The sequence below is a fragment of the Streptomyces sp. NPDC002676 genome (assembly GCF_053592455.1).
On record NZ_JBSFVT010000022.1, the window covers coordinates 1 to 102947 of the forward strand.

88 protein-coding genes, 7 pseudogenes and 2 riboswitches are annotated in these 102947 nt (G+C 70.6%); of the genes and pseudogenes, 32 read left to right on the forward strand and 63 right to left on the reverse strand.

The genetic code is table 11. The features are described from left to right. The 3 genes and pseudogenes from ACWD3E_RS36275 to ACWD3E_RS36285 form a co-directional block, all read right to left on the reverse strand. Positions 1-192 (reverse strand): annotated as a pseudogene (locus ACWD3E_RS36275) (methylmalonyl-CoA carboxyltransferase); the annotation flags it as partial. 381 nt (positions 193-573) lie between these two features. Continuing rightward, positions 574-959, reverse strand: a pseudogene (locus tag ACWD3E_RS36280) (lyase); the annotation flags it as partial. 46 nt (positions 960-1005) lie between these two features. Then, positions 1006-1512 carry a hypothetical protein gene (locus ACWD3E_RS36285; protein ID WP_451391768.1) on the reverse strand — a complete coding sequence of 169 codons (507 nt, stop codon included), beginning with the start codon at positions 1510-1512 and terminating at the stop codon, positions 1006-1008. Between the two features lie 234 nt (positions 1513-1746). Here ACWD3E_RS36285 and ACWD3E_RS36290 point away from each other — a divergent pair, with 234 nt between their 5' ends. Both ACWD3E_RS36290 and ACWD3E_RS36295 read left to right on the forward strand, forming a co-directional pair. Continuing rightward, on the forward strand, positions 1747-2361 hold the full coding sequence (locus ACWD3E_RS36290) for a YceI family protein (RefSeq protein ID WP_451391769.1): 615 nt from the start codon (positions 1747-1749) through the stop codon (positions 2359-2361). A 786-nt stretch (positions 2362-3147) separates the two neighbouring features. Then, a pseudogene (locus tag ACWD3E_RS36295) lies at positions 3148-3225 on the forward strand (winged helix-turn-helix transcriptional regulator); the annotation flags it as partial. On the opposite strand, the gene ACWD3E_RS36300 reads toward ACWD3E_RS36295, so the two are convergent. Then, complete coding sequence (locus ACWD3E_RS36300; RefSeq protein ID WP_451391770.1) at positions 3204-3656, reverse strand: ATP-binding protein; 453 nt, start codon at positions 3654-3656, stop codon at positions 3204-3206. The pseudogene ACWD3E_RS36295 and the gene ACWD3E_RS36300 sit on opposite strands and share 22 nt — an antisense overlap. Before the next feature lie 112 nt (positions 3657-3768). Here ACWD3E_RS36300 and ACWD3E_RS36305 point away from each other — a divergent pair, with 112 nt between their 5' ends. Both ACWD3E_RS36305 and ACWD3E_RS36310 read left to right on the forward strand, forming a co-directional pair. Beyond that, entirely contained in the window at positions 3769-4590 is an 822-nt protein-coding gene (locus ACWD3E_RS36305) for a helix-turn-helix domain-containing protein (RefSeq protein WP_451391771.1), read from the forward strand. Continuing rightward, complete coding sequence (locus tag ACWD3E_RS36310) at positions 4587-4772, forward strand: DUF397 domain-containing protein (protein WP_451391772.1); 186 nt, start codon at positions 4587-4589, stop codon at positions 4770-4772. Before ACWD3E_RS36305 ends, ACWD3E_RS36310 begins: the two co-directional genes overlap by 4 nt. Before the next feature lie 255 nt (positions 4773-5027). On the opposite strand, the gene ACWD3E_RS36315 is transcribed toward ACWD3E_RS36310, so the two are convergent. Next, positions 5028-6065 carry an FUSC family protein gene (locus ACWD3E_RS36315; protein WP_451391773.1) on the reverse strand — a complete coding sequence of 346 codons (1038 nt, stop codon included), beginning with the start codon at positions 6063-6065 and terminating at the stop codon, positions 5028-5030. Positions 6066-6127: 62 nt separating this feature from the next. On the opposite strand from ACWD3E_RS36315, the gene ACWD3E_RS36320 reads away from it, so the two are divergent. Continuing rightward, the gene (locus ACWD3E_RS36320) at positions 6128-6562 is read left to right on the forward strand and encodes a MarR family winged helix-turn-helix transcriptional regulator (protein ID WP_451391774.1); all 435 of its coding nucleotides are present in this window, start codon (positions 6128-6130) and stop codon (positions 6560-6562) included. Between the two features lie 3 nt (positions 6563-6565). Here the strand turns inward: ACWD3E_RS36320 and ACWD3E_RS36325 are convergent, their stop codons facing one another. After that, positions 6566-7942: a hypothetical protein gene (locus ACWD3E_RS36325; protein ID WP_451391775.1), complete on the reverse strand. Its 1377-nt coding sequence runs from the start codon at positions 7940-7942 to the stop codon at positions 6566-6568. 190 nt (positions 7943-8132) lie between these two features. Here ACWD3E_RS36325 and ACWD3E_RS36330 point away from each other — a divergent pair, with 190 nt between their 5' ends. Together ACWD3E_RS36330 and ACWD3E_RS36335 are read left to right on the forward strand one after the other, a co-directional pair. After that, the gene (locus tag ACWD3E_RS36330) at positions 8133-10007 is read left to right on the forward strand and encodes a ricin-type beta-trefoil lectin domain protein (RefSeq protein WP_451391776.1); all 1875 of its coding nucleotides are present in this window, start codon (positions 8133-8135) and stop codon (positions 10005-10007) included. A 45-nt stretch (positions 10008-10052) separates the two neighbouring features. Further along, entirely contained in the window at positions 10053-10655 is a 603-nt protein-coding gene (locus tag ACWD3E_RS36335) for a GPP34 family phosphoprotein (RefSeq protein ID WP_451391777.1), read from the forward strand. Between the two features lie 28 nt (positions 10656-10683). Here ACWD3E_RS36335 and ACWD3E_RS36340 read toward each other — a convergent pair whose 3' ends face one another. The 6 genes from ACWD3E_RS36340 to ureA all read right to left on the reverse strand — a co-directional run bounded on the left by ACWD3E_RS36340 (position 10684) and on the right by ureA (position 17219). Next, a complete protein-coding gene (locus ACWD3E_RS36340) occupies positions 10684-11109 on the reverse strand; it encodes a VOC family protein (RefSeq protein WP_451391778.1) in 426 nt (141 codons plus the stop codon). A 42-nt stretch (positions 11110-11151) separates the two neighbouring features. Next, a complete protein-coding gene (gene cimA / locus ACWD3E_RS36345; RefSeq protein WP_451391779.1) occupies positions 11152-12765 on the reverse strand; it encodes a citramalate synthase in 1614 nt (537 codons plus the stop codon). 300 nt (positions 12766-13065) lie between these two features. After that, the gene (locus tag ACWD3E_RS36350; RefSeq protein ID WP_451391780.1) at positions 13066-13677 is read right to left on the reverse strand and encodes a TetR/AcrR family transcriptional regulator; all 612 of its coding nucleotides are present in this window, start codon (positions 13675-13677) and stop codon (positions 13066-13068) included. 43 nt (positions 13678-13720) lie between these two features. Next, the gene (locus ACWD3E_RS36355; RefSeq protein WP_451391781.1) at positions 13721-14761 is read right to left on the reverse strand and encodes an agmatine deiminase family protein; all 1041 of its coding nucleotides are present in this window, start codon (positions 14759-14761) and stop codon (positions 13721-13723) included. Positions 14762-14772: 11 nt separating this feature from the next. Further along, positions 14773-16515: an urease subunit alpha gene (locus ACWD3E_RS36360; protein ID WP_451391782.1), complete on the reverse strand. Its 1743-nt coding sequence runs from the start codon at positions 16513-16515 to the stop codon at positions 14773-14775. Continuing rightward, a complete protein-coding gene (ureA, locus tag ACWD3E_RS36365; RefSeq protein ID WP_451391783.1) occupies positions 16512-17219 on the reverse strand; it encodes an urease subunit gamma in 708 nt (235 codons plus the stop codon). Before ureA ends, ACWD3E_RS36360 begins: the two co-directional genes overlap by 4 nt. A gap of 144 nt (positions 17220-17363) precedes the next feature. Between ureA and ACWD3E_RS36370 the strand changes: the two genes are divergently transcribed. After that, entirely contained in the window at positions 17364-18809 is a 1446-nt protein-coding gene (locus ACWD3E_RS36370; RefSeq protein ID WP_451391784.1) for a cytosine permease, read from the forward strand. A 123-nt stretch (positions 18810-18932) separates the two neighbouring features. Here ACWD3E_RS36370 and ACWD3E_RS36375 read toward each other — a convergent pair whose 3' ends face one another. From ACWD3E_RS36375 to ACWD3E_RS36390, 4 genes are all read right to left on the reverse strand, one after another. After that, entirely contained in the window at positions 18933-20021 is a 1089-nt protein-coding gene (locus ACWD3E_RS36375; RefSeq protein WP_451391785.1) for a branched-chain amino acid aminotransferase, read from the reverse strand. Between the two features lie 247 nt (positions 20022-20268). Then, entirely contained in the window at positions 20269-21312 is a 1044-nt protein-coding gene (locus tag ACWD3E_RS36380; protein WP_451391786.1) for a 3-isopropylmalate dehydrogenase, read from the reverse strand. Positions 21313-21426: 114 nt separating this feature from the next. Further along, the gene (locus ACWD3E_RS36385) at positions 21427-21558 is read right to left on the reverse strand and encodes a hypothetical protein (protein ID WP_451391787.1); all 132 of its coding nucleotides are present in this window, start codon (positions 21556-21558) and stop codon (positions 21427-21429) included. A 231-nt stretch (positions 21559-21789) separates the two neighbouring features. Continuing rightward, positions 21790-22719 (reverse strand): LysR family transcriptional regulator, encoded by a 930-nt coding sequence (locus ACWD3E_RS36390; protein WP_451391788.1) that lies wholly within the window; start codon positions 22717-22719, stop codon positions 21790-21792. A 104-nt stretch (positions 22720-22823) separates the two neighbouring features. On the opposite strand from ACWD3E_RS36390, the gene ACWD3E_RS36395 reads away from it, so the two are divergent. Together ACWD3E_RS36395 and ACWD3E_RS36400 are read left to right on the forward strand one after the other, a co-directional pair. Then, positions 22824-23819, forward strand: a complete 996-nt coding sequence (locus tag ACWD3E_RS36395) for an NADP-dependent oxidoreductase (RefSeq protein WP_451391789.1) — start codon at positions 22824-22826, stop codon at positions 23817-23819. A gap of 232 nt (positions 23820-24051) precedes the next feature. Next, positions 24052-24474 (forward strand): hypothetical protein, encoded by a 423-nt coding sequence (locus ACWD3E_RS36400; RefSeq protein WP_451391790.1) that lies wholly within the window; start codon positions 24052-24054, stop codon positions 24472-24474. A gap of 68 nt (positions 24475-24542) precedes the next feature. Here ACWD3E_RS36400 and pruA read toward each other — a convergent pair whose 3' ends face one another. Both pruA and ACWD3E_RS36410 read right to left on the reverse strand, forming a co-directional pair. After that, positions 24543-26174 (reverse strand): L-glutamate gamma-semialdehyde dehydrogenase, encoded by a 1632-nt coding sequence (gene pruA / locus ACWD3E_RS36405; protein WP_451391791.1) that lies wholly within the window; start codon positions 26172-26174, stop codon positions 24543-24545. Positions 26175-26212: 38 nt separating this feature from the next. Beyond that, the gene (locus ACWD3E_RS36410; RefSeq protein ID WP_451391792.1) at positions 26213-27139 is read right to left on the reverse strand and encodes a proline dehydrogenase family protein; all 927 of its coding nucleotides are present in this window, start codon (positions 27137-27139) and stop codon (positions 26213-26215) included. Between the two features lie 182 nt (positions 27140-27321). Here ACWD3E_RS36410 and ACWD3E_RS36415 point away from each other — a divergent pair, with 182 nt between their 5' ends. Next, positions 27322-28584 (forward strand): PucR family transcriptional regulator, encoded by a 1263-nt coding sequence (locus tag ACWD3E_RS36415; protein WP_451391793.1) that lies wholly within the window; start codon positions 27322-27324, stop codon positions 28582-28584. 13 nt (positions 28585-28597) lie between these two features. Here the strand turns inward: ACWD3E_RS36415 and ACWD3E_RS36420 are convergent, their stop codons facing one another. Then, positions 28598-30145: an FAD-dependent monooxygenase gene (locus ACWD3E_RS36420; RefSeq protein WP_451391794.1), complete on the reverse strand. Its 1548-nt coding sequence runs from the start codon at positions 30143-30145 to the stop codon at positions 28598-28600. Between the two features lie 73 nt (positions 30146-30218). Next, entirely contained in the window at positions 30219-30797 is a 579-nt protein-coding gene (locus ACWD3E_RS36425) for a TetR/AcrR family transcriptional regulator (protein ID WP_451391795.1), read from the reverse strand. Positions 30798-30920: 123 nt separating this feature from the next. On the opposite strand from ACWD3E_RS36425, the gene ACWD3E_RS36430 reads away from it, so the two are divergent. Then, a complete protein-coding gene (locus ACWD3E_RS36430) occupies positions 30921-32465 on the forward strand; it encodes an MFS transporter (protein WP_451391796.1) in 1545 nt (514 codons plus the stop codon). A gap of 65 nt (positions 32466-32530) precedes the next feature. On the opposite strand, the gene serA is transcribed toward ACWD3E_RS36430, so the two are convergent. From serA to ACWD3E_RS36460, 6 genes are all read right to left on the reverse strand, one after another. Continuing rightward, complete coding sequence (serA, locus tag ACWD3E_RS36435) at positions 32531-34120, reverse strand: phosphoglycerate dehydrogenase (protein WP_451391797.1); 1590 nt, start codon at positions 34118-34120, stop codon at positions 32531-32533. 227 nt (positions 34121-34347) lie between these two features. Further along, a complete protein-coding gene (gene ilvC / locus ACWD3E_RS36440; protein ID WP_451391798.1) occupies positions 34348-35346 on the reverse strand; it encodes a ketol-acid reductoisomerase in 999 nt (332 codons plus the stop codon). 111 nt (positions 35347-35457) lie between these two features. Then, positions 35458-35982 (reverse strand): acetolactate synthase small subunit, encoded by a 525-nt coding sequence (gene ilvN, locus ACWD3E_RS36445; RefSeq protein WP_451354723.1) that lies wholly within the window; start codon positions 35980-35982, stop codon positions 35458-35460. A 26-nt stretch (positions 35983-36008) separates the two neighbouring features. Next, the gene (locus ACWD3E_RS36450; protein WP_451391799.1) at positions 36009-37859 is read right to left on the reverse strand and encodes an acetolactate synthase large subunit; all 1851 of its coding nucleotides are present in this window, start codon (positions 37857-37859) and stop codon (positions 36009-36011) included. A gap of 243 nt (positions 37860-38102) precedes the next feature. Further along, complete coding sequence (locus tag ACWD3E_RS36455) at positions 38103-41111, reverse strand: putative bifunctional diguanylate cyclase/phosphodiesterase (RefSeq protein WP_451391800.1); 3009 nt, start codon at positions 41109-41111, stop codon at positions 38103-38105. 382 nt (positions 41112-41493) lie between these two features. Next, positions 41494-42435, reverse strand: a complete 942-nt coding sequence (locus tag ACWD3E_RS36460; protein ID WP_451391801.1) for a 2-hydroxyacid dehydrogenase — start codon at positions 42433-42435, stop codon at positions 41494-41496. 199 nt (positions 42436-42634) lie between these two features. Between ACWD3E_RS36460 and ACWD3E_RS36465 the strand changes: the two genes are divergently transcribed. Together ACWD3E_RS36465 and ACWD3E_RS36470 are read left to right on the forward strand one after the other, a co-directional pair. Further along, positions 42635-43627: an aldo/keto reductase gene (locus ACWD3E_RS36465; protein ID WP_451391802.1), complete on the forward strand. Its 993-nt coding sequence runs from the start codon at positions 42635-42637 to the stop codon at positions 43625-43627. Between the two features lie 141 nt (positions 43628-43768). Further along, the gene (locus ACWD3E_RS36470; protein WP_451391803.1) at positions 43769-44923 is read left to right on the forward strand and encodes a PQQ-dependent sugar dehydrogenase; all 1155 of its coding nucleotides are present in this window, start codon (positions 43769-43771) and stop codon (positions 44921-44923) included. Between the two features lie 69 nt (positions 44924-44992). Here the strand turns inward: ACWD3E_RS36470 and ACWD3E_RS36475 are convergent, their stop codons facing one another. The 10 genes and pseudogenes from ACWD3E_RS36475 to ACWD3E_RS36520 all read right to left on the reverse strand — a co-directional run. Then, complete coding sequence (locus tag ACWD3E_RS36475; protein WP_451391804.1) at positions 44993-48067, reverse strand: helix-turn-helix transcriptional regulator; 3075 nt, start codon at positions 48065-48067, stop codon at positions 44993-44995. An 89-nt stretch (positions 48068-48156) separates the two neighbouring features. Next, on the reverse strand, positions 48157-48345 hold the full coding sequence (locus tag ACWD3E_RS36480; protein WP_451391805.1) for a hypothetical protein: 189 nt from the start codon (positions 48343-48345) through the stop codon (positions 48157-48159). A 200-nt stretch (positions 48346-48545) separates the two neighbouring features. Then, a complete protein-coding gene (locus tag ACWD3E_RS36485) occupies positions 48546-49100 on the reverse strand; it encodes a GNAT family N-acetyltransferase (protein ID WP_451391806.1) in 555 nt (184 codons plus the stop codon). Beyond that, positions 49078-51309: an MMPL family transporter gene (locus ACWD3E_RS36490; protein WP_451391807.1), complete on the reverse strand. Its 2232-nt coding sequence runs from the start codon at positions 51307-51309 to the stop codon at positions 49078-49080. The genes ACWD3E_RS36485 and ACWD3E_RS36490 overlap by 23 nt, the downstream gene beginning before the upstream one ends. 238 nt (positions 51310-51547) lie before the next feature. Further along, positions 51548-53062, reverse strand: a complete 1515-nt coding sequence (gene gatB / locus ACWD3E_RS36495; RefSeq protein ID WP_451391808.1) for an Asp-tRNA(Asn)/Glu-tRNA(Gln) amidotransferase subunit GatB — start codon at positions 53060-53062, stop codon at positions 51548-51550. A 15-nt stretch (positions 53063-53077) separates the two neighbouring features. Continuing rightward, positions 53078-53320 carry a hypothetical protein gene (locus ACWD3E_RS36500; protein ID WP_451391809.1) on the reverse strand — a complete coding sequence of 81 codons (243 nt, stop codon included), beginning with the start codon at positions 53318-53320 and terminating at the stop codon, positions 53078-53080. Beyond that, entirely contained in the window at positions 53317-54816 is a 1500-nt protein-coding gene (gene gatA, locus ACWD3E_RS36505; RefSeq protein ID WP_451391810.1) for an Asp-tRNA(Asn)/Glu-tRNA(Gln) amidotransferase subunit GatA, read from the reverse strand. The genes ACWD3E_RS36500 and gatA overlap by 4 nt, the downstream gene beginning before the upstream one ends. A 5-nt stretch (positions 54817-54821) precedes the next feature. Further along, complete coding sequence (gene gatC / locus ACWD3E_RS36510; protein ID WP_006130840.1) at positions 54822-55118, reverse strand: Asp-tRNA(Asn)/Glu-tRNA(Gln) amidotransferase subunit GatC; 297 nt, start codon at positions 55116-55118, stop codon at positions 54822-54824. A 95-nt stretch (positions 55119-55213) separates the two neighbouring features. Further along, positions 55214-55708, reverse strand: a complete 495-nt coding sequence (locus tag ACWD3E_RS36515) for a cupin domain-containing protein (RefSeq protein WP_361235241.1) — start codon at positions 55706-55708, stop codon at positions 55214-55216. Positions 55709-55733: 25 nt separating this feature from the next. After that, positions 55734-55895 (reverse strand): annotated as a pseudogene (locus ACWD3E_RS36520) (DUF4267 domain-containing protein); the annotation flags it as partial. 2 nt (positions 55896-55897) lie between these two features. On the opposite strand from ACWD3E_RS36520, the pseudogene ACWD3E_RS36525 reads away from it, so the two are divergent. Next, positions 55898-56002 (forward strand): annotated as a pseudogene (locus tag ACWD3E_RS36525) (TetR family transcriptional regulator); the annotation flags it as partial. A 34-nt stretch (positions 56003-56036) separates the two neighbouring features. Here the strand turns inward: ACWD3E_RS36525 and ACWD3E_RS36530 are convergent. From ACWD3E_RS36530 to ACWD3E_RS36550, 5 genes are all read right to left on the reverse strand, one after another. After that, on the reverse strand, positions 56037-58313 hold the full coding sequence (locus ACWD3E_RS36530; RefSeq protein ID WP_451391811.1) for a putative bifunctional diguanylate cyclase/phosphodiesterase: 2277 nt from the start codon (positions 58311-58313) through the stop codon (positions 56037-56039). A gap of 258 nt (positions 58314-58571) precedes the next feature. After that, positions 58572-60770 carry an NAD-dependent DNA ligase LigA gene (ligA, locus tag ACWD3E_RS36535; protein WP_451391812.1) on the reverse strand — a complete coding sequence of 733 codons (2199 nt, stop codon included), beginning with the start codon at positions 60768-60770 and terminating at the stop codon, positions 58572-58574. A gap of 15 nt (positions 60771-60785) precedes the next feature. Beyond that, entirely contained in the window at positions 60786-61793 is a 1008-nt protein-coding gene (locus ACWD3E_RS36540; protein WP_451391813.1) for a methionine synthase, read from the reverse strand. A gap of 43 nt (positions 61794-61836) precedes the next feature. Further along, a complete protein-coding gene (locus ACWD3E_RS36545) occupies positions 61837-62535 on the reverse strand; it encodes an SDR family oxidoreductase (RefSeq protein WP_451391814.1) in 699 nt (232 codons plus the stop codon). Between the two features lie 7 nt (positions 62536-62542). Further along, the gene (locus ACWD3E_RS36550) at positions 62543-63082 is read right to left on the reverse strand and encodes an LOG family protein (RefSeq protein ID WP_451391815.1); all 540 of its coding nucleotides are present in this window, start codon (positions 63080-63082) and stop codon (positions 62543-62545) included. Positions 63083-63132: 50 nt separating this feature from the next. Between ACWD3E_RS36550 and ACWD3E_RS36555 the strand changes: the two genes are divergently transcribed. Next, positions 63133-63456, forward strand: a complete 324-nt coding sequence (locus tag ACWD3E_RS36555) for a DUF427 domain-containing protein (protein ID WP_451391816.1) — start codon at positions 63133-63135, stop codon at positions 63454-63456. A 63-nt stretch (positions 63457-63519) separates the two neighbouring features. Beyond that, positions 63520-64302, forward strand: coding sequence for an alpha/beta fold hydrolase (locus tag ACWD3E_RS36560; protein ID WP_451391817.1), 783 nt, complete (start codon positions 63520-63522; stop codon positions 64300-64302). A 34-nt stretch (positions 64303-64336) separates the two neighbouring features. Here ACWD3E_RS36560 and mnmA read toward each other — a convergent pair whose 3' ends face one another. From mnmA to ACWD3E_RS36580, 4 genes are all read right to left on the reverse strand, one after another. After that, on the reverse strand, positions 64337-65467 hold the full coding sequence (gene mnmA, locus ACWD3E_RS36565) for a tRNA 2-thiouridine(34) synthase MnmA (RefSeq protein ID WP_451391818.1): 1131 nt from the start codon (positions 65465-65467) through the stop codon (positions 64337-64339). Positions 65468-65812: 345 nt separating this feature from the next. Further along, positions 65813-66982, reverse strand: a complete 1170-nt coding sequence (locus ACWD3E_RS36570; RefSeq protein WP_451391819.1) for a cysteine desulfurase family protein — start codon at positions 66980-66982, stop codon at positions 65813-65815. 67 nt (positions 66983-67049) lie between these two features. Further along, complete coding sequence (locus tag ACWD3E_RS36575) at positions 67050-67328, reverse strand: DUF4190 domain-containing protein (RefSeq protein ID WP_451391820.1); 279 nt, start codon at positions 67326-67328, stop codon at positions 67050-67052. A 32-nt stretch (positions 67329-67360) separates the two neighbouring features. Continuing rightward, entirely contained in the window at positions 67361-67528 is a 168-nt protein-coding gene (locus ACWD3E_RS36580) for a hypothetical protein (protein WP_451391821.1), read from the reverse strand. Positions 67529-67649: 121 nt separating this feature from the next. Between ACWD3E_RS36580 and ACWD3E_RS36585 the strand changes: the two genes are divergently transcribed. Next, on the forward strand, positions 67650-68276 hold the full coding sequence (locus ACWD3E_RS36585; RefSeq protein WP_451391822.1) for a TetR family transcriptional regulator: 627 nt from the start codon (positions 67650-67652) through the stop codon (positions 68274-68276). 11 nt (positions 68277-68287) lie between these two features. Here ACWD3E_RS36585 and ACWD3E_RS36590 read toward each other — a convergent pair. Together ACWD3E_RS36590 and ACWD3E_RS36595 are read right to left on the reverse strand one after the other, a co-directional pair. Then, a pseudogene (locus ACWD3E_RS36590) lies at positions 68288-68737 on the reverse strand (WYL domain-containing transcriptional regulator); the annotation flags it as partial. A 24-nt stretch (positions 68738-68761) separates the two neighbouring features. Further along, positions 68762-69625 carry a thioesterase family protein gene (locus ACWD3E_RS36595; protein WP_451391823.1) on the reverse strand — a complete coding sequence of 288 codons (864 nt, stop codon included), beginning with the start codon at positions 69623-69625 and terminating at the stop codon, positions 68762-68764. Positions 69626-69800: 175 nt separating this feature from the next. On the opposite strand from ACWD3E_RS36595, the gene ACWD3E_RS36600 reads away from it, so the two are divergent. Next, entirely contained in the window at positions 69801-71063 is a 1263-nt protein-coding gene (locus ACWD3E_RS36600) for an alpha/beta hydrolase (RefSeq protein WP_451391824.1), read from the forward strand. Here the strand turns inward: ACWD3E_RS36600 and ACWD3E_RS36605 are convergent. The 9 genes from ACWD3E_RS36605 to ACWD3E_RS36645 form a co-directional block, all read right to left on the reverse strand. Then, the gene (locus ACWD3E_RS36605) at positions 70972-71631 is read right to left on the reverse strand and encodes a trimeric intracellular cation channel family protein (protein ID WP_451391825.1); all 660 of its coding nucleotides are present in this window, start codon (positions 71629-71631) and stop codon (positions 70972-70974) included. The genes ACWD3E_RS36600 and ACWD3E_RS36605 overlap by 92 nt on opposite strands. Before the next feature lie 73 nt (positions 71632-71704). Next, positions 71705-73111: an ABC transporter ATP-binding protein gene (locus ACWD3E_RS36610; RefSeq protein WP_451391826.1), complete on the reverse strand. Its 1407-nt coding sequence runs from the start codon at positions 73109-73111 to the stop codon at positions 71705-71707. After that, positions 73108-74199 (reverse strand): ABC transporter ATP-binding protein, encoded by a 1092-nt coding sequence (locus ACWD3E_RS36615; RefSeq protein ID WP_451391827.1) that lies wholly within the window; start codon positions 74197-74199, stop codon positions 73108-73110. Before ACWD3E_RS36615 ends, ACWD3E_RS36610 begins: the two co-directional genes overlap by 4 nt. Next, positions 74196-75203 carry an ABC transporter permease gene (locus ACWD3E_RS36620; RefSeq protein ID WP_451354755.1) on the reverse strand — a complete coding sequence of 336 codons (1008 nt, stop codon included), beginning with the start codon at positions 75201-75203 and terminating at the stop codon, positions 74196-74198. The genes ACWD3E_RS36615 and ACWD3E_RS36620 overlap by 4 nt, the downstream gene beginning before the upstream one ends. Before the next feature lie 72 nt (positions 75204-75275). After that, positions 75276-77033 carry an ABC transporter substrate-binding protein gene (locus tag ACWD3E_RS36625; protein ID WP_451391851.1) on the reverse strand — a complete coding sequence of 586 codons (1758 nt, stop codon included), beginning with the start codon at positions 77031-77033 and terminating at the stop codon, positions 75276-75278. Between the two features lie 53 nt (positions 77034-77086). Then, positions 77087-78085 carry an ABC transporter permease gene (locus ACWD3E_RS36630; protein WP_451391828.1) on the reverse strand — a complete coding sequence of 333 codons (999 nt, stop codon included), beginning with the start codon at positions 78083-78085 and terminating at the stop codon, positions 77087-77089. A 321-nt stretch (positions 78086-78406) separates the two neighbouring features. After that, the gene (locus tag ACWD3E_RS36635; protein ID WP_451391829.1) at positions 78407-79198 is read right to left on the reverse strand and encodes an enhanced serine sensitivity protein SseB C-terminal domain-containing protein; all 792 of its coding nucleotides are present in this window, start codon (positions 79196-79198) and stop codon (positions 78407-78409) included. 98 nt (positions 79199-79296) lie between these two features. Then, positions 79297-80094, reverse strand: coding sequence for an enhanced serine sensitivity protein SseB (locus ACWD3E_RS36640; protein WP_451391830.1), 798 nt, complete (start codon positions 80092-80094; stop codon positions 79297-79299). Positions 80095-80159: 65 nt separating this feature from the next. After that, positions 80160-80852 carry an AAA family ATPase gene (locus ACWD3E_RS36645; RefSeq protein ID WP_451391831.1) on the reverse strand — a complete coding sequence of 231 codons (693 nt, stop codon included), beginning with the start codon at positions 80850-80852 and terminating at the stop codon, positions 80160-80162. Between the two features lie 190 nt (positions 80853-81042). Further along, positions 81043-81142: riboswitch (glycine riboswitch) on the forward strand. Further along, a riboswitch (glycine riboswitch) is annotated at positions 81143-81255 on the forward strand. It abuts the riboswitch before it with no gap. Positions 81256-81293: 38 nt separating this feature from the next. Between ACWD3E_RS36645 and gcvT the strand changes: the two genes are divergently transcribed. From gcvT to ACWD3E_RS36675, 6 genes are all read left to right on the forward strand, one after another. Then, entirely contained in the window at positions 81294-82412 is a 1119-nt protein-coding gene (gene gcvT / locus ACWD3E_RS36650) for a glycine cleavage system aminomethyltransferase GcvT (protein ID WP_451391832.1), read from the forward strand. Between the two features lie 151 nt (positions 82413-82563). Beyond that, positions 82564-82941, forward strand: coding sequence for a glycine cleavage system protein GcvH (gcvH, locus tag ACWD3E_RS36655; RefSeq protein ID WP_451391833.1), 378 nt, complete (start codon positions 82564-82566; stop codon positions 82939-82941). A gap of 14 nt (positions 82942-82955) precedes the next feature. Further along, positions 82956-84221 (forward strand): serine hydroxymethyltransferase, encoded by a 1266-nt coding sequence (gene glyA, locus ACWD3E_RS36660; protein WP_451391834.1) that lies wholly within the window; start codon positions 82956-82958, stop codon positions 84219-84221. 120 nt (positions 84222-84341) lie between these two features. After that, positions 84342-85709, forward strand: coding sequence for an L-serine ammonia-lyase (locus tag ACWD3E_RS36665; RefSeq protein ID WP_451391835.1), 1368 nt, complete (start codon positions 84342-84344; stop codon positions 85707-85709). A 189-nt stretch (positions 85710-85898) separates the two neighbouring features. Further along, on the forward strand, positions 85899-86177 hold the full coding sequence (locus tag ACWD3E_RS36670; protein ID WP_451391836.1) for a hypothetical protein: 279 nt from the start codon (positions 85899-85901) through the stop codon (positions 86175-86177). Next, positions 86174-86566, forward strand: coding sequence for a type II toxin-antitoxin system VapC family toxin (locus tag ACWD3E_RS36675; protein WP_451391837.1), 393 nt, complete (start codon positions 86174-86176; stop codon positions 86564-86566). Before ACWD3E_RS36670 ends, ACWD3E_RS36675 begins: the two co-directional genes overlap by 4 nt. Before the next feature lie 18 nt (positions 86567-86584). Here the strand turns inward: ACWD3E_RS36675 and ACWD3E_RS36680 are convergent, their stop codons facing one another. The 3 genes and pseudogenes from ACWD3E_RS36680 to ACWD3E_RS36690 all read right to left on the reverse strand — a co-directional run bounded on the left by ACWD3E_RS36680 (position 86585) and on the right by ACWD3E_RS36690 (position 88648). Beyond that, positions 86585-87136: an effector-associated domain 2-containing protein gene (locus tag ACWD3E_RS36680; RefSeq protein ID WP_451391838.1), complete on the reverse strand. Its 552-nt coding sequence runs from the start codon at positions 87134-87136 to the stop codon at positions 86585-86587. A 43-nt stretch (positions 87137-87179) separates the two neighbouring features. Beyond that, positions 87180-87317 (reverse strand): annotated as a pseudogene (locus ACWD3E_RS36685) (isocitrate lyase/phosphoenolpyruvate mutase family protein); the annotation flags it as partial. Then, positions 87314-88648 carry a hypothetical protein gene (locus tag ACWD3E_RS36690; protein WP_451391839.1) on the reverse strand — a complete coding sequence of 445 codons (1335 nt, stop codon included), beginning with the start codon at positions 88646-88648 and terminating at the stop codon, positions 87314-87316. The pseudogene ACWD3E_RS36685 and the gene ACWD3E_RS36690, both read right to left, overlap by 4 nt. A gap of 65 nt (positions 88649-88713) precedes the next feature. Here ACWD3E_RS36690 and ACWD3E_RS36695 point away from each other — a divergent pair, with 65 nt between their 5' ends. The 5 genes from ACWD3E_RS36695 (at position 88714) to ACWD3E_RS36715 (ending at position 95665) form a co-directional block, all read left to right on the forward strand. Further along, positions 88714-89415, forward strand: coding sequence for an ArsR/SmtB family transcription factor (locus ACWD3E_RS36695; protein ID WP_451391840.1), 702 nt, complete (start codon positions 88714-88716; stop codon positions 89413-89415). Positions 89416-89625: 210 nt separating this feature from the next. Continuing rightward, a complete protein-coding gene (locus ACWD3E_RS36700) occupies positions 89626-91497 on the forward strand; it encodes a DUF4012 domain-containing protein (protein WP_451391841.1) in 1872 nt (623 codons plus the stop codon). Between the two features lie 118 nt (positions 91498-91615). Then, a complete protein-coding gene (gene asnB, locus ACWD3E_RS36705) occupies positions 91616-93535 on the forward strand; it encodes an asparagine synthase (glutamine-hydrolyzing) (protein WP_451391842.1) in 1920 nt (639 codons plus the stop codon). A 35-nt stretch (positions 93536-93570) separates the two neighbouring features. After that, positions 93571-94809 carry an O-antigen ligase family protein gene (locus ACWD3E_RS36710; protein WP_451391843.1) on the forward strand — a complete coding sequence of 413 codons (1239 nt, stop codon included), beginning with the start codon at positions 93571-93573 and terminating at the stop codon, positions 94807-94809. A 10-nt stretch (positions 94810-94819) separates the two neighbouring features. After that, positions 94820-95665: a class I SAM-dependent methyltransferase gene (locus ACWD3E_RS36715; RefSeq protein ID WP_451391844.1), complete on the forward strand. Its 846-nt coding sequence runs from the start codon at positions 94820-94822 to the stop codon at positions 95663-95665. Between the two features lie 98 nt (positions 95666-95763). Here the strand turns inward: ACWD3E_RS36715 and ACWD3E_RS36720 are convergent, their stop codons facing one another. Together ACWD3E_RS36720 and ACWD3E_RS36725 are read right to left on the reverse strand one after the other, a co-directional pair. Then, complete coding sequence (locus ACWD3E_RS36720; protein ID WP_451391845.1) at positions 95764-97068, reverse strand: lipopolysaccharide biosynthesis protein; 1305 nt, start codon at positions 97066-97068, stop codon at positions 95764-95766. 111 nt (positions 97069-97179) lie between these two features. Then, the gene (locus ACWD3E_RS36725; protein ID WP_451391846.1) at positions 97180-98409 is read right to left on the reverse strand and encodes a glycosyltransferase; all 1230 of its coding nucleotides are present in this window, start codon (positions 98407-98409) and stop codon (positions 97180-97182) included. Positions 98410-98492: 83 nt separating this feature from the next. Here ACWD3E_RS36725 and ACWD3E_RS36730 point away from each other — a divergent pair, with 83 nt between their 5' ends. Beyond that, a complete protein-coding gene (locus ACWD3E_RS36730; RefSeq protein WP_451391847.1) occupies positions 98493-99011 on the forward strand; it encodes an acyltransferase in 519 nt (172 codons plus the stop codon). Between the two features lie 67 nt (positions 99012-99078). Here the strand turns inward: ACWD3E_RS36730 and ACWD3E_RS36735 are convergent, their stop codons facing one another. Further along, the gene (locus ACWD3E_RS36735) at positions 99079-100242 is read right to left on the reverse strand and encodes an undecaprenyl/decaprenyl-phosphate alpha-N-acetylglucosaminyl 1-phosphate transferase (protein WP_451391848.1); all 1164 of its coding nucleotides are present in this window, start codon (positions 100240-100242) and stop codon (positions 99079-99081) included. A 5-nt stretch (positions 100243-100247) separates the two neighbouring features. Beyond that, positions 100248-101318 (reverse strand): NAD-dependent epimerase/dehydratase family protein, encoded by a 1071-nt coding sequence (locus tag ACWD3E_RS36740; protein WP_451391849.1) that lies wholly within the window; start codon positions 101316-101318, stop codon positions 100248-100250. Between the two features lie 246 nt (positions 101319-101564). Here ACWD3E_RS36740 and ACWD3E_RS36745 point away from each other — a divergent pair, with 246 nt between their 5' ends. Then, on the forward strand, positions 101565-102851 hold the full coding sequence (locus ACWD3E_RS36745; RefSeq protein WP_451391850.1) for a nucleotide sugar dehydrogenase: 1287 nt from the start codon (positions 101565-101567) through the stop codon (positions 102849-102851). The last annotated feature ends 96 nt before the right edge of the window (positions 102852-102947 follow it).

The following is a 102947-nucleotide window of genomic DNA, read 5'->3' on the forward strand; positions in this document are numbered from 1 at the left end:
AGACCCCGGGTCCAGGAGCAGCTCGATACGCTCCCGCGCCGTCAGCTTGCCCTTGGCGTGCTGCGCCTCGGTCGCCCTCTCGCTGGGGCCCGCCACGGCCTGCGCACGAATGTTGTGCAGCTCGGCGACCCGCCCGCGCGCGTCCGTCGGCTCGCCGGTCGGCTCACCCGTCGTCTCTTCCAAAACGGTCATGTAGCGACCTTACGAAGGACACCAAGGAAAGCGAGCCGTCGACTCCGTACAGTCTCCGGCCCGTTTTCCTGGTGCCAGTGAACAGAACCACGACGGCTTGCAGCCGTTCCGACTGCTCAGAGGCCGCTGGCGTTGTGGGAAGGGCACAAAGGTTGGCACCTGAGAGCCGCCTCACATTCGTGGGTCCCACATGCCATCCCTGGAGTGACACGGAGCCTCGGACGGCGGCCTGTCGACAGTACCTCCACCGTACCGGCCCGCCAGAAATTGGCAGCGGTCAGACCGAGGCCGAGTACGGGCCACTGGTGGTCGGCGGCGCGGGCGGCGGTCTCGCCGCGGGAGGCGCCGGGCAGCAGTGCGTAGGCGTAGCCGGCGTCGGCCGGGGCTGCCGATCCGCCACTCCCACCAGTTGCCGTACGGGGTGGTGGCGGGGTGGTCGAGGCCGCGGACGATGTCGGCGAGGAGGCCGGGGTCGCCGGTGCTGCCGGTGCTGCCGGTGCCGTCCTGCGCGTACGCCTGGGTCATGGTCTACAGGCGGCCGTAGCTGTAGGTGATGCCGCGGGCAGGTCGAGGAGGTGGCCGGGCCGGAGGGAGGCGGAGGCGAGGACCATGGTGGCGCGGAAGTCCCGGGCCCGTGCACCGAGTTGGGCGAGGCGGGCGGCGTACGACTCGGCCGCGGGGTCGTACCCACGGTCGGCGTCCGTCCGGGCGCCGGACGCCAGGGCGGGGACGAGGGCGGCGGCCGGCAGCAGCGCGCGCCGGGTCATGCGCACCGGACCGGCCACCGCCCCTCCCCTTTCAGGTCTTTCCGGTTCAGCAGCCGCCGCAGTTGAAGTACGTGACGTCCCAGTGGCTGCCCTCGTCGGCGTAGATGTTGCCGGAGGCGGACTTCCACTGCGGGGCGCCGTCGCCGCGCAGGCCGATGTAGCTGAAGTAGGTCTTGATGTAGTTCCCGATGCACGTGTACTTGCTGTAGTCGAGCTTGTAGCCGTTCCAGTGGGAGTACGTGCCGCTCGCGTGGCCGGTCTCGGTGCCGCCCGTGATGTTGAGCGCGCAGCCGCTGGCCCGCTTGAGCGTCTGGGCCCCCTGTGCGGTGGCCAGGTTGAGCTGGTCGAACGACGTACAGGTGGGGTTGTTGCGGTCGGAGCAGTTGCCCGAGGACGACCAGGTGATGCCGACCGAGCTGAACATCGACTCGGCGGTGGCCTGGCTGATCTTGGTGACGGCGAAGGCGTCGGTGGCGGTGCCGACGACGGCGACGCCGGGGGCGACGACGAGGGTGAGGGCGGTCAGGACGGAGCGGGCCTTCAGAGGCTGCATGACCTTCATTGGGAACCTTCCTGCGATGGGCCGGACTTCCTACGGGGCGGCTGTGCAGGGTGGTGCAGAGAGATGGTGCCCGAGTTCTACGCGCGTTCGCCAGAGGGCATGACACGTAACTCTGCGCGACGATGAAAACACGCTCCGGATGATGTTGAAAACTGAACGGAATAGGTCTACCGTCGAAGTCGTTAGGTTCGTTGAATCTTAAACGAGAACGGAATGGAGCCTGCAATGGGTATCTTCAGCCGCAAGGACAAGGACACCGCCCCCACGACCGCCGCGGCGCCCGCCGCCGTCAGCCCCGGCCTGGCCGCGCTGACCGGGGATTACACCATCGACCCGGCGCACACCTCGATCGGTTTCGTGGCCCGCCACGCGATGGTCACCAACGTCAAGGGCAGCTTCACCGACTTCAACGGCGCCCTCCACCTGGACGGCTCGAACCCCGGCAAGTCGACCGCCAGCATCGACGTCAAGATGGAGAGCGTCGAGACCGGCAACGCCGACCGCGACGGCCACCTCAAGGGGTCCGACTTCTTCAACACCGACGAGTTCCCGACGATGACCTTCCGCTCCACCAAGGCGGAGGCCCTGGGCGGCGACGACTACCGGATCACCGGTGACCTCTCCATCCTCGGCACCACCAAGCCGATCTCCATCGACCTGGAGTTCAACGGCACGGCGAAGGACCCGTTCGGCAACGACCGCGTCGGCTTCGAGGGCAAGGCCGAGATCCTGCGCTCCGAGTGGGGCCTGACCTGGAACGCGGCCCTGGAGACAGGCGGCTTCCTCGTCTCCGACAAGATCAAGCTGGTCTTCGACATCTCGGCGATCAAGAACGCGTAAGCCTGCGGCGGCACAGCCGCCGACTTGTGCCGGGCCCAGGGCCCACCTGAGCGCGCCCGCCCCCCACCCCTCCGTAAACAGGTGGGCGGGCGCTCCGGCATGCCGTCGGGCACCGGGTTCTCACGGCCAGCAGGCCAACCTCAAGGTGACGAACGGCAAGGGCCTGGTGGGACATAGACAATTGGGGGATTTGTTCCGCCAGGAACCCGCCCCACCTGCATGCTTCCGCCCGCCCCCTGGCACAAATCCACCAATCACTGCCCCGGGAGCCATCCCAGGCCAGGACCAGCCCCAAGGCGACAAGCCACTCGCCGAGCGCCGAGCGCCCACAGGGCCAGGCCCTTCCACCCCGGCCCCTCGACCCCGGCGCCGCCACCCCGGCCGCCAGTCCGGTGTGCACCGAGGAACCGACCGCGCCCCCCCGCCAAGCCCACCCGACGCGCCCCCGACCGGCCTCGCGCCCCCTCCGCCAACGGCGCCTGAGCAACTGCCTGAGGGGCCCAACCCCGACAGGCCCCCCGCTGCTCCCCCGGCCGCCCGCTCGCTTCTCACCCGTGCTGGAGCGAGGCGAGTCAAGGGTGGCCCGAAGGGCCATCGCCGAAGGCGACGCGGGAGTGGAGCGCAGCGGAACGGGAGCGCCCTTTACTCGCCTCGCGGAAGCACGACACTGGCCAAGAAGCGGGCGGCCCCAACGATGACTTGAAACCACCGGCTGTGGTGACCCTCGTGACCGAGCGCCCGCTCTCCGTACGGGGTGGAACGGGTCCCGGAACGGGTCAGGCGGCGAAAGTGCTCACCCAGCGCCTGCGCCAGCTGGAACGGGACGGCCTGATCACTCGCACCTACCATGCCGAGATTCCGCCGGAAGAGGCCTGGGCGGAGGGCTGAGGAGGAGCCATCGCGAACTCACACCACACAAACTTGCCAGGATCCCGGTGCCCCACACCCCACTTGTCCGCAAGCGCCGCGACGAGCATCAAGCCCCGGCCGTGTTCCGACTCCGGGGCGGCATCCGGGATGCCTACCTCGCCAGGCCCGCTGTCATGTACCTCCACGCGGAGGGCGCCGTCGGTGTGCAAGGTCAGGCGGAGCAGGAAGCCCCGGCCCACGGGGACGCCGTGGAGGACGGCGTTGGTCGCCAACTCGCTTACGCAGAGCAGTACGTCGTCGCTGCGCTCGGCCATGGCCCAGTCCGTCAGCGCTTCGCAGGCGAACTCCCGTGCGAGCCGTACCGACCTGCGGTCCCGGCGGTAGAACGCCTGGCGGGTGTGGGGAGGTTGAGGTTCCTCTTTCATGAGGCCAGCGTCACCGTGCGTCACTAGAGTGGGTCAGTGAGTGAAGTCGTAGTTCTGATTACTACGACTCCACTACGAGCGGTTTCGGTGCGCGCGGGGGAAAGGAACACGCATGCACGTGGCGATGAAGCCCAAGAAGGTCGGTTCGTGGCACGCGGTCGGTGCGCTTGTGGCGCACTTCAGGAAGAAGGCCCGTCTCACGCAGGAAAAGTTCGCGGAGATGGCGAACCTCTCCGTTGACACGGTGGCGTCGATCGAGCAGGGGAGGCTGGCTCTTCAGCCCGATCGGGCCGAGCACTTTGACGAACTGCTCGACACCGGCGGGGCGTTAGCGGTGGTGGTGGCCAAGTTGCCGGTACGGGAACGGATCGTTCAGTTCGCGCAGGGGCTGGTCGATCACGAGCAAGAGGCAGTGAGCATCCTCGCCTACGAGACCCAGATGGTGCCGGGATTGCTTCAGACCCGGGAGTACTGCCTGGCCGCTTTCGACTCTCGCTACCCCGCACTGGGCAGCGAGACGGCCGAGCAGTGGGTGAACGCCCGCATGGAACGGCAGTTGATCTGGCAGCGGGACCGGCCGCCCGTAGGCCACTTCGTGTTGGAGGAGAGCATCCTGCGGCGGGAGGTCGGCGGACCGGAGGTCATGCGGGAGCAGGTCCGTCGGATCCTGGAGTACACCGCACCGATTCACATGAGCGTGCAGATCATGCCCATGGATCGCATGCCGCACGCCGGGCTCGCGGGCCCCATGACTCTGCTGGAAACTCCCGAGCACGAGCGTCTGGCTTACCTGGAGGTGCAGCGTGCCAGCTTCCTCGTCGACGACCCCGACGAGGTCAGCGATTATCACCTGAAGTATGGAATGCTGCGGTCACAGGCCCTCTCAACCGCTGAGAGCGTGCGCCTGTTGAACGGACTGCTAGGAGAGTCATGAACACCGCAGCGACACTGGCATGGTTCAAGTCCAGCTACAGCAGCAACGAAGGCGGCAACTGCCTCGAAGTCGCCACTCAACCCTCCGCCGTCCACATCCGCGACTCCAAGACCCCCGAAGGCCCCATCCTCACCGTCTCCCCCACCACCTGGAGTGAGTTCCTTGACGGCATCGCCCGCTGAAGTCGAATGGTTCCGCTTCACCTCGTACGAGAACGTGCCCGGCTGCCCCAAACCCGGCCGCATTCTTGCCGATTGACTGCATGAGCGCGGTGTCGACTACTGGCCGTTCGAAGACCAGGAGATACGGGTCGACCTCATGTGCGGGCCGCGGGACGACGGGCGCTGGCACGGGACCATCATCCTGAACATCGACGCTCGTGCACTCCGCCGGCTCGGCCTGCACCCCGACCAGCCGACCTCGGTCGACTTCAAGCCCTACCGGCGGCGCCGCCGTTGAACCGGCAGTAGCCACCACGCCGCCGCCACGGACAGCACCGCGCCGAGCGCTATCGCGGCCAGGCGTGTCGGCAGCAGGCTTGCCGCGTCCTGGCCGAAGTAGCCGAGGAGCAGGGACAGGGCGGTGGTCATACCCGCCGCCCAGTAGGCGTAGTTGAGCGGGCGGAGCCATAGCGCGACCGTCAGCACGGTCATCAGCAACGCCACCGCCGCGTGCCCGGTGATCCCGGCCTTCACCACGCCCGTGGCCAGCAGCGTGCCCGCGCACGCGCCGATGAGGCGCTCAACCCCCTTGCGCAACACGTCGGTTCGGCCACGGTTGCCGCTCGCCACGACGTACGCCGTGAGGACCAGCCAGGGCCAGTGGTCGTCGTAGAGCAGCCGGCCGAGGGCAAACGCGGCGGCCACCGCTGCCGCCATCTGGACGGCCATGCGGGTGCTCGGGCGGGGGCGGAGGCGGAGACGGGAAGTGCGGCGAGGAGGGTCCGGAGCGCGCTCCGCCGGCCAGGGGCCGTACCGGTCGGCAACCGCCTGCACCAGCCACACGCACGCGCACGCCAGCACCCCGATCAACGCCGACCAGGCCCAATTCACCAACGCGTCCTGAGCGCTGGCGGGCAGCGCCGGGCCCGGGACCACCAGCAGCGCGATCAGCGGGAGCGTCATCAGCGTGCCCGCCTTCGTCGCGGCGGGGCCGTAGCGGCGGATCCAGATGGCCGACGAGAGACCGGCCGTGAAAACGGCGGCGCCCAGCGCGTAGTGCGTGGCGATCAGGCGGCCGACAAGGGCGCACACCGCCGCCACCGTCGGCAGCAGCGCCAGCGCGGTGAGGCGTTCGCGCCGGTCCGCGTTCCGCTGGGTCCTGGCCAGGGTGACCGTGAGGACCACCGCGAGCACCACCGAGTCCGTGTGCAGCCCGGCCGCTCGCTCCAGCCACAGGGCGACCGCCCAGGCGAGCAGGACGGCAGCCATCGTCAGCCCTGCTTCGTACGCGTTGCGTATCAGTTTTTCGGGCATGCGGCCGACAGTACAAGGGATGTCGGCGCTCTAGTAGTACGTTGGCGCGTATCATCGCTGCCATGGAACACCTCACCGAAGCCGCCCGCCTCCGTCGCTCCGTCGTCCGGCTGAACCGGCGGCTGCGGCAGGAACGCGGGGACGGGAGTCTCAGTCCCAATCAGCTCGCCGTGCTCGGCCATCTGCACCGGAACGGGCCCGCGACCCCCGGCGAGATCGCCGCCGAGGAGCGGCAGAGGCCCCAGTCGCTCACGCGGGTCTTCTCGGAGCTGGAGGCGGAGGGACTGATCGTGCGGGAGCCAGGCACGGCCGACCGGCGGCAGTCCGTGCTGACACTTACCGAAGCGGGTCGTACGGCCCTGGAGCAGGACATGGCCGAGCGTGACGCCTGGCTGGCCGGAGCGCTCGCGTCCCTGGGCGTCACGGAGCGCGGGGTGCTGGAGCTGGCGGCGGGACTGCTGGATCAGCTGTCCGAGTTGCCCTCCCGGGCGGAGTGACGGTCAGAAGCCCCCGCCGAAGTCCCCGCCTCCGTCCCCTCCCCCGCCGCCGAAGTCGCCGCCGTCGCCGAAGCCGCCTCCGAAGTCCCCGGCGTCGAAGTCCGCGCCGGACATGTCGCCGCCTTCGTAGCCCCCGGCGCCGAAGTCGCCGCCGCTGAAGTCGCCGTATCCGGTGCCGTAGTCGGCCGCGTAGGACGGGGTGGCCATCATGCTGCCGAGCAGGGTGCCGACGAGCAGGCCGGGCAGTATGCCGCCGCCGAAGTAGCCGCCTGCCCAGGGGCCGTAGGCCGGGCCCGCGTCCCAGTAGGGGCGGCGGCCGTACGCGGTGTCGACCTCGCGGATGACCGGGTCGCGGCCGTCGGCCAGGCGGGTGGCGTCCGCCGCGCAGACCGGGACCTCGCGCGGGGAGCCGCCGGGCGGGATCCAGGTGGCGTCGGCGACGGAGGGGCCGTGGCGGGGGTCGAAGAAGCAGGGCGGCCGGCGGTCCGGAAGGGGGCGGCCTTCGCGGCGGGCGGCCAGCTGGGCGAGGGAGAAGCGACCGTCCTCCAGGGCCTCGGTGACCGTGCGGACGTCCTCGGGCTTTGTCGCCCCGACCATGCGCTGCTTGGCGGTCTCGTAGGCGTCCAGCGCGCGCTCGTAGTCCGCGCGCATGGCGTCGTCCGCGCCGGGCTCCGCCGGGTGGAAGTCCAGGCGGTCCAGTTCCTCGCCGAAGGCGGTGATGTCCTCGTCCACGACCACCCGCAGTCGCTCCAGCGCGGCCTGTTGTTCCTCCGCGTGGCGTCGGCGGTTGCGGCGCACCAGCGCGTAGGCGCCCGCGCTGCCGGCCACCACGACCGCGCCCAGGACGATGAGGGCCGAGCTGGGGATTCCGCCGCCGGAACCGGGGGAGCCCCAGGTCGAGGGGGCGTGGCCGCCCATGTTGACCAGGGCGCTGTTGGTGAAGTCGGTGAGCTGGGCCTTGGCGCTCTCGCCCTGGACGCTGGTGACCAGGTTCCGCACGCCCGCGTGGGAGAGCACCGAGGAGTCGGCGCGGGCGTCGAAGCGGTCGCCGAGGCGGATGCCGTACAGGCCGGTGATGCCGGTGGCCGTGCGCAGGTCGGCGAACAGGTTACGGGTCGGGTAGCCGGCGGGGAGGACGGCGATGAACAGGGGTCTGTCCGCGTCCTTGATCCGCTTCGCGAGCGCGTCGGCGTCCGCCTTCGGCAGCTGGGCGGAGGCCGCCGGGTCGACGTAGACGGGGCTCTTGCGGAGGGCCTGGGCGATCGTGGAGATGCTGGTCGCCGCGCCGGCTCGAGGCGCCGCGAACGTCGTCGCTACGACCAGCGCCAGCGCGGCCAGCAGCAGAGCGGGGAGGCTGAGGATCCGCGGAACGGCCTTCATGGTTCGAAGCTACCCGAAGCCTCCTAAATTGGGCATTCACCCTGAGGTGGTCCGATGTGGCCACCCGGGAGCCGCGGTTCTTGGCATGGACCTTCCGCGCGCTCCCCTCCCTCTGGTTCACTCATGGCTTAGCTCATGCCTTGAGTTAACCCCGTCAGCCTTGTCGACCCAAGAGGAAGGGCGACGCACCATGACGAGAACCCCCCGCACCCCCCGCAGCGTCCGGCTGTTCCTGGCCGGACTGCTCTCCGTCGCCGGCTTCACCGCCGCCGTACCCCCCGCGCACGCGGCCGGTGAGCAGGTCACGGCCTGGCTCACCACCACCGACGACTCCGCCGGCCGCCATGTCGTCCGCGGGCTGCAGGCGCAGGCGCCGTTCGCCTTCCAGTCCGGGACCGGCGGCAGCGGCGAGAACATCACCGTGGACGAGAACACCCGCTACCAGACGTTCACCGGCGGCGGCGCGTCCTTCACGGACACCGCGGCCTGGCTGATGAACAGCAGCGGAGCGCTGTCGCAGACGACCAGGGACGCGACCATGCGCAAGCTGTTCTCGCCGACGGACGGCATCGGACTGTCGTTCCTGCGCAACCCGATGGGCGCCTCGGACCTGGCCCGGTACGGGTACACGTACGACGACGTGCCCGCCGGGCAGACGGACCCGAATCTCGCGAATTTCTCCATCGCGCACGATCTCGCGGACGTCGTCCCGCTGACGAAGCAGGCGCTCCAGCTGAATCCGTCCCTGACCGTGATGGCCTCGCCGTGGACCGCTCCGGCCTGGATGAAGGACAGCGGCTCGCTCAACGGCGGCTGGCTGAAGGCAGAGGACTACGGGGCGTACGCCTCCTACTTCGTCAAGTACCTCCAGGCGTACCAGAGTCAGGGCGTCGACGTCTCCTACGTCACCCCGCAGAACGAGCCCACCTGCTGTTCCGGCTACCCCTCGATGAGCTGGAACGCGAGCGGACTGGCGTACTTCCTGAAGAACGAGCTGCTGCCCAGGCTCCAGTCGGCGGGCCTGAAGACCAAGGTCCTCGCCCACGACTGGAACTGGGACACCTACGACTCGTACGCGGCCCAGTCCGTGGACGACGCGGCGATCCGCACCCACCCCAACTTCGGCGGCATCGCCTGGCACGGCTACGGCGGTGACATCGCCGAGCAGACCACCGTGCACAACCAGTACCCCACGCTGGACGCCTTCGGCACCGAGCACTCCGGCGGCACCTGGATCGCCGACCAGCAGCGCGAGGACATGTCCAACATCATCGACTACACGCGCAACTGGGCGAAGTCGGTGACCAAGTGGTCGCTGGCCGTGGACCAGAACATGGGCCCGCACAACGGCGGCTGCGGCACCTGCACCGGGCTGGTCACCGTGCACAACGGGGACGGGGCGAGCGGGACCGTGGACTACACGGTCGAGTACTACGACATGGGCCAGCTGACCAAGTTCGTCCGCCCCGGAGCCCAGCGCATCGCGTCGACGGCCTCCACCGCCGTGCCGAACGTGGCCTGGCGCAACCCGGACGGCAGCAAGGCGCTGATCGCGTACAACGACTCCACGGCTGCCAAGACGGTCACCGTCAACTGGGGCTCACAGCACGCCACTTACTTGCTGCCCGGCAAGACCTCGGCCACCTTCACCTGGTCCGGCACCCAGTCCGGCGGCAGCGGACAGACCGGGTCCTTCGTGGGGCTCGCGGGAAAGTGCCTCGATGTGGCGGGCGCTTCGAGTGCCAACGGCACGGCCGTGCAGCTCTACGACTGCAACGGCACCGCCGCCCAGAAGTGGACGGTGCAGCCGGACGGTTCGATCCAGGCGCTGGGCAAGTGCCTGGATGTCACGTCTGGTTCGACAACCGACGGGGCGAAGGTGCAGCTCTACGACTGCAACGGGACCGGCGCCCAGCGGTGGTCCTACAACGCGGCCACCGGGGACGTCGTGAACACGGCCGCGGACAAGTGCCTGGACGTGACGGACAACTCCTCGGCGAATGGTGCGCGGGCCCAGATCTGGTCGTGTACGGGGGCGGCCAACCAGAAGTGGCACCTTCAGTAGCCGTACCAGGAGCGAAAACGGCGAGTCCGGACCATGCTGGTGGGTGTGACCACCGCAGAGGACCTCTTCATCGTCAGCAAGGACGTGCCCGGCGAGCGTCCCGTCGAGCAGGGCGACCTGTCGCTCGCGCTCGCCGGGGCCGAGCTGATCGATCTCCTGGGGGCGCGGGCCCTCAGCCTGGACGGCGAGCGCATCGTTCCCGGGCCGCCGCTCACCCTGGGTGACCGGCTTCTGGACGAGGCGGAGGCGGCGCTCGCCCGGCAGGAGCCGTACGAGACCGTCGAGGACTGGCTCTGGCGCCGGGGCCTGCGGCTGGCCTCGGCCTACGGCGACACCCTGACGGACGAGGGGCGGCCGGCCGGCTGGCCGCTCCGCCGGGCCGCCCGCCGGAACCAGGCCGACGCCGACCTGGAGGCCCGGGCCCGGCGGCACGCCGCCGACCGCTGGGACTCCCACGAGCCCGTCCTCGGGGCCCTCGCCGCCGCCGTGGGCATCCCGGAGCAGCAGCCCGACGACGAGGACCTCACCGACGACGCGACCGTCACCGTGCTCGCCGCCGTCAACAACGCCGTGACCGAACTGGAGGCCGTACGGCAGCGGCGGCGCATCGAGAACGCGGCCTTCGACAACATCTGGCGTGCGCCCTGACCAGCGGAGTTCGGGGTGATCGGCCGGTCTAGTGGATCAGCTGGCCGATCCCCAGCAGGTTCCCCTCGCTGTCCTTGAACCAGGCGCCGCGCTCGCCCCGGGCCAGCTTGCTCGGGTAGTTCCCCTCGATCTCGGCGATGCCGTCTTTCGTGCGCAAGCCGGGCGTGTCGACGTCCTGGAAGACGACGCCGCGCCGGCGGAGTTCCGCCACGACCGCCTCGATGTCGTCGACCTCCCACGCCATCTGCGTGAAGGTGCCGGGCGAGGACCCCGCCGAGAGGAACACGACGAAGTCCATGCCCCCGCACCGGTAGAGCAGCCCGCCGGGCCGCTCGTCCACCGGCTCCAGGCCGAGCTGCTCGGCGTAGAACCGGCGCGCCCGCTCCAGGTCCTGGGCGGGCAGCCGGGTCGCCACATGGGCGTGGGCCAGTCCGGCGGCGTCGTCAGCGTCCATGCCTCCACTGTGCCCGGGGCGGGGCCCGGACGGCGGGACGGGTTACTCCGCCGGTGTCACGCCCGCGCGCAGCAGGCCGTAGGTGTACGCGTCCTCCAGGGCCTGCCAGGAAGCGGCGATGACGTTCTCCGCCACGCCCACCGTGGACCACTCCCCCGTACCGTCGGAGGTGGAGATCAGCACCCGGGTCGTGGACTGGGTGCCGTGCTTGCCCTCCAGGATGCGGACCTTGTAGTCGACCAGGTCCAGCTGGGCCAGCTCCGGGTAGATCTTCTCCAGTGCGACGCGCAGGGCGCGGTCGAGGGCGTTGACCGGGCCGTTGCCCTCCGCCGTGGCGACGATCCGCTCACTCTTCGCCCACAGCTTGACCGTGGCCTCGTTGGCGTGGGTGCCATCGGGGCGGTCCTCGACGATGGCGCGCCAGGACTCGACCTCGAAGTACTTCAGCGGCTTGCCCTCGACCTCGGCGCGCAGCAGCAGTTCGAAGCTCGCGTCGGCCGCCTCGTAGGTGTAGCCCTTGAGTTCGCGCTCCTTGACGCGCTCGACCACCCGGCCGACCAGCTCGCGGTCGCCGCCCAGCTCGACGCCGAGCTCCTTGCCCTTCAGCTCGATCGACGCACGGCCCGCCATGTCGGAGACGAGCATGCGCATGGTGTTGCCGACCTGCTCGGGGTCGATGTGCTGGTACAGGTCCGGGTCGACCTTGATCGCGGAGGCGTGCAGGCCCGCCTTGTGCGCGAAGGCGGACACGCCCACGTACGGCTGGTGCGTGGACGGGGTGAGGTTGACGACCTCGGCGATGGCGTGGGAGATCCGGGTCGTCTCGCGCAGCCGGCCCTCGGGCAGCACCTGCTTGCCGTACTTCAGCTCCAGCGCGGCGACCACCGGGAACAGGTTGGCGTTGCCGACGCGTTCGCCGTAGCCGTTGGCGGTGCACTGGACGTGGGTCGCGCCCGCGTCGACGGCGGCCAGCGTGTTCGCGACCGCGCAGCCGGTGTCGTCCTGGGCGTGGATGCCGAGCCGGGCGCCGGTGTCGGCGAGGACGGTGGCGACGACCGCCTGGACCTGGGCGGGGAGCATGCCGCCGTTGGTGTCACAGAGGACGACGACGTCGGCGCCGGCCTCCGAGGCGGTCCGTACGACGGCCTTCGCGTACTCCGGATTGGCGCGGTAGCCGTCGAAGAAGTGCTCGCAGTCGACGAAGACGCGGCGGCCCTGGTCCTTCAGGTACGACACCGTGTCGCGGACCATCTCCAGGTTCTCGTCGAGCGTGGTGCGCAGCGCCAGCTCCACATGCCGGTCGTGCGACTTGGCGACCAGGGTGATCACCGGGGCGCCCGATGCCAGGAGCGCGTTGACCTGCGGGTCGTCGGCTGCCTTCGCACCCGGGCGGCGGGTCGCGCCGAAGGCGACCAGCTGGGCGTGGCGGAAGTCGATCTCCTGCTGGGCGCGGGCGAAGAACTCGGTGTCGCGGGGGTTCGCGCCGGGCCAGCCGCCCTCGATGAAGCCGACGCCGAAGTCGTCCAGGTGCCGTGCGATGGCGAGCTTGTCCGCGACGGTGAGGTTGATGCCCTCGCGCTGCGCGCCGTCGCGCAGGGTGGTGTCGAAGACGTGGAACGAGTCGTCGGGCCGCTCGCTGTGTGCCGTCTCGGTCATGGTCTCAAGGCTCCTGATTGTGGATCTTCGGTCTTACCGGAATGACCGGCTCCACCGTCCCCCCAATGGTCCCGCGCGCACCGCTTCCGGCTGCAGGTGGGCCGGAAAACGAAAAAACCCCTCGCGGGTGCGAGAGGTCTGCGCGCGGGTCGAGGACGACGGTGGCCACCCGCACCTGGTCGTACGAGGTGGTCACTGCGGACCGGCGCGCCTGCTGCCAATAATCATGGCGAACGAGAGCACGGAGGAAGTCTGACACAGCCGTGCCCCCGTCCCGGCGATTGTCTCAGGATGCGGTCGTCAGGTGTCCGGCGTGAGGAGTGCCTGCCCGAGGAATTCCCGGACGTGGGTCATCACTTGCTCCCGGTTCGTGCCGCGCAGGCCGACCGCCACGTGGATGGAGAAGCCGTCGAGGAGGGCGCGCAGCCGGGCCGCGAAGCGGTCCGGGTCGACGGCGCGGAACTCACCGCGCGAGATGCCCTCGGCGAGCAGCGCGACCAGGTCGCGGTGCCAGGCGCCCTCGATGGCGGCTTGCCGCTCGCGGGCGTCGTCGTCGGCGTTCTTCGAGCGGTTCCACACCTCCAGCCACAGGGTCCAGTGCGGGTCCCGGTGGCCGTCGGGGACGTACAGGTCGACGTACGCGTCCAGGCGCTCGCGCGCGCTGCCCGCGCGGGTGAGGAGCCGGCCGCGCTCGGCGCCCAGCCGGCCTTCGCTCCACTCCAGGGTCTGCAGCAGCAGCTCGTCCTTGGAGCGGAAGTAGTACAGCAGATGGCCACTGCTCATCCCGACCTCGCGGCCGAGCCCCGCCATGGTGAGCTTCTCCAGACCGCGCTCGGCGATCATGTCCATGGCGGCAGCGAGGACCTCCTCGCGCGGCGGCGCGTTCCTGCGCGGACGGGCCGCATCGGCCATCTGCTGCTCCCGTGTGTCAGATGCGTCAGATATGTCAGATGTGTCAGACCTTCGGCTGCTGCTGCGTGATGCAGTGGATACCGCCCCCGCCTGCGAAGATCGTACGCGCGTCCACCAGGGTCACGGTCCGCTCCGGGAACAGACGGCGGAAGATCCCGGCGGCGATCTCGTCGCGCGGGTCGTCGAAGCCGCACAGCACGACGCCGCCGTTGCAGATGTAGTGGTTGATGTAGGAGTAGTCGGCCCAGTGGCCGTCGGCCTCCAGGACGGTCGGGGCGGGGACCTCCACGACCTCCAGGGCGCGGCCCCGGGCGTCGGTCGCCGACTTCAGGATGCCGATGACCTCCTTGGTGACCTCGTGGTCGGGGTGGGCCGGGTCCGGCTGCTGGTGGGCGACTACGACGCCGGGGCGGGCGAAGGCGGCGACGATGTCGACGTGGCCGAGGGTGCCGAAGCCGTAGGGAGGGTAGTCGCCGGTCAGGCCGCGCGGCAGCCAGATCGCCTTGCTGGTGCCGAGGTGGGCGTGGATCTCGGCCTCGACCTCCTCCTTCGACCAGTGCGGGTTGCGCTCGGGGCCGAGCTGCACGGTCTCGGTGAGCAGGACGGTGCCCTCGCCGTCGACGTGGATCGCGCCGCCCTCGTTGACCAGCTTCGAGGCGTACGTCTTCGCGCCCGCGAGATCGCAGACGTACGCGGCGATCTTCGAGTCGTGCTCCCAGCGGGCCCAGTCCTGGGCTCCCCAGCCGTTGAACGTCCAGTCCACGGCGGCCAGTTCACCCTGGCCGTTGGTGAGGAAGGTGGGGCCGATGTCCCGCATCCAGGCGTCGTCCAGCTCGCGCTCGACGGTGGTGACGGCGGGGCCGAGGAGGGCCTGCGCCTCGGCCGACCGGCCGGGGCCGCACACCACCGTCACCGGCTCGAAGCGGGTGATCGCACGGGCGACAGAGGCCCAGGCGGCGCGGGAGGCGGCGAGGTCGTCGGGGTCGTCGAAGGTGGGGTTCGGGCTCGGCCACGCCATCCAGGTGCGTTCGTGCGGGGTCCATTCGGCGGGCATGCGGAAGCCGTCGGCGGCGGGGGTGTTCATACGGGGGTCCTTCACAGGAAATAGAGACGGTTGAGGGAGACCGAGTCGGCGGGTTCCGAGCTGAGCGGGTCGCCGTCGAGGGTGACCAGGCCGGTGCGCTGGTCGACGTCGACCTGTCCCGTACGGGAGTTGAGCCGCAGGTCGGCGGGGCCGATGCCCCGGGTGCCGCGCACCGCGACCCTCCGGCGCCGGGTCGGCATCCTGTCGTTGCCCTGGTCGACGGCGGCCCGGGCGACGAACGCGACCGAGATGTCGGCGGCCGTGGCACCGTACGCGCCGAACTGCGGGCCCAGCACGAGGGGTTCGCAGGTGTCGGTGGCCGCGTTGGGGTCGCCGACCACGCCGTACGCCGGGAAGCCGGACTTGAGGACCAGCTGCGGCTTGGCGCCGAAGTACTCGGGGCGCCACAGCACGATGTCGGCGAGCTTGCCGGCCTCGATCGAGCCGACCTCGTGGACAAGACCGTGCGCGATGGCCGGGTTGATGGTCAGCTTGGCCATGTAGCGCAGGACGCGAGCGTTGTCGTCGCCCTCACTGTCGCCGCCCTCCCCGTCATGGGGAAGCAGGGGCCCCAGCTCGGCCTTCATCTTGCCGGCCATGGCGAAGGTACGGCGGACCGTCTCGCCCGCGCGGCCCATGCCCTGGGCATCGGAGGAGGTGATGCCGATCGCGCCCAGGTCGTGCAGCACGTCCTCGGCGCCCATCGTGCCGGCGCGGATGCGGTCGCGGGCCATCGCCGCGTCGCCGGGCAGGTCGGTCTTCAGGTCGTGGACGGAGACGATCATGCCGTAGTGCTCGGCGACCGCGTCCCGGCCGAAGGGCAGGGTGGGGTTGGTGGAGGAGCCGATGACGTTCGGGACGCCCGCCATCTTCAGCACGTTGGGCACGTGACCGCCGCCGCAGCCCTCGATGTGGAAGGCGTGGATGGTGCGGCCTTCGAGCACACGCAGGGTGTCCTCGACCGACAGGCACTCGTTCAGCCCGTCGCTGTGCAGGGCGACCTGGACGTCGTGCTCCTCGGCGACCCGGAGGGCGGTGTCGAGGGCGCGGGTGTGGGCGCCCATGTCCTCGTGCACCTTGAAGCCGCTCGCGCCGCCCTCGGCCAGCGCCTCGACCAGGGGGGCGCTGTGCGAGGACGAACCCCGGCCCAGGAAGCCGATGTTGACCGGCCAGGCGTCGAAGGCGTTGAACGCGTGCCTGAGCGCCCAGGGCGAGTTGACGCCGACGCCCCACACCGGGCCGAACTCCTGCCCGATGACGGTGGTCACGCCGGAGGCGAGGGAGGCCTCCATGATGCGCGGCGACAGCAGGTGCACATGGGTGTCCACGGCACCGGCGGTGGCGATCAGGCCCTCGCCGGACACGATCGACGTACCCGTGCCGACGACGACGTCGACGCCGTCGAGGGTGTCCGGGTTGCCGGCCCGCCCGACGGCGCAGATGCGGCCTTCCCGGATGCCGATGGACACCTTGCGGATGCCCTGCACCGCGTCGATCACCACGACGTTGCTGATCACGACGTCACAGGTCTCGCGGACGGCGGCGGCCTTCAGGTGCAGTCCGTCGCGGGCGGTCTTGCCGAAGCCCGCGAGGAACTCGTCGCCGTAGCGCTGGGAGTCGGACTCGACCCGGATGGTCAGGCCCGAGTCGCCGAGGCGGATGCGGTCACCGGCGCGGGGGCCGTGGGTGGCGGCGTAGGCATGCGGGTCGACGTGGATCGCCCGGCTCACCTCGCGTCCCTTCGAGCGGCTCATCGCTCCCCGCCCCCTTCCGGCGTGGCTCCGGTGACTCCGAGATACCCGCAGGCGGCGGCCCGGTGCAGGGCCTCCTCCTTGGCGCCGGGGGCGTCCAGCGGCCCGTCGACCAGCCCGGCGAAGCCGATCGCGATCCGCTCACCGCCGATCGGCACGAGCCCGACCCTCTCGCTGTCCCCCGGCCCGAAGCGGACCGAGGATCCGGCGGGTACGGCGAGCCGCATGCCGTAGGCCAGCGCGCGGTCGAAGTCGAGGCGCGGGTTGGCCTCGAAGAAGTGGAAGTGGGAGGTGACGGAGACCGGGACGGTCGCGGTGTTGGTGACCGTGACCCGGACGACCGGCTCGGGGTCGGAGTGCTCGGGGCCCGGCAGCAGTGCGCCCGGGGCCCGGTCGCCGAGGCTGTCGCCGATGGGGTCGGAGACCACCGCGAGCCGCGAGCCGTCGTCGAAGACCGCCTCGACCATGACCTCGGTGACGACGTCGGCGACGCCCGGCAGCACGTCCTCGGGGCCCAGCACCGAGCGGGCCGCCTCGATGGCCTCGGCGAGCCGCCTGCCGTCCCGCGCCGCCTCGCAGACGGTGTCGGCGATCAGCGCGGTCGCCTCCGGCACGTTCAGCCTGAGGCCGCGCGCCCGGCGGGCCCGGGCCAGCTCGGCGGCTCCGAAGAGCAGCAGCCGGTCACGTTCCGTGGGGGTCAGTCTCACGACGCGGCACCTCCTTGCCTTCCATAAGTTAGAGCATCACTCTAAACGGGTGCTTGACGGAACGGAAGCATTGACATCCACTATCGGGTCACAGACATTGAACGTCGCTCTAAACCTCTGGCGGCAGTCGAAGGAGACCCAGCCATGCCGATAGAACAGCGCGGAGTCGACACCATCCCGGACGAGGAGCGCACCAGCGGCCCGCGGGACCTGGTGTCGATCCTCCTCGGCTCCAACCTCTGTCTCGGAGTGATCATCTTCGGCTGGCTGCCGGTGTCGTTCGGGCTCGGCTGGTGGGCCTCCGTGAGCGCGATCGTCGCGGGCACGGTGGCCGGCACGCTGTTCACCGCGCCCCTCGCCCTGGTCTCCCTGCGCACCGCGACCAACCTGTCCACCTCCTCCGGCGCCCAGTTCGGGGTGCGGGGCCGGCTGGTCGGCTCGGTCGTCGGCCTGCTCCTCGCCCTCGGCTACACCGCGCTGACCGTGTGGATCGGCGGTGACGTGATGCTGGGCGTGCTCGGCCGGCTGTTCGGGCTGCACGCGGACGGGGTGGCGTACGCCGTGGTCTACGCGCTGCTCGCCGCGGCGACCGTGGCGGGCGCGGTCTACGGCTACCGGGTGCTGCTCGCCATGTCCCGGGTGCTGGCGATCGGCATGACCGCGCTGCTGATCCTCGGGATCTTCGCCTACGCCCCGCACTTCACCACGGCGGCGCTGCCGGACGCGGGCGGTTGTCTGCTGGGCTCCTTCTGGCCGACCTGGTTCCTCGCGGCCGTCGCCGCGGGCCTGTCCGGCCCCATCGCCTTCATCACCCTGCTCGGCGACTACACCCGGTACATCTCGCCCTCGCGCCACTCCAGCCGCACGGTCCTGCGCGCCACCTGGCTGGGCCTGATCCTCGGACTGCTGGTGCCGCAGCTCTTCGGCACGTTCACGGCGTACGCGGCCCGGGCGGCAGGCGACTACGCGGGCCCGCTGGTCTCGGCCTCCCCGGCCTGGTACCTGGTGCCGCTGCTGCTGTCCGCCTCGGCGGGCTCCGTCGGCAACGCGGGTCTGATGCTGTACTCCATGGGCCTCGACCTGGACGCGATCCTGCCGCGCGCCTCCCGCGCCCGCGCCACCTGCACGGTCGCCGTCGTCGCCACGGTCTGCGTCTTCGTCGGCCACTACGCCTGGGACGCGCAGTCCGCGATGACGTCCTTCGTGCTGCTGCTCACCGCCATCGGCACCCCGTGGGCGGTCATCACCCTCATCGGCTTCGCCCGCTGCCGCGGGGTGTACGACGCCGACGCCCTCCAGGTCTTCAACCGCCGTTCGCGGGGCGGGATCTACTGGTACCGGGCGGGCTGGAACGTGCGGGCGACCGTGTCCTGGGCGCTGGGCGCCGGCGTCGGCCTGCTCGCGGTGTCCCTGCCGTCGTACCAGGGCCCGCTGCTGGAGCTGACCGGCGGGGTGGACTGCAGCTTCCTGCTGTCGGGGGCGGTCGGGGGGCTGGTGTACCTGCTGCTGACGTCCCGCCCGGAACACAAGGGGGCCACCGCGGACATCGAAGAGTCCACGGCGGCCCTGAGCACGTCCGCAAAGAGCTGAGCGGTAGCGCCCCAAAGGGGCGCGGGGCTGTGCCTGATATGCGGCTACCGCCGCGTGGGCGCGACCAGCCACGACGACGCGGCAGACGAAAGACGGCCGATCGCAGCAGTTCCCGCCGGGCTATCAGCCGATGCGGTGCATCCAGCCGTGCTTGTCCTCGGCCTTGCCGCGCTGGATGTCGAGGAGGGCCTGGCGGAGGCGGAGAGTCACCTCACCCGGCTCTCCGCCGCTCTGCTTCCACTCGGCAGAGGCACGCTTCACCGTGCCGACCGGGGTGATCACGGCGGCGGTGCCGCAGGCGAAGACCTCGGTGAGGGTGCCGTTCTCGGAGTCGCGCTGCCACTGGTCGATGGAGACGCGGCCCTCCTCGGAGGTGTAGCCGAGGTCGCGGGCGACGGCCAGCAGGGAGTCACGGGTGACGCCCTCCAGGATGGAGCCGGTCAGCGACGGCGTGATGATCTTGTCGCCGTACACGAAGTACAGGTTCATGCCGCCGAGTTCCTCGACCCACTTGTGCTCCACGGCGTCCAGGTAGCAGACCTGGTCGCAGCCCTGGGCGGCGGCCTCGGCCTGGGCGAGCAGGGAGGCCGCGTAGTTGCCGCCCGTCTTCGCGTCGCCCATGCCGCCCGGGACGGCGCGGACGCGGTCCTCGGACGCCCAGATCTTCACCGGCTTCACGCCGCCCGGGAAGTACGCGCCGGCCGGGGAGGCGATCACGATGAAGAGGTACTCGTTGGCGGGCTTGACGCCGAGGCCGACCTCGGTGGCGATCATGAACGGGCGCAGGTAGAGGGACTCCTCGCCGCCGTGCGCGGGCACCCAGTCCCGGTCCTGCTGGATCAGGGCGTCACAGGCCTCGATGAACGTCTCGACGGGCAGCTCCGGCATGGCGAGACGCTTGGCGGAGCGCTGGAAGCGCAGGGCGTTCTGGTCGGGGCGGAAGGTGGCGACCGAGCCGTCGGGCTGGCGGTAGGCCTTCAGGCCCTCGAAGATCTCCTGCGCGTAGTGCAGGACGGTGGTGGCCGGGTCGAGGGGGATCGGCGCGTACGGGACGAGCTGACCGTCGTGCCACCCGCGGCCCTCGGTCCACTTGATCGTCACCATGTGGTCGGTGAAGTGGCGGCCGAAACCGGGGCTGGCCAGGATCGCCTCGCGCTCCGCGGCGGCCAGCGGGTGGGCAGAGGGCTTGAGCTCGATCGTGGGCGTCGTCATGGGTGCTTGTCCTCACCGGTTGTAGTGACGGGCCGCGCAATCGCCCCAACCGGCCATTTTCAGCCAGTGTTAGGACGTCCGAGCTTTCCCTCATGCCGCGGCTCCGCGTCCGATTATCGCGCGGAGGGGGCGGCCGACGGAATCCGGGGGGCGGCCCAGGGATCGATGGTGGCACCCGGCGCAGACATGCGGAAGCCGCCGGGCGCAGTGGTGGCCCGGCGGCTTCGGATGGTGCCGTGCAGCCGGGTCAGCCGGCTACTCGGGCGGCGAGCGCGTCGCCGATCTCGGAGGTGCTGCGCGCCGGCAGGGCGCCGCGCTCGGTGAGATCGGTGGCGACCGCCGCCTCGATGCGGTCCGCCTCGGCGCCGTAACCGAGGTGGCGCAGGAGCAGGGCGACGGACAGGACCGTGGCGGTGGGGTCGGCCTTGCCCTGCCCGGCGATGTCCGGGGCCGAGCCGTGGACCGGCTCGAACATGGACGGGAACGCGCCGCTGGGGTTGATGTTGCCGGACGCGGCGACGCCGATGCCGCCGGAGACGGCCGCGGCGAGGTCGGTGATGATGTCGCCGAAGAGGTTGTCGGTGACGATCACGTCGAACCGCTCGGGCTGGGTCACCAGGTAGATGGTGGCCGCGTCCACGTGCATGTACTCGGTGGTGACCTCGGGGTACTCCGCGGCCACCTTGTTGAAGACGTTCGTCCACAGGTGACCGGCGAAGGTCAGCACGTTGTTCTTGTGGATCAGGGCGAGCTTCTTGCGCGGGCGGGCCTGGGCGCGGGCGAAGGCGTCGCGGACCACGCGCTCGACACCGTAGGCCGTGTTCACGGAGACCTCGGTGGCGACCTCGTGCTCGGTGCCCTTGCGGATGGTGCCGCCGTTGCCGGTGTAGGGGCCCTCGGTGCCCTCGCGGACGACGACGAAGTCGATCTGCGGCTCGCCCGCGAGCGGGGTGGCGACACCCGGGAGCAGCTTCGACGGACGCAGGTTGACGTGGTGGTCGAAGGCGAAGCGGAGCTTGAGCAGGAAGCCGCGCTCCAGGACACCGGACGGCACCGACGGGTCGCCGATCGCGCCGAGCAGGATCGCGTCGTGCTGCTTGAGGTGCTCCAGGTCGGCGTCGGTGAGGGTCTCACCGGTGGCGTGGTAGCGCTTGGCGCCGAAGTCGTACTCCTGGGTCTCCAGCTTCACATCCTGCGGCAGGACGGCGGAGAGGACCTTGAGACCCTCGGCCACGACCTCCTGGCCGATGCCGTCACCGGGGATCACTGCGAGATTGATGCTGCGAGACATGCGGGAACCGTACTCCTCGTCCCATGCCATGACACGGCCTGTCCACGATACGGACACCCCATCGAGGGACGACGTCCCCCTGTCGGGCGCCGTTCACCCGTGCGGCGCGGCGGCTCAGTGGCCGGTCTCACCGCCGTTGTCCCGGCGGTCGAGGGCGCGCTGGAGGGCGGCGGCGGCGTTCTTGCGGTCGGACTCGCTCGTGCGGGACACGTGGCGGACGCGGCGGCGGGCGGTCGTCTCGGGCATGAGGGATCAACTCCTTCGATGGCGCACACAGGAGTGCGGATGAGGGGTTCGCGAGACGCCGGAAGTCGCGGTGGGAGCGGCTGGCCACAGGGGTTACCTGCACAGGGCCCGGCTCACGACCGCCATTCGCTTGATCGAGCGGGACGTTCGGCTTCTCCCAAAGTAAAGGAGCGGCCCGCCGCTGTCTGCACGATTACTCGGACTTCCTACTATCTGAGACAGTGCACTGGCTCACACGGCCCTGAGCTGCGGCTTCGTGCGTATGAGTGAGTCTCGAACGGGTGATTCAGCAACGTGTGCGCGCAGGACGCGGATCAGCGCGCGTACGGCGTCCGTGCCGGCCAGCTCCGGGGTCGTGACGTAGCGGACCGAGCGATACGGCCGGTCGGGGCCCAGATCGGTGATCTCCACCGCGGGCGGGGCCTGGGTGAGGGAGAGCGCGGGCATGATCGCCATGCCGAGCCCGCTGCCCACCATCGACAGCACCGCGCCGTCGTCCTCGGCGGTGACGGTGGCGGCCGGAATCCACTCCTGGGCGGCCCACCACGCGCGCGTGTAGGAGCCGCAGTTCTCCATCCAGTCGACCAGCGGCAGACCGCGCGGGTCGGGATGCCCGGCCGGATGCACCAGGGAGTACGGCTCCTCCAGCAGCGCCCCGCCGACCAGCCCCGGCGGGAGCGCCGCGTCGCCGCCGAAGGTGGCGATCCCGAGGTCGGCCCGCCCCGCCTCGACCTCGCCCGCGGTGCCGGGCCCCAGCTCCCGCACGACGGTGACGGCGACCTCGATGCCGGGGTGCAGCGCGGCCAGCCGCTCCAGGGCCGGCGGCAGCAGGTGCAGGGCGGCGCTGCGGAAGGCGGCGACGCGCAGCGGCCCGGTGAGCTCGCCGGTGCCCGCGCTCCGCGCGTCGGCGGACAGGGCGGTCAGCATGCGCAGCACGCGCCGCGCATGGGCCGCCGCCCGCTCCCCCGCCGGAGTCGGCCGGGCCCCGAACCGCCCGCGCTCGAACAGCACCACCCCCAGCTTGCGTTCGAGGCCGCGCACGGCGTGGGAGACGGCGGACTGGGTGGCGCCCAGCTTCGCGGCGGCGGTGGAGAAGCCGCCCTCGTCGGCCACGGCGACGAGGATCCGCAACTCCTGCGGGGCGAGATCGACTGCTGTCACTGAGGGGCTCCCACCTGCGTCTATGAGGCCGTTTCATGGATCGGCGCGTTCCATGAGCCCAACCCTCTGCTCACCCCCGGCATTCCTGCCTACGGTCCTTTCCCATGACCGAGATCGCACTCACCGTGCAGCAGACCGCCCGCCCCGACGGCTTCCCCACCGCCGCCCACTTCCGCTTCGCCGAGTCCCCGGTCCCCGAACCGGCCCCGGGCACGGCCCTGGTGGAGAACCTCTACTGGTCCGTGGACCCCTACCACCGCGAAATGATGGACGGCGACTTCGAGTTGAATGCCCCGCTGGAGGGCCGCACGCTGGGCCGGGTGATCGCCTCGCGCACCCCTGAGCTGCCCGAGGGCGAGGTCGTCTTCCACCGCCAGGGCTGGCGCACGCACGCGGTGGTCAGCCCCGAGGAGGTCAGACGGCTCCCCCACTACGAGGGTGTCCCGCTGTCGGCGTACCTGAGCGTGCTCGGCGGCACGGGCCTGACGGCCTACGTCGGCCTCACCCGGATCGCCCGACTGCGCGAGGGCGAGGACCTGTTCGTCTCCGGAGCGGCCGGCGGGGTCGGTACGGCGACCGGCCGCTTCGCCCGCCTCCTGGGCGCGGGCCGCCTGATCGGCAGCGCGGGATCGCCGGAGAAGGTGAAGTACCTGACGGAGCAGGTGGGTTACGACACCGCCTTCGACTACCACGCGGCCCCGGCCGCCGACCTCCTCACCGAGGCCGCCCCCACCGGCATCGACGTCTTCGTCGACAACGTCGGCGGCGACCAACTCGGCGCGGCCATCGGCGCGTTGCGCGAGCGTGGCCGGGTGGTGCGGATCGGCACGATCAGCCAGTACAACACCCCGGACGCCCCGCCGGTCGTCTTCAACCACTCAGACGTGGTGGAGAAGAGCCTGCGCATCGAGGGCTTCCTTGTCAGCGACTACCGGGACGCACAGGAGGAGTTGTACGACTTCGCCGTACCGCACCTGCGCAGCGGGGCGCTCGCGCTGGACGAGACCGTGGTGGACGGCTTCGACCGGATCGTGGAGGCGTTCCTGCTGATGCTGCGCGGCGGCAACACGGGCAAGATCCTGGTACGGAAGGCCTCCTGACGACTGCCGGGCCTGCGGTTGCAGGGCGGGGGACGTTGTAGGAGCGTGTTCAGTGGAACGGAAGGGGCTGCCGGTGTTGCCGTGAAAGCAGGGGACGCGAAAGCAGGGGGCGGACACCTGGCCCGTACGGCAGACGCGCCGACCATCCTGCGCCCACCCCGAGCGGCAGCTCGCCTAGCGGCGCCCGCATGCGGCCCCATCGAACACCGCACCTCAGTTTGCAGGTGAAGCCATGCCCATGCACTCAGCGCGCATCTCTCGAAGGTCCCGCACCCTCGCGGCCGTCGCCGTGGCCGCCACCGGAGGCCTGCTGTTCGCCGGCCCACTCCCGTCCGCGCAAGCCGTGGACGTGGGGACGGTGACCTACTCCGGCAACGTAAGCTGCGAAGGGCGGTACCCGGCCCCCAACCTGTCCGTGCCCACCAAGGTGACCCTGAGCGGTGGCCAGGGCAGCATCTCGGACGGCGTGGACAACAACGGTGCGCGCACGGCGCCTTATGGTCCCGTCGACGTCAAGGTGCCACTGGACGCGAACTTCCAGCTCCGCGTCGTCGTGACCTGCAAGGTCCCCGGCCACCAGGTCAACAAGTTCAACAGGTCGATCACGCAGAGCGGCCTGGACGACGAGCAGGAGATCACCCTCAACCTCCAGTGAGTTGGAAACGGGCCGGGAAGCCTGCTCGTGGGTCAGGCTTCCCGGCCCGTCGCTCGGGGTGCTGAGGATCAGCCCATGTGCGGGTACGTGTAGTCGGTCGGCGCGACCAGGGTCTCCTTGATGGCCCGGGTCAGGGTCCAGCGCAGGAGGTTCTGCGGGGCGCCGGCCTTGTCGTTGGTGCCGGAGGCGCGGCCACCGCCGAAGGGCTGCTGGCCGACGACGGCACCGGTCGACTTGTCGTTGATGTAGAAGTTGCCCGCCGCGTAGCGGAGCTTCTCCATCGTGTAGGCAGCCGCCGCACGGTCGTTGGAGATGACGGCGCCGGTCAGGGCGTAGTCGGAGACCGACTCCATCTGCTCCAGCATCTCGTCGTACTTGTCGTCCTCGTAGACGTAGACGCCGAGGACCGGGCCGAAGTACTCGGTGCGGAAGACCTCGTTCTCCGGGTCGGTGGAGACGATGACGGTCGGGCGGACGAAGTAGCCGACCGAGTCGTCGTAGCTGCCGCCCGCGACGATCGTGCAGGTCGGGTCCTCCTTGGCGCGGTCGATCGCGGCCTTGTTCTTGGCGAACGCGCGGTCGTCGATCACGGCGCCGATGAAGTTCGAGAGGTCGGTGACGTCACCCATGGTCAGGTAGTCGACCTCGGCCGCGAACTCCTCCTTGAAGCCCGAGTTCCAGATGGAGGCGGGGATGTAGGCGCGGGAGGTCGCGCTGCACTTCTGGCCCTGGTACTCGAAGGCACCGCGGGTCAGGGCGGTCTTCAGCACCGCGCGGTCGGCGCTCGGGTGCGCGACCAGGAAGTCCTTGCCGCCGGTCTCGCCGACCAGACGCGGGTAGGAGCGGTACTTCTCGATGTTGTTGCCGACCGTCTTCCACAGGTACTGGAAGGTCTTGGTCGAGCCGGTGAAGTGGATGCCCGCCAGGTCGCGGTGCTCGAGAGCGACCTTGGAGACCTCGATGCCGTCACCCGTGACGAGGTTGATGACACCCTTGGGGAGACCGGCCTCCTCCAGGAGCTGCATCAGCAGCACGGCGGCGTGGGTCTGGGTCGGGGACGGCTTCCACACGACCACGTTGCCCATCAGGGCCGGGGCGGTGGGCAGGTTGCCCGCGATGGCCGAGAAGTTGAACGGCGTGATCGCGTAGACGAAGCCCTCCAGCGGGCGGTGGTCCAGACGGTTCCACACGCCCGGCGAGTTCGCCGGGGGCTGCTCGGCCAGGATCTGGCGGGCGTAGTGGACGTTGAACCGCCAGAAGTCGACCAGCTCGCACGGGGTGTCGATCTCGGCCTGCTGGGCGGTCTTGGACTGGCCCAGCATGGTGGAGGCGGCGATGGTCTCGCGCCAGGGGCCGGCCAGCAGCTCGGCGGCGCGCAGGATGATCGCCGCGCGGTCGTCGAAGGACATCGCGCGCCAGGCCGGCGCGGCGGCCAGGGCCGCGTCGATGGCGTCCTGGGCGTCCTGCTGGGTGGCGTTGCGCAGGGTACCGATGACGGCCTTGTGGTTGTGCGGCTGGACCACCTGGATGGTCTCGCCGCCGCCCATCCGCCGCTCCCCGCCGATGGTCATCGGCAGGTCGATCGGGTTCTCGGCCAGCTCCTTCAGCTTGGCCTCCAGCCGGGCGCGCTCGGGCGAGCCGGGGGCGTAGCCGTGCACCGGCTCGTTGACGGGGGTGGGGACCTGGGTCACAGCGTCCATGAGATCCGTACTCCTTGTACTTGAGCGGGTGTTCGGGTTCAGCCCTTGCTGACCATCGAGCGGAGGAAGAAGCGCAGGTTCGCCGGCTTCTCCGCGAGACGGCGCATGAAGTAGCCGTACCAGTCGGTGCCGTACGCGGTATAGACGCGCATGCGGTGGCCCTCGGCGGCCAGGCGCAGGTGCTCGTCGCTGCGGATGCCGTAGAGCATCTGGAACTCGTACTCGTCCAGCTTGCGGCCGGCCTTGTGGGCCAGCTCCTGGGCGATGGCGATCAGGCGCGGGTCGTGGGACCCGATCATCGGGTACCCCTCGCCCTCCATCAGGATCCGCAGGATCCGGACGTACGCCTTGTCGATCTCGTGCTTCTGCTGGTACGCGACCTCGGCGGGCTCCTTGTACGCGCCCTTCACCACGCGGACGCGGCTGCCGCTCTCGGCGAGGCGGCGGGCGTCGGCCTCGGTGCGGAAGAGGTAGGCCTGGATCACGCAGCCGGTCTGCGGGTAGTCCTTCCGCAGCTCCTCGTGGATGGCGAACATCGAGTCGAGGGTGGTGTGGTCCTCGGCGTCCAGCGTCACGGTCGTACCGATGGCGGCGGCGGCCTCGACGACCGGGCGGACGTTCGCGAGGGCCAGCTCGTGGCCGCCCTCCAGGGCCTGTCCGAACATGGAGAGCTTGACGGACATCTCGACCCTCTCGCCCAGCTCAAGCTCCTTGAGGTGGTCGATCAGCGCCAGGTAGGCATCCCGGGCGGCGGTGGCCTGCTCGGGGCGGGTGATGTCCTCGCCGACGACGTCCATCGTCAGCTCCAGGCCCTTGGCCGTCAGCTCCTTGATGATCGGGACGATGTCGGCCACGGTCTCGCCGGGGATGAAGCGGTCGACGACCTGCTTGGTCACCGGGGCCGCCGAGATCAGGCGACGCATCCGGTCGCTGCGCGACGCGGCGAGAATCACGGGACCCAGCACGGGGCACCTCCACAGACAAGCACCGAAACGGCCGTCACCCGACGATTCGGGTACGGCACGGAGAACCACCGTGAAACCTAAGGATCTCTCCGATCGTCGGCCATCGACAGCTGTCACGCATCCGTGCCCTGGATCTCAGACATATGTATGAAGGCGCCGCGGAAGTGCGCAAGAATTGCTGAGTGACGGCCGATTTCAAGGGTGATTACCAAGAGCTGGTCGACGAGATCTCGGAGCTGCTGGGCGTGCCCGCGACCCTGGAGAACCGGGACTTCGAGCTGATCGCCTTCGGTGCGTACGACAGCGAGGGCGAGCTCGATCCCTCGGCGCTGGACCCGGTGCGCACCCGCTCGATCCTGACCCGGCGCTCCACGGCGGCGGTGCGCTCGTGGTTCGAGGGCTTCGGCATCACGCGCGCGACCGGACCGGTACGGATCCCGCCGTCTCCGGACGCGGGCGTGTACCGGGGCCGCATCTGTCTGCCGGTACGCCACCGCGGTGTCGTCCTCGGCTACGTCTGGCTGCTGGACGACGACCCCGGCCTCACGGACGCGCAGCTGGCCGCCGCCATGGAGGTGGCCGCCCGGATCGGCGCGCTGCTCGCCGACGAGGCGCAGGCGGGGGCCGGGCTGAGCCGGGAGCTGCGGGCGGTGCTCACCGCCGAGCGCGGCTGGCAGCAGGACATGGCGCTGGCCGAACTCCGTACGGCCCTGGGCGCCCGCGCGGACGGCCCCCATACGGTGATCTGCGTCGCCCCCTGGTTCTCGGCCGACCCGGACGAGGCCCCCTCCGTCCGGGCCGTCCCGCATGCCGCCGCGCTGTGCACGCTGCCGTGGGGCGTGACCGGGCAGAGCCTCGCGGTGCTGGTCCGGCTGCGCAGCACGGACGTGGCGGTCCCGGCGCTGACGGCTGCCGCCCGGCTGCTGAAGGAGGCGGAAGGGAGCCGTGGCGCGGGGGCGCGCGGCGCCGGGGCGCGTGCCGCCGCCGCTGCGGCCACGGGGTTCGCCGGGGCGGCGCAGGTCGCCGCGGCCACCGGGTTCGCCGCCGGTGTCGGCGAGCCGCGCACCGGTCTCGCCGAGCTGGGCACGGTCTGGCAGGAGGCCTCCGCCGCCGCGCGCGCCGCGCTGGCCGAGCCGCGGTTCGGGCCGGTCGCCGAGTGGTCGCGCATCGGGCCGTACCGGCTGCTGACGGCACTGCCCCCGCAGGCCGCCCACGACCCGGTGGTCGGCCCGCTCCTCTCCCCCGCCCAGCAGGAACTGGCCCGCACCGCCGAGATCTACCTCGACTGCGCGGGCCAGGCGGGCCGGGCGGCAGCCGCGCTGGGCATCCACCGGCAGACGCTGTACTACCGGCTGTCCCGGGTGGAGTCGCTGACCGGCCTCGACCTGGACGACGGCGAGGACCGGCTGCTGCTGCACATGGCGCTGAAGAGGGCGCGGCTGTAGGCACCCCGGCAGGTCACGGGCGCGGGGCGGCCGGGCCGGTGATCGCGGTGAGGGCCTGGCGGAGGGCGGCGTCACCCGGCGGGCGTCCCTGCCGGCGGGCGGCGATATGGCCGTCGGGCCGGACGAGCAGGGCTCCGTGCGGGTCGAGGCCGCAGAGACCGGTGTGCTTCCCCGGCAGGGGCTCGATGCGCAGCGGCCAGGGCGTGGAGGTGTGCCGCGCCCAGGGGGCGGGGTCCGGGGTCAGCAGGGTGAACCATTCGCCGAGGGCGTCGAGCGTGGAGCGGTCCTCGGCGAGCCAGAGGTGGGGCATGCGGTGGCCCGGCTCGGCGGTGGGGACGTAGTCCGTGCCCGACGGCTCAGGTGCGGTGCTGTGGTCCGTGAGGACGGCGGCGGACCGGTAGTTGACACCGAGCACGAGGCCCAGCTGGGCGAAGAACCGGTCCGACCAGGGCAGTTCGATCCGGGCCGACGCCGCTGTCCCGGTCCGCAGCTGCTCGCGGCGCCGGTCCTGCACCTGGAGCATGAGCTGGGTGTTGGCCACCGCCTGGCGGAGGGTCCGTTCCCCGACGGGCCGGCGTTCGGTCTCGTACGTGTCCAACAGGCTTGGCCCGGCCCACCCTTGGACCACACCTGCCGGCTTCCAGCACAGGTTGTGCACATCGGCGAGACCGGCGTTCATGCCCAGGCCGCCGATGATGGGGACCGCGTGCGCGGCATCGCCGGCCAGCAGGACCCGGCCCTGGCAAAAGCGCTCGGCGACGAACGCGTTCATCACCCAGTGCTGGACTCGCCGCACGCCGACGCGTACGCCGGCGCCGGGGCCGAGGGCGCGCGAGACGAGGCCGGGCCAGTCGGGGCGCGCGGCGCCTTCGGGTGTGGCACCGAACCAGGCCCAGCCCCCTTCGGGGTAGAGCGGGGCGAAGGAGCCGTGCGGGGTGAAGTAGACCCCGGCGGGCCGACGGGCGCACCAGCGGTCGAGGTCGGCGTCGAACACGACGGTGGTGAAGTCCCCCAGCGCCCCCGGTCCCGTGGTGCCGATGCCCAGCAGGTTCCGGACGGTGGAGTTCGCGCCGTCGGCGGCGAGTAGGTGACGGGCGCTGACGCAGGTCTCCGTACCGCGTCCGCGATCGACGAGCCGGGCCACGACGCCGTCGGCGTCCTCGGCGAGGCCGGTCAGCTCGACCCCGAGCCGCACGGGCGCGTCCGCCGCGGCGAGCAGGGTGGGTTCCAGCCGGTCCTGCGAGGTGACCACGCCGGTCACGGGGCTCTCGGGGACCGGCGCGTTGATCCCGGCCATCGCCGCCGTGGCGAAGTCGCGGTCGTGCAGGGTGTCGCGGAAGCGGATGCGCCCGTACTCCGGCGCGAACGCCTTGCCGGCCACCTCGGCGGCGAGTCCCAGCTGGCGGAAGATCTCCATCGAGCGCACGTTGACCAGCTGGGACCGCGGAAAGGGCGACAGCTCCCGGTGCTTCTCGACCAGCAGGACGCGTACGCCCCAGCGCTCCAGCAGCGCCCGCGCGGTGAGCCCGACGGGCCCGGCACCGACGATCAGTACGTCCACGGCCCCCATCTCTTCCGCGCGCCGGCCGGCCGCAAACGGGGGTTGATCGTCGACGCGCCGGGCCGGACAGGACCTAGGCGGCGCCCGCCGCCTCGATGATCTGCCGGAGCCCCTCGGTGAGCGCGTCGCCGTCGGGCGCGGTCTTCGGGTCGAAGGTCCACTGCGCGATGAGCCCGGTCATCAGCGTCATGTAGAACCGGCCGAGCGTGTCCGCCACTTGGTCGGAGACCTGGTCCTCCGGCATGCCCTGGATGACGGCCACGAGTCCGCGCCCGCCCTCCCGCTGTGCGCGGGAGAGGTGCTCGCGCACCTCGGGCATGTCGATGGCCATGACCTCCATGCTGAGCCGCCAGATGGAGCCCGGCTCCCGCATGGTGTCGACGATGTTCGACCACACCCACCGGAAGCGTTCCAGCGAACCGGGCGCGCCCATGGCCGCGACGTCGTCGGCCGCGTCGAGGGCGCCGGACGTGTCCTCGACCAGCGCGACGTAGGCCTGCGCCAGCAGCGCGTCCTTCGAGCCGTAGTGGTAGCCGATCGAGGCCAGGTTGGTCCCCGACGCCTTCACGATGTCCCGCGCGGTCGTGCGCGCGAAGCCCTTCTCCAGCAGGCAGCGCTTGGCGCCTTCGAGCAGATCCTCACGGTGTCCCATGCCCGTCACCCTACTCCCGATCCATACATATGTCCCATACGAACGTCCCATACGAGCGTCCTAGACGCGTGACCTATACATGCGTTCTAGACAAGCGTTTAAGACGCGCGTACATTTCTCGGCATGACGAACCCCGCGAGCACCGCCCCGAGCACCACCCCGACAGCTCCCCCGCCCGCCACCACCCGCGCCGGCCGCCGTGAGTGGACCGCACTCGGCGTGCTGATGCTCCCGCTGCTGCTGGTCTCGATGGACGTGTCCGTCCTGTACTTCGCGGCCCCCGCGATCAGCGCCGACCTCCGGCCGAGCGGCACCCAGCAGCTGTGGATCTTCGACGTCTACGGCTTCGTCCTGGCCGGCCTGCTGATGACGATGGGCTCGATCGGCGACCGCATCGGCCGCCGCAAACTCCTGCTGGCGGGCGCCGCCGCCTTCAGCGCCGCGTCGGTCCTCGCGGCCTACGCGAACAGCGCCGAGACCCTGATCGCGGCCCGCGCGATACTCGGCATCGGCGGCGCGACCCTGATGCCGTCGACGATGGCCCTGCTGCGCACGATGTTCACCGACCCCGCTCAGCGGGCGAAGGCGATCGGGCTGTGGTCCGGCGTGATGACCGGCGGTATCGCACTGGGCTCGGTGATGAGCGGCATCCTGGTCGAGCACTTCTGGTGGGGCTCGGTCTTCCTGGTCAACCTGCCCGCGATGGCCCTGCTGCTGATCCTCGGCCCGGTGCTGCTGCCCGAGTCGAAGAACCCGGACCCGGGCCGCTTCGACTGGGTGAGCGTGCCGCTGTCGCTGGCCGCCGTGCTCCCCGTGATCTACGGCCTGAAGGAGATCCCCTCCGAAGGCTGGCACCCGCAGTACGTCGTCTCGGTGGCCGCCGGTCTGCTGTTCGCCGCGCTCTTCGTCCGCCGCCAGCGCACCGCTGAGTCCCCGCTGATCCCGCCGGCCCTGCTGCGGGGCCGCGGCTTCACCCCGGCGCTGGTCCTGACCCTGGTCTCGGCGTTCGGCATGATGGGCTCGGCGATCTTCACCACGCAGTACCTGCAGTCGGTCCTCGGCAAGAGCCCGCTCTCGGCCGCGCTGTGGAGCCTGCTCCCGTCGGTGCTGATCGGCGTCGCGGGTCCGGTCACCGGGGTGCTCGTCGCCCGGGGTGCCAACCGCGGCTATGTCGTCGCCTCCGGCTTCGCGGTCTCGGCGGCCGGCTACGCGCTGCTCGCCTTCACCGGCACCGACTCCCTGTGGCTGTCGCTGACGGCGGCCGGTGTCCTCGCCTCCGGGGTGGTCATGGTGATGTCCCAGCTGACCGACCTGGCCATGAGCACGGCCCCGCTGGAGCGGGCGGGCACGGCGTCCTCGCTGCTGGAGACCGCCACGGAGTTCGGCGGCGCCCTCGGCATGGCGGTCCTCGGCTCCATCGGTACGGCGGTCTACCGCCACGAGATGCCGGCCGCGGCCCCGTCCACGGCCCGCGAGACCCTGGGCGGCGCCCTCGCCACGGCCGCCCGCCTGCCCGGCCGTACCGGCGACTCCCTGCTCGCCACGGCGCGGGAGGCGTTCACCAGCGGGATGCACGGAGCGGCGATCGCCGGGACGGCGGTCCTGGCGGTGGCGGCGGTCGGCGCGGCGGTGACGCTGCGGAGGATCGAGGTCAGGGACGAGAAGTAGGGCAGTACAGAACGACGCCGGGCGGGCTGACTTTCGTCAGCCCGCCCGGCGTTCGTGTGTGTGCGTCAGACGAGGTTCACGGACCGGGCCGACGTGGCCCCGATCTCCGCGGCGACCTCGGCCAGCACGCCGGCGGTCACCGTGTCGTCCACGGTCAGTACCGCGAGCGCCTCGCCGCCGGCCACCGCGCGGGCGACCTGCATACCGGCGATGTTGATGCCCGCCTCGCCGAGGATGCGGCCGACGGTGCCGACGACACCGGGACGGTCCTCGTAGCGCAGGACGACCATGTGCTCGGCGAGCGCCAGGTCGACGTCGTAGTCGCCGACCGCGACGATCTTCTGGACGTTCTTCGGGCCCGCCAGCGTGCCGGAGACCGACACCTCCTCGCCACCCGCGAGCGTGCCGCGCACGGTCACGACGTTGCGGTGGTCGGCCGACTCCGAGCTGGTCGTCAGGCGGACCTCGACGCCCCGCTCCTGCGCGAACAGCGGCGCGTTGACGTACGACACCGTCTCGTCCACGACGTCCTCGAAGACGCCCTTGAGCGCGGACAGCTCCAGCACCTTCACGTCGTACTGGGTGATCTCGCCGTACACCTCGACGTCGAGGCGGACCGCGACCTCACCGGCGAGCGCGGTGAAGATGCGGCCGAGGCGCTCGGCGAGCGGCAGGCCCGGCTTGACGTCCTCGGCGATGACGCCGCCCTGGACGTTCACCGCGTCCGGGACCAGCTCACCGGCGAGCGCGAGGCGCACGGACTTGGCGACCGCGATGCCCGCCTTCTCCTGGGCCTCGTCGGTGGAGGCGCCGAGGTGCGGGGTGCAGACGACCTGGTCCAGCTCGAACAGCGGCGAGTCGGTGCACGGCTCCTTGGCGTACACGTCGAGGCCGGCGCCGGCGACGCGGCCCTCCTTCAGCGCCGCGTACAGCGCCGCCTCGTCCACGATGCCGCCGCGCGCGGCGTTGACGATGCGCACGTTCGGCTTGACCTTGCGCAGCGCCTCGTCGCCGATGAGGCCGAGGGTCTCGGGGGTCTTGGGCAGGTGGACGGTGATGAAGTCGGCGACCTCCAGCAGCTCGTCCAGGGACAGCACCTTGACGCCCATCTGCGCGGCCCGCGCGGGCTGCACGTAGGGGTCGTAGGCGACGACCTTCATGCCGAAGGCGGACATGCGCTGGGCGACCAGGGCGCCGATGCGGCCGAGGCCGACGACGCCGAGGGTCTTCTCGGCCAGCTCGACACCCGTGTACTTGCTGCGCTTCCACTCACCGTTCTTCAGCGCGGCGTTGGCCTGCGGGATGTTGCGGGCGGAGGCGAGGATCAGACCGCAGGCCAGCTCGGCGGCGGTCACGATGTTGGAGGTGGGGGCGTTGACGACCATCACGCCGGCCTTGGTGGCGGCGGAGACGTCGACGTTGTCCAGGCCGACGCCGGCGCGGGCGACGACCTTGAGCTTCTTCGCCGCGGCGATGGCCTCGGCGTCGACCTTGGTGGCGGAGCGGATCAGGATGGCGTCGACATCCGCGATGGCCGGGAGCAGTTCGCCTCGGTCGGCTCCGTTGCAGTGCCGGATCTCGAAGTCCGGCCCCAGTGCGTCGACAGTGGCGGGCGACAGCTCTTCAGCGATGAGTACGACGGGTTTCGAGCTCACGTGAGGTCCTCACAAGTCCAGAGCGCGGACGGCCGTCCCGACGGCCGCAGGCGGAGGAGGGGGGCTAGCCGCGGAAGACGCACGACGCTGTGGGCCTGACGCGTGTTGTTGAGCAGTGTAGTGGCGCTGGGGGCGTCTCATTGCGCCACTGCGGAAGTGTCACCCGTCCGTGGCTGGACGGGGTGGACAACGGGGCCGGGGCAGTCCGCCCCGGCCCCAGGTGAGGCTTACGCCTCCTCGTCGACCCAGCTCATCAGCTTGCGCAGCTGCTTGCCGGTGGTCTCCAGCAGGTGCTCGGAGTCCTGCTTCTTGTACTCGTCGTACTTCTTCAGACCGCCGTGGTACTCGTCCATCCAGTTGCGGGCGAAGGTGCCGTCCTGGATCTCGGTGAGGACCTGCTTCATCTCGGCCTTGGTGGCGTCGGTGATGATGCGCGGGCCGGTGACGTAGTCGCCCCACTCGGCGGTCTCGGAGACGGACCAGCGCATCTTCTCCAGGCCGCCCTCGTACATGAGGTCGACGATCAGCTTCAGCTCGTGCAGGCACTCGAAGTAGGCGATCTCCGGCTGGTAGCCGGCCTCGACCAGGGTCTCGAAGCCCGCCTTCACCAGAGCCGCGGTGCCACCGCACAGGACGGCCTGCTCGCCGAAGAGGTCGGTCTCGGTCTCCTCGGTGAAGGTCGTCTTGATGACGCCGGCGCGGGTGCCGCCGATGGCCTTGGCGTAGGAGAGGGCGAGCGCGAAGGCGTTGCCGGTCGCGTCCTGCTCGACGGCGGCGATCGCCGGAACGCCGCGGCCTTCCTCGTACTGGCGGCGGACCAGGTGGCCCGGGCCCTTCGGGGCGACCAGGGCGACGTCGACGCCGGCCGGGGCCTTGATGAAGCCGAAGCGGACGTTGAAGCCGTGGGCGAAGAACAGCGCGTCGCCGTCCTTCAGGTTCGGGGCGATCGACTCCTCGTAGACCTTGGCCTGGATCGGGTCCGGGATGAGGATCATGATGACGTCGGCCTCGGCGGCGGCCTCGGCCGGGGTCACCACGCGCAGGCCCTGCTCCTCGGCCTTGGCCTTGGACTTGGAGCCCTCGTGCAGACCGACGCGCACGTCGACACCCGAGTCACGGAGCGACAGCGCGTGGGCGTGGCCCTGGCTGCCGTAACCGATGACCGCGACCTTGCGGCCCTGGATGATGGACAGGTCGGCGTCGGCGTCGTAGAACAGCTCGGCCACTTTGGGTTCTCTCCTTGGTGTGCAGATGGTGCGTCCCACCGTATGACGGTGAGCGGGAAGGAAGTTCGGGGGTCTCGGAATACGGGCGGCGCGTGCCGCCCGTTTTCGGCCTTACGCGGAGCGGTCGAGGGCGCGCAGCGAGCGGTCGGTGATCGAACGGGCGCCACGGCCGATCGCGATCGTGCCGGACTGGACCAGCTCCTTGATGCCGTACGGCTCCAGCATCTTGAGCATGGCGGACAGCTTGTCGCTGCTGCCGGTGGCCTCGATCGTCACGGCCTCCGGGGAGACGTCGACGGTCTTGGCGCGGAACAGCTGGACGATCTCGACGATCTGGGAGCGGGTCTCGTTGTCGGCGCGGACCTTCACCAGAACGAGTTCGCGCTGAACGGCCTGACCGGGCTCCAGCTCGACGATCTTCAGCACGTTGACGAGCTTGTTGAGCTGCTTGGTCACCTGCTCCAGCGGCAGGTCCTCGACGCCCACCACGATGGTGATGCGGGAGATCTCGGGGTGCTCGGTGACACCGACCGCGAGCGAGTCGATGTTGAAGCCGCGGCGGGAGAACAGGGCGGCGATGCGGGCGAGGATGCCCGGCGTGTTCTCCACCAGGACGGAGAGCGTGTGCTTGGACATGGGTCTCGTTCCTTTTCCTACGGCTCTCAGTCGTCTTCGTTGTCGCCGAAGTCGGGGCGGACGTCCCGGGCGGCCATGATCTCGTCGTTGGAGGTGCCGGCGGCGACCATCGGCCACACCATCGCGTCCTCGTGGACGATGAAGTCGATGACGACGGGGCGGTCGTTGATGGAGTTCGCCTCTTCGATGACCTTGTCCAGGTCCTCCGGGCGCTCGCAGCGCAGGCCCACGCAGCCCATCGCCTCGGACAGCTTCACGAAGTCCGGCACGCGGGTGCCCCGGGCGTCCGGGTTGATGTCGTCGGGGCCGGAGTGCAGCACGGTGTTGGAGTAGCGCTGGTTGTAGAAGAGGGTCTGCCACTGGCGGACCATCCCGAGGGCGCCGTTGTTGATGATGGCGACCTTGATCGGGATGTTGTTCAGGGCGCAGGTGGTCAGCTCCTGATTGGTCATCTGGAAGCAGCCGTCGCCGTCGATCGCCCAGACCGTCTGCTCCGGCGCGCCGGCCTTGGCGCCCATCGCGGCCGGGACGGCGTAGCCCATCGTTCCGGCGCCGCCGGAGTTCAGCCAGGTGGCGGGCTTGTCGTACTCGATGAAGTGCGCGGCCCACATCTGGTGCTGGCCGACGCCCGCCGCGAAGATCGTGCCCTCGGGGGCGAGCTGTCCGACGCGCTGGATGACCTGCTGCGGGGAGAGCGAGCCGTCGTCGGGCAGGTCGTAGCCGAGCGGGTAGGTCTCGCGCCAGCGGCTGAGGTCGCTCCACCAGGCGGTGTAGTCGCCCTTGTTGCCCTCGCTGTGCTCCTTCTGCACGGCCTGGATCAGGTCGGCGATGACCTCGCGGGCGTCACCGACGATCGGCACGTCCGCCGCGCGGTTCTTGCCGATCTCGGCCGGGTCGATGTCGGCGTGGACGATCTTGGCGTAGGGGGCGAAGCTGTCCAGCTTGCCGGTGACGCGGTCGTCGAAGCGGGCGCCGAGGGCGACGATCAGGTCGGCCTTCTGCAGCGCGGTGACGGCGGTGACCGCACCGTGCATGCCCGGCATTCCCACGTGCAGCGGGTGGCTGTCGGGGAACGCGCCGAGCGCCATCAAGGTGGTGGTGACGGGCGCTCCGGTGAGTTCGGCGAGGACCTTCAGTTCGGCGGTGGCCTGCGCCTTGAGGACGCCGCCGCCGACGTAGAGGACGGGCCGCCTGGCGGAGGTGATCAGCTTGGCGGCCTCGCGGATCTGCTTGGCGTGCGGCTTGGTCACCGGGCGGTAGCCGGGCAGGTCCATGGTGGGCGGCCAGGAGAAGACGGTCTTCGCCTGGAGGGCGTCCTTGGCGATGTCGACCAGGACCGGGCCCGGGCGGCCGGTGGAGGCGATGTGGAACGCCTGCGCGATGATCCGCGGGATGTCCTCGGCCTTGGTGACGAGGAAGTTGTGCTTGGTGATCGGCATGGTGATGCCGACGATGTCCGCCTCCTGGAAGGCGTCCGTGCCGATCGCCTTCGACGCGACCTGGCCGGTGATCGCCACGAGCGGCACCGAGTCCATGTGGGCGTCGGCGATCGGCGTGACCAGGTTCGTCGCCCCCGGGCCGCTCGTCGCCATGCAGACGCCGACCTTGCCGGTGGCCTGCGCGTATCCGGTGGCCGCGTGGCCGGCGCCCTGCTCGTGGCGGACCAGGACGTGCCGGACCCGGGTGGAGTCCATCAGCGGGTCGTACGCCGGGAGGATCGCGCCGCCGGGAATGCCGAACACCGTGTCCGCGCCGACCTCCTCAAGGGAGCGAATGAGGGACTGCGCACCCGTGACGTGCTCGACGGGGGCGGACTGCTGTCCTCCGGAACGGGGCCGCGGCTGCGGATGGTGGGCCCCGGTGGCCTGCTCGGTCATCGGCATTCTCTTCTCGATGCTGAGGTTTTTTGCGAGGTTTGGGCGGAGTTCGAGCGATGCACGAAACGTGCTCGTGCAACAAAAAACCCCTCGTGCCAGGAGGCAAGCGAGGGGAGCGCGCCGGTGAAGGTCGCTGGGGATTCCGGAGTTCCTCCGGTGGGTCCCAGCTCAGCCGACGCGCTTTCCAAGTACGAGAATTCGGGTGCGCATGGAACCGACCCTCCCCCCGGCACGCACCAAGTGTCAAGTAGGCGGGACGGGAGTCTCAGAATGTGAACGAAGGGCACTTCCGCCTCCGAAGACAGCGGGTACACCCCCTGTGTACACCCCTGAGCCCTTCCCGGCGAGTGCCGGTTCGGCGGAGGCGTGCGGCACCGGGTAGTGGCCGGAGGCGAGCGCCCGGCGCAGCCGGTACTCGTCCAGCGCACCCGCGAAGGCCATGCCCTGCCCGTGCGTGCAGCCCAGCGCGCGCAGCGCGACCACCTGCTCGGGCAGGTCCACGCCCTCCGCCACGGACTGCAGGCCCAGATCGCCGGCGATGCGCAGCAGCCCACCGGTGATCTTGTGCAGCCGCGCGGACTCCACCACGCCCTCGACCAGGCTGCTGTCGAGCTTCAGGATGTCCACCGGCAGCCTCCTGAGGGCCGTGATCGTCGCGAAGCCGCTGCCGAAGCCGTCCAGCGCGATCCGCACCCCGAGCCGGCTGAGCACGGTCAGGCGCCGCTCCAGCTCGTCCAGCGAGACCCGGGGGTCGGTGTCGGACAGCTCGAGGACCAGCGCCCCGGGCGGCAGCCCGTGCCGGGTCAGCAGCGCCTCCACGGAGCCGAGCGGATGCGAGCGGTCCAGCAGCCGCCGGGCGCTCATCCGGACGGCCACCGGTACGGCGTTCCCGGTCGCGGCCCGTTCCGCGGCCTGTTCCACCGCCTCCTGGAGGATCCAGCGATCCAGCTCGGCGGTCTTGCCGCCGTCCTCGGTCACCCGCAGGAACTCGGCCGGTGTGAAGAACACCCCCTGGGAGGAGCGCCAGCGCGCCTGCGCGGCGACCGACGAGATCCGGCCGTTCTCCAGACACACCACCGGCTGGTGCAGCAGGGCGAACTCGCCGTCGTGCAGGGCGGCACGCAGGCGCGTGGCCAGTTCCGCCTTGCGTACGACGTCCTGCTGCATCTGCGGCTTGTACAGTTCGACCCGGCCCTTTCCGGCCGATTTCGCGCGGTACATCGCGAGGTCGGCGTTGCGCAGCAACTCGCCCGCGCCGAGGCCTGGTTCGGCGAAGGCGACGCCGATGGAGGCGTTGACCCGGACGTCGTTGCCGTCGATCGGGTAGGGCTGGGAGAGGGTCACTCTGAGGCGGTCGGCAAGCTCCAGAATGTTCCGCTCCCGGGCGGCACGGTCACGGGTGCCGTCCCCGACGATCAGGGCCGCGAACTCGTCGCCGCCCAGCCGGGAGGCGGTGTCCCCGTGCCTGACCGCGTCCTGGAGTCTGCGGCCGGCCTGGACGAGCAGCTCGTCCCCCGCCTGGTGCCCGATGGTGTCGTTGACGGCCTTGAAGCCGTCCAGGTCGATGAAGAGCACGGCCGTGCCCCGCAGGGCGGCGCCCCGGTCGGTGGCCCGGCGGCCGGACAGGGCCTGCTGCACGCGCTGGGTGAACAGCGCGCGGTTGGGCAGGTCGGTGAGCGGGTCGTGCTCGGCGTTGTGCTGCAACTGGGCCTGCAGGCGCACGCGTTCGGTGACGTCCCGGCTGTTGAAGATGAGTCCGCCGTGGTGCCGGTTGACGGTGGACTCGACGTTGAGCCAGCCGCCGTCGCCGGAGCGGAACCGGCACTCGATGCGGGTGGTGGCTTCCTGCAGCGGGCTGGCGGCGAGGAAGCGGCGCACCTCGTGCACCACGCAGCCCAGGTCCTCCGGGTGGATGAGACTGGCGAGCTCGGTTCCCACCAGGTCCTCGGCGGGCCGGCCGTAGACCCCGGCGGCGGCCGGGGAGACGTACCGCAGGACGCCGTTGGGCGCGGCGATCATGATGACGTCGCTGGAGCCCTGCACCAGGGAGCGGAAGTGGTTCTCCTTCTGCGCCAGCTCCTGGGTGAGGGTGATGTTGTCCAGCAGCATGATGCCCTGGCGCATGACGAGGGCGAGTACGACGGCCCCGGCGGTGATCAGCACCACGTGGTCGGGCCTGCGGTCGTTGAGGACGTTGTACAGGATGCCCAGCGTGCAGACGGCGGCGGCCAGGTACGGGGTGAGCGCCGCCAGGGAGCCGGTGATCGGCCGGCCGGCCGGGTACCGGCTGTGGTCACCGCCCGGTGCGGGCACCGGCACGTGCTGGTGGCCGGTGCCACGCTGTCCGGGCACGTGCTCGTGGACGACACGCGTGTGCCCGTCCGGTACGTGCGCCTCCTGCGCGCCCTGCTGCCGGGGCGCGGCCCAGGGGGCGTAGGCGAGCAGCAGCGAACCGGCGAACCAGCCCGCGTCCAGCAGCTGTCCGGAGCGGTAACTGCTGTGCAGCAGCGGCGAGGTGAACAGGGCGTCGCACATCACGGTCAGCGCGAGCGCGCCGATCGCGGTGTTCACCGCCGTGCGGTTGCCCGGGGCGCGGCGGAAGTGCAGCGCGAGCACCATGCTGACGAGCGCGATGTCGAGCAGCGGGTACGCCAGCGACAGCGCGGTGTGCGCGACGCTCGGCCCGTCGAAGCGGGCGGCCTGGGCGAGCGCGAGGCTCCAGGACAGGGTGAGCAGCGAGCCGCCGATCAGCCAGGCGTCCAGCGCCAGACAGATCCAGCCCGCCTTGGTCACCGGCCGTTTGGCGAGGACCAGCAGGCCCACGATGGCGGGCGGCGCGAAGCACAGGAAGAACAGGTCGGCGTAGCTCGGGCTGGGCACGGGGCGGTCCAGGACGACCTCATACCACCCCCATACCGCGTTGCCCAGGGACGCCATGGCCGAGGAGAGGGCGAACAGCAGCCAGGCCGGCCGGAAGCGGACCCGCTGGCTGCGCGCGTAGAGGAAGCACGAGACGGCGGCGGTGCCGGCCGCGGCGCTCAGCCCGAAGTCGCCCATGATCTTGGCGACTTCGCCCGCCCCCCAGTCGAACGCGGCACCGACGGCGTAGGCCGCGCAGACCAGGGCGAGGGAGAGTTGCTGGACCAGGCGCGAATCGCCGCCGGCCGGCGGACGGGGCGGCAGGGGCCCCGGCGGGTGCGATGCCCGCCACCGTCCGTCGAGGGCGGTCGTCAGCGAGGGCGGCGCGCTCACCGGGGCCTCCCGGTCCGCGCTCCCCGGTCCCGCGGGTCCCGGTGCGCTGGGTGTGCCTGCCTCCTGCGTCCGCTGTGTCTGCGCGGGTGGTGGCTGTGATGGCTCGTGTGGTGGCCGCGTCTGCGCGCCGCCGTGCGCCAGGGTCGCCGTCGGCGGCTCCGCCGCGTCGGATCGTTCGTCCATAGGCCGTGCATCGCCCGTCGCCCCCCTCACAAATCTGAAATGTCCATCCCCGGCGCCGAACGGTCCGCGGCGCAGCCCCTGTCGGGACGATACACCAGTATCGTCACTCAGGGACATAGCTTCTCTACGCTCCGTGACGATCAGCGAAGATGCGGCCACACCCCGCATCCGGAGGACTGCGGAGGGTGCCGAAAGACGGTCAGGCCCCCGTTGTGAGGATCACGTTCCGCAGGGGCTCGTGGTTCACGAACCGGGTCAACTGGTCGGTGAGCAGCCGCTTCGCGCGGGGAAGGAAGGCCGAGGTGGGCCCGCCCACATGCGGACTGATGAGCACGCCGGGCGCGTGCCACAAGGGGTGTCCCGGCGGCAGCGGCTCGGGGTCGGTGACGTCGAGGGCCGCGCGGATCCGGCCGCTCTCCAGCTCCGCGAGCAGCGCCTTGGTGTCCACGACCGGGCCGCGGGCGACGTTGACCAGCAGCGCCCCGTCCTTCATCCGCGCCAGGAAACCGGCGTTGACCAGGCCTCGGGTCTGCTCCGTCAAGGGCGTGGAGAGGATCACGACATCGGCGCTCGGCAGCAGAGCGGGCAATTCGGTGAGCGGAAGCACGGGACCGCGCGCTGTGGCACGCCCGGAGCGCGCGACGCGCGCCACCCGCGCAAGCTCGAAGGGCGTGAGCCGGTCCTCGATGGCGGCGCCGATGGAGCCGTAGCCGACGATGAGGACGCTCTTGTCGGCGAGCGCCGGCCGGAACCCGCCGAGCCACTTCCCCCGGTCCTGGGCCCGCACGAAGTCCGGGACGCCACGCAGCGACGCGAGGGTCAGGGTCAGCGCCAGCTCGGCGGTGCTCGCCTCGTGCACCCCGCGCGCGTTGCACAGCCGCACTCCGTCGCGCAGGTACGGCAGTCCGGGCTCCACGTGGTCGATGCCGGCCGTCAGCGTCTGTACGACCTGGACGGACCCCATCCCGGGCAGCGGACGCACGCTGACATCGACCGGCTTCATGTAGGGCACGACGTAGAAGGCGCAGTCGCCCGGGTCGCCGGGGAACTCCTCGCCCCCGTCCCAGAACAGGTAGCGGGGCCCCGCGGGAAGCCCGTCGATCTCCTCGGGCGGAATCGGGAGCCAGACGTCTGCAGTCATGACAGGAGGCTAGGCCCTGCCGTCAAATTCCCGCCTGCCCGGCGGATCAGGTCGCAGGGGGCCGGCGGCGCCTGACAAGCGCAGATGTGCGTGCCGGACCCCGCGTCGGCGACTGGATCCGCCGGACGGGCCCTCGGTCAGGGCCGCGAGCAGGCAGAGGTTAGGTTGGGGGGCCAGGGAGAGGGAGGTTCACGAGCACGTGGAGCGCAGGACGATCGGCGCGGGGGGACTCGCGATGGGGGCCGTCGGACTCGGGTGCATGCCGATGAGCTGGGCGTACAGCGCCTCGCGGCAGCGGGGCGACGCGTCGCTGCGCGCCGTGCACCGGGCGCTGGACCTCGGCTCGGCCCTCCTGGACACGGCCGACATGTACGGACCGTTCACCAATGAGCTGCTGCTGGGGCGGGTGCTCAAGGAGCGGCGCGCGGACGCCTTCGTGTCCACCAAGGTGGGGCTGCTGGTGGGCGAGCAGCACATCGTGGCCAACGGCCGCCCCGGATATGTGCGGCGGGCCTGCGACGCCTCGCTGCGGCGCCTCCAGACGGACGTCATCGACCTCTACCAGCTGCACCGCGCCGACCCCGAGGTGCCGGTCGAGGAGACCTGGGGCGCGATGGCGGACCTGGTGCGAGCCGGGAAGGTCCGGGCGCTCGGCCTGTGCGCGGTGGGCGCGCGCGGCGGGCGCCGCTCACGGCCGTACGACACCACGCTGGGCCAGCTCCAGCGGGTGCAGCAGGTGTTCCCGGTGAGCGCGGTGCAGGCCGAGCTGTCGGTGTGGTCGCCGGAGGCGCTTCAGACGCTGCTGCCGTGGTGTGCGGCGCGGGGCGTGGGCTTCCTCGCGGCGATGCCGCTGGGCAGCGGCTTCCTGACCGGCACGCTCACCCCGGGCGAGGGCTTCGAACCGGACGACGTACGCGCCCGCCACCCGCGCTTCACCGCCGAGATGATGGCCGCCAACCAGCCGATCGTCGCGGGCCTGCGCCGCGTCGCCCGCCGGCACGGCGAGCACGTCACCCCGGCCCAGGTGGCCCTGGCGTGGGTGCTGGCCCAGGGCCCGGGCGTGATCGCGGTGCCCGGCACCAAGCACGAGCGCTGGGCCGAGGAGAACGCGGCGGCGGCCGGGCTGCGGCTGACCCGGGAGGACCTGGCGGAGGTGTCCCGGCTGCCGGAGGCCCAGGGGTCCTGGGACTGACCCGTTCCGGTGGACGGACCGTTCCGGTGGACTGGCGGTTCCGGTCCTCGAGCGGCGCGGAGTATGAGTGACTGGGAACAGCCGCCGGACCTCCCGCCGGAACTGCGCCCCGAAGGGACCCTGATCGTGCAACGTCGAGCTGTGACGGCCGTGTCGGCCGTGGCCGCCCTGCTGCTGGCGGCCGGCTGCTCCGCCGACGGCGGAGGCCCGCCGGGCCTCGGGGGGACGCCCCCGGGCGGTACGGCCGCTACGGCACCGGGCGCCTCCGCCTCCGCGCGGGCGAGCGAACCGGTCCCGCCGGCCAAGGGGTCGGTGAAGGTGCTGCGCACGGTGGCCGAGGGCCTGAAGACCCCGTGGGGGCTGGCCGCGCTGCCGGGCGGCGGGCTGCTGGTCTCCTCCCGGGACGAGGGGACGATCACCCGGATCGACGAGAAGACCGGCCGCACGACGGAGTTGGGCACGGTCTCCGGGGTCTCCCCGGCCGGCGAGGGCGGCCTGCTGGGCATCGCCCTCTCTCCCGGCTACGCCTCGGACCACATGATCTACGCCTACTTCACCTCGGCCTCGGACAACCGCATCGTCCGCATGCTGTACGACGAGCGCAAGCCGGCCGGTGAGCAACTGGGCGCCCCCGACACGGTGCTCAGGGGCATCCCGAAGGGATTCATCCACAACGGCGGCCGGATCGCCTTCGGCCCCGACCGGATGCTCTACGTGGGCACCGGCGAGACCGGCGACAAGGGCCTGGCGCAGGACCGGAAGTCGCTCGGCGGCAAGATCCTGCGACTGACCCCGGACGGCGAACCGGCCCCGGGCAACCCGTTCCCGGGCTCCCCCGTGTACTCCTACGGCCACCGCAACGTCCAGGGCCTGGCCTGGGACGACCGACAGCGGCTGTTCGCCTCGGAGTTCGGCCAGGACACCTGGGACGAGCTGAATGCGATCAAGCCCGGCGGCAACTACGGCTGGCCGGAGGCCGAGGGCAGGTCCTCCGACCCCCGCTTCCAGAACCCGCTCGCCCAGTGGCACACCGACGACGCCTCCCCCAGCGGTATCGCCTACGTCGACGGCGTGATCTGGATGGCGGCTCTCAGGGGCGAACGCCTGTGGCGCATCCCCCTGAAGGAAACCGAGGCAGCCGCCGCCCCGCAGGCCTTCCTCACCGGCGAGTACGGCCGTCTGCGCACGGTGCTCCCCGCCGGCGGCCACAAGGTGTGGCTGCTCACGAGCAACACGGACGGCCGCGGCAGACCGAAGCAGGGCGACGACCGCCTCCTGGAGGCGGAGGTGAGCTGAGCGGCGGGGCCGGGCCGGGCCCGACTGCCGGCACTCGGCTGCCGGCATCCGGCTGCCGGCACCCGGCTGTCAGCCCGCGGCTGCCCGGTCCTCCAGCTCTGCCGGAAACAGCCCCAGCCGGTGGGCCACCGCCGCCGCCTCGCCTCTGCCCGAGACGCCCAGCTTGGCGAGGATGTTGGAGACGTGGACGCTCGCCGTCTTCGGGGAGATGAAGAGCTCCTCGGCTATCTGGCGGTTGGTGCGGCCGGCCGAGACCAGGCGCAGGACGTCCGTCTCGCGGCTGGTCAGGCCGAGCGCCTTCACGGGATCGGCGGGGGCAGGTCCCGTTCGTGGCGCGGGGGCGAGGGTGAGGCGGGCGCGGTGGGCGAGCCGGGTGACCGCGTCGGCGAGCGGGCGGGCGCCGAGGTGGCCGGCGACCGCTCCGGCCAGCCGGAGCAGTTCCACGGCGCGCTCGCGCTCGTCGTCGCCGCCCTGGGCCAGCAGGGTCTGGGCGAGGCGGTGCCGGACGCGGGCGAGGTCGTAGGGGCGGCTCAGACACTCGAAGGCGGTGACCACCGGGGACCAGGTGTCCTCGGTGTCCCGGCCCTCGGCGCGCAGCAGTTCGGCACGGGTCCACTGTTCGTACGCCTGCCACAGGGGCACACCCGTGGTCAGCTTGCGGACGGACTCGAAGAGGCGGTCGAGGAGTTCGGCGCGGCCGGGTTCGGCGGCGGGCAGGGTGCGGGCGTCGGCCTCGGCGGTGGCTGCGGCCAGCAGCAGCGGCCAGGCGTGGCGGTGGGTGCCGGGCGGGAAGCCGGCCTCCAGTGCCTGGAGCAGTTCGGCGCGGGCGTCGAGGATGCGGCCCTCCTGGGCGGCCACGCCGAGGGCGATACGGGCCACGGGCAGCCCTTGCTGGGGCATCGGGTCGTGGCTGCCGTAGAGGGCGCGGGTGGTGGCCAGCCGGCGGGTGGCCTCGGCGAGGTCGCCGCGGGCCAGGGCGAGGTGGGCCAGGCGCAGGGCGCCCAGGCCGCGGGGCTTGGTGCTGTGGCCGAGCCGGGTCGCTTGCGCGGCGGCCTCGGCGGCCTCCTCCCACTGGCCGAGGGAGTAGAGCGCCTCGGAGAGGTTGCCCCACGCCCAGGCCTCGAAGTCCGGCACCCCGTGTCTGCGGCTGAAGGCGATCCCTTCGCGCAGCAGGGGCTCGGCCTCCCCGTGGCGGCCGACGCCCTGCAGCGAGGAGGGCAGGTTCACATAGGCGCGGCTGGCGACATGGGGCACGCCTTCCGCCAGGCAGTGCTCCAGGACCTGCCGCATCTCCGCGAGTCCGGCGTCGGTGTCGCCGGACTCGACCTGGAGGCCGCCCCGGGTGAGGCGCGCGTGCAGTTCGATGTCGCGGGCGCTGACCATCCGGGCGTACTCGACGGCCCGTTCGGCGGCGGCGAAGGCCTCCGGGCCGGGCCGGTGCAGCATGGACCAGTTGGCGACCACCGCCAGCACCTCGGCGTGCACCTCGGACGGCGGCAGGCCGCGCACCAGGTCCTGCGCGGTGGCCAGTTCCTGCCAGCCGTCGCCGCGCGCCTGGGCCTGGACCAGCCGGGAGCGCTGCACCCAGAACCAGGCGGCGCGCAGGGCGTCCGGCTCGTCGTCCAGCAGGCGCAGCGCCCGCTTGGTGATCTTCAGGGCGCGTTCGCGCTCACCGCACAGACGGCCCGCGACGGCCGCCTCGGCCATCAGGTCGAGGTAGGTCAGCGGGGTGGTGGCGGGGTCGCAGCCGCAGGGGGGACAGACCTCGGTGTAACCGAGCATGCGCAGGGCGGCGCGGGTGTCTTCGGGTGCCGCGTCCCACAGCTCCATCGCCCGCTCCAGCAGCCGCAGTTGCTCGGCGTAGGCGTGCCGGCGGCGGGCCACGACGGAGGCGTCCAGGACGGCGGGCAGGGCCTTGGCGGCGTCGTGCGCGTGGTACCAGTACGTGGCCAGGCGCATCACGCGCGCGTCGGCCGGGACGAGCGCCGGGTCGGTCTCCAGGGCCTCGGCATAGCGGCGGTTGAGACGGGAGCGCTCGCCGGGCAGCAGGTCGTCGGCGACGGCCTCACGGACCAGGGAGTGCCGGAAGCGGTAGCCGTCGCCGGCCGGGGTCGCGGTGAGGATGTTGGCGCCCACGGCGGCACGCAGCGCCTCGATGAGGTCGTCCTCGGTGAGCTGGGCGACGGCGGCGATCAGCCGGTACTCCACGGTGGAGCCGCCCTCGGCGACGACCCGGGCGACCCGCTGGGCGCTCTCCGGCAGCGCCTCGACCCGGACCAGGAGCAGATCGCGCAGCGAGTCGGTGAGGCCCGTGCGGCAGCCCTCGCTGGAGGCGACGGCGAGTTCCTCGACGAAGAAGGCGTTGCCGTCGGAGCGTTCGAAGATCTCGTCGACCTGGGCGGGGTCGGGTTCGGTGGCGAGGATGCCGGCGATCTGGCGGCCGACCTCCTCGCGGGTGAAGCGGGCGAGTTCGAGGCGGCGGACGGTGCGCAGCCGGTCGAGTTCGGCGAGCAGGGGGCGCAGCGGGTGGCGGCGGTGGATGTCGTCGGAGCGGTAGGTGGCGAGGACGAGGAGCCGGCCGGTGCGCAGGGTGCGGAAGAGATAGGCGAGGAGGTGGCGGGTGGAGGCGTCGGCCCAGTGCAGGTCCTCCAGGACCAGCACGACCGGGCGGTCGGCGGCGACGCGCTCCAGCAGCCGGGCGGTCAGCTCGAAGAGGCGGGCCATGCCCTGCTCGTCGTGGCGGCTGGAGGTGGCCTCGCCCAGCTCGGGCAGGAGCCGGGCCAGTTCCTCCTCCTGTCCGGTCGCGGCTGCGCCGAACTCCTCGGGCAGGGCGACGCGCAGGGCGCGCAGCGCGGCGGAGAAGGGGGCGAACGGCAGCCCGTCGGCGCCGATCTCCACGCAGCCGCCCACGGCCACGACGGCGTCCCGGCCGGCCGCCGCCGCGGCGAACTCCTCCACGAGGCGGGTCTTGCCCACCCCGGCCTCGCCGCCGAGCAGCAGCGCCTGCGGCTCTCCCCCAGTGCCGAAAGCCTGGGAGGTGTCCCCGGCGGCGGCACGGGCGAGCGCGTCGTTCAAGGTGCCCAACTCGTCGGTGCGGCCGACGAACACGGGACTGACGGACCTGTTCTCCACGGGCCCGAGCATCGCATGAGGTCCCGGCACCGGGGCAGGGGTTTTCCACAGGTCCGGTGCGTTCGTCGTACCGGTGGGCGCAAGGGCCGCCGGCCCGGCGTTCACGCGGTGCGCGCGAACCGGGACCGGCGGGGGCTGCCGATATGCGACTCGGGGGCGAGCGCCCTGCGGGCCGCGTTCCCGTGGCGGCCGTCGCGCCGGGCGCGGACGACCTCGCGGGCCAGGCGCTCCTGCTCGGCCTCGCGGAGCAGCTCGGCGGAACGCATCCGGTGGTACTCGATCTCGATCATGATGTGTCCTTCTGGAGAGGAGAGGGTGGTGCTTCGCTTTCTGCGATGCCTCCACTCTCGTCTCCGAGGGGGGTGCGCCACATCGGGAGAGTTCCGCATCTTCCGCCGGGCCGCGGGCCCTGGGGAACACGTAAGGGGCCTTAGGGCGTCCGTAAGGTGCTCACGGTTCCCTAAGGCCCCCATTGACCTGCGGGTATGCGTCAGGCCGGCCGTGCCGCTCGCCACTCGGGGGCGAGGAGCGACCACACCTCGGTGGTCTGCCGGACGCCCTTGTGCAGGTGGTTCTCGCGGAGTACGCCGTCCCGGCTCATCCCCAGCCGCCGGGCGACGTTGATGCTCGGCGTGTTGCCGGCTGCCGCGTGCCACTCCACCCGGTGGATGCCCCGCTCCTCGATCGCCCAGTCGATGAGCAGCCGCATCGCGCGGGTGATCAGCCCGCGTCCGGTGGCGGCGGGCTCCAGCCAGCAGCCGACCTCGCAGTTGCCCTGCGCGGCGTCGAAGTTCAGTGTGAGCACCCCGCCCACGAGCGTCCCGTCGAGCCAGATGCCGTGGTAGGAGGCGGTGTCGGCGGCGCGCATGTCGGCGTAGCGCTGGAGCGTCTCCCGCGCGGAGGCCACGTCGGTCGCCTGCGAGCCGAACGGGATGAACTGCCCGATGAACTCCCTGCCCCGGTCCAGGTGCGCGAGGAACTCCTCTGCGTGCCAGACCTCCAGGGGTCGCAGTTCGGCACCGTCACCCAGGGATATCGCGTACATCGTGCTGTTCTTCCTTCCGCAGTTCCTCGACCGAGACCCTCTGGAGCCTCTCATGGGCGGCGCGGCACTCGGGCGGCTCGATGCTGATGCGCGGCAGGCGGCGCTCCAGCCAGGCCGGCAGCCACCAGTTGGCGGCGCCCAGCAGATGCATCAGCGCGGGCACGAGCAGGGTGCGCAGCACGAAGGCGTCGAGGGCGACGGCGGAGGCGAGCGCGATGCCGAACATGGCGATCACGCGGTCGCCGCTGAGCACGAAGGCGAGGAAGACCGAGATCATGATGACCGCGGCGGAGTTGATCACGCGGCTGGTCTCGGCGAGGCCGACCCGGACGGCCCGCCGGTTGTCGCCGGTCTCCAGCCACTCCTCGTACATCCGGCTGACCAGGAAGACCTGGTAGTCCATGGAGAGTCCGAAGAGGACGGAGACCATGATCACCGGCAGGAAGGGCTCGATGGGGCCCGCGCGGCCGAGGCCGAGCAGTTCGCTGCCCCAGCCCCACTGGAAGACGGCGACGACGATGCCGAACGCGGCGGCGACGGCGGCGACGTTCATCGCGGCGGCCTTCAGCGGGATGCCGAACGAGCGGAAGGCGGCCAGCAGCAGGAGACAGCCGAGTCCGATGACCACGCCGACGAACAGCGGCAGTTTGCCGACGATCACATCCGCGAAGTCGTCATAGCTCGCCGTCACCCCGCCCACGTGCACGTCGAGGGAGGTGCCCCGCTCCGCGCGGGGCAGCACCTCGGTGCGCAGCCGGTCCACGAGGTCGCTGGTGCGCTGCGACTGCGGCGCGGAGTCGGGTACGACGGTGAGGTAGGCGGTGTCGCCGCCGGTGGCGTAGGTCACCGGGGTGGCGGAGGCGACGCCCTCGGTCGCGCGCAGGGTGTCGTCGAGGTTGTCCAGGGCGAGCTTGTCGTCGGCGCCGTCCACGCGCGTCACCAGTGTCAGCGGGCCGTCGACGCCGGGCCCGAAGCCGTCGGCGAGCAGGTCGTAGGCCTGCCGGGTGGTGGACGAGCGGGGGTCGTTGCCCTGGTCGGAGGTGCCCAGGCGGAGGGAGAACGTGGGCAGGGCGAGCACGGCGATCACGGCGATCGCGAGGACGCCGAGCAGCTTGGGCCGGCGTTCCACGAACGCGGACCAGCGGGCGGCGAGCCCGGTCGGCAGCTCCGGCCGCGGCCCGTGCTCGGCGAGCCGGCGCCGCTCGCGGCGGCTGAGGGCGCGCGGTCCGAGGTACGACAGCAGGGCGGGCAGCAGGGTGACGGAGGCCGCGACGGTCAGCACGACCGTCAACGAGGCGGCCACGGCGACCCCATTGAGGAAGCCCAGGCGCAGGATCAGCATGCCCAGCAGGGCGATGCACACGGTCGCACCCGCGAAGACCACCGCGCGTCCGGTGGTGGCCACGGCGTTCTCGGCGGCCTCGGTGACACCCAGGCCGCGTTTGAGACCGCGCCGGTGTCTGGTCACTATGAACAGCGCGTAGTCGATGCCGACGCCGAGACCGATCAGCATGCCGAGCATGGGCGCGAAGTCCGCGACGGTCATGGCGTGTCCGAGCAGCCCGATCCCGGCGTACGCGGTGCCGACGCCGACCAGGGCGGTGGCGATGGGCAGCAGCGAGGCTGCGAGCGAGCCGAAGGCGAGGAACAGCACGACGGCGGCGACGATGACGCCGACCACCTCGGCCAGATGCCCGCGGGGGGACTCGGTCAGTCCGATGGCGCTGCCGCCCAGCTCCACTTGGAGGCCGTCGGCCTCGGCGGCCTTGGCGGTGCGCACGACGGCCTGCGCCTCGGCCTTGCGGATGTCCTCGGCGGGCTTTTCGAAGGTGACGGTGGCGTAGGCCGTACGGCCGTCGGCGCTGATCCGGTGGGCGCCCTGGCCGCCGTACGGGCCGGACACCGAGGCCACTTCGGGCAGGGCGGCGATCCGGTCCAGGGTGCGGGTCATGGTCTGCTCGACGTCGGCCGCGCGGACGGTGCCGCCCGTGGTGTGCCAGACGACGGTGTCGCTGTCCCCGCCGAGGCCCGGGAAGCCCTCCTGGAGCAGCTGGGCCGCCCGGCCCGACTCGGTGCCGGGGGCCTCGTAGTCGTTCGAGTACGCCGAACCGGCCACGGCGGCGCCCGCGGTGACCCCGCCGAAGGCGAGGAGCCACAGCAGGACTACGGCCAGGCGGTGCCGGACACACCAACGCGCGAGGGCTGCCACGGACGTGCTCCCAGAAGATGATTTGTGGATCTTTGGCCGGGAACCGTCGTCCATGAACTGAACAGCCCGCAAAGAACGTATGAGCAAACGAAGACACTCTTGCAGGCGAAAATGATCGTTTGCCGTCTTCGTGGGCTTATTCACACAAGCTGGAGCGACCTCACAGGAGGGGACACGGGAACGGCCCCGGAGGGAGGTCCCTCCGGGGCCGTACCGAGCGCGGGTAGCGCGCGGGGGCTCAGCCCTCGCTGACGCCCAGCTTCTCCAGGATCAGCTCCTTGACGCGGGCCGCGTCGGCCTGGCCGCGGGTGGCCTTCATGACCGCGCCGACCAGGGCGCCGGCCGCGGCCACCTTGCCGCCGCGGATCTTGTCCGCGACGCCCGGGTTGCCGGCGATGGCCTCCTCGACGGCGGCGGTCAGCGCGCCCTCGTCGGAGACGACCTTCAGGCCGCGCTTCTCGACGACCTCGTCCGGGGTGCCCTCGCCCTTGAGGATCCCGTCGATGACCTGACGGGCCAGCTTGTCGTTGAGCGAGCCCTCGGCGACCAGGGCGGTCACCCGGGCGACCTGCTCGGGCGTGATCGGCAGCAGCTCCAGGGACATGCCCGTCTCGTTGGCCGTACGCGCCAGTTCGCCCATCCACCACTTGCGGGCGGAGACCGCGTCGGCACCGGCGTCGATCGTGGCGACGATCGCGTCCAGCGCGCCGGCGTTGAGGATCGCCTGCATGTCGGTGGCGGAGATGCCCCACTCGGCCAGCAGCCGGGTGCGACGCACCAGCGGCAGCTCGGGCAGAGCCGCGCGGATCTCCTCGACCCACTCGCGCGAGGGCGCCACGGGGACCAGGTCGGGCTCCGGGAAGTACCGGTAGTCCTCGGCCTCCTCCTTCACGCGGCCCGAGGTCGTCGACCCCGTGTCCTCGTGGAAGTGGCGGGTCTCCTGGACGATCGTGCCGCCGTCGCCGAGGACGGCCGCGTGCCGCATGATCTCGAAGCGGACCGCGCGCTCCACGGACCGCAGCGAGTTGACGTTCTTCGTCTCGGAGCGCGTGCCGAACTTCTCGCTGCCCTTGGGCATCAGCGAGAGGTTCACGTCGCAGCGCATCTGGCCCATCTCCATACGGGCCTCGGAGACGCGCAGCGCCCGGATCAGCTCGCGCAGCTCGCGGACATACGCCTTCGCCACCTCGGGGGCGCGGTCACCGGCGCCGACGATCGGCTTGGTGACGATCTCGATGAGCGGGATGCCCGCGCGGTTGTAGTCGAGGAGCGAGTGCTGCGCGCCGTGGATACGGCCCGTGGCGCCGCCGACGTGCGTCGACTTGCCGGTGTCCTCCTCCATGTGGGCGCGCTCGATCTCCACGCGGAAGACCTCGCCGTCCTCCAGCTGCACGTCGAGGTAGCCGTTGAAGGCGATCGGCTCGTCGTACTGGGAGGTCTGGAAGTTCTTCGGCATGTCCGGATAGAAGTAGTTCTTCCGGGCGAAGCGGCACCACTCAGCGATCTCGCAGTTCAGCGCGAGACCGATCTTGATGGCGGACTCGACGCCGGTCGCGTTGACGACCGGGAGCGCGCCGGGCAGGCCGAGGCAGGTCGGGCAGGTCTGCGAGTTGGGCTCGGCGCCCAGCTCGGTCGAACACCCGCAGAACATCTTGGTCTTGGTGCCGAGTTCGACATGGACCTCAAGGCCCATGACGGGGTCGTACGACGCCAGCGCGTCCTCGTACGACACCAGGTCGGTCGTGGTGGTCACGGTGAAACTTCCCTCTCAGCCCAGCAGGACGTCGTCGTCGCCCAGCCGCTTCAGCTCGCGGTAGAGGATGGCGAGGCCGGTGACGATCGCGACGGCGGACACGGTGGCGTCGATCAGCCGCAGCGTGTCGTGCTCGGCGCGGGCCTTCTTCATCTGCTTGGCGACACCGAACGCGCCGAACGCGGTGGTGGCCATGGACAGGTACGTACCGGACTTGGACTTCTTGAAGCCCTTGGCCTTCGACAGTGCACTACTCACAGCGACGGAGCCTCCTCCAGCAGCGGGTGACCCCACTTTTCCACGAAAGCGGCCTCGACGGCGGCGCCCACCTTGTACAGGCGGTCGTCCTTCATCGCGGGGGCGATGATCTGCAGGCCCACCGGGAGGTTGTCCTCCGGGGCGAGGCCGCAGGGCAGGGACATGGCCGCGTTGCCCGCCAGGTTGGTCGGGATGGTGCACAGGTCCGCGAGGTACATCGCCATCGGGTCGTCGGCGCGCTCGCCGATCGCGAAGGCGGTGGTCGGGGTCGTCGGGGAGACGATGACGTCGACCTGCTCGAAGGCCTTCTCGAAGTCGCGCGTGATGAGCGTGCGGACCTTCTGCGCGGAGCCGTAGTACGCGTCGTAGTAACCGCTCGACAGCGCGTAGGTGCCGAGCATGATGCGGCGCTTGACCTCGGGGCCGAAGCCCGCCTCACGGGTGAGGGAGGTGACCTCCTCGGCGGAGTGGCCGCCGTCGTCGCCGATACGCAGGCCGTAGCGCAGGCCGTCGAAGCGGGCGAGGTTGGAGGAGCACTCGGAGGGCGCGATCAGGTAGTACGCCGACAGCGCGAGGTCGAAGGACGGGCAGTCCAGCTCGACGATCTCGGCGCCCAGCTCCTTCAGCAGTTCGACGGACTCGTCGAAGCGCTGGATGACGCCGGCCTGGTAGCCCTCGCCGCGGAACTGCTTGACCACGCCGACGCGCATGCCCTGGACGCTGCCGTTGCGGGCGGCCTCGACGACCGGCGGGACCGGGGCGTCGATGGACGTGGAGTCGAGCGGGTCGTGCCCGGCGATGACCTCGTGCAGCAGGGCCGCGTCCAGGACCGTACGGGCGCAGGGGCCGCCCTGGTCGAGGGAGGAGGAGAACGCCACCATGCCGAAGCGGGAGACCGCGCCGTACGTCGGCTTGACGCCGACCGTGCCGGTGACGGCGGCCGGCTGGCGGATGGAGCCGCCGGTGTCGGTGCCGATGGCGAGCGGGGCCTCGAAGGAGGCGAGCGCGGCGGAGGAACCGCCGCCGGAGCCGCCGGGGATCTTGGTGAGGTCCCAGGGGTTGCCGGTCGGGCCGAAGGCGCTGTTCTCGGTGGAGGACCCCATGGCGAACTCGTCCATGTTGGTCTTGCCGAGGATGACGACGTCGGCGGCTTTGAGCCGCTTGGTGAGCGTCGCGTCGTACGGCGGGATCCAGCCCTCGAGGATCTTCGAGCCGACGGTCGTGGGCACGCCCTCGGTGGTGAAGATGTCCTTGAGCGCGAGCGGGACGCCGGCCAGCGGGCCGAGCTTCTCGCCGCGGGCGCGCTTCTCGTCCACGGCGCGGGCCTGGGCGAGGGCGCCCTCGCGGTCGACGTGCAGGAAGGCGTGCACCTTCTCGTCGACGGCCTCGATGCGGGCGAGGTGGGCCTCGGTGACCTCGACGGCCGTGAGTTCGCCGGAGGCGATCTTCTCGGCGATCTGCGCGGCCGTGAGCTTGATGATGTTGCTGTCCGTCATGGTGGTCACTCCTCCCCCAGGATCTGCGGCACCTTGAAACGCTGCTGCTCCTGGGCCGGGGCGCCGGAGAGCGCCTGCTCGGGGGTGAGCGAGGGACGGACCTCGTCCGCGCGCATGACGTTCGTCAGCGGGAGCGGGTGCGAGGTCGGCGGTACGTCTTGGTCGGCGACCTCGCTGACGCGGGCGACCGCGCCGATGATGTCGTCAAGCTGTCCCGCGAAGTGGTCGAGTTCTTCGGGCTTCAGCTCCAGACGCGCCAGCCGGGCGAGGTGGGCGACCTCCTCGCGCGTGATGCCAGGCATGCAGCGATCCTCTGGGGTGAGTGTGTGTGGTTTGGGGCCAATCCTATGGGGCGGGGCCCCGTGCCCGTGAAACGGTTTGCCGAGGCCCCCGCTCGTCACCCCCGGCGGCCCTCCCAGACCTCGCTCTTGAGGAAGTGGTTGTCGTACCGGTCCTGCACCTCGAGGATGCTCTCCGGGGTGGCCTCGCCGAGGCGGATGCGCTGGAGGTGGCGGAAGTACTCGAAGCGCTCGATGCCCGGGGTGAAGACGATGAGGATGTCCGCGGTGGCCTCCGGGACGGCGGCGAAGGCGTGCGGCTTTTCCGGCGGGACGATGACGAGATCGCCGCGCTCGGCGGTGACGATGTCGTCGCCGGAGAGGATCTCGGCGCACCCGTCGAGCAGGTAGAACATCTCTGCCCCGTTGTGGTGGAGGTGGGGCCGTGCGCCGTCGGCACCCTCCGCCAGGGTGACGCGCACGGTGGACAACGCCCCTCCGGTCGCGCTGTGGTCGGCCAGCAGCTGGACGCCGACGGGGGTGCTCCCGACCACCTCGGCCTCGGCGCCGCGGACGATCACGGAGTCGTCGAACTTCGGCACGAACAGTGACATGGCTTCTCCCTCTGTGGTGTCGTCGGACCGCGAAGAGCAGTCCGGCGCTGATCAGGACGACGACTGCCGTGGCGAAGTGAATCCCGAAGGCCACGGCCTCGGCGCCACCGTGACGCAGCACTGTCAACGTGTCTCCGAGCGGTACGAGTGCCACGGCGAGCATGAACCACGCCTCGGCCTGCGCCCCGGGCGGGCCTGCACGGCCTGGTCACCCTGATGCGCAGCGGACGCCTGCCGGAGGAGGCGCACGAGAGGCGCCTGACGCTGCCGATCGCCCACTTCGCAGGCAGCTGAACGAGTTGAACGGGCGGCGGGCGGGTGGGAAAAGCTACTCGGCGGCCGGAAGCGCCGCAGGCGACCGTTGCCAGCCCTTCGACCCCCGCGCCCGCAGCCACGCCGTCGTCTCCTCGGGCGGCATCGCCGCGGCGACCAGCCAGCCCTGCACGGCGTCACAGCCGAGGTCCCGCAGCCGCTCCCAGGTCTCGTCGTCCTCCACGCCCTCGGCGACGACGAGCAGCCCGAGGGAGTGCGCCAGGTCGACCGTGCAGCGGACGATCTCCGCGTCCTCGGTGTCCACGGCCAGCCGGGCCACGAAGGAGCGGTCGATCTTCAGCTCGCTCACCGGCAGCCGCCGCAGATGCACCAGGGAGGAGTAGCCGGTGCCGAAGTCGTCGAGGGACATCTTCACGCCGTGCCCGGTGAGCCCGGCGAGGGTGTCGGCGGCGCGCTGCGGGTCCTCCAGCAGCACGTGCTCGGTGATCTCCAGCTGGAGCGCGCCCGCAGGGACCCCGTGCCGGGCCAGCCGGGCGGCGACCGAGCCCGCGAAACCCGGTGTGTGCACATCGCGCGGGGAGACGTTGACGGCGACCGGCACGCGCAGCCCCTGCGCCCGCCACTTGGCGACCTGGCCGAGCGCGGTCTCCAGGACGTACTCCGTGAGATGGGGCATCAGCCCGGAGGACTCGGCTATCGCTATGAACTCGTCCGGCGGAACCTTCCCGCGCTCCGGATGCACCCAGCGCACCAGCGCCTCAAGGCCGGCGACCTGGCCGTCGAAGCGGACCTTGGGCTGGTAGTGCAGCTGCACCTCGTGCGCGTCCAGCGCCCGGCGCAGGTCCCCCAGCAGGCCCAGCCGGTCCGGGGTGTTGGAGTCCCGCTTGGACTCGTACACCTCGACGCCGGTGCGGTCCCGCTTCGCCTGGTACATCGCCACGTCCGCGCGGCGCAGCAGCCCTTCGGCGTCCACGGCGTGGTCGGGGAAGACGGCCACGCCCGCGCTGGCCTCCAGCACGAGAGTGAGCCCGTCGAGGTCGAGCGGCGAGCTGAGCGCGGCGACGAGGCCGCGGGCGACGCGCGTGGCCGACGTGGTGGAGTCGGCGACGGGCAGTAATACGGCGAACTCGTCGCCGCCGAGCCGGGCGGCCTCCGCTCCGCGGGGCAGGGCGAGCCGGAGCCGGTCGGCGATCTGGAGCAGCAGTCGGTCACCGGCGAGATGCCCCAGGGTGTCGTTCACCGACCGGAAGCGGTCGAGGTCGATCAGCATCAGGGCGGAGCGCGCGCCGATGCGTTCGGCGTCGTCCAGGGCCGTCCAGATCCGCTCCAGCAGCCACTGCCGGTTGGGCAGCCCGGTCAGCGGGTCGCGCAGCTGCTCCTCGGCGCGGGCGCGGGCCATCCACAGCGTGGAGTCCAGGGCGATCAGCGGGACGGCGAACAGCGGGAGCAGGACGGGCTCGGCGTCTGCGACGACGCAGACCAGCGGCGCGATGCCGAGCAGCGCCACGGCGACCAGGCCCTGTCTGACCAGGGCGGTGCGGGCGATGGTGGGCAGTCCGCCGCCGCGCGGGGCGTGCAGGTACCACAGCAGGCCCCGGTTGACGGCGAGGTAAGCGCCGACCGTCAGCACCACCTCGGGCAGCGTGCTGAAGGTCCAGGTGCCGGGCCGCCAGGGCGACTCGACGCTCGGCACCCGGCCGCAGAGTCCGAGCACCAGGGCGCCGGCACCGATGCCGAGGATGTCCACCGCGCCGTGCAGCACGCCCTGCCGCCAGCGGTGCCGTCTGGCTATGCCGACCAGGACGACGACGGTCAGGCTGACCATGCCGGCGGGCACCCAGCCGTAGAGCATGAGGACGGCGAGGGTGAGGGCGGCGCCGGAGCCGGTGCCGCCCCACCAGCGGGCGCGGCCCAGCATGACGAGGTGGCCGACGATGATGCCGGTGAGCACGGCCAGCGACCAGCCGACCGTGCCGCCCGGGAAGAGCGCGTGGTTGCCGGTGAAGGCGCGGATGAAGCCCGCGCCGAGAACGACTCCGGCGGCGGCCATGACGGCCGCGGGCAGGGCGGGCCAGGACAGCTGCCGTTCGGGTTCGGTGCCGGGCAGGCCCCGCGCGGGCCCGATGGCCAGGGGCAGCGCGGGGTGCGCCGCGGGCGCGGTGCCCGCTCCGGCCGGGTGCGGGCGCATTCCCGGGCGTGTTCCGGTACGCATCCCCGTACGCGCGCCGGTGCGCTGGGCGATCCACGTCGGCCACTGGTAGCCGCGCCAGCTGACCGTGCGGCGGCGCAGGCGCAGCCGTGAGTCCGGGGCGACGCTTTCGGTCGGTTCCATTCCCGTCCCTCTCACAGCCGGCGGTGCCCACGCCACGCGGCCCGATGCCCGACAACCATCAGCGGCTCCGCGTTGGAAAACCCTTCCCCGTGCCTTGGCGCGCGCGAGGATGCCCCAACCGCAGCTGGGCACGGCAGGTGCACATCCCAACAGTAGGCCGCAGAAGGCTTCCTCGGGCACCGGTCTTCGACGGTTGCCCGAATGCGCCCGAGCCACCCGTATGCAACAGATATGCACCGATCGGGTGGCCTTCAACCGCTATTCCTCGGCCGAAAGCGCGACTTCGGCCGCCGCCTCGGGGCCCTGCTCCAACAGGACGCCGAAACCGTCCTCGTTCAGCACCGGAACCTTCAGCTGCATCGCCTTGTCGTACTTCGAACCGGGGTTGTCACCCACAACGACGAACGAGGTCTTCTTCGACACCGAACCGGTCACCTTCGCTCCGCGGCTCTGCAGCGCGTCCTTGGCGCCGTCCCGCGTGAAGTTCTCCAGCGTGCCGGTGACGACGACCGTGAGCCCCTCCAGCGGGCGCGGCCCCTCGTCCTCGCCGGACGTCTCGTCCTCCAGCGGGACCCCGGCCGCCTTCCACTTGCGGACGATCTCGCGGTGCCAGTCCTCGGCGAACCACTCCTTGAGGGCCGCGGCGATGATGGGCCCCACGCCGTCGGTGCCCGCGAGCTCCTCCTCGGTGGCCGCCTGGATGCGGTCGATCGAGCGGAACTCGCGCGCGAGGGCCTGCGCGGCGACCGGTCCGACGTGCCGGATGGACAGGCCATTGAGGAACCGGGCGAGCGGACGGGACTTGGCCGCCTCGATGTTCTCCAGCAGCGCGAGGGTGTTCTTCTTCGGCTCGCCCTTCTGGTTGGCGAAGACCGTGACGACCTTCTCCTCGCCGGTCTTCGCGTCCCGCTTGGGCAGCCCGCTGTCCGGGTCGAGGACGTAGGCCTTGATGGGCAGCAGCTTCTCCACCGTCAGGTCGAAGAGATCGCCCTCGTCCACCAGCGGCGGCTCGGCCGGCTCCAACGGGCGGGTGAGCGCGGCGGCGGCCACCGCGCCGAAGTGCTCGATGTCCAGGCACTCGCGGCCCGCGAGGAAGGAGACGCGCTCGCGCAACTGGGCCGGGCAGGTGCGGGCGTTGGGGCAGCGGAGGTCGATGTCTCCCTCCTTCATGGGCCTGAGCGGCGTCCCGCACTCGGGGCACTCGGCCGGCATCACGAACTCCCGCTCGCTGCCGTCGCGCAGGTCGACGACCGGGCCGAGGATCTCCGGGATGACGTCACCGGCCTTGCGGATGACGATCGTGTCGCCGATGAGCACGCCCTTGGCCTTGACGACCTCCTGGTTGTGCAGGGTGGCGAACTCGACCTCGCTGCCCGCGACCTTGACCGGCTCGACCTGGGCGTACGGGGTGACCCGGCCGGTGCGGCCGACGCCGACCTTGATGTCGACGAGCTTGGTGTTGACCTCCTCCGGCGCGTACTTGTAGGCGATCGCCCAGCGCGGGGCGCGCGCGGTGGAGCCGAGGCGGCCCTGGAGCCGGATCTCGTCCAGCTTGATGACGGCGCCGTCGATCTCGTGCTCCACGGAGTGGCGGTTCGCGCCGTCGTAGTGGGCGATGAACTCCCGTACGCCGTCGAGGTCGTCGACCACCCGGTTGTGCGTGGAGGTGGGCAGGCCCCAGGTCTTCAGCAGGTCGTACGCCTGGGAGAGGCGGGTCATGCCCTTGAAGCCCTCCAGGGCGCCGATGCCGTGGACGACCATGTGCAGCGGGCGGGTGGCGGTGACGCGCGGGTCCTTCTGGCGCAGCGAACCGGCGGCGGCGTTGCGGGGGTTGGCGAAGGGCTTGTCGCCGGCCGCGACCAGGCGGGCGTTCAGCTCCTCGAACTTCTCCATCGGGAAGTAGACCTCGCCGCGGATCTCCACCAGGTCGGGCACCTTGTCGCCCTGGAGGCGGTCCGGGATCTCCGCGATCGTCCGGACGTTCGGGGTGATGTCCTCGCCGGTGCGGCCGTCGCCACGGGTGGCCGCGCGGGTGAGGCGGCCGTGCTCGTAGGTGAGGTTCACGGCGAGGCCGTCGACCTTCAGCTCGCACAGGAAGTGGTACTCCTGGTCGCCCAGTTCGCGCGCGATGCGGTCGGCCCAGGCGGCCAGCTCCTCGTCGTTGAAGGTGTTGTCGAGGGACAGCATCCGCTGGCGGTGCTCGACCGCCGTGAACTCCGTGGCGTACGACCCCGCGACCTTCTGGGTCGGGGAGTCCGGGGTGCGCAGCTCCGGGTACTGCTCCTCCAGCGCCTCCAGGGACTTCAGGAGCTGGTCGAACTCCGCGTCGCTGATGACGGGAGCGTCCTTCACGTAGTACCGGAAGCGGTGCTCCTCGACCTGCTCCGCCAGCTGCGCGTGCTTCACGCGGGCCTCGGCGGGAACCCCCGTCGTCTCCGCTTGCTTGTCGCCGGCCACCGTGTTGTCCTCCCGTTACTCTGGGTTGTCCGCGAGGGATCTCGCCGCCCGGACGCAGTGGGCGAGCACCTGGCGTGCGTAGGCGGGGGAAGCGCCCGCGAGACCGCACGCCGGGGTGACCGTTACCGCCTCCGCGAGCAACCCCGGATGCAGCCCCAGCCTGCGCCACAGCGTCCTGACACCCATGACGCTACCGGCAGGGTCTGACAATGGGCCGTCCGTGCCCGGCACGACACCGGCGAACAGGCGGGTGCCGCCCTCGACGGCCTCGCCGATGACTTCGTCGTCACGTTCGGTGAGGAGCGCGAAGTCGAAGGAGACGGCCGCCGCCCCGGCCCGGCGCAGCAGGGCGAAGGGGACGTCCGGCGCGCAGGAGTGGACGACGACGGGTCCGCCGCCGTGCACCCCGACGACGTCCCGGAGCGTGGCCTCGACCACCTGCCGGTCGGTGGCCCGGTGGGTGCGGTAGCCGCTGGCGGTGCGCACCTGTCCCCGCAGTACGGCGGTGAGGGAGGGCTCGTCGAGCTGGAGCACCAGGCGGGCGCCGGGGACACGCCGCTGCATCTCCGCCAGGTGCAGGCGCAGGCCCTCCCTCAGCGAGGCGGCGAGGTCGCGGCAGGCGCCGGGGTCCGACAGGGCGGCCTCGCCGTTCTTCAGCTCCAGGGCGGCGGCCAGCGTCCATGGGCCGACCGCCTGCACCTTGAGGTCGCCCTCGTAGCCCTGGGTGAACTCCTCCAGGGCATCGAGGTCCTCGCCCAGCCAGGACCGGGCGCGCCGGGTGTCCCGGCCGGGCCGGTCGCCGATGCGCCAGCCGCTGGGCTCCACGCGCGCGTACAGCTCGACCAGCATCCCGGCGGTACGCCCGATCATGTCGGCACCGGGGCCGCGCGCGGGCAGCTCGGGCAGGAACGGGAAGTCCTCGAAGCTGCCGGTGACGGTCTTGGCGGCCTCCCTGGCGTCCCCTCCGGGCATGGATCCGACGCCGGTGGCACCCGGGAACCTGAACTCGCTGTTCTCACTCACGCCGGAAGCGTATGCCGTGCGGGCCACCAGGGGCTCCGCCCCGTCACCGCCCCGGTCGCACCGTCAGGTCGTTGACCTCCGCGTCCCTCGGCAGGTCCAGGGCCATCAGGATCGTCGTGGCGACCGACTCGGGGTCGATCCAGGCGGCCGGGTCGTACTCCTTGCCTTCCTGCTGGTGGACCTTGGCCTGCATGGGGCTCGCGGTGCGGCCCGGGTAGACCGAGGTGACCCGGACGCCGTTGCCGTGCTCCTCGTGGCGCAGGGAGTCGGCGAGCGCCTTCAGGCCGTGCTTGGAGGCGGCGTACGCAGCCCAGCCGGCGTGGGCGTTGAGGCCGGAGCCGGAGTTGACGAAGATCACATGGCCGCGGGAGGCGCGGAGCTGGGGCAGGAAGTGCCGGGTCAGCTCGGCCGGGGCGATCAGGTTGACGTTGAGCTGGCGGTGCCAGGCCTTCGGGGTCAGCTCGCCTACCTCGCCGAGATCCACGACCCCGGCGATGTGCAGCAGCGAGTCGACCCGTTCCGGGAGCGACTGGTGGGAGAAGGCCCAGGACAGCCTGTCGGGGTCGGCGAGGTCGCCGACCAGGGTGCGCGCGCCGGGGAACTGGGCGGCCAGTTCCCTGGCGCGGCCCGCGTCGCGCGCGTGGAGGACGAGTTCGTCCCCGCGCGCATGGAGCCGGCGGGCCACGGCGGCGCCGATGCCGGAACCGGCCCCGGTGATCACATGAGTTGCCATGCCCGCCATGCTCGCATCACCGGGCGCCGAGCGACTCCTCCAGGTAGGCCAGCGCGCCCACCGGCTCCTTCGCGAAGAACACCAGGTCGGCGAGGGGGCGGGGCAGGAAGCCCTCCTCCTCCATGCGGCGGAACTGCTGTTCCAGGCCGTCGTAGAAGCCCTCGGTGTTCAGCAGCACCACGGGCTTGTCGGTGCGGCCGTGCTTCTTCAGCTCCAGGATCTCCGTGGCCTCGTCGAGGGTGCCGGTGCCGCCCACCATGATCACCACAGCGTCGGCCTTCTCCAGCAGCAGCTTCTTCCTCTCGGCCAGGTCGGCGGCGATGACCATCTCGTCCGCCCCCGGGTGCGCCTTCGCCGCGAGGAACTCGACGGAGACGCCCAGCAGCCTGCCCCCGGCCTCCTGCACGCCGTCGGCGACGACCTTCATCAGCCCGACGTCGGAACCGCCCCACACCAGCGTGTGGCCGCCCTTCCCGATCAGCTGCGCGAACTCCCGCGCGGGGAGCGTGTACCGCTCGTCGAGGTCGGCCGCGGAGAGGAAGACGCAAATATTCATGCGCCCACCCTACGCGGGAAGAAGTACGGGCCCGCGGGCGCTGTTCGAGTATGAGTCAAGGACACACGATCACCATCGAACGGGGCGAGCAGCACGTGCGTGTGGTGCACGGCGGACAGGTGCTCGCGGAGACCGAGCGCCCCCTCGTACTGCGCGAGACCGGCTCTCCGGCGCGGTACTACATCCCCGCCGAGGACGTCCGCATGGACCTGCTCACCCCCTCCGACACCCACACCGTCTGCCCCTTCAAGGGCACCGCGTCCTACTGGTCGCTGCCCGACGCGCCCGACCTCGTGTGGTCGTACCCGGACCCGAAGCCGGACGTGGCGGAGATCAAAGATCACCTGTGCTTCTACGAGGTCGAAGTGGCGTGACCTTCCACGGCACCGACGTGTCGTGACCGATGAGCCCCGTGCCGTGCGGCAGTCTGCAACGGCATGGACAAGATGACGACTTCCCGCGACGGCACCACCCTCGCGTACGAAGCGATCGGCCAGGGGCCCACGGTGATCCTGGTGAGCGGCGCGATGTCCACCGGCGGCACCGTGGCGCCTCTGGCGCACCGGCTCGCGGACCGCTGCACGGCCGTCTTCTACGACCGCCGGGGGCGCGGCGCGAGCGGGGACACGGCACCCTACGCGGTGGCCCGCGAGGTCGAGGACCTGGCCGCGCTGCTCGACGCGGTGGGCGGCGACGCGGCGCTGTTCGGGGTCTCCTCGGGCGGCGCGCTGGTGCTGGAGGCGGCGGCGAGCGGCCTGCCGGTACGGCAGGCCGCCGTGTACGAGGTGCCGTTCGTGGACCACCTGGCGGGCGGCGCCGAGCAGGAGGCCCGGTACAAGGAGCAGCTGAACAAGGCGCTGGCGGAGGGCCGGCGCGGAGACGCCGTGGAGCTGTTCCTGCGCCTGGCGGGCCTCGGCGAGGAGATGGTCCGCAGCGCCCGCCAGTCGCCGATGTGGGCGGGCATGGAGGCCGTCGCACCGAGCCTCGCCTACGACGACGCCGTCATGGGCGACGGTCTGCTGCCGCGGGAGCGGCTGGCCCTGATCTCCGTGCCCGTGCTGTCCGTCGCGGGCGGGGCGAGCCCGGAGTGGATGCACAGGGCGAGCCAGGCGATCGCGGAGGCGGTGCCCCAGGGCACGTACCGGGTCCTGGAGGGGCAGACCCACATGGTGGAGCCGGGAGTCCTGGGGCCGGTGCTTGCCGAGTTCTTCGCGCCGTAGACGGGCTGCCCCGCAGGCAGGCCCCGCAGGCGGGCTACACCGCCGCTGCCGTCGCCCGCGTGGTCGTCGCGATCGTCGCCGAGCCGACCACGCGCGTGCCGTCGTACAGCACGATCGCCTGGCCGGGGGCGACCCCGCGGACCGGCTCGGCGAAGGTGACGCGCAGTTCGCCGTCGACGAGTTCCGCGCTGACCCCGGTCTCGCCGCCGTGCGCGCGGAGCTGGGCGGTGTAGCTGCCGGGGCCCTCGGGGGCGGTGCCGCACCAGCGGGGCTTGACCGCGGTGAGCGCGCTGACGTCCAGGGACGCGGCGGGGCCGACGGTCACCGTGTTGGTCACCGGGGAGATGTCGAGGACGTAGCGCGGCTTGCCGTCGGCGGCCGGGGTGCCGATGCGCAGGCCCTTGCGCTGGCCGATGGTGAAGCCGTACGCGCCCTCGTGCGTGCCCAGCCGCTTGCCGTCCTCGTCGACGATGTCGCCCTCGGCCTTGCCCAGCCGATCGGCGAGGAAGCCCTGGGTGTCACCGTCGGCGATGAAGCAGATGTCGTGCGAGTCGGGCTTCTTGGCCACGGCGAGGCCCCGGCGCTCGGCCTCCGCGCGGATCTCCTCCTTGGTGGTGACCGTGTCTCCGAGCGGGAACATCGCGTGCGCGAGCTGCTTGTCGTCCAGGACACCGAGGACGTACGACTGGTCCTTCGCCATGTCGGAGGCGCGGTGCAGCTCGCGGGTGCCGTCCTCGTTCAGGATCACCTTCGCGTAGTGGCCCGTGCACACCGCGTCGAAGCCCAGGGCCAGCGCCTTGTCCAGCAGCGCGGCGAACTTGATCTTCTCGTTGCAGCGCAGGCACGGGTTCGGGGTGCGGCCCGCCTCGTACTCGGCGATGAAGTCCTCGACCACGTCCTCGCGGAAGCGCTCGGCGAGGTCCCAGATGTAGAAGGGGATGCCGATGACGTCGGCGGCGCGGCGGGCGTCGCGCGAGTCCTCGATGGTGCAGCAGCCCCGCGCGCCGGTGCGGAAGGATTGCGGGTTCGCGGAGAGCGCGAGGTGGACGCCGGTGACGTCGTGACCGGCTTCCGCGGCCCGCGCGGCGGCGACGGCGGAGTCGACACCGCCGGACATGGCGGCGAGGACGCGGAGAGGGCGGGGGCGCTGCGGGGTGTCAGTCATAGCTCTTCCAGGGTACGGGGCCGTTCCGCAGGTTCCGGAAAAGAATCAAGGCCCAACCCCTTTTTGTCTGGTATCGGGCGTTCTATCCTGTAGTTAGACCTACGGGACGAGTGAGGGAGTCCAAGCGGAGTAGCCGACGTCAGCGAGAGACACCAAGCCTCCGCTGGTGCCGACGTCGACGCTAGGGCTGAGAGGCCGGAAGGTTGCAAGTACTGGACTGGAAGGCGACCCCCATTACCTGATCCGGACAATGCCGGCGAAGGGAACCCGCCTCGTAGGTCGCTTTTGTGCGCCGGCGTGCTTTCGCACGCCGGCTTTTGTACGCCCTGAGCCGGTGCGCGCCGCTCAGCTGAGCCCCGCCGCGCGAGCCCGCTCCACCGCCGGGCCGATGGCCTTGGCGACCGCCTCGACGTCCGCCTCCGTGGAGGTGTGGCCGAGGGAGAAGCGCAGCGTGCCGCGGGCCAGGTCCGGGTGGACACCGGTGGCGAGCAGGACATGGCTGGGCTGGGCGACGCCCGCCGTGCAGGCGGAGCCGGTGGAGCACTCGATGCCCTGGGCATCCAGCAGGAGCAGCAGGGAGTCGCCCTCGCACCCGGGGAACACGAAGTGGGCGTTGGCCGGGAGGCGGCCCTCCGGGGCCGGGTCGCCGCCGAGGATCGCGTCCGGTACGGCCGTACGGACCGCGTCGATCAACTGGTCGCGCAGGGCGCCGATCTCCCGCGCGAACCACTCGCACTGCTCGGCGGCGAGCCGGCCGGCGACCGCGAAGGAGGCGATCGCCGGGACGTCGAGGGTGCCGGAGCGGACGTGGCGCTCCTGCCCGCCGCCGTGCAGGACGGGCACGGGGGTGTACTCGCGGCCGAGGATCAGCGCGCCGATGCCGTACGGGCCGCCGATCTTGTGGCCGGAAACCGTCATCGCGGCGAGGCCCGAGGCACCGAAGTCGACCGGCACCTGACCGAAGGCCTGGACCGCGTCGGCGTGCAGCGGGATGCCGAACTCCCCCGCGACGTCGGCCAGTTCACGGACCGGCAGGATCGTTCCGATCTCGTTGTTGGCCCACATGACGGTGGCCACGGCGACGTCGTCGGGGTTGCGGGAGATCGCCTCGCGCAGCGCGTCGGGGTGGACGCGGCCGTAGGAGTCGACGGGGAGGTACTCGACCGTGGCACCCTCGTGCTCGCCCAGCCAGTGCACGGCGTCCAGCACGGCGTGGTGCTCGACGGGGCTGGCCAGGATGCGGGTGCGGGCCGGGTCGGCGTCGCGGCGGGACCAGTACAGGCCCTTGACCGCGAGGTTGTCGGCCTCGGTGCCGCCCGAGGTGAAGACGACCTCGCTGGGACGGGCACCCAGCGCGTCCGCGAGGGTCTCGCGGGACTCCTCGACCGTGCGGCGGGCCCGGCGGCCGGAGGCGTGCAGAGAGGACGCGTTGCCGGTGATGCTCAGCTGGGCGGTCAGTTCCTCCGCCGCCTCCGGGAGCATCGGGGTCGTGGCGGCGTGGTCGAGGTATGCCATGGTGAGGCCGATTCTAGTGGGCCCCTGCGCTCGGCCTGGGCCGAGTGTGCGCCATACGTCGGTGACGTCACAGGCTCCACGACACCGTGTTGGACATCTGCATCGCGATCGCCAGGACCGCGAGGTCGGCCACGCCGAGGGTCAGACCCAGCCAGGCGCGGCCCCGGCGCGCCGTACCGCGCCAGAGGGAGACCACGGCGAGGACGATGGCGATCGGGCCGAGGAAGAGGTTGAGGACGAGCAGGCCGAGCAGGCCGAGGATGAAGGACGCCACGGCCATGCCGTCGGCGTCGCGGGTGCCCGTACGGGTGTCGGTGCGGCTGGTGACCGGTGCGGTGAGTTGCATGGTGCTCAGCTCCTGGGTGTCGTTCGGGACGGTCAGTTGGCCGAGGACTGGCGACGGCGGCCGATGCGCTCGCGGATCGCGAAGATGCCCAGCCAGACGGCGATGACCGCGGCCAGGACGGCCGTGACGGTCATGGGCGCGTGAGCCACGGTGCCCAGCACGACGCCGAGCAGCATGAGTGCGGCGACGAGGAACAGCATGGGATTCGATCCCCCTCCGTGAAGTTTCGGTGAACAGTTGTAGTAACACTTGTTCACTGACTTTGAGTCTAACGCCTCCCACGGCTTTCCAATTCCAGAGAACAGTTGTTAACTGGATGACATGAGTCACACCCTCGGCATCCGGCAGGCCCAGAAGCAGAAGACCCGGCAGGCGTTCCTGGACGCGGCGCTCGCGCTGCTGGAGGAGCAGAGCCTGAGCAGCCTGGGCCTGCGCGAGGTCGCCCGGGCCGTCGGTGTCGCCCCGACCGCCTTCTACCGGCACTTCCGCTCCACCGCCGACCTCGGCGTGGCCCTGGTCGACGAGGCGCTCGGCAGCCTGCACCCGATGGTGGCCCAGACGGTGTCCGCGACGGGCGACGCCGAGGAACGCATAGCGGGCGCCATCGAGTTGATCGCCCACCACGTGGACACCCATCCCGCCCACGTCCGCTTCATCGCGCGCGAGCGGCACGGCGGGGTCCAGCCGGTGCGCGAGGCCATCCGCGCCCAACTGGCCCGGTTCGCCGAGGAGGTGAAGGCCGAGCTGGCCAAGGACCCCGGGTCCGCGGGCTGGAGCGAGGACGACCTGCAGATGCTCGCGCACCTCTACGTCGACCAGATGCTCATCACCGCCTCACTCTTCCTGGAGGCGCTGGAGACGCCCGAGGAGGAGCGGGAGCGCGTCACCCAGCTCGCCCGGCGGCAGCTGCGGCTCATCACCATCGGCCGCAACCACTGGCTGCGCTGAGCCCTCTCCTTCTCCACCTGGTCGGAGAACGCGAGCAGGTGACGGACGGCGCTGAGCACCGGGTAGGACAGCCGGGCGGTGACCCGCTCGCTCTCGCCGTCGTAGTCGGGGAGTTCGGTCGGCTGCGCGGCGAACAGCCGCCGGAACAGGTCGAAACGGTCGCACGGAACCCGGACCGTGACCTCGATCCCGCTCTCGCGCTCCTCCACCCAGTGCCAGACCCCGGCCTTGCTGACCAGCCCGTACGGGTCCACGGTGTACGTCCGCAGGTCCCGCTCCCCGCTGCGGCGGTGGTGCAGCGTCTCCGATCGGCTCAGTGATCCCCAGTGTTACCAAGGGATGTGAGTCGATGGCCCACGCTCGGCGTACACGGGGACGCCGGAGGCCGACAGCGCCTCGATGTCCCGGTAGATGGTGCGGACCGACACCTCCAGCCGGTCGGCGAGTTCGTGCGCGGGGATTCTGCCGGACCGGCTACCGCCCGGTCAGCCGAGCCTGACGCGGGCGAGCTGCCGGGACTGGGCGACCAGGCGGTCCTGGCTGTCCCAGACCTCGGCGTCCTCCTCCAGGAAACCGCCGGCCAGGTTGCGCGTGGTGATCGACACGCGCAGCGGGCCGGGGGCCGGACGGTGGCGGACGTGGACGGTGAGTTCGACCGTCGGCACCCAGCCCATCAGACCGATCTCGAACGCGGTCGGCGGCAGCGCGTCCACCGCGAGGAGCAGCGAGAGCGGGTCGGCGTCACGGCCGTCGGCCAGGCCGAACCAGGCGCGCATCTCGCCCTTGCCGGAGGGCGCGCCGAGCGCCCAGCCGAGGGTGGCGGGGTCGAGCTTGAGCATCAGCCGGTCGGCGATGGCCGAGCTGCCCGGCACCGGAGCCGGTGAGTCGTCGGGGCCGAAGCACTGCTCCAGCGGCGGGATCGCGGGCGGCAGGGCCGTCGTACGGACGTCGTCGGGGAGGGTGGAGAGGTCGCCGTAGGAGGCGAGGACGCGGATGCGCTCGACCTCGTTGCCCGCGTCGTCGTACTGGAAGAGCGAGGCCTGGCCCGTGGAGAGGGTGCGGCCGGTGCGGACCTGCTCGGTGCGGATCACCGCGGGGCCGGGCTGGGAGGCGGTCAGATAGTGCGCGGAGATGGTGAAGGGGTCCGGGTGCGGGAGCGCGTCCGCGAGGGCCCGGCCGAGCACGGCCAGCAGATAGCCGCCGTTCACCGCGCTGATGATGGTCCAGCCGGCCGAGAGGTCGATGTCGTAGACGCCCGGCTCGCGACGGGTGACCGCCGTGTCGCGGTCGAACTCGCTGTCGCCGATCACGGCCCGCGACGGGGAGGGGGCGGAAGCTGCTTCTGGCATGCCTGAACCGTACAACAGGAAATTACTAAGCGGTAGCTTTCTAGGTTGCGGCGGAATGGCGAGATACGGTCACCCGCCCGACCGGATCCCGCCTCCGGGTGAGATCCCGGCAATTTCTCGGTAAGTGTCCGGACACGTCCACAACCCAGGGCGCCCCATCGCCCTCTATGGGGACATGAGCCTCACCGGGACTCCGTTCCTCTACACGACGATCGTGCTGTCCGTCGTCGCCCTCATACTGCCGCTCGTGCTCTGGTCGAGGATGCGCGGGCCCCGGCCACTGCGCGCCGTGGCCCGGGTGCTGATGCTGCTGTTCGCCCAGGGCACGGCGGTCACCCTGGTCTTCGTGCTGGTCAACAACCAGAACAACCTGTACGACAACTGGGCCGACCTGCTCGGTACCGGCAACCATGTCCAGCAGGCGGCGAACCTCGGCCAGGACGGAACCGGCGGGATAGCGGTAAAGCGGCTGCCCAAGGTCAAGCAGGACCTCAAGGCAGCCGACGGGCCCGGCATGCACGCGGCCGGCGGGGTGCGCGTCACCCAGCTCAAGGGCCGGGTCTCGGGCGTGAACGCCGAGGTCTACGTGTGGCTGCCGCCGCAGTACAACCAACCGGCCTACCGCCACAAGAAGTTCCCGGTGGTGGAACTGCTGCCGGGCTACCCGGGCTCCGCGAAGGCCTGGTTCGGCTCGTTGAAGGCGCACGAGCAGCTGCTGCCGCTGATGAAGAGCGGCCGGGTGGCGCCCTTCATCATGGTCGCGCCGCGCACCAACCTGCTGGCGGGCGTCGACACCGGCTGCGCCAACATCCCCGGCCAGGTCAACGCCGACAGCTGGCTCAGCATCGACGTGCCGAAGATGGTCACGGACAACTTCCGGGCCGTGCCGGCGCCCTCGGGCTGGGCGGTGGCCGGGTACTCGGCGGGCGCGCACTGCGCGGTCAAGCTGGCCGTGGCCCACCCCGACCGCTACCGGGCCGCGGTGAGCCTGTCCGGCTACAACGACCCGATCGGCGAGCGGAACTCCCTCGCGGCGCAGAACCCCGCGCTGCGCGCCGCGAACAACCCGTACCTGATCCTGCGGAAGGCATCGGTGCCGCCGCGGATCGCGCTGTACATCTCCGGCGAGGCCGGTGACGGCTACCAGGCCGGCGTGGCGCTGGAGTCCATCGCCAAGGCGCCGACGACCGTGCACGTGGTGTTCCTGCCGCGCAGCGCGGGCGGCCACAACATGGCGCTGTGGCGGCCCCAGGTCACCACGGTCTTCCGCTGGCTGACGCTCCAGATGGGCCAGGCCCACGCCCCGGGGCACGACCGGTCGGTGGTCGGGATCGGCGGCGCCGGGACTACTCCTCGGTCACGGTCGACCGGCGGTTCCACGCACGCGGCGCTCGCCAGTGGAACCGCATCGCAAGCAGGCGCAGGACGAAGGCCGTGACGGCCGCGAGCCCGCTCGTGAACGGGGTCAGCGCGTCGTAACGGATGCACAGCACCACCATGGTGGCGCCGACGATCGCTGGGACCGCGTACAGGTCGCGGTCCCAGCGCAGCAGCGAGGGAACCTCGTTGGCGAGCACGTCACGCAGCACACCGCCGCCGACCGCGGTGGCGAGGCCGAGGGTCGCGGACGCGGTCAGGTTGAGGCCGTAGCTGTACGCCTTCGTCGTACCGCTCACACAGAACAGGCCGAGGCCGGCCGCGTCGAAGACCAGCACCGCCGCCTGGATGCGCTCCACGTGCGGGTGCAGGAAGAAGACGACGAGCGCGGCGAACAGGGGGGTCACGAAGTACCCGAGGTCCGTGAAGGCGGCCGGGGGGACGGCCCCGATGACCAGATCGCGGAACAGCCCCCCGCCCAGCGCGGTGACCTCGGCGAGTACGGCGATCCCGAAGACGTCGAAGTTCTTCCGGACGGCGAGCAGCGCGCCGGAGATCGCGAACACGAAGATGCCGATGACGTCGAGCGTGTGCTGGACGGAGGGGCTGAAGAGTTGCTGGAGCTGCACCCTGCCATTCTCACCCGTCAGGGGCCGTGAACCTTACAAAGCCAGGCCCCTGACGCGTGTGAGCTTCGGTGAGCTATTTGTCGTTCGACTCGCCCGACTTCTCGGCCGACTTGGTCGACGCGGCCGACTTGGCCGGTTCGTCCGATTCCGTGGACTCCGACGCCTCCTCCTCGGCAGCCTCCTCGGTGGCGGCTTCCTCCGCGGCGGGCTCCTCGGCCGGAGCCTCCTCCTCGGCGGCTTCCTCAGCGGCTTCCTCGGTGGCGGCGGCCTCGGCCGGAGCAACCTCCGCCGGGGCTTCCTCCTCGGTGGCCGCCTCCTCCGCCGGGGCCTCGGCCGCCGGAGCGGCGTCGGCGGCCGGAGCTTCCTCCGCCTCCGTCGCCGGCTTCTCCTCCAGGACCGCGTCCGGGACGAGTTCCGACGCCTCCTTCGCCGCCGACAGCAGGACCGTGTCCTGCGGGGCCTGGTCGGCGAAGTTCTCCGGGTGGTGGCAGGCGACCCGCTGGCCGGTCCTCAGCTCCAGGAGCTGCGGCTCGGTCGTCTTGCAGATCTGCGTCGCCTTCCAGCACCGGGTGTGGAAGCGGCAGCCCGACGGCGGGGCGATCGGCGAGGGGACGTCGCCGCGGAGCAGGATGCGCTCGCTCTTCGCGCCCCGGCGCTTCGGGTCCGGCACCGGCACCGCCGACATCAGCGCCTTGGTGTACGGGTGCATCGGCGCCTCGTACAGCGAGGTGCGGTCGGCGATTTCGACGATCTTGCCGAGGTACATGACCGCGATCCGGTCCGAGACGTGCCGGACGACGGAGAGGTCGTGCGCGATGATCACGTACGTCAGGCCGAGTTCCTGCTGGAGGTCGTCCATGAGGTTCACGACCTGCGCCTGGATCGACACGTCCAGCGCGGACACCGGCTCGTCGGCGACCACCAGCTTCGGCTTCAGGGCGAGCGCGCGGGCGATGCCGATGCGCTGGCGCTGACCGCCGGAGAACTCGTGCGGGTACCGGTTGTAGTGCTCGGGGCTCAGGCCGACCAGCTCCAGGAGGCGCTGGACCTCCTTCTTCACCCCGCCCTCGGGCTCCACGCCCTGCAGCCGGAAGGGCGCGGAGACGATGGAGCCGATGGTGTGCCGGGGGTTCAGGGAGCCGTACGGGTCCTGGAAGATCATCTGGATGTCGCGGCGCAGCGGGCGCATCTTCCCGGTGCTGAGCCGCGTGATGTCCTGACCCTCGAAGGTGATCTTGCCACCGGTCGGGTCCTGGAGACGGGTGATGACCCGGCCCATGGTCGACTTGCCGCAGCCCGACTCGCCGACGACGCCCAGGGTCTCGCCCTTGCGCACCTCGAAGTCGATGCCGTCGACCGCCTTCACGGCGCCCACCTGGCGCTGGAGGATGCCCTTCTTGATCGGGAAGTGCTTGGTCAGGTTCTCGACCTTGAGCAGCACCTCGCCATCGGCGACCTGGTTGTTCGTCGTCTCACTCACAGCTTCGGCGCAATCTCTTCGGTCCAGATCCGCTCACGGTCCTCGGCCGGGAGGTGGCAGGCGGACCAGTGCCCGGTGCTCACGATCTCCAGCTCGGGCCGCACCGTGCGGGTGACGTTCCCCTTGGGAATGTCCGCGTACGGGCAGCGCGGGTGGAAGGCGCAGCCCGAGGGGACGTTGATGAGGCTCGGCGGCTGGCCCTTGACCGGGATGAGCCGTTCGGAGGTCTCACGGTCGATGCGGGGCATGGAGCCGAGCAGGCCCCAGGTGTACGGATGCTGCGGCTTCTCGAAGACCTCGGCGGCGGAGCCGCGCTCCACGCACCGTCCGCCGTACATCACCAGGACGTCGTCGGCGATCTCGGCGACCACGCCCAGGTCGTGGGTGATCATGACGACCGCGGAGCCGAACTCCTTCTGCAGGTCGCGGATCAGGTCGAGGATCTGCGCCTGGACGGTCACGTCGAGGGCCGTGGTCGGCTCGTCCGCGATGAGCAGCTCGGGGTTGTTGACCAGTGCCATGGCGATCATGGCGCGCTGGCGCATACCGCCGGAGAACTCGTGCGGGTAGCCGTCGACGCGCTTGGCCGGCTCGGGGATGCCGACCCGGTCGAGCATCTCGATGGCCCGGGTGCGGGCCACCTTCTTGCTCACGTTGTGGTGGACCCGGTACGCCTCGACGATCTGGTCGCCGATCTTGTAGTACGGGTGCATCGCGGACAGCGGGTCCTGGAAGATCATGGACATCTCCCGGCCGCGGAGCTTGCGCACCTCGTCCGGGCTCGCGCCGACCAGTTCCTGGCCGGCCAGCCAGATCTCACCGGACATCTGCACGTTCTTGCCGCGGGCGCCGAGGCGGTGCAGGCCCATGATGGCGAGCGAGGTCACCGACTTGCCGGAGCCGGACTCGCCCACGATGGCGAGGGTCTTGCCCTTCTCCACCGAGAAGCTGAGCCCGTCGACGGACTTCACCAGACCGTCGTCGGTCGGGAAGTGCACCTTGAGGTCGCGGACCTCCAGGAAGGCTTCGGACGCCTTGCCGGCAGTGGGCTCCCCCACTGCGGCACCGGTCTTGGAGAGTTCGGTCACGAGAGCCTCACCCGCGGGTCGGCGGCGGCGTAAAGCACGTCCACCACAAGATTTGCGATCACGACGAAGAGGGCGGCGAGCAGGGTCACGCCGAGGATGGGGGGCAGGTCGTTGTCGTCGATGGCCTGCACCGCGAACTGGCCGACACCGTGGAACGAGAACACGGACTCGGTGATCACGGCACCGCCGAGCAGCAGGCCGAGGTCCATGCCGAAGACCGTGATGATCGGGGTCAGTGCCGCCCGCAGACCGTGCCGGGTGACGACGGTGCGCTCCCGCAGGCCCTTCGCGCGGGCGGTGCGGATGAAGTCCTCGCTCATCGTCTCCAGCATGCCCGAGCGGGTGAGCCGCGCGTAGATGGCGGAGTAGAGCAGGGCGAGCGAACACCACGCCGGGAAGAGGGTGTTGGCCCACTGCGCCGGGTTCTCGGTGAACGGGACGTACGTGCGGCCGAAGATCGGCCACTTGTAGGTGAAGAGCAGGATCGCCAGGTTGCCCGTGAAGAACATGGGCAGCGAGACACCGGCGAGCGCGACGCCCATGAAGGTGCGGTCGAAGACCGAGCGCGGCTTCAGCGCGGAGATGACACCGACGACGACACCCGAGAGCAGCCACAGGACGGCAGCACCGAGGGCCAGCGAGAGGGTCACCGGAAGGCGGGAGGTGAGCTGCGGCCAGACCGCTTCATGGGTCTTGAAGGAGTAGCCGAAGCAGGGTGCGTCGCAGTGCACCTTGGAGGGACCGACGTTGTAGTCGGCGCCGGCCACGATCCCCTTCACGAAGTGCCAGTACTGCGTGTAAACGGGCTGGTCGAGACCGAGGTTGTGCTTGACCGCGGCGATGTCCGCCTTCGAGGGGCTCTTGCCGATGTACTGCTGCGCCAGCTGGTCCGCCGTCTGGCCGGCGAGTCGCGGCAGCAGGAAGAAGATGGCGAAGGTGACCGCGGTGACGACCAGCAGCAGGATCACTGCTGCGAACGTCCGGCGGAGAATGTACGAGATCACGGGAGCCGGCGCTGGTGCCCGCGGGCCGCGAAGCCCGCGGGCACCAATGCCTTCACCTGCCTTCCGGGGCTGCTACTTCTTCGTGGTGCCGAGGTTGAGGTAGTCGTACTCACCGCTGAAGGCGGCCGTGGAGACCACGTTGGTGGCGTACGGCGAGCGGTACAGCAGGACCTTGAAGTAGGTCAGCGGGACGAGGACGGCGTCGTCCATCGTCTGCTTGTCGATCTGCGCGTACAGCTCGTTGCGCTTGGCGACGTCCTCGGAGGCGATCGCCGTACCGAGCAGGTCGTTGACCTTCTTGTTGTCGTACTGCGACAGGTTGGTGTTACCGGACTGGCTGATCGCCTTGCCGTTCAGGATCTGCTGCAGGAAGCCGTAGCCGGAGGGCCAGTCGGCACCCCACTGCATCATCTCCAGGCCGATGTTCTGCTTCACGGTGAACTTCGGCACACCCGCGTAGTCGGTGAAGTACTTACCCGACGGGTACTGCTTCAGGGTGGCGTTGATGCCGACCTTCTTCAGCGAGTTGATGATCGCCGTGGCGGCGTCGATCTCCTGCGGGCGGTCGGAACGCGCCGAGATGTTGGTGGAGATCGAGGACTTGCCGCAGGCCTTCAGCTGGTCCTTGGCCTTGGCGACGTCGCCCTTGCTGCCGGTGGTCGCGTAGGCGTCCGCCTTCTGGTAGCCGGTGATGTCCGGCGGCAGGACGGTGGAGGCGAGCTCACCGCGGATCGGGCCGCCCTCGGCCGTCTGCACGGAGACCTTGTCGATCGCGAACTGGACCGCCTTGCGGCAGGCCACGTTGTCGAACGGCTTCACCTTGGTGTTGATCGCCATGTAGACCAGGCGGCCACCGTAGGTGTTGTCGGTCGCGGCCTTGCCGTCGGCCGAGTTGATCAGCTGGGCCTGGGTGGAGGCCTGGACGCCGGAGCCCGCGAGGTCGACGGTGGCGTCGCCGGACTGGAGGTCCTTGTCGATCGTCTCCGGGTTGACCTTCAGGTTGACGACGATCTTGTCCGGCAGCTGCTTGCGCAGCGGGTCGGTCTTCGGGTCCCAGTTCTTGTTGCGGACGAGGACGGCCTGCTTGCCCTCTTCGTAGCTCTGGAACTGGTACGAGCCGGAGGACACGATGTGCTTGACGTAGTCGACGCCGTCGTCCTTGGCCTGCGGCACCGGAGCCGTCTGCGGCGCGGCGACCAGGTAGTCGAACTCCTGGAAGGCGCGGTTCAGGTGGAAGACGATCGTGTTGTCGTCGGGCGTCTGGATCGAGGACAGACCCTTGGCGCTCTTGTCCTTGTACGGACCCTTGTACTTGTCGCCGTCCTTCATGAACTGCTGGAAGTAGTTCGGGCCGAGCGAGAGCACGTCACGCGCGAAGTTGGAACGCTCGACGGCGTACTTGACGTCCTTCGAGGTGATCGGCGTGCCGTCCTGGTACTTCAGGCCCGTACGCAGCTTGTACGTCCAGGTCTTGCCGCCGTCGCTCGGGACGCCCTTGCTCGCGGCGAGGTCCGGGACGAGGGTGTTGCCCTTCTCGCCGGGGCCGGGGGCGAACGTCATCAGCGGGCGGGCGTACAGCCGGCTGAAGTTGTACATGTAGGCGTAGTACGTGTTGCCCGGGTCGAAGGAGTCCGGGACGTCCGACATCTCGTAGGTGACCGTGCCACCCTTCTTGTCGGACGCGTTGACGACACCGGTGGTCGCCGCGTTGGCGCCGGCTGCCTTCGGAGTGCCGTTGCCGTCCTTGTTGTCATCGGCCTTGCTGCAGCCTGCAAGCAGCAGGCTGGCGGAACCGATGGCCGCGATGGCGGCCAGCGCTGACCTTCGCATGATGGTCTGTTTCCCCTCCATGATCGGAAACTTGATGAACTCTCGGGAGCTGCCTAGCGGCTGCGGGGGTCGAGAGCGTCGCGGAGACCGTCGCCGAGCAGATTGAACGCCAGGACGGTGATGAAGATGGCGAGGCCCGGCACGATCATGTACTGGGGATCGACCTGGTAGTACGTGACGGCTTCCCGGAGCATGCCGCCCCAGGAGGCCTGCGGAGGCTGGATGCCCACGCCCAGGAAGCTCAGGGACGCCTCGAAGAGGATGTTGGTCGGGATGAGCAGCGTCGAGTAGACGATGATCGGGCCGACCAGGTTGGGCATCAGCTCCCGGAACAGGATGTACGGGCCCTTGGCGCCCAGGCCCCGGGAAGCGTCCACGAACTCGCGCTCCCTGAGGGCGAGGGTCTGGCCTCGCACGATGCGGCCCAGATAGGGCCAGTTGAAGAAGCCGATGACGAAGATCAGCACGCTCAGGTGGAGCGGCAGTCCGTTGAGGCCGAAGGCCCCGCCCTGCAGCGTCGCCGAGATGGCGATGGCGAAGAGCAGCAGCGGGAAGGCGAGGAAGATGTCCATCAGCCGGCTGATGATCGTGTCGACCCGGCCGCCGTAGTAGCCGGCGACGACACCCATGACCGCGCCGATCACGTTGGACAGGATCGTGGCGCCGAAGGCGACCACCAGCGACACCCAGGAGCCCTCCAGGACGCGGGTGGCGATGTCCCGGCCGAACTTCGGATCCACGCCCAGCGGGTGGTCCATGCTCATGCCGCCCCAGCCGCCCTTGGGCAGCGAGGTGTCGGGCACGATCAGGTCCTGGTGGAAGGCGTTGGGGTCGAGGCCGAACATGGCCTGGATGGGGCGCGAGAGGATCGCGAGGAGGATCAGCAGGATCACGATGACGCCGCCGACGACGGCGACTCTGTCCTTCTTGAACCGGGTCCAGGCGATCTGGCCCAGGGAACGACCCTCGATCTGCCCCTTACCGGCACCCTCCAGCACGGCCTCCGGCTGGGCCCCTGCTTCTGCCCCGGTGGTCTCGATCGGTGCGGTCACGGTGAGCGACCCCTCTCGCCGGTGGTGACCGGCCTGCGCCTGCCGCGGATTGCGGCTTTGTCGACTTGCCATCAGACACGGGGACCTCGGCCTCGCGTCTTGAGTGGGGAGTCTTCAGCGTGGCCACGATCACTCGCCAGAGCTGACGGCGAAAGTATGCGCAACCGTGATGCAGTGCAGGGGATTCCGTTATCCGAACAGGGGGTAACGACCGCCGAACACGGCAAAGTCGGGACACAGTGGGGGCAGAACGGCGAATTTGCACGGTTCGGCGGTGATTGGCCGCCGTTCTACGCGTATTGCGGGTCTGAGCGGCAGCCGTCAGTAGGAGCTGTGGGCGGGCGGGTAGCCGTACCCGGCAGCCGGAGCCTGCGGCGGAGCCGCCGCGTGGGCCTCACGGTCGTAGAACGGGCGGGCGTTGGCCCGCATCCACATCACGACCGGGTCGTGGTCGTCGGTCATCGCCACCGTCGACACGGGCAGCCCCTCCGGGACCGCCCCGACGGACTGCTGCATCATCCCGCGCACCGAGTCGACCGCGGCAGGCGAGGTGTCGTACACGTCCAGACCGAGGGCGAGGTACGGCTCCCCGAGCGCGGGCTGCACCCAGGCGCGGCGCAGCGAGCGGAGCGCCGGGGTGCGGTGGGCGTTCTGCGCGAGCAGCGCGTAGAACTGCGGGATCTCGATGCCGGGTTCCGACAGCCGCAGCGGGCCGGCGGGCTGGCGGTCCAGACCGGTGGCGATGCGGCGCAGGTCCGGCCAGGGGATGCCGACGCCACCGCCCTGGGCGTGCGGGTTGAGCCACAGCCCGTAGTGGTCGGGATAGAGCGTGCGGGCCACGTCAAGCGCGTCGACCACCTCGTACGAGCGGTTCCAGCCGCTGGCCGAGAGTTCCTGGGCGGAGGTGACGCAGGGGGCGTAGTGGAAGCCGCCGACCTCCATGTCGCCGTACTGGGCGTCCGGGGAGCCGGCCTGGCCGTGCCACAGGAGCATCCAGATCTGGCCGGAGGAGGGGGCGGCGAGGGCGCGCAGCAGTGCCTCGTAGGCGTCGTAGCGCCCGGGGGTGACCTGGCGCAGCGCCTGCGTCAAGCTCCCGCTGGGGGTCGCGCTCACCTGTCGTACCGGCCCTTCTGTGGTGTGCCCTGCGTTCGGAGACAGCTTAAGCGCCCAGGAGCTCGGGGCCTCGGGTTCGCGGGCCCCGCTCCCCTTTCTCAGTTGCCGTGCTCGTAGAAGGGGCGGACGTTCGCCTTCAGCCAGTCGCCCACCGGGTCTTCCGCCACGTCCAGGAGGACGAGGTTGACCGGCCACTGGACCGGGACCTTGCCGAGGGCTCGGCCCAGGGCTTCCAGGGGGCGGGTTCGCAGGTCGCCCTCCCACTGGGAGAGTTCCACGCCGACGAACATCACCGGGTCGCCCGTCTCGATGGCGGCCAGGCAGCGGCGGGCGGTGCGGACCACGCCCGTCCCGGCGAACTCGGCGCAGGCGGCCGAGAGGAAGTCGACCGGGTCGTCCTGCCAGTCGGGCTCAAAAAGGCGGACCCGGCCGCCGGTGCTGGGGCCGTCGAGCGGGGTGCGGCCCCCGCGGCAGAGTTCGGCCACCGCCTCCGGCGGGAGCGGGACACCCACCATGCCGCCGGGGTTGACGGCGATCCCCGCCTGCGGGGGCAGGCCGCGGGCGAACTCGACGGACGGGGCGATGGTGTACGACATGTGTGCGCCGACCGCCTGGCGGAGCTGTTCCTCGGAGCTGAACACCGGGACGAAGACCTGGCCGTCGAGCTCCAGCGTGGGCAGGTCCAGCGGGCCGGTGTCCGGGCCGCCGCCGTTGGGCAGCGGGACCCAGACGAAGCTGCGGCCCAGCACCTCGAGGATCCGGCCGGCCGCCGCGGGCACGCCGAGGGAGGCCGACAGCACCTCCTCCAGCTCGTTGCCGGGCCAGCCGCCGTGCGGCTGGGGGTGGGGGTGCGCCTGTGCCGGGAAGTCCGCGGGAATGTCCGCCGGGAAGTCCATCTGCCTACCGCCTGCTGGGAACCACTGCTGTGGCCCACAGGCTATCGGGTGCCTGTGACAGACCCTCACCCTGTGAACAGGATCCGCTCCAGGGCGTCCGCCGCGTCCCGGTCCAGCAGGAGCGCCGAGTCGCAGCCGCCGGGCAGTTCGCCGCGCTCCACCGCCCGCAGCAGCCGGGCCGTCGTACGGCGGTGGCGGCTGAAGGCGTACCGGGAGACACCCCGGCCGCGCTCGTGCTGGCCCGCGCGGGCCGTGTCCGGGGTGACGTCGAGGAGGAGCAGGTGCAGGGTGCCGCCGCGGCGGCGGGCGGCGCGGGCCAGCCAGCCCCGTACCCAGGGCTGGGTGCCGCAGTCGTGCACGACGACTCCCTCGCCGGTCCGCAGGGCGTGGCGCAGGGCGGCGAAGTGGGCGAGGCGGACCAGGGGGCGGTAGAGGGCGTAGGGCAGGACGCGGGGCAGGCGGGCGGCCCAGCGCGCGCGGGCGTCCTGGGAGTCGACGCGGCGGCCGGGGACCGCGCGGTGCATCAGGGTGGACTTGCCGCTGCCGGGCAGGCCGGTGAGCACGACCAGGTCGCGGGGGCCGAAGCGCAGGGTCCGCGGGCTGTGGCCGCCGCGCTCGCGCAGGTCGCGCACGACCGGGGCGGGGCGCTCGGCAGGGCGCCCCACGGCGCGGGCGGCACGGCGCTCGCGGGCCGGGGCGGAGGGCTGCCGCGGCACCGCGATGCCGCTGGTGGTGGCGTATGCCGACGTCCTGTTCACCGTGATCGTCCTCCCCTGTGGGCGCGGAGATCCCCCTGCCCGGTCTTCCTGCCCTTCGTATGTAAAGAAAAAGTAATGCGCGGTGTCCGGCGGTTCGGTGCGCGTACGGCCACAGGTCGGTTACAGATGGGGCCTGACGGTCGGGGGCCGGGCGTGCAATGATGTGCCCGCCAACTGCATACCGGCCGCTTGAATCCGCGCGGGAGAGTCCCCAGCAGTCGTCTCGCTGGGGCGCCGAAGGAGCAAGTCCCTCCCTTGAATCTCTCAGGCCCCGTTACCGCGCGGGCGAGGCACATCTGAAAAGCGGGCCGCTGTGACAGTGGCTCCACCCAAGGTGCAAGCCCTGATCGTCCCTGTGGCGGTTGCGGCGAACCTCTCAGGTTCCGATGACAGATGGGGAGGAACGACCTCGCCCGTCATGCCCTGGGAGACAACCGACCGATGAGCAGCACCGAACTCCGTCACACCGCGCTGGATGCCCTGCATCGCTCGCTCGGTGCGACGATGACCGACTTCGCCGGCTGGGACATGCCCCTGCGCTACGGCTCCGAGCGCGACGAGCACGTGGCCGTGCGGACCAAGGCCGGTCTCTTCGACCTCTCGCACATGGGCGAGATCACCGTGACCGGTGCCGAGGCCGCGGCCCTCCTGAACTTCGCCCTGGTCGGCAACATCGCCTCCGTCGGCGTCGGCCGCGCCCGCTACACCATGATCTGCCAGGCCGACGGCGGCATCCTGGACGACCTGATCGTCTACCGGCTCGCCGACACCGAGTACATGGTCGTGGCCAACGCCTCCAACGCCCAGGTCGTGCTGGACGCGCTGACCGAGCGCTCCGAGGGCTTCGACGCCGAGGTGCGCGACGACCGGGACGCGTACGCCCTGATCGCGGTCCAGGGTCCGGAGTCCCCCGGCATCCTGAAGTCGCTCACGGACGCCGACCTGGACGGTCTGAAGTACTACGCGGGCCTGCCCGGCACGGTCGCCGGCGTCCCCGCGCTGATCGCGCGCACCGGCTACACCGGCGAGGACGGCTTCGAGCTGTTCGTGAAGCCGGAGCACGCCGTGGAGCTGTGGCAGGCGCTGACCAAGGCGGGCGAGGGCGTCGGCCTGGTGCCGTGCGGCCTGTCCTGCCGGGACACGCTGCGCCTGGAGGCGGGCATGCCGCTGTACGGGCACGAGCTGACCACCTCGCTGACCCCCTTCGACGCCGGGCTCGGCCGTGTGGTCAAGTTCGAGAAGGAGGGCGACTTCGTGGGCCGCGAGGCGCTCACCGAGGCCGCCGCGCGCGCCGAGCAGAACCCGCCGCGCGTGCTGGTGGGCCTGATCGCCGAGGGCCGCCGGGTGCCGCGCGCCGGGTACGCCGTCGTCGCCGGCGGCGAGGTGATCGGCGAGGTCACCTCGGGCGCCCCCTCCCCCACCCTGGGCAAGCCGATCGCGATGGCCTACGTCGACGCGGCGCACGCGGCGCCGGGCACCGAGGGTGTCGGCGTGGACATCCGGGGCAGCCACGAGCCGTACGAGGTCGTGGCGCTGCCTTTCTACAAGCGGCAGAAGTAGACGAAGTAGACACTGGGCGCGGTCCGTCCGCGCGGTCCGTCCACGCGGCCTGTCCCCGTGACGTGACACTGCGCACATTTCGCCTGCTCAACGACGGTTCCGGCCGTCCCCCACTCATCAGCACACTCCCGCGTACAGGAGAATTCAGACCATGAGCAACCCCCAGCAGCTGCGTTACAGCAAGGAGCACGAGTGGCTGTCGGCCGCCGAGGACGGCGTGTCGACGGTCGGCATCACGGAGCACGCGGCCAACGCGCTCGGCGATGTCGTTTTCGTCCAGCTCCCGGAGGTCGGCGACACCGTGACCGCGGGCGAGTCCTGCGGCGAGCTTGAGTCGACCAAGTCCGTCAGCGACCTGTACGCGCCGGTCACCGGCGAGGTCACCGAGATCAACCAGGACGTCGTGGACGACCCGTCGCTGGTGAACTCCGCCCCCTTCGAGGGCGGCTGGCTGTTCAAGGTGCGGATCACGGACGAGCCGGCCGACCTGCTCTCCGCCGACGAGTACACCGCCTTCACCGCCGGCTGAGGAGTCGTAGCCGTATGACTGTCCTGAACACGCCTCTGCACGAGCTGGACCCGGAGATCGCCGCCGCGGTCGACGCCGAGCTGAACCGCCAGCAGTCCACGCTGGAGATGATCGCCTCCGAGAACTTCGCGCCGCTCGCGGTGATGGAGGCGCAGGGCTCGGTGCTGACCAACAAGTACGCGGAGGGCTACCCGGGCCGCCGCTACTACGGCGGCTGCGAGCACGTCGACGTCGCCGAGCAGATCGCCATCGACCGGATCAAGGAGCTGTTCGGCGCCGAGTACGCCAACGTGCAGCCCCACTCCGGCGCCTCCGCCAACCAGGCGGCGCTGTTCGCGCTGGCCCAGCCCGGGGACACCATCCTCGGCCTGGACCTGGCGCACGGCGGCCACCTGACCCACGGCATGCGTCTGAACTTCTCCGGCAAGCAGTTCAACGTGGTCGCGTACCACGTGGACGTCGAGACCGGCCTGGTCGACATGGCCGAGGTCGAGCGGCTCGCCAAGGAGCACCGCCCCAAGGTGATCATCGCGGGCTGGTCGGCGTACCCGCGCCAGCTGGACTTCGCCGAGTTCCGCCGGATCGCGGACGAGGTCGAGGCCTACCTGTGGGTCGACATGGCGCACTTCGCGGGCCTGGTCGCGGCGGGTCTGCACCCGAACCCGGTCGAGCACGCGGACGTGGTGACCTCCACCACGCACAAGACGCTCGGCGGTCCGCGCGGCGGCATCATCCTCGCCAAGAAGGACTTCGCGAAGAAGCTGAACTCGTCCGTCTTCCCGGGCTTCCAGGGCGGTCCCCTGGAGCACGTGATCGCGGCCAAGGCGGTCTCCTTCAAGGTCGCCGCCTCAGAGGACTTCAAGGAGCGCCAGCGCCGTACGGTGGAGGGCGCGCGGATCCTCGCCGAGCGCCTGACGGCGGCGGACGCCCGTGAGGCCGGCGTGAACGTCCTCTCCGGCGGCACGGACGTGCACCTGATCCTGGTCGACCTGCGCGAGTCCGAGCTGGACGGCCAGCAGGCCGAGGACCGCCTCCACGAGGTCGGCATCACGGTCAACCGCAACGCCGTCCCGAACGACCCGCGTCCCCCGATGGTCACCTCGGGCCTGCGGATCGGTACGCCCGCCCTCGCGACCCGCGGCTTCACGGCCGAGGACTTCGCCGAGGTCGCGGACGTGATCGCCGAGGCGCTCAAGCCGTCGTACGACGCGGAGAGCCTGAAGGCGCGCGTGAAGGCGCTCGCCGACAAGCACCCGCTGTACCCGGTTCTGAACAAGTAAGACACCTTTTGCGGGACACCGCGCACACTGGAAGAACACGTGTCCGGTTGCGCGGTGCCCCGCGCTCCCTCTCGCAGCGACCCTGCGCCCCCTGCACCACCCCCGTATTGAGGAGTCCCCGTGGCCATCTCGGTCTTCGACCTGTTCTCGATCGGCATCGGCCCGTCCAGCTCCCACACGGTCGGCCCGATGCGCGCGGCCGGGATGTTCGCCCGCCGGCTGCGCAACGAGGACCTGCTCGGCTCGGTCGCGTCCCTGCGCTGCGAGCTGTACGGCTCGCTCGGCGCGACCGGTCACGGCCACGGCACCCCGAAGGCGGTGCTGCTCGGCCTGGAGGGCGCCTCGCCGCGCACGGTGGACGTGGAGACGGCGGACGAGCGGGTGGAGGCGATCAAGGCGGCGGGCCGCCTGAAGGTGCTCGGCGAGCACGAGATCCCGTTCTCCTTCGACGACGACCTGATACTGCACCGCCGCAAGGCGCTGCCGTACCACGCGAACGGCATGACGATCTGGGCGTACGACGCCTCGGGCGGGGAGCTGCTGTCGAAGACGTACTACTCGGTCGGCGGCGGCTTCGTCGTGGACGAGGACGCGGTCGGCGAGGACCGCATCAAGCTGGACGACACGGTCCTGAAGTACCCCTTCCGCACCGGCGACGAGCTGCTCCGCCTGACGAAGGAGACGGGCCTGTCGATCTCCTCCCTGATGCTGGAGAACGAGCGGGCCTGGCGCACCGAGGAGGAGATCCGCGAGGGCCTGCTGGACATCTGGCAGGTGATGCGGGCCTGCGTCTCGCGCGGCATGTCCCGCGAGGGCATCCTGCCGGGCGGCCTGAAGGTGCGCCGCCGCGCCGCGGTCTCGGCCCGCCAGCTGCGCGCCGAGGGCGACCCGCTGGCGCACGCGATGGAGTGGATCACGCTCTACGCGATGGCCGTGAACGAGGAGAACGCGGCGGGCGGCCGGGTGGTCACGGCCCCCACGAACGGCGCGGCCGGCATCATCCCGGCGGTCCTGCACTACTACATCAACTTCGTCCCCGGCGCCGACGAGGACGGCGTGGTCCGCTTCCTCCTCGCGGCGGGCGCGATCGGCATGCTCTTCAAGGAGAACGCCTCGATCTCCGGCGCCGAGGTCGGCTGCCAGGGCGAGGTCGGCTCCGCCTGCTCCATGGCGGCGGGCGCCCTCGCCGAGGTCCTCGGCGGCTCCCCCGAGCAGGTCGAGAACGCGGCCGAGATCGGCATGGAACACAACCTGGGCCTCACCTGCGACCCCGTCGGCGGCCTCGTCCAGATCCCCTGCATCGAGCGCAACGGCATGGCCGCGGTGAAGGCGGTCACGGCGGCCAAGATGGCCATGCGCGGCGACGGCTCCCACAAGGTCTCCCTGGACAAGGTCATCAAGACCATGAAGGACACCGGCGCGGACATGTCCGTGAAGTACAAGGAGACGGCCCGCGGCGGCCTCGCGGTGAACATCATCGAGTGCTGACGGAACAGGCCCTGACCAGCGCGTTCGCAACTTTCCGTACTGTCAGGGCCTTCCCTGCTTATGGGGCGCGAAGTCCCTGGAGAGTCCAGACGCTTTTTGCCCGGCGCGGATTCCATCGCCGACGCCCGCACAGCAGCGAGAGCAGAGCCCTCCACTCCTGAATAACAAGAGTTTTGTTAAAATGGTCTCATGGCCACCTCTTCCGACCCCATCCCCGGCGAAGGTCCCGTCCGCCCAGTCTCCGTCTCCCTCCACGAAGGCACCATCGCCGCCCTCAAGGCGCGCACCGGCAAGCGCGGCATGTCCGCCTACGTCGAAGCCCTCATCCAGCGCCAACTGGAGCGCGACCGGCTGCGTGAACTCATCGAAGACGCGGAGACCGAGCACGGCCCGGTGGACCAGGCAGCGGTCGACGCCAAGCGGTCACTCCTGCGTGGCGACACGGCCGGCTCGGGGGACGCCGCGTGAGCGGCACCCTCGTCCTGGACTGCGAGGGCTTGTCCAAACTCGTACGGCGCACACCCGAACTCACCGAATGGCTGGCCGCGGCCGAGGCCGAGGACATCCGCGTCGTCACCAGCTCCGTCACCCTCGTCGAAGCTCGCGATCCCAGGACCAATCAGGCCCGCTTTGATCACGCCGTCTCCCGCGTGAACATCATCCCGCCCACCGAGGCCATCGCCCGCCATGCCAGCAAACTCCTCGCCGCAGCCGGGCTGCACGGCCACAAGTACGCCCTTGACGCCATCGTGGCCGCCACCGCACTCGCCTCACCCGCCCCCGTGACCGTCCTGACCTCGGACCCCGAAGACCTCCGCATGCTGTGCAGCACCGGCACCCGGGTAATCAAGATTTGAGCCAGTGCGCTCCACCACTCACTGCGCTTGGGCAGCACCTCTTGCTGGTCGACCGTCGCGCACCGCAAGTAGACCTCTCAGCGGTTCCAGGGCTCTCTCGTCGGGACGGGCTTCTTCGAGTGCCTTGAGCAGGGCACGTCGGGCTTCCGGGCCGCCCTCCCCGTAGAGGTACCGGGCGATCGCCCGGAAGTGGTCACGCGCCAGATTGTGATCCGGGATGGGAAGCAGCCGGTCCGAATTCATGAGTTGCTGCATATCCCGCACGATGCCCTCGCGGAATGCGTGGCTTCCCATGTCCTGGAAGGCCTCCAATGCTTTCGCTGGTTCGGCTTCGGCAAACGTGGGATCGGAAGGGAGGTCAACGCCGGCCAGGATGGCAACGACCTCGTCGAGGTTCACTGGAGTCCACGTCGCCGCAAGACAGTTGGCCCGTGCCGACACCAGCGCGGCTCGCAGGTTCAGGCGAGTGGGAAAGTCGGCCGCCAGAGCCCTCACACGGTCGACCGCCTCCGGAGTGCCACGGCGGCTCAGCGTCCCGGGCAGCGCCTCGCGCCAGTCCAGTGCCTCCATCTCGGGAGCGATCGCGTACACCCCGAGGGGCCGGGCTGGTGGTGCCGACGGCGGCGAAGCCGGCTGCGGCCAGCGCGGCTGCTGAGGCATGGTCCCAGGCATTCGGCAGCAACAACGGCGCGCCGGGGTGGTGGTGCAGGTCGCGGAAGGCGATGGCGGCGGAGGGGGCGGCTGTGCTCATACCTGCTCCTCGGGGTCGGCAGCGGCGCCGAGGCGGCCGACGGCCCCGGCGTAGTAGTCCAGCGAGTTGGCGACGTGCGCGGCGAGCAGTCGGAAGGACCAGCCCTGGCCGGGCGAGCGGTCCAACTGCTCGTCGCTCAGCGCCCCGAGGCGGTCGGACCAGATCCTGCCGAGCCGGACCAGGCGGCTGCGCGCCTCGTCGAGGTCCTCCGTGGTGAACGGCGCGAGGTCGGCCGGGGTGGTGGTCGCCGAGGCGTGCCAGTGGTCCGGCTGCGGTTCCTGACCCGCCAGGCGGGCCTCCAACTCGGCGAGGTGATCCACCAGATGGTCGGCGACCCGGCGGATCGCCTTGTGCGGGGTGTAGACGCGGTCGTCCACCGCCATCGGTCGCCCGTCCCAGGCGGTCCAGGTCGCGGCGAGGTCCAGCACCCGTGCGACCGCCTCGGTGACCTGCGCGGCCGGGTCGTCCCGCTCCAGCAGCCCGGCGGCGAGCGCCAGTGCCTGGGCCCGGCCCGGACACCGGTGCGGCCCCGCGCCGAAGGCGAGAGGGGACGGATCGTCGTGGGAGCCGGTGTCCGGATCGGGCTGGTCGCTGCCGGTGACCGCGTCCTGCTGTGAGGCGGCCACGTCGACGAGGACCACCTCCCCGGCCCGGAGGTCCATCGTCCGCACGCGCACGTCGGCGAGTGCCCGTCGGCGCAGCGCGGTCACCGGCGGGTCCTGCCGCAGCACCTCGGCGAGGAGGGCGTCCGCGCCACCTGGTGGGAGCCCGTCCGGCGCGGCCCGGCGGGCGTGCTCGACCAACCGGGCGGTTGCGTCGCACGCCTGCACCAACAGCCCGATCCGCTGCGCGGCGGACTCCAGGTCCTCCACGCCGTCGTCCTGGGCGGTCCGGGCGAGCAAGGACGCGACGGCCTCGTCGGCGGTCTTCGCCTGCGTGGGCGTCAGGTCGCTGCCGAAGTACCCGGCGGAGACGGTCATGACTGCGTCGGCCACCGCGGCCGGGCCCGGCAGGCCCAGCTCCTCGGCCAGGATGCGGACGACCGTGTGCCGCTCGTCCGCGCCGACCGCCGAGCCGGCAGCCGCCCAGCGCAGTTCGCGCGGGTCCAGGCGCGCAAGCTCCGCCATCGCGTGGGCGCGCCGACGCGCGTGTGCGCGCGCATCGCCGGTGAAGCGGGCGACAGTGGCGCGCAGCCAGGCCAGGGAGCCGTCGGGCGCGTCCGCCGCGTCGGTGACGGGTTCGGGGACCAGCTGCGGCTGGTCGAGCACCGCGCGGGCATCGGCGTACGCGGTGACACGGGACGAGCGGGCGGGCGGGTCGGAGAGCGTCATGCGGCCCACGCTAGGTGCGGGAGAGTTCGGCGGGCGCCGAACCGTGGCCGGGGCATGATGGCCGCATGTCCGCGCAACCTCTGGCCCGGCTGGCCGGGCTCCTGGCCGACCCCACCCGGGCCGCGATCTGCCTCGCGCTGCTGGACGGCCGCGCCTGGACGGCGGGTGAACTGGCCCATCACGTGGGCGTCGTGGCATCGACCGCGAGCGAGCAGCTGTCCCGGCTGGTCGCCGGAGGACTGCTGGCCGAGGAACGCCAGGGACGGCACCGCTACCTGCGCCTGGCCGGGCCCGCCACCGCCGCGCTGGTCGAGGACATGGCTGCGTTCGCGGCGGAGTCGGACACCGCGCCCGCACCTGCGCCGCGCAACCTGCGCGACAGCGTCCGCCGCAGCGCGGAGGCGCGCGCTCGGACCTGCTACGACCACCTCGCCGGCCGCCTCGGCGTCGCCCTTGCCGACGCCCTGCTGGCACGCGGCGTCGTCACGAAGGACACAGGTCTGGCCGTGACGGCACCAGGCCGCGCATGGCTGGCCGGCATCGGCATCGACGTGGACAAGATGCGCCGCGGCTCCCGTCCGCTGGTCCGCAGCTGCCTCGACTGGACCGAACGCCGCCCCCACCTCGCCGGCGTCCTCGGCGCAGCGCTACGCGCGCACGCGATGGACACGGGCTGGCTCGAACCCATCGGCACCGGCCGCGCCCTCCAGGTAACCCCGCCCGGCGCCGACGCCCTTCACAGCCTGTTCGGCATCACCCTCGACTGAGCGCGGCTCAGACCGGCCCGCCAGGCCGTGGCCGGACCGCAGCCCTGAGCATGATGACCATATTTAGGCACATCAGATGATTCAGGGGCTATGTCGCATTAGTGGACATCCTCGGCGACGCATACGCGGGAGGAGCGCCGAGAGGTGATACGAACGACGGAAGAGCCCCCTGGCCACAGACCGGCCGACAGCAGGAGGAGCCCGATCCCCATGCTCAGATGGCCTGCCATGGCGTGGACCAACCGCATTCTCCCCGGCAGTTCCGCCCATCGTCGCACCAGGCTGCTGCTGTGGGGAGCCATGGCGGTCATGGCCCTACTCCTCACGGGACTGGGCTGGATCGTCGCCACAGGCCTGCTGGTTCGCGACGAACTCGCCGAGGTCCGAGGCGAGTTGACAACACTTCGCAGCTCGTTGACGGCGGCCCCCGGGACAGACTCGGGGGCAGGGCACAGTGCGAGCCGCAGCGAACTCGCCCGACATGCCGCTCGCTCCGTGGCGGAACGGGCCGCACGCGCGCACTGGCTCACCACCGGACCGGCGTGGTACCTGGCAGCGCATCTGCCTGCCATCGGCGGCCCCTTCCACACCGTACGCGGGACAACCGACGCGCTGGACCGGCTGGCCGGAAAGGCGCTGCCCGCCGTGGTACGCACCGTCGGCCGCCTCAAAGCCGACGCCGGCGGCAGCCATGTCAACCTCTCGGAACTACGCAGGGCCGCACCGGACCTCGAGCATGCGGCACATGAGGTGGCCATGGCCCGGGCGGAGGTGGACGGGCTGCCGCAGCGGACCTGGCTGTCCGCCGTGGACCGGGCCCGAGGCCAATTCCTCGGCGGGCTGGACCGCATGGCGCCCGCCATGGACAACGCCGCTGCCGGCGCCCGCCTGCTGCCTCCGATGCTGGGTGAGGACGGCCGGCGCCGTTACCTCCTGGTGTTTCAGAACCCCGCGGAGGCACGCGCCACCGGCGGAATGCCCGGTGCTTACGCCGTGCTGACGGCCGACAGGGGCCGGCTGGCACTGCCGGAGTTCGGACGGGACACCGACATGGCGACCGCCCGGCCGGACATCAACCTGGGTTCCGAGTTCGCGGCCATGTACGCGCAGCACGATTCTTTGCACACCTGGCCGAACTCCAACATGAGCCCCCACTTTCCCTATGCCGCGCGCATCTGGTCCGCCGCATGGCACATCAAGAGCGGGGAGCGTGTCGACGGTGTGCTGTCGTTGGATCCGGGTGCGCTCGCCAGACTGCTGGCGGTCGTCGGGCCGACGCGGACGGCCGAGGGCACACTCGTCACCGCGGAGAACGTGGTGGATCTCACCGAGCGGGCCAACTACGCGATGTATCCCGATCCCGTCAGGCGCAAGGCCTTCCTGCTGGACGTGGCCCGCGCCGCTGCCGGGCGGATGCTGGCCGCCGCCGGCGATCCCCAGCGGCGGCCCGCCCTGCTTCAGGGTCTGTACAAGGTGCTGAGCAGCGGACAGATGACCGCATGGAGCGTCCATGCGCAGGAGGAACAGGAGTTGGCGGCGCACCCGGTCGGTGGCATCGTGCCGCAGGGGCCCGAGCCCTACGCCGGACTGGTGCTCAACAACGCCGCCGGCACCAAGCTGGACTACTACCTCGACCGCGCGCTGGACTGGTCCTCCGATCGCTGCACCGCCGCCGGCCGCAAGGTCACCGTCAAGGCGGTCCTCACGAACCGCGCGCCGTCCACAGGCCTCCCCGCTTACGTCACCGACCGGCTGGACAAGCCCGCTCACGCGATTCGCGAGGGTGACAATCAGCTGCTGGTCTCCTACTTCGCGACCGCAGGGACGCGACTGGTCGGGGCGACCCTGGACGGGAGGCCCGCCCTCGCGGCCCCGGGCATCGAGCGAGGACACCCGGTGTACACGCTCAAGATCGAGGTCCCCGCCGGCAAGACCCGGACGGTGACGCTGAACCTGCTGGAGCCCGTGTCCGATCGAACGCCCACGGTCCTGCGCCAACCGCTGACCCGCCCGCTGCGGGTGACGGTGCGCCCCGGGACGGGGTGTCGGGACATGACACGTAGAGCTCACCGGGTGGCGTGAGGAGCAGGACTCTGCGAGTTACGCGCTATGCGCCGATTGCATCAGTATGGTCCCTTTCCGGATACGTTCGGTGATCCATTTACCTTTCCTCGCCTTTCAACCCAGACAGGGAGGGCCCATGTGCGGTGTAGCAGGCATGGTGTCAACGGCGTCACCCGATCCGGCAGCCGTCAAGGAGATGTGCGACCTACTCGCCCATCGCGGCCCGGACGGTGAGGGCTTCTACACCGATGACCACGTCGCCCTCGGCATGCGACGGCTGGCCATCATCGACGTCGAAGGGGGAGACCAACCGGTCTTCAACGAAAACCGCGGCGTGGTCGCGGTTTTCAACGGAGAGATCTACAACTACCCGGATCTTCGCAGAGAACTGCTCAGCCGCGGTCACACCTTCCACACGAACGGCGACAGCGAATGCATCGTCCACCTGTATGAGGAGTACGGCGAAGACCTGGCCCGCCATCTCCGCGGCATGTTCGCTCTCGCCGTCTGGGACACGGGCAGACAACGGCTGCTGCTGGCCCGCGACCGCGTCGGCAAGAAACCGTTGTACTACCGGGAAACCGCCGGTTCGCTTGCCTTCGCCTCCGAACTCAAGGCGTTGAGCACCGTCGCCGGCAGTCGCCGCGAAGTCGATCCGGAGGCCCTCCACCACTACTTGACCTACCAGTACGTGCCGGCACCCTGGTCGATCCTCCGCGGTGTCCGCAAGCTGCCACCCGGCTGCCTGCTCACCTGGCAGGGCGGCCAGGTACAGGTACGCCGCTACTGGACGCTCGACTTCTCCCCGGCCGCGGTCGCCGACGAACAGGAGGCGGCCGAACGAACCCGGGAGCTTCTGCTCGAGGCGACACGAATTCGCATGATGTCGGAACGGCCGCTGGGAGCCTTTCTCTCCGGTGGCGTCGACTCCTCCGCCGTCGTGGCAGCCATGGCGCGGACTTCCGGAAAGCCGGTGAAGACATTTGCCATCGGTTTCGAGGATGCCCGGTTCGACGAGCGGGCGCACGCCCGGGTCGTGGCACAGCAGTACGGCACCGATCACCACGAATTCGTCGTGGACGCCTCGGCGTTGGACATCCTGCCCACGCTCGCATGGTATTTCGACGAGCCGTTCGCCGATTCCTCCGCCATTCCCTCTTTCTACGTGGCCAAACTGAGCCGCCAGCACGTGACGGTGGCCCTGAACGGCGATGGCGGTGACGAGTCGTTCGGTGGTTACACGCGCTATGCCCGCGCGGCGCACATGGAACGGTTCCGGGTTCACCGAGCCGCACACCCGGCCCTCAGGCACCTGGGCCGAACCCTCCTCGCGTCCGGTGCGGCCGGTTCACGCCGGCGGCGGGCCGGCCTTGCCCTGACCATGCTGGGCGAGACGTCGCAGCGTCGCTACGCCCGGATGATGTCGTACTTCATGCCGGAGCAGAAGCAGGACCTCTACACGGAGCAACTGCGCGAGGCGACGTCCGGAAGCGACAGCTACGACCTGTTGGAGCAGGCCTTCCGCGCATCGCATGCGGTCAGCCGGATCAACCAGCTGATGGATGTCGACGTGAACAGCTACCTTCCCGGTGACCTCCTGGTGAAGGTGGACATCACCACCATGGCCAACTCCCTGGAGGCCCGGTCGCCGTTCCTGGACCATCACCTCATGGAGTGGGCGGCACGGCTTCCCGCGGAGCTGAAGGTGCGGGGCGGCACCACCAAGTACCTGCTGAAGAAGGCGCTGGAGGACTGGCTCCCCCGCGAGGTGCTGTACCGGCCCAAACAGGGATTCGGGGTTCCGATGGCTCAGTGGCTGCGTACGGATCTCAAGGACGTGGCATGGGACGTGCTGACCGACCGGACGGCGGTGGACCGGGGGTTCTTCCGGCCTGACGCGGTCAGAACCATGCTCGTGGAACACGAGGCCGGAGCAAATCACGCGCGACGGATCTGGGCACTGATGCAGTTCGAACTCTGGCATCGCAGGTTCGTCGACCAGCCCCGGTCCGAGCTTCCCCGGCAGATGTCCGGAGTCGACGAGGCGGCCCGATGAGCCCTCTCGGGTCGGCCACGAGACGGCTCTCGACCGTGGTGATCGGCCGGGTGGGGCTGCTGGCCGCGGGGCCGGTCGCCGTGTACCTGGCGCTGTTCCACGGCGCCGCGGCCGCCGCCGCGGCAGTGGCGATCTGTTTCGCCGTCGTGGTCTGGCCGCGGCCGGACGTGGCGCTGCTGATGCTGCTCGCGCTGGTGCCGGCAGCAGCAGCCGTCGATCCCGGCGGTGCGGTGCTGAAGATGGTCCTGGGCGCCGTAGCACCGCTGCTGTTCCGGATCGTGTTGAACGGCGTGTGGCCGCGCCTGGACCTGGTGCTGATCGTGCTCATGGCTGCCGCGGTCACGGTGAGTTGTCTGCTGCCGGAGGAGCATCTCCCCGTCGAGCGGCCGTGGACATCATGGACTCTCCTGCTGGTGGGGCTCTGCCTGCTCGCGACCTCGATCCTGGCACCTCCCGATCCCCGGCGCATCGCGCAGGTCGTGGCCGGGTCGGGGGCGGGGGTCGCCGGATACCTCCTCGTGCGCGGGCAGTACGCCTCCGACCGTCTGATCGGTCTGGGCCTGAATCCGAATTACCTGGGTGCCGCTCTCGCGCTCTCCCTCGTCGCCATGGTCGGGCTGGCACGGTTCGGCCGCTGCTGGCCGTGGCTTGCGCCGGCTGCCGTCTGTGCCTTCGCGCTCCTGCAAACGCGGTCCCGAGGGGCTTTGGTGATGGCTGCGGCGGGTTTGGCCTGTGTTCTTCTCGCCCGCCGTCGACTGCGGTACAAGCTTCTGATCGCGCTTGCGATCGTAACTGCGGTGATCGCGCTACCGGGAACCATGGACTCGGTGGAGGGCAACCTGCTGGGCGGCAGGACCTCGACCGAGCTCACCGCCAACACCGAGGTGCGCAAGGAGGCGGCCGTGCTGGCCATGCGGGTGGCACTCGACCATCCGTTGCGCGGCATCGGGTACACGATGTTCCCCGAATACGCGCGGGCGTCCCTGGGGGTCTTCATCAACACCCACAACGACTACCTGAGGCTGGCGGCCGAGGCCGGACTGGTGACTCTCGCCCTCCTGGTGGCTCTGCTGTGGCTCGGCCTCACCCGCCGCTACACGGCTGATCACGCCCTTCTCCAGGCAATGTGCGTGTCGTATGCGGCCGGTTTGCTCTTCGCCAACGCCCTTACGGACCTGGTGATTTCCACGCCCTTCTGGATCTCGCTGGGCTGTCTGCTGGCCCGGGCGGGACGCCGGAAGGCAGATCCCGCAACCCTCCCCGTCCCGACGTAAGGAAAGTCGAATGACCAACTGCGAGACCGAGATCAGCCAAGGCCGGCGCTTCGCGTTCGGCCGGAACTGGCTCCGATTCGGGCAACTGATCGACGAAGAACGCATCGCCGGCGCCAGGGAGTCGCTCGAGGCGGCTCTCGGCGCCACCGATCTGACCGGACGTACCTTTCTGGACATCGGCTGCGGAAGCGGACTCTTCTCCCTGGCAGCCCTGCGCATGGGTGCGCGGGTGCGGTCGTTCGACTACGACCCCGACTCGGTGCGGGCGGCGGAGAAACTGCGCCAGGAATGCGCACCGGACAGTGACTGGAGCATCCAGTGCGCTTCCGTCCTCGACGCGAAGTTCGTACAGCGGCTGGACCAGGCCGACATCGTCTACTCGTGGGGCGTCCTGCACCACACCGGCGATCTCTGGGCCGCGATGGAGGCGGCATGCGGCCTCGTCGCTCCTGGTGGAACGCTGTACGTGTCGATCTACAACGACCAGGGGCCGGAGAGCCGGGTCTGGATGTCGGTAAAGCGGCACTACAACACCTCGGGGGCGGTGGCGCGCGGCCTGCTGCTGACCGGCAGCCAGCTCTACCTCAGGAGGAACTACCCGCTGCGTGCCGCAATCAGGCTGGCCAAGCGCGCCCGGGGCGCCTCGGACGGGACTGTCCCCCGGCCCAGGGGCATGTCACGCAAGCACGACCTTGTCGACTGGGTGGGAGGCTACCCCTTCGAGGTCGCCGCGCCCGAGGAAGTGTTCTCCTTCTGCCGCGAACGTGGCTTTGAACTGCGCCACCTGAAGACCTGTCGAGGGGGGATCGGCTGTAACGAGTTCGTGTTCACCCGCGAGTCCGTAACCGGCGGATGAGCCTCGATCGGTCGTGGGCGGGCAGGGCAGTCGCATGGATCAGGTGACCATGCGCTGCCCGGTCGCCGTCCACAGGCCGGCGAAGTCGTCGTACACAGTCATGACGCCCCGCCGATGCGCAGTACTTTGAAGCGGCGTTTCACTTCCATCGTGAAGCGTGTCGTCTCGGCGCTCGTCGGGAGCAGACATGTCCAGCCGAGTCCGCTCCTCCGGCTGAAATACACGACCTGGATGACGACCAGCGTCCCGTACGCCACGGTGGAGGCGATCGCACAGCCGACCGCACCCCAGACGGGAATCAGTACGGCGTTCACCCCCACGTTCATGACGAGAGCGGCCAGCGAGGGAAGCACGACGACACGCGAGGACCGCTGTCGCAGCAGAAACGTGGACAGCGGCTTGGCTGCCGACAGCAGGAGGACTCCAGGGACCAGCCAGGCGACGAGCGTGGCCGTGTCCTCGTACGCGTGGCCGTACAGGGGGGTGATCAGAGCCGACACCGCGGTCACTGTCGTCACCGCCGACGCGACGCCCAGCAGCACCATGAACCGGATGATCCGCACCGTGACCAGCGCGGAGCCGCTCACATCGCCGTCGAACTGGAGAGAGAGCGTGACCTGCGCGAACACATCAATGGCCAGTCGGCTCAGGTCAGCCAGGGTCACCGCGAGTGTGTAGATCCCGACCTCGCGCGGGCCACGCAGAGCGTTGAGCAGGAAGACGTCCGACCGGAGCAGCAGGTACGCGGCCGCGGAACCGGCGTGGAGCCTCAGGCCCTTGGCGCAGGTCGCGATGGCGAGACGCAGGTCCGGCCGTCCGAGGGTGACCCCTCTCGCAGAGATCAGCACCGCCAAGGAGGCGGCCATCGAGAGGACCCACGCGACCACCACCATCCGGACGGTGAGGCGTCCCGTCACCCCGAGGACGACCAGGCACAGGCACTGGGCGACCGCGCCCGCCAGCATGGCGCGTCCCGCCGCGCCCGTACGTTCACGCAGGATGCTGATGTTGGTCCCGTAATACACGCTCATGCCCAGAGGCACGCCCACACAGGCCGTTGCCAGGAGCCACGTGTCCGGGACGTTGGCCCTGCCCTGGAACATCAGGTCGAGCCCGATCGCCACGGCAGCCGCAGCGGTACCGAGGAAGAGCCCGAGCGGAACGCTGTTCGTATCGAGGGAGGACCGTTGCCCCTCCTGCGACCACATTGCTGTCTGCGCCTGATCGACGGACAGATGGCCCAGCGTCATCGCGGCCGTGGCGACCGTGACGGCCATGTAGTAGGTGCCGCGCCCCTCGGGGGGCAGCACCCTGGCCACGACGATGCTGGCGAGAACACCCATGGCGAGCGTGCCTGCGCGGGCCACCAGCATCCAGGCGAATTGCGGTCTGCGGTCAGCCACTGTGTTGGGAGACCTCCCGGACGGCGAACAGCCCGGCGGGGGCTGATCGGAAAGCGTGCGGTGCCACGGTTCGAAGCGGGCCGGCTCTGCCGGGCCGGGTCGCTCGCCCCCCTACGCCGTCGACCGGCCCACCAGGAGTCGCTGGTAGAGAGCGAGGTACCGGTCCACCATGACCTCGGCCGTAAGGTTGACCATGGCCCACTCGCGTGCCTTCTTCCCGAGGGAAGCCGCGGTTTCCGGGTCGCGGAGCACTTGTCGCAACCCCTCGGCGAGGGCGGCCGGGTCCGCGGGGGGAACCAGCACACCGCGTCCGTCGAGGAGTTCCGGGGTACCGCCCACCGTTGTGGCCACCACCGGACGGCCGGCTGCCATGGCCTCCATGATGGCGTTGCTGGCCCCCTCGAACAGCGACGGCAGGACGAAAGCGTCGGCCCGAGCCAGGAAACGGGGCACGTCGGTACGGGCCCCGAGGAATCGGACGTCGATGTCCAGGTCGTCGGCCAGCTGCTCCAGCCTGGAGCGCTCGGGACCGTCGCCGATGAGGACGAGGGTGCACGGGTCGCCTGTGCGCCGCAGCGCCGCACAGGCTTCCAGAAGGTGTCGATGCCCCTTGTGGACGCCGAGGTTGGCGACGCACAACACCACGGGCAGTGATGTGGCGACCTCGGCGGGTTCGGCGGCCTCGAACTCTCTCGGCCGCATTCCGTTGGGGATGACGGAGATCTTGGCCGCCGGTACCCCTTCGTCGCACCGGACCTCGTCGGCGATCGCCGTCGCGTTGGCGACCACGGAGTCCGTCCATCGTGTGGCGACCCGCTCCAGCAAGAGCGCCAAGGGGTTGCCCTTCTTGTAGTAACCGAGACTTCGCCGCCCCGCCACCAGTACCGGCACACGTGCCAGCCGCGCCGCAGGAGTGGCCATCAGGTGGGCATGCGGCAGGAACGCCTGGACAACCTGCGGCCTTTCTTTGCGCAGGAAGGCAACAAAGCGAACGAAGGCGCGGACATTGCCGAGGAGTGATTTCAACCGCAGGGGCCGACGCCGGAACCCGAGTCCTACCACGGACACGCCGGAGTCCCTGAGTTCCTCCTCGCGCGGCCCCTTGTCGAAAAATACCAGCAACTGGGTGCGGATGCCTCGTCTGCTCAACCCACGGGCGAGCATAACGAGTTGTTTCTCCGCACCACCGAGACCGAGCTGCCCGATCAATAGGACGATGTGAGAGGGAAGTTGAACCGTACGGGTGTCCTCGGCGGTCACAGCCTGAGCTGCTGGTGTTTCGTCAGTCAATGGCATGTGCGGCACACCCGTTATTCCCGTGAATCGTGTACGTGCTGCCATAGCATATGCGGCACATTACTCGAAGCTGCGGTTTTGGCGGCTGCACGTCCGCGTGTCACCTTTCTGATGAAAGGAAAGCCCGTATGAATAATGGACCCATCGTCTGGGGGGTCCGCTGCTTCTACAAGCTGATTGCGCAGCGGCTGGACTGGCGTATGCCGGGCGTGCGCACCCTACGTGCCTGGTGCGCGCAGAAGATCTGCGAGGACGTGCGGGGGCCGGTCGTGATCCACGCCCGAGTCAGCCTGCCGCCGTCCCTGCGACTGGGACGACACGCCGTGATCGGGCAGGGAACCCGGATTCTCGGACTGGGCCGCGTATCCCTGGGCGCCTATGTGAACATGGGGCCGGAATGCCTCTTCATCACGGGGGACCACCCCGTTCCCAAAGCCGGAGAGCACTTCCGTGATCTGGCTTCGGTGCATAAGGACATCGTCGTGGAAGAAGACGTCTTCATCGGCGCCCGGGTGACTGTCCTGCCGGGAGTGACCATCGGTCGGGGCTCTGCCGTCGGGGCCGGAAGCGTCGTGACGAAGGATGTGCCGGCCGAGACCGTCGTGGCGGGGAATCCAGCCAGGGTCATCCGTGCCCGCACGAAGTGAGCGGACGTCTGTCGACTGAGGGGCGACGGCGCCGGACCTGAGGCCCGGCGCCGTCGCCCCTCGGTCATCACTGCTGCGCGGCCCGAGTGCCTGTGGCCGACGACAGCGTGGTGCCCTTCCCTGTTTCCTGTGCTTGTTGCCGTACGTGTTCACGAGATTGCGGCACCGTGCCGCGGGCGCCGCCGGCCACCGACGCCCCGGCCGGGACGTCGGCATACGGAGAAGCCTTCGCGCCGGAGGGAACTGCGAGCAGCAGTCGCACGGCGCCGACGCCCACCGCGCAGGCGGCGACGAGCGCGATGCCGGGAGCGAGCACCCCATGAGTCACCAGCATCGCCGTCAGGCAGCCCGCCACCGCGAAGACGCTGAGGCACCAGGCGACCTGCGGCACCGTCATGCCCAGGCGACGCAAGCGGTGGGCGACATGGTCTGTCCCACCCTGCATCAGGGGCCTCGACTCCAGGTAACGGGACAGCATCACCAGCGTGGTGTCCACTGTCGGGACAAGGGTGGCGAGCAGCAGGCCGACAGGGCCGGAAAGGCCCACGACGTCCTGGTGGACCACCACCGTCGTCGAGGCCAGCGTGAAGCCGAGGAAGAGCGAGCCCGCGTCGCCGAGGAAGATCCGTGCCGGATGCCTGTTGTGGAAGAGGAAACCGAGACCCGCCCCGGCAAGGGCCGCCATCACCGCTCCCAGGCCCTCCGCGCCGCCGGTCAGGGCGGTCAGGCAGAGGAATCCGCCGAGGACGACACACAGGGACGACGCCGCGCCGTCCATGTTGTCCAGCAGATTGAACGCATTCGTCACGAAAACGATCCACACGACGGCGATCACCACGTCGACCGTGCCACCGAAGACGGTGGGATGTCCCCCTGCCAGCACCACCACCGAGGCCGCCGCTGTCTCGACGCACAGCCGAAGCCGCGGGCTGAGCTGGCGCAGATCGTCGATCAGCCCGAGGACGCACATGAGAGCCGCGCTGCCCAGCAGTACGCCGAGATCCGAGTCGAAGTCGTCCCCGGCGAACGCCGCGGCCGTGCCCACGGCAAGGGTGGCGACCGCAACGGCGACACCCCCGAGATAAGGCGTTGGCCTGGTGTGCGCCTTGCGGGCGCTGGGCTGGTCGGTGATACCACGGCGCAGGGCCAGGCGCCTCAGTGGCTCCGTCAGCAGCAGGCCCAGCAGCAGGGCGACGGCGGCCGCGCCCGCCGTCGCCACTCCGGTGCTCACGCCGGTCACCGCCCCGCCAGAGCGGTCCCGGCGACTGGCTGGCGGGTCGGGGGGAGACGTTGCTCCGGGGTGCCCGGCACACGATCCAACTGGTTGCCGCACCGTCCGGCACGGGCGTCCGCGATCGCATCGCTGATGATGTCGGTGAGGGTGTGCCGAGGGCGCCAACCCGTCAGGGCGCGGAGCTTCGTCGTGTCGGGGACCCGTCGCTCCATGTCCTCGAAGCCTGGTCCGTACGCCTCGTCGTACGACACATGCTCCACCTTCGAGGCGCTTTCGGCCTGAGTGATGACCTGCTCGGCGAGCTCGCGGATGCTGATCTCACCGTCCGCGCCGATATTGAAGGTCTCTCCCACCGACTTCGGGTTCTCCAGCAGGAGCAGCAGTGCCGCGACGGCGTCGGCGACATGGAGGAAGCAGCGCCTCTGGCGGCCGTCCGCATGGACCGTCAGGGGTTCGCCGTCCACGGCCTGCATGGCGAAGCGCGGGATGACCATGCCGTACGCCGGACTCTGGCGGGGCCCCACGGTGTTGAAGAACCGGACGACGGTCGACCTCAGTCCTCGCTCCTGGTGGTAGAGGCAGGCCATGATCTCGTCCACCGCCTTGGCCGTGCTGTACGACCACCGGGCCACGGAGGGGCTCCCCAGGATGCGGTCGGAGGTCTCGCTGAGCGGCCCGGACGAGTTCTTTCCGTAGATTTCCGACGTGCTGGCGAGCAGAATTCTACGATTGTGCCGCTGCGCGGACTCGATGACGTTCTCGGTGCCTTTCGTGTTCGTGATGAACGACCTCAATGGCTGCTCGACGATGAGTTTGACCCCAACGGCCGCAGCCAAATGGACGACGATGTCGCACTCTTGCACCAGCTCGTCGACGAGCGGCGCATCCAGGACGGAGCCATGGCGGAATCGGAGGCGTGGGTTCGATCCGTCCTGGGGGAGGTTTTCCTTCCGTCCGGTGGTGAGGTCGTCGAGGACCACCACACTGTGTCCGTCGGCCAACAACGCGTCCACGAGATGGGAGCCGATGAAACCGGCTCCACCGGTGACAAGGAAACGCGAACTTCGATCCATGTGGGGCTTCACTCCGGTTCGGGGGGCGTAGGAATTCCGCGGGGCTCAACGGCTGAGCCAACGTTCACCTATGCGATGAATAGCGGATATTGAAACCTCGTCAGGTGAGGTTGGCCCTCGGCGCGCCTGCCGGTTACGGAATCAGGGTGATACCCGCAAAACACATCACGCAGGTTCTTACCTTAGCGACGCCGCACGTGCGCCAATGGGGATGGCATATGCCATTCCCCCCGAGTACCTGAGGTGATGAGGGTGCAGCAGAGACGCGATGCCGACAGGGGCAAGCTGATCGTCGTGGGCCTGGGCTACGTAGGTCTTCCCCTGGCCATGCGAGGTGTCGAAGCGGGATATACGGTCGTCGGCGTCGACACGGACGAGTTGCGTGTCAAGCGCCTGGATGCGTGCGACTCGTACATCGAAGGTGTCGGCAACGCGCGCCTCATGGCCGCTGTGAGCAGCGGCCGCTTCCGCCCCACCACCGAGTACGGGCAGACCGACGGATTCGACGTCTGCGTCATCACCGTGCCGACGCCCCTGCGCGAAGGCGTACCCGATCTGAGTTTCGTGGAGTGTGCCGGACGGAGTATCGCCCCGCATCTCACCTCCGGCGCCACCGTCATCCTGGAGTCCACCACGTATCCGGGGACGACCGAGAGCCTGCTGCGTCCGCTGCTGGAGGCGGGCAGCGGACTGAAGGCGGGCGGTGACTTCCACCTCGGCTACAGCCCCGAGCGCATCGACCCCGGGAACCCCGACTGGCACCTGGAGAACACGCCCAAGGTGATCTCCGGGATCGACGCGGCGTCAATGCGCAGCATCGAGCGTTTCTACGGCGACATCGTGGAGCACACCGTGCCGGTGAGTTCCTGCCGCACCGCCGAGCTGACCAAGCTGCTGGAGAACACCTACCGTCATGTCAACATCGCTCTGGTCAACGAGATGGCCATGGTGGCAAGGCAGTTGGGGGCCGACATCTGGGAGGCCGTCGAGGCCGCCGGTACCAAGCCTTTCGGGTTCATGCCGTTCAGGCCCGGTCCGGGCGTGGGCGGACACTGTCTGCCCGTGGACCCCTCCTATCTGTCCTGGCAGGTCAAGAGGGTGCTGAAGCAGGACCTCCGGTTCATCACCCTGGCGAACGAGATCAACGACCAGATGCCTGAGCACGTCGTCCGGCGGATCACCCGCGGGCTGAACGAACGCGGCAAGTCGGTGAAGGGCTCACGGGTACTGCAACTCGGCTTGGCCTACAAGAAGAACACCGGCGACATCCGCGAGTCGCCTGCTCTCGTACTCGCCCAGTCACTGCTCAAGCTCGGCGCCCGGCTGGTCGTGGCGGAGCCGCACACCGACTCCTACCTCGTTCCCCCGGACATCACCCGGGTGGAACTCACCGAGGCGGAGATCCGGGCGGCCGACGCGGTCGTCGTGGTGACCGACCACGATGCTTTCGACTACACGCTCGTCGAGGAGGCCGCGGGCTACGTGCTCGACACGCGCAACCGCTGCCGAGGGGAGCGCGTCGAGATCCTCTGACGGTCTCGGCGCCGAGACTGGGCGCGCACCACAGCCCGGCGGCTCCTGGTGTGATCACGCGTGAAGGTGCCTGACTGTCACGGAAGTTGCCGGGAT

Excerpts from the sequence above, each read along its gene's own strand:
- ACWD3E_RS36695 (WP_451391840.1), top strand. The coding sequence starts at position 88,714 with ATGTCCGCGCAACCTCTGGCCCGGCTGGCCGGGCTCCTGGCCGACCCC.
- gcvH (WP_451391833.1), top strand. The coding sequence starts at position 82,564 with ATGAGCAACCCCCAGCAGCTGCGTTACAGCAAGGAGCACGAGTGGCTG.
- ACWD3E_RS36355 (WP_451391781.1), bottom strand. The coding sequence starts at position 14,761 with ATGAACACCCCCGCCGCCGACGGCTTCCGCATGCCCGCCGAATGGACC.
- ACWD3E_RS36475 (WP_451391804.1), bottom strand. The coding sequence starts at position 48,067 with ATGCTCGGGCCCGTGGAGAACAGGTCCGTCAGTCCCGTGTTCGTCGGC.
- ACWD3E_RS36725 (WP_451391846.1), bottom strand. The coding sequence starts at position 98,409 with ATGGCAGCACGTACACGATTCACGGGAATAACGGGTGTGCCGCACATG.
- ACWD3E_RS36575 (WP_451391820.1), bottom strand. The coding sequence starts at position 67,328 with ATGCAACTCACCGCACCGGTCACCAGCCGCACCGACACCCGTACGGGC.
- ACWD3E_RS36745 (WP_451391850.1), top strand. The coding sequence starts at position 101,565 with ATGAGGGTGCAGCAGAGACGCGATGCCGACAGGGGCAAGCTGATCGTC.
- ACWD3E_RS36450 (WP_451391799.1), bottom strand. The coding sequence starts at position 37,859 with ATGACCGAGCAGGCCACCGGGGCCCACCATCCGCAGCCGCGGCCCCGT.
- ACWD3E_RS36370 (WP_451391784.1), top strand. The coding sequence starts at position 17,364 with ATGCCGATAGAACAGCGCGGAGTCGACACCATCCCGGACGAGGAGCGC.
- pruA (WP_451391791.1), bottom strand. The coding sequence starts at position 26,174 with ATGGACGCTGTGACCCAGGTCCCCACCCCCGTCAACGAGCCGGTGCAC.
- ACWD3E_RS36595 (WP_451391823.1), bottom strand. The coding sequence starts at position 69,625 with ATGCCAGAAGCAGCTTCCGCCCCCTCCCCGTCGCGGGCCGTGATCGGC.
- ACWD3E_RS36515 (WP_361235241.1), bottom strand. The coding sequence starts at position 55,708 with ATGTCACTGTTCGTGCCGAAGTTCGACGACTCCGTGATCGTCCGCGGC.
- ACWD3E_RS36315 (WP_451391773.1), bottom strand. The coding sequence starts at position 6,065 with ATGCCCGAAAAACTGATACGCAACGCGTACGAAGCAGGGCTGACGATG.
- glyA (WP_451391834.1), top strand. The coding sequence starts at position 82,956 with ATGACTGTCCTGAACACGCCTCTGCACGAGCTGGACCCGGAGATCGCC.
- ACWD3E_RS36530 (WP_451391811.1), bottom strand. The coding sequence starts at position 58,313 with ATGGAACCGACCGAAAGCGTCGCCCCGGACTCACGGCTGCGCCTGCGC.
- ACWD3E_RS36625 (WP_451391851.1), bottom strand. The coding sequence starts at position 77,033 with ATGCGAAGGTCAGCGCTGGCCGCCATCGCGGCCATCGGTTCCGCCAGC.
- ACWD3E_RS36730 (WP_451391847.1), top strand. The coding sequence starts at position 98,493 with ATGAATAATGGACCCATCGTCTGGGGGGTCCGCTGCTTCTACAAGCTG.
- ACWD3E_RS36550 (WP_451391815.1), bottom strand. The coding sequence starts at position 63,082 with ATGAATATTTGCGTCTTCCTCTCCGCGGCCGACCTCGACGAGCGGTAC.
- ACWD3E_RS36580 (WP_451391821.1), bottom strand. The coding sequence starts at position 67,528 with ATGCTGTTCCTCGTCGCCGCACTCATGCTGCTCGGCGTCGTGCTGGGC.
- ACWD3E_RS36485 (WP_451391806.1), bottom strand. The coding sequence starts at position 49,100 with ATGTACGCGATATCCCTGGGTGACGGTGCCGAACTGCGACCCCTGGAG.
- ACWD3E_RS36460 (WP_451391801.1), bottom strand. The coding sequence starts at position 42,435 with ATGACTGCAGACGTCTGGCTCCCGATTCCGCCCGAGGAGATCGACGGG.
- ACWD3E_RS36600 (WP_451391824.1), top strand. The coding sequence starts at position 69,801 with ATGAGCCTCACCGGGACTCCGTTCCTCTACACGACGATCGTGCTGTCC.
- ACWD3E_RS36715 (WP_451391844.1), top strand. The coding sequence starts at position 94,820 with ATGACCAACTGCGAGACCGAGATCAGCCAAGGCCGGCGCTTCGCGTTC.
- ACWD3E_RS36640 (WP_451391830.1), bottom strand. The coding sequence starts at position 80,094 with ATGGACTTCCCGGCGGACATTCCCGCGGACTTCCCGGCACAGGCGCAC.
- ACWD3E_RS36285 (WP_451391768.1), bottom strand. The coding sequence starts at position 1,512 with ATGCAGCCTCTGAAGGCCCGCTCCGTCCTGACCGCCCTCACCCTCGTC.
- ACWD3E_RS36555 (WP_451391816.1), top strand. The coding sequence starts at position 63,133 with ATGAGTCAAGGACACACGATCACCATCGAACGGGGCGAGCAGCACGTG.
- ACWD3E_RS36320 (WP_451391774.1), top strand. The coding sequence starts at position 6,128 with ATGGAACACCTCACCGAAGCCGCCCGCCTCCGTCGCTCCGTCGTCCGG.
- ACWD3E_RS36545 (WP_451391814.1), bottom strand. The coding sequence starts at position 62,535 with ATGGCGGGCATGGCAACTCATGTGATCACCGGGGCCGGTTCCGGCATC.
- cimA (WP_451391779.1), bottom strand. The coding sequence starts at position 12,765 with ATGACCGAGACGGCACACAGCGAGCGGCCCGACGACTCGTTCCACGTC.
- ACWD3E_RS36305 (WP_451391771.1), top strand. The coding sequence starts at position 3,769 with ATGCACGTGGCGATGAAGCCCAAGAAGGTCGGTTCGTGGCACGCGGTC.
- ACWD3E_RS36385 (WP_451391787.1), bottom strand. The coding sequence starts at position 21,558 with ATGCCCGAGACGACCGCCCGCCGCCGCGTCCGCCACGTGTCCCGCACG.
- asnB (WP_451391842.1), top strand. The coding sequence starts at position 91,616 with ATGTGCGGTGTAGCAGGCATGGTGTCAACGGCGTCACCCGATCCGGCA.
- ACWD3E_RS36560 (WP_451391817.1), top strand. The coding sequence starts at position 63,520 with ATGGACAAGATGACGACTTCCCGCGACGGCACCACCCTCGCGTACGAA.
- gatC (WP_006130840.1), bottom strand. The coding sequence starts at position 55,118 with ATGCCTGGCATCACGCGCGAGGAGGTCGCCCACCTCGCCCGGCTGGCG.
- ACWD3E_RS36395 (WP_451391789.1), top strand. The coding sequence starts at position 22,824 with ATGACCGAGATCGCACTCACCGTGCAGCAGACCGCCCGCCCCGACGGC.
- ACWD3E_RS36380 (WP_451391786.1), bottom strand. The coding sequence starts at position 21,312 with ATGTCTCGCAGCATCAATCTCGCAGTGATCCCCGGTGACGGCATCGGC.
- ACWD3E_RS36290 (WP_451391769.1), top strand. The coding sequence starts at position 1,747 with ATGGGTATCTTCAGCCGCAAGGACAAGGACACCGCCCCCACGACCGCC.
- ACWD3E_RS36740 (WP_451391849.1), bottom strand. The coding sequence starts at position 101,318 with ATGGATCGAAGTTCGCGTTTCCTTGTCACCGGTGGAGCCGGTTTCATC.
- ACWD3E_RS36340 (WP_451391778.1), bottom strand. The coding sequence starts at position 11,109 with ATGGACGCTGACGACGCCGCCGGACTGGCCCACGCCCATGTGGCGACC.
- ACWD3E_RS36680 (WP_451391838.1), bottom strand. The coding sequence starts at position 87,136 with ATGGAGGCACTGGACTGGCGCGAGGCGCTGCCCGGGACGCTGAGCCGC.
- ACWD3E_RS36375 (WP_451391785.1), bottom strand. The coding sequence starts at position 20,021 with ATGACGACGCCCACGATCGAGCTCAAGCCCTCTGCCCACCCGCTGGCC.
- ACWD3E_RS36325 (WP_451391775.1), bottom strand. The coding sequence starts at position 7,942 with ATGAAGGCCGTTCCGCGGATCCTCAGCCTCCCCGCTCTGCTGCTGGCC.
- gcvT (WP_451391832.1), top strand. The coding sequence starts at position 81,294 with ATGAGCAGCACCGAACTCCGTCACACCGCGCTGGATGCCCTGCATCGC.
- ACWD3E_RS36330 (WP_451391776.1), top strand. The coding sequence starts at position 8,133 with ATGACGAGAACCCCCCGCACCCCCCGCAGCGTCCGGCTGTTCCTGGCC.
- ACWD3E_RS36480 (WP_451391805.1), bottom strand. The coding sequence starts at position 48,345 with ATGATCGAGATCGAGTACCACCGGATGCGTTCCGCCGAGCTGCTCCGC.
- ACWD3E_RS36570 (WP_451391819.1), bottom strand. The coding sequence starts at position 66,982 with ATGGCATACCTCGACCACGCCGCCACGACCCCGATGCTCCCGGAGGCG.
- ACWD3E_RS36690 (WP_451391839.1), bottom strand. The coding sequence starts at position 88,648 with ATGACGCTCTCCGACCCGCCCGCCCGCTCGTCCCGTGTCACCGCGTAC.
- ACWD3E_RS36700 (WP_451391841.1), top strand. The coding sequence starts at position 89,626 with ATGCTCAGATGGCCTGCCATGGCGTGGACCAACCGCATTCTCCCCGGC.
- ACWD3E_RS36430 (WP_451391796.1), top strand. The coding sequence starts at position 30,921 with ATGACGAACCCCGCGAGCACCGCCCCGAGCACCACCCCGACAGCTCCC.
- ACWD3E_RS36310 (WP_451391772.1), top strand. The coding sequence starts at position 4,587 with ATGAACACCGCAGCGACACTGGCATGGTTCAAGTCCAGCTACAGCAGC.
- ACWD3E_RS36300 (WP_451391770.1), bottom strand. The coding sequence starts at position 3,656 with ATGAAAGAGGAACCTCAACCTCCCCACACCCGCCAGGCGTTCTACCGC.
- ACWD3E_RS36400 (WP_451391790.1), top strand. The coding sequence starts at position 24,052 with ATGCCCATGCACTCAGCGCGCATCTCTCGAAGGTCCCGCACCCTCGCG.
- ACWD3E_RS36670 (WP_451391836.1), top strand. The coding sequence starts at position 85,899 with ATGGCCACCTCTTCCGACCCCATCCCCGGCGAAGGTCCCGTCCGCCCA.
- ACWD3E_RS36350 (WP_451391780.1), bottom strand. The coding sequence starts at position 13,677 with ATGGCCGATGCGGCCCGTCCGCGCAGGAACGCGCCGCCGCGCGAGGAG.
- ilvN (WP_451354723.1), bottom strand. The coding sequence starts at position 35,982 with ATGTCCAAGCACACGCTCTCCGTCCTGGTGGAGAACACGCCGGGCATC.
- mnmA (WP_451391818.1), bottom strand. The coding sequence starts at position 65,467 with ATGACTGACACCCCGCAGCGCCCCCGCCCTCTCCGCGTCCTCGCCGCC.
- ACWD3E_RS36585 (WP_451391822.1), top strand. The coding sequence starts at position 67,650 with ATGAGTCACACCCTCGGCATCCGGCAGGCCCAGAAGCAGAAGACCCGG.
- ACWD3E_RS36425 (WP_451391795.1), bottom strand. The coding sequence starts at position 30,797 with ATGGGACACCGTGAGGATCTGCTCGAAGGCGCCAAGCGCTGCCTGCTG.
- gatA (WP_451391810.1), bottom strand. The coding sequence starts at position 54,816 with ATGACGGACAGCAACATCATCAAGCTCACGGCCGCGCAGATCGCCGAG.
- ACWD3E_RS36360 (WP_451391782.1), bottom strand. The coding sequence starts at position 16,515 with ATGAGCCGCTCGAAGGGACGCGAGGTGAGCCGGGCGATCCACGTCGAC.